Below are 91,684 nucleotides of genomic sequence, written 5' to 3' on the forward strand. Positions count from 1 at the left end.
GGGATACGGCAGGCGCCACTGGAAGCCGGCCTGCGACGTGCTCTTGTACTTGCCGAACTGGGTCACGACCGCGACCTGGCCTTCCTGCACGATATAGAAGCCGCTGGCCAGCCAGATGCCCACGCCCACCAGCGCGATGACGCCCAGGCCGATGCGCGCGTTGCGCGGCGAGGGCGGCGTGGCCCCGCCCCGGTTGTTGGGACGGTTGTTGCCGCCCCCGCCCTTGCGGCCGAAGAGGGAACCGATGCGATTGTTGAAATCGCGCCAGACCTCGTCGAGATCGGGCGGACCGTCGCCATTGCCCTGCGGGCGCCGCGGCGGCTCGGAACCGTTGTTGTTATTGTTTCCACGACCCCAGCCGGGATCATTCAGATTGAAGAGTTTGTTGATTCGAGGCATTGTTTCCCGCAATCTGTCCGGTCTCCGCAATTGCCCCGCGCAACGCGTCCAGACCGGCGCGCTCGGTGGCGCTTACAAATACTCGCGCAATCGTACCATGCGCATCGCGCTCCACCCGCGGCTCCAGGCCGACCCGGTCGATCTTGTTGTATACCAGAATCGTGGGCACCGACGCCGCCCCGATCTCCGCCTGCACCTTGTTGACCTCGAAAATCTGCTCTTCGCGCTGCGGACTGGCGGCATCGACCACGTGCAGCAGCAGGTCGGCGTGCACGGTTTCCTCGAGCGTGGCGCGGAACGCCGCGATCAGGCCGTGCGGCAGGTCGCGGATGAACCCGACGGTGTCGGACACCACGACAGAGCCCGCGCCTTCGATCCAGATGCGCCGCGTGGTGGTGTCCAGGGTGGCAAACAACTGGTCGGCCGCATAGGTGTCGGCACGGGTCAGGGCATTGAACAGCGTGGATTTGCCGGCATTGGTATAGCCCACCAGCGATACCGACAGCGCGCCGCCGCGCGCGCGGGCCCGGCGCTGGGTGACGCGCTGCCGCTCGACCTTGTCGAGCCGCTCGCGCAGCACCTTGACCTTGGCGCCGATCATGCGGCGGTCCATTTCGAGCTGGGATTCGCCCGGCCCCCGCATGCCGATGCCGCCGCGCTGCCGCTCCAGGTGGGTCCAGAGGCGGGTAAGGCGCGTGGCCAGGTGCTGGAGCTGGGCCAGCTCGACCTGCAGCTTGCCCTCGTGGCTCTTGGCCCGCAGGGCGAAGATGTCGAGGATGAGCGCCACGCGGTCCACTACCCGCAGGTTGAAGGCGCGTTCCAGGTTACGCTGCTGCGCGGGCGAGAGCGGCTGCTCGAAGAGAATGATGTCGGCCAGCAGCGCCTGGGCCATGGCCACGCCCTCCTCCACCTTGCCGGAACCGATGAAGAACTTGGCGTCGGGGCGGTCGCGCCGCGCCGTGAGCGTGCCGACGATTTCCGCGCCCGCGCCTTCGGCCAGCATGGCGAACTCCTCCGCGTGGGCGGCGTGGTCGGGATTGCCGAGATCGACACTGATGATCAGCGCGCGCATACGTGCACCATTTTGGAGCCAAAGCGAAAATGCCCGCCGACGGCAAGCGTCAGGCGGGCAATGAAAGGTACTACTGGAGCGGGATTATTCAGCAGGGACTTCCACCTGGAAATTGACGGCGCGGGCCGGGACAACGGTGGAGATGGCATGCTTGTAGACCATCTGCGTCACCGTATTGCGCAGCAGCACCACGTATTGGTCGAACGATTCGATTTGCCCTTGAAGCTTGATGCCGTTTACCAGGTAGATGGACACGGGCACGTGATCTTTGCGCAGCGTGTTCAGAAACGGATCTTGCAGAGTTTGCCCTTTATTGCTCATTGGCCAGGCTCCATTTGTTATTTAAGTGATGGCGCACGTCTGAAATGGTGGGGTGCGCCGAAACATCTACTCTACAGGGTTTTCCCGGGCCGTGCCACTTGTGCGCCATGCAAAAAATGACACCAGAGTTTTCCGGGCCCGCCCAGCGCGCCGGGCGGCCGCATGAGCGGCCGGCGGCGGCTCAGCTTCCGGTGATTTCGCCCAGGGCGGCCAGCAGCAGATCGCTCTGCGCGTCGGTGCCCACCGTGATGCGCAGGAACTGCTCGATGCGCGGCTGGCGGAAGTGGCGCACGATGATGCCGCGCTCGCGCAGCGAGGCCGCCAGCGCGGCCGCGTCGCGCGCGGGATGCCGGGCGAACACGAAGTTGGCGGCCGAAGGCAGCACCTCGAATCCCAGCGCCCGCAGGCCCGCCGTCATGGCCTCGCGGGTGCGGATGACCCGGGCGCGCGTTTCCTCGAAATACTCGCGGTCTTCGAGCGCCGCCACGGCGCCCGCGCTGGCCAGCCGGTCGATGGGATAGGAGTTGAAGCTGTTCTTCACGCGCTCCAGGCCGTCGATGAGTTCGCGGCTGCCCACGGCGAAGCCGACGCGCAGGCCGGCCAGCGAACGCGACTTGGAGAGGGTCTGCACCACCAGGAGGTTGTCGTAGCGGGCCACGAGCGGAATCGCCGATTCGGCGCCGAAGTCCACATAGGCTTCGTCCACCACGACCACCGCGTCGGGGTTGCCCGCCACGATGCGTTCGATGTCGGCCAGGCCCAGCGCGCGGCCGGTGGGTGCGTTGGGGTTCGGGAAGATGATGGCGCCCGCCGGCCCGCCGCGGGCCGGGAGGTAGTCTTCGACGTCGATGCGGAAGTCGGCCGTGAGCGGCGCCGTCTCGTAGTCGATGCCATACAGGCCGCAGTAGACCGGATAGAAACTGTAGGTGATGTCCGGAAAGCGCAGCGGCCGCTCATGCTTGAGCAGCGCCAGGAAGGCGTGGGCCAGCACCTCGTCGGAACCGTTGCCCACGAATACCTGGCCGGCGTCCACGCCCACCGTGCCGGCGATGGCCTGGCGCAGCCGTTCGGACGAGGGGTCGGGATACAGCTTGAGCGTATCGTCGCAGGCCGCGCGCAGGGCCTCGAGCACCCGCGGCGAAGGGCCGTATGGATGCTCGTTGGTGTTGAGCTTGACCAGGTTCTGAAGCCTGGGCTGCTCGCCCGGCACATACGGACTGAGCGTCCCCACGACGGGACTCCAGAAGCGGCTCATGATTCAGTTTTCCTGCTTGTAGGGATTGTGCGAAGACTTGAATTCGATGCGCAGCGGCGTGCCGGCCAGATCGAACTCGTTGCGGAAACGCGTCTCCAGGTAGCGCCGGTACGACTCGGGTATGGCGTCCAGCGCATTGCCGTGTATGACCACCAGCGGCGGATTCTGCCCGCCCTGGTGCGCATAGCGCATCTTGGGCCGGAAAATGCCCTTGCGCGGCGGCGGCTGCTGTTCCACCGCGGCCTGCAGGGCGCGCGTGAGCTTGGGCGTGGAAAGCTTGGCGAACGCCGCGGCGTGCGCCGCGTTGATGGATTTCAGAAGCGGCTTGATACCCTGCCCCCGCAGCGCGGAAATGGTGTGCATGCGGGCAAACGACAGGAAGCGCAGCTTGCGCTGGAATTCGCGCTCGATGCGCTCTTTCTGTTCGGCGTCCAGGCCGTCCCATTTGTTGATGGCGACCACCACCGCGCGGCCGGTTTCGAGCACGAAGCCGGCGATGTGCGCATCCTGCTCGGAAATCTCGGACTGCGCATCCAGCATGAGCAGCACCACGTTGCTGGCCTCGATGGCCTGCAGGGTCTTGATGACCGAGAACTTCTCGACCGCCTCGAAAACCTTGCCGCGCTTGCGCAGGCCGGCCGTGTCGATGAGCGTGTACTTGCGGCCGTCGCGCTCGAAATCGATCTCGATGGCGTCGCGCGTGGTGCCCGGCATGTCGAACGCGATGACGCGCTCCTCGCCCAGGAGCGTGTTGATGAGGGTTGACTTGCCCACGTTGGGGCGCCCCACAATGGCCAGCTTGATGCGGTGGTCGTGCGGGCCTTCCTCGGCCGCGTCTTCGGGCTCTGGCGGCGGCGCCAGGTCCTTGAGCGCGAGCTCGATCAGGTCGACGATGCCGTCGCCGTGCGCGGCCGAGATGGGATAGGGCTGGCCCAGGCCCAGCTCGTGGAATTCGGCCACGGCGCTGCCCGAGCCCATGCCCTCGGCCTTGTTCACCGCCAGCAGCACGCGCTGCTGGCCCGACTTGCGCAGGAGCTGGGCGATTTCGTGGTCGTGCGCGTTGAGGCCGGCGCGCGCGTCCACCAGGAACACCACCACGTCGGCCTCGGCGATGGCCTGCCGGGTCTGGCGGGCCATTTCCAGCAGGATGCCGTCCTTGGCCACGGGCTCGAACCCGCCTGTGTCGATGACGATGAAGGGAATCTCGCCCACCCTGCCCTCGCCGTAATGGCGGTCGCGGGTCAGGCCGGAATAGTCGGCCACCAGCGCGGCGCGCGATCGCGTCAGGCGGTTGAAGAGGGTCGATTTCCCCACATTGGGGCGGCCGACCAGGGCAACGACAGGCTTGAAGGACACGGTTGGAAGTTGGTTTCGATTGGGTTTCAGTTGGTGCCGATCAGGACGAGATTGCCGTTGCCCGTCTGGACCAGCACGCCTTGGGACGTGGTTTGCGGGGGCGAGACCACGGCGCCGCCGCCGACCGACAGGCGGGCCATCAGGCTGCCGTCGCTGCGCGACAGGAAGTGGACGTAGCCGTCGAGGTCGCCCACGGCCAGCGCGCCGCCCAGCAGCGCCGGCACGGTCAGCTGGCGGTTTTTCAGCGCGCCCTGCTTCCAGACGTTGCCGCCGTTGTCCAGCGCGAAGGCATGCACCACGCTGTTCTGGTCGGCCGAGTAGGCGAAACGGTCGTCCAGCGTGAGGCCGCTGACGCTGGAGAAGTCCTTGGCCCACAGCGGGCGGCCGCCGGCAGTGACGTCGAAGCAGACGATGCGGCCCTGGTAGGCCACGGCGCAGAGCAGGTTGCCCGCGATGCGGGGCACGCCGACCACGTCGGTCAGGCGCTCCAGGTCGCTGGCGCCGCGCGGCGTGGCCACGGTGCCTTCCCACTGCACGTTGCCGCTGTTGGCCGCGATGGCGAGCATCTTGCCGCCGGGCAGGCCGGTGATGACCAGGCCCTCGGCCATCAGCATCTGCGACACGCTGCGCAGCGCCAGCGCCGGGCCCGGACGCTGCACGTTCCAGACGCGCTCGCCGGTGCGGGCGTCGAACGCCTGGATGCGGTAGTCGCCGCTGCGCACCACGACCAGGCCGTAGCCCACCAGCGGCGGCACCGACACGTCGCTGGTGGCGCGCGCCTTCCACTTCTGCTTGCCGGTGTCGTCGAAGGCGATCACGTCGCCGTTGGGCGAGGCCACGGCGGTGGTGGAGCCATCGCTGCCGGCGCCGGCCGACAGCTTGGTGTCGGCGTCGATCTTCCAGATGGGGCGCCCGCTCTGCAGGTCGAACTTGCCCACGGAACCGTCGGGGGTGGCCGCGTAGACGGCGTTGTTGACGACGGTGGGCGCAAAGCCCAGGCCCGAGCCGCTGCCCACCGACGTGGACCAGATCTGGCGCACCGACATGCCGGCCTTGTATTCGGTGAGGGGCGCGGGCTCGTAGCGCGCGTCGTCGCTGGAAAACAGGCCGCAGCCGCTCAGGGCCAACAGGCCCGCCACGCACAGGGCGCCGCGCCACATGCGGCGGGGGGCGAATTTACGCATACAGTCAGGCTCCGCTCAGGGCATCCAATTTGAGTTGCACAACCTGGGTAAGCGGATTGTTCTTACCCAGTCCATCGATGGCGCTCCGCCAGGCGGCGCGCGCTTCTTCCCGCTTGCCCTGGGCCGCGAGAACATCGCCGCGGCGGTCGGCGAACAAGGCGGCGAAAGCGGGCGGCGCGTTCTCGAGTTGCGCGAGCGCGGCGTCGTACTGCTTCTGGTCGAGCAGCAGCCCCGCCAGGCGCAGCCGTGCCACAGCCTGCATGGAGGGGTTTTTCTTTTGCGCGGCCAGCCATTCGAGCTGTTCGCGCGCGCCGGCCGCGTCGTCCTGGGCCTGCAGGGCCTGGGCGGCGACCAGGGCGCCGCGCGCGGCATAGCCGGTGGCGGCATAGTCTTCGCGCAAGGTGGCGGCGGCGGCCTTGATGCGCACGGCGGAATCCGAGCCGCCCAGCCGGGCGGCGTCTTCCAGCGCCTCGAAATAGCCCATGGCCTGGTTGGCGCGGTGCGACTCATAGGCCTTCCAGCCCCACCATCCGCCCCAGGCCAGGGCCACGACGGCAACCAGCGTCGCTATCAGCGTGCCGTAGCGCGCCCACCAGGCCTTGATTGCGTCGAGTTTTTCCTGTTCTTCGAGATCGTATGCCATGCTAACCCTTGAGTTTCAATGCTTCGGCCAGCTCCGCCAGCGGCACCTGCCGCTGCGGCGCCTCGCCCTGCGCGCCGGCGCGCAGGAACTTGATGCTGGCGGCCCGGGCCGCCACTTCATCGGCGCCAAGAATAACCGCAACCTGCGCTCCGCTGGCATCGGCGCGCTTGAATTGGGACTTGAAGCTGGCCGGACCGGCGTGGACCACCACGGCAAATCCTGCGTCGCGCAGGTCTTCGCCCACACGCGCGGCCAGCCGCTGGGCGTCCTCGCCCTGGTGCACGACATACACGTCGCACTCGGCGGGCGCCTCCAGCGCCACGCTCTGCTCCCAGAGGTCGAGCAGGCGCTCCATGCCGATGGCGAAACCCACCGCGGGAGCCGGCTTGCCGCCCAGCAGCTCGATGAGCCCGTCGTAGCGGCCGCCGCCGCAGACGGTGCCCTGCGCGCCCAGGCGGTCGGTCACCCACTCGAAAACCGTGAGGTTGTAGTAGTCGAGCCCGCGCACCAGGCGCGGGTTGAGGCGGTATTCGATGCCGGCATCGGCCAGCCGCTGGCATACGCCGTCGAAGTGCGCCCGCGACTCCTCGCCCAGGAAGTCGAACAGGCGCGGCGCGCTGTCGGCCATTTCCTGCATGGCGGGGTTCTTGGTGTCCAGCACGCGCAGCGGGTTGGTGTACATGCGGCGCTGGCCGTCTTCGTCGAGGATGCCGCGGTGCTTTTCCAGGTGCTCGATCAGCGCGGCGCGGTGCGCGGCGCGCTCGGCCGGCTGGCCCAGCGAATTCAGCTCGAGGCGCACGTCGGTCAGGTCCAGCAGCTTCCACAGGCGGGCCAGCATGACGATCAGCTCGGCATCCACGTCCGGGCCGGCGAAGCCCAGCGCCTCGACGTCGATCTGATGGAACTGGCGGTAGCGGCCGCGCTGCGGGCGCTCGTGGCGGAACACGGGGCCGATGGAATAGACGCGCTGCGGGCGGTCGTAGAGCAGGTTGTGCTCGATGGCGGCGCGCACGATGCCCGCGGTCATTTCGGGGCGCATGGTGAGCGAATCGCCGTTGAGCGCGTCGGTGAAGGTGTACATCTCTTTTTCGACGATGTCGGTCACTTCGCCGATGCCGCGCGCGAACAGGCGCGTATGCTCGAGCACGGGCGTGCGCACGTTGCGGTAGCCATAGCTGCGCAGCCACCCGCGGACGATATCCTCGAATTGCTCCCAGCGGGCGCTCGCCCCCGGCAGCAGGTCGTTCATGCCGCGTATGGCGGCGACTTTCTGGAAAGCTTGACTCATCTTTTTCGTGCTTTATCGTGCCGCCCGCCGCGCCGGGGCGCGCAGGCGGCCACACCCTTGCTTTTCAATGAGAGGCGGACGCGCCGTAGCGGCGCGCGACGTAATCTTCGACGATGGCCTGGAATTCCTCGGCGATGCGGTCGCCCTTCAGGGTGACAGTGCGCTCGCCGTCCACGAACACCGGCGCGGCGGGCACTTCGCCCGTGCCCGGCAGGCTGATGCCGATGTCCGCGTGGCGGCTTTCGCCCGGCCCGTTGACCACACAGCCCATGACCGCCACGTTCATGGTTTCGACGCCGGGATACCGGGCGCGCCACACCGGCATCTGCCGGCGCAGGTAGGACTGGATGCTGTCGGCCAGCTCCTGGAAGAACGTGCTGCTGGTGCGGCCGCAGCCCGGGCAGGCCACCACCATGGGCGTGAAGGCGCGCAGGCCCATGGTCTGGAGGATTTCCTGCGCCACCACGGCCTCGCGGCTGCGGTCGCCGCCGGGCTCGGGGGTGAGCGAGATGCGGATCGTGTCGCCGATGCCCTGCTGCAGCAGCACGGCCAGCGCGGCGGTGGAGGCCACGATGCCCTTGCTGCCCATGCCGGCCTCGGTCAGGCCCAGGTGCAGCGGATAGTCGCAGCGGGCGGAGAGGTCGCGGTAGACGGCGATGAGGTCCTGCACGTGGCTCACCTTGCACGACAGCACGATGGCGTCGCGGCGCAGGCCGAGCGCTTCGGCGCGCCGGGCGTTGCTGATGGCCGAAACCACCAGCGCGTCGCGCATGACGGCCTGGGCTTCCCAGGGCTGGGCGCGGCGGCTGTTCTCATCCATTTTGCGCGCCATGAGCTCGTGATCGAGGCTGCCCCAGTTGACGCCGATGCGCACCGGCTTGTCGTAGCGGCAGGCGACCTCGATCATCTGCGCGAAGTTGTCGTCGCGGCGCTTGCCCCCGCCCATGTTGCCGGGGTTGATGCGGTATTTGGACAGGGCCTGCGCGCACTCGGGGAACTGCGTGAGCAGCTTGTGGCCGTTGTAGTGGAAGTCGCCCACCAGCGGCACGTCGATCCCCATGCGATCGAGCTGCTCGCGGATCGCGGCCACTTCGCGGGCGGCCTCCGGCGTGTTCACGGTGATGCGCACCAGTTCGGAACCGGCCTGCGCCAGCTCTTTCACCTGGATGGCGGTGGCGATGGCGTCGGCGGTGTCGGTGTTGGTCATGGACTGGACCACCACCGGCGCGTCGCCGCCCAGGGTGACGACACGATTGCCCCACTTCACGGCCACCTGGCGGGTGGGACGCCGCGGCGCCGGCCCCACGGGGGGCGGCGGCGCATCCTGGCAAGGCAGAGAAGAATCTTGCATCGGGGTAACCCGGTTTACTTGGACAGCTTGGGAAGCCAATCGAAGGCCAGCCAGTGCTGCGGCAGCCAGCCCTGCCAGAACGCGTAGGCCAGGCCGGCGGCCAGCACCAGCACGATGGCCAGCAGCCAGCCCCAGGACGTGGAGGAAGCACGTTCGTCTTCCATGGGCGCGGCGCCGATGCTGTGCGCGGAATCGAGCGAGCCGGGGCTGCGGCGCAGCGGGCCGGTGACGCGGACTTTGGGGTCCAGCGACTCGACGATGGCCTCGGCGTCGGCGCCCAGCAGGCGCGCGTAATTGCGGATCAGGCCGCGCAGGGACACGCCGGTGGGCAGGTCGGACCAGCGCTCTTCCTCGAGCGCGTCGATCTGCTTGGTGGAGAATTTGATGCGGCTGGAAACCTCGTCCAGCGACCACCCCCTGGCCTTGCGCAATTCGCGCAACGCGCCGCCCACATTGCCCGGGCCGCCGACGGGCGATTCGGAAACCGCGGAAGCGTACTCCTGCGTCATGCATGCACCTGTTTGATCGGAATGGCCCGGGCTCGCGCGGCATTGCGCTCGGTAATGCGGGTGCGGTCGCGCACCTCGCCGGCGAGCTGGCCACAGGCCGCGTCGATGTCGTCGCCACGGGTCTTGCGCACCGTGGTGACGATGCCCGCGTCCATCAGGCGCTGCGCGAACACTTTCACGCGCGCGGACGGCGAACGCTTCAGGCCCGAAGCGGGGAAGGGATTGAAGGGAATCAGGTTCAGCTTGCAGCGCACCTGGCGCGCCACCTGAATCAGTTCCCGGGCGTGCTGGTCGGTATCGTTGATGCCGTCCAGCATGCAGTATTCGAAAGTGATGAAGTCGCGCGGCGCATGCTCCAGGTAGCGGTTGCAGGCATCCAGCAGCGAATTCAGCGGGTGTTTACGGTTCAGCGGCACGAGCTCGTCGCGCAGCGCGTCGTTGGGCGCGTGCAGCGACACCGCCAGCGCCACGGGACAGTCCTGGGACAGGCGGTCCATCATGGGAACCACGCCGGAAGTCGACACGGTGACCCGGCGGCGCGACAGCCCGTAGGCGTTGTCGTCCAGCATGAGGCGCAGCGCCGGTACGACCTGGTCGTAGTTGAGCAGGGGCTCGCCCATGCCCATCATCACGACGTTGCTGATGACGCGCGTGTCTTCGCCCGCCTTGGCCGAAGGCAGGCGCGCGGCGCCGATGTCTGCCTCCAGCACGCGCTTGGCCCACCAGAGCTGGCCGATGATCTCGCTCGTCTTGAGGTTGCGGTTGAAACCCTGGTGGCCGGTGGAGCAGAACCGGCAGTTCACCACGCAGCCCGCCTGGCTGGAAACGCACAGGGTGCCGCGATCGTCTTCGGGAATGAAGACGGTTTCGATGGCATTGCCCTGCCCCACGTCGAACAGCCACTTGCGGGTGCCGTCGGAGGAGCGCTGCTCGATGTTGACCGGCAGCGCCTCGATGCGGCAACGCTCCGCGAGCTGGCCGCGGAAGTCGCGGGCCAGGTCGGTCATGGCGTCGAACGAATCGGCGCCGCGCTGGTGCACCCAGCGCTGCAGCTGCCGGGCGCGGAACGGCTTGCCGCCCCACTGCCCGACCAGCTCGGCCAGCGCGGGGCCGTCCAGGCCCAGCAGGTTGATTCGATCGGCGGATTCCATGACCAGACTATAGAAGAAACGTTGACGCCTGCCCGGAAATCAACGGGTGTGGATGTTGATTTCGGGGAAGAAGAAGGCAACCTCGACGGCGGCCGTTTCCGGGGCGTCGGAACCGTGCACGGCGTTGGCGTCGATGCTGTCGGCGAAGTCGGCGCGGATGGTGCCCGGGGCGGCCTTCTTGGGGTCGGTGGCGCCCATCAGGTCGCGGTTCTTCTGGATGGCGTCTTCGCCTTCGAGCACTTGCACGAAGACGGGGCCCGAGACCATGAAGTCGACCAGGTCCTTGAAGAAGGGACGCTCCTTGTGCACGGCATAGAAGCGCTCGGCGTCGGTGCGCGAGAGCTGCAGCATGCGGGCGGCGATGACCTTCAGGCCGGCCTGCTCGAAGCGGCTGACGATCTGGCCGATGACGTTCTTGGCGACGGCGTCGGGCTTGATGATCGAGAGAGTGCGTTGGATGGACATGAAAAGAACTCCGGATAGCGGTTTCTACTGATTAATTGCCTGGCGCGGCCTTGCGCTGGTCGGAGCCACCCTTCGAGCGCCGCTGCGCCATCGGCGCAGAACGGATGCGGGGCGCCTCGCGCCCGCATCCGCCGGGCCTCGGGCCAGGCAGGATTCGGCACTGCCCACCTGAAGGGTCCCGGCGCCTGCGGAAAAGGAACATGCTGCCGGAGGGCGTGTGCATCGCCGCTCCCCGGGGCTGCCGGCATGTGATCCCGGCCTGCCTTCCCGCGGTGAATCCTCAATGAATTCAGGGACTTCTAAAAGGTTTACAGTAACCCGGCATTCTAGCACGGCAGGAAGACCTCATTACATCTTAAAATGAGCGGTTTGCTTGCCCGGCGCTGTCCGCCGGGCGCCCTGTCTGCACCCGGAAATCCAGTAATGACCCAAGCCGCTACGCCGAGCGCCGCCCAAGGCGCGAACGAAACCCCGGAACTGCCCAAGAGCTTTGAACCCGCCGACCTCGAATCCCGCTGGTACGCCGAGTGGGAAAAGCGCGGCTATTTCGCGGCGGGCCAGCACGTAAAAACAGGGACCGACCCTCAACCCTACGTAATCCAGTTCCCGCCGCCCAACGTGACCGGCACGCTGCACATGGGGCATGCGTTCAACCAGACCATCATGGACGGACTGGTGCGCTACCACCGCATGCTGGGCGACGACACGGTATTCATCCCCGGCACCGACCACGCCGGCATCGCCACGCAGATCGTGGTGGAAAGACAGCTCGACGCGCAAAAGGTTTCGCGCCACGACCTGGGCCGCGAGAAGTTCGTGGAAAAGGTCTGGGAATGGAAGGAAAAGTCGGGCAGCACCATTACCGGGCAGGTGCGCAGGCTGGGCGCCTCGGCCGACTGGCCGCGCGAATACTTCACCATGGACGAGCGCATGTCGCGCGGCGTGGTCGAAACCTTCGTGCGCCTCTACAAACAGGGACTGATCTATCGCGGCAAGCGTCTGGTGAACTGGGACCCCAAGCTGCTCACCGCCGTGTCCGACCTGGAAGTCGTGTCCGAGGAAACGGACGGCCACATGTGGCACATCGTGTATCCCTTCGCCGACGGCCCGCAAACCATCGTCGACAAGAACGGCCAGACCGTCACGCTGCGCGGCATGACCATCGCCACCACCCGCCCCGAGACCATGCTGGCCGACGGCGCGGTGTGCGTGCACCCCGACGACCCGCGCTACCGGCACCTGATCGGCAAGGAGGTCGAGCTGCCGCTGTGCGACCGCAACATCCCCATCATCGCCGACGATTTCGTCGATCCGGAATTCGGCACGGGCTGCGTGAAGATCACCGGTGCGCACGACTTCAACGACTACGCCTGCGCGCTGCGCCACGACCTGCCTCTCATCGTGATCTTCACGCTGGACGCGCACATCAACGAAAATGCGCCCAAGCAGTTCCAGGGCATGGAGCGCTACGAGGCCCGCAAGGCCGTGGTGGCGCAGCTGGAGGCCGAGGGCTACCTGGTGAAGGTCGAGCCGCACAAGATGATGCAGCCCAAGGGCGACCGCACCGGCGTGGTGCTGGAGCCCATGCTGACCGACCAGTGGTTCGTGGCCATGAGCAAGCCCGCCCCCGAGGGCACGCTCCACCCGGGCAAGAGCATCACCCAGGTCGCGCTCGACGTGGTGGCCGACGGCCGCGTCAAGTTCTTCCCCGAGAACTGGACCACCATCTACAACCAGTGGCTGAACAACATCCAGGACTGGTGCATCTCGCGCCAGCTCTGGTGGGGCCACCAGATCCCGGCCTGGTATTCGGAAGACGGCCAGGTGTTCGTCGCGCACGACGAGGCCGAGGCCGCCGCGCAGGCCCGCGCCGCCGGCGTGACGGGCGAGCTCAAGCGCGACCCCGACGTGCTCGACACCTGGTTCTCCTCGGGCCTGGTGCCCTTCACCACGCTGGGCTGGCCCGAGAACACGCCCGACCTGCAGCGCTACCTGCCGTCCAGCGTGCTGGTCACGGGCTTTGACATCATCTTCTTCTGGGTGGCCCGCATGGTCATGCTCACCACCCACCTCACCGGCCAGATCCCGTTCAAGCACGTGTACGTGCACGGCCTCATCCGCGACGCGGACGGCCAGAAGATGAGCAAGTCCAAAGGCAACACGCTGGACCCCGTGGACCTCATCGACGGCATCGACCTCGAAGGCCTGGTGGCCAAGCGCACCTACGGCCTCATGAACCCCAAGCAGGCCGGCGCCATCGAAAAGACCACGCGCCGCCAGTACCCCGACGGCATCCCCGCCTTCGGCACCGACGCGCTGCGCTTCACGATGGCGGCCTACGCCACGCTGGGCCGCAACATCAACTTCGACCTCAAGCGCTGCGAGGGCTACCGCAACTTCTGCAACAAGCTCTGGAACGCCACGCGGTTCGTGCTGATGAACACCGAGGGCCACGACCTCACCGGCCCCGACGCGGGCGAGCTGTCGTTCGTGGACCGCTGGATCGTCAGCCAGCTGCAGGCGCTGGAAGCCGAGGTGGCGCGCGGCTTTGCCGACTACCGCTTCGACAACATCGCCAACGCGCTGTACCGCTACGTGTGGGACGAGTACTGCGACTGGTACCTGGAACTGGCCAAGGTGCAGATCCAGACCGGCACGCCGGCCCAGCAGCTGGGAACCCGCCGCACGCTGATCCGCGTGCTGGAGGCGGTGCTGCGCCTGGCCCACCCCATCATCCCGTTCATCACCGAAGAGCTGTGGCAGAAGGTGTCGGTGGCGGCCGGCAAGCGCCAGCCCGGCGTGGCCGACAGCGTGAGCGTGCAGCCCTATCCGCAGCCCAATCCGCAGGCCGTGGACGCCGCCGCGGAAGCCGAGGTGGACGAACTCAAGGCCCAGGTGGAAGCGGTGCGCGCGCTGCGCGGCGAGATGAACCTCTCGCCGGCCCAGAAGGTGCCGCTCTGCGCCCAGGGCGACGCGCCGGTGCTCAAGCGCAATGCGCCCTACCTGGCCGCGCTGGCCAAGCTCTCCGAAGTGGAAGTGCTGGGCAGCCTGCCCGATGCCGGCGCGCCGGTGCAGGTCGTGGGCGGCAGCCGCCTCATGCTGCGCGTGGAAATCGACGTGGCGGCCGAGCGCGCCCGCCTGGACAAGGAAATCGCCCGCCTGGAAGGCGAAATGGCCAAGGCCAACGGCAAGCTGTCGAATGCCAGCTTCGTCGAGCGCGCGCCGGCGGCCGTGGTCGCGCAGGAAAAGGCGCGCGTGGCGCAGTTCGGCGAAACCCTGCAGAAGGTGCGCGAACAGCGCATCAAGCTGGGCGACTGACCTCGGCTCGCTCCCCCCGGCCGCAAACCCCTCGATTTTCATCGAGGGGTTTTTTATTTAAGGATGATTCCAACATCAGCGTGTTGAGACCGCCCTTCACCGCCTGCTCGGGCGGGGTGATGGAGGCGCCCTTGAGATCGGTGTTGCCCTTGACCTCTATCTGGACGCCGCCGTCGCCCGCTTCGGTGCGGGATTGCCCGGTGACGCTGGCGCAGTCGCTGTCGATTTTCTGCTTGCCGGCATTGGCGCTGGCCGAGAAGCCGGCTCCCGCCGTGACGCTGCCGCCGACATTTCTGTCCTTGCTCTTGAAGGTGCTGGCGTCCTGCAGGCTCTCGATGCTGAGGTTGCCGCCTACGTCGGCCACGACCCGCTTGCCGCTGGCGATGGCGCCGCGCAGGTTGGTGCCGCCACCGGATTCCAGGGTCGGGCGGTTGCCGGCGCTGACGTGCGTGTTGGTCCAGGTGACGTCACCGCCTTCGCCCTTGCCCTTGCCACGGCTGGCGTTGGCGGTGATGCCCATGGACGCGCCGCCCCGGCCGACGGAAGTATGTCCACTCCTGCGCCACCGGCGCCCAGGCCATCGCCATAGCGGCCGATTTCCTTCATGCCACCATTGCCGACGCTGCAGCCGCCACCGAGGCTGACGCTACTGGCCTTGTACTCGGCGTGGTTCTTGATGTCGCTGGCGGGGGTCATTCCTCGGGTTGGCGGCTTTCAGCGACCAGAGGAACCGATGGGCGTCCTCGCCGTCAAGCCGGATGCGTTCAATCGGAAAGCATGGCGTTTCGTCCTGCGGCGGAAGATCCGGCGGCGGAGCCTGAGCCGGCCGCAGCCGCACATCCGGCGCCGTTTCCTGCTGCTCGCGCAGGACGCGCTCGCGCTCCTGCCGAAGCCACTCTCCCATCCGATCTCCCGTTGCAGCGTGGGGCTCGTTACACCCCGCCGTCCGTCATCCGGTACCAGGTCACGACCGCGTTCACGTACAGGCGCCGCAGGCCGTACAGCGGGAACGGCACCACCGGCGAGAGCGGCACCGGCAAGGCATTCGCGTCGCCCGTGGCCACGTACTCCGCCATGGCCCGGCCCATGCTGGTCTGCAGGCCCACGCCGCGCCCCTGGCAGCCGATGTCCACCAACAGGCCAGGTTCGGGCTCGTGCAGGTGCGGAAGATAGTCGCGGGTGACGGCGACCCGGCCGCACCAGCGGTATTCGAACGGCGTGCCCGCGACCTGCGGAAACAGTTTCAGCATCACGCGCTCCAGATGCGCCCAGTCCCCCTGCCCCTTGGGCTCGCGGAAAGGGCCGCGCCCGCCCATCAGCAGCCGGCCCTGGTGGTCCAGCCGGAAATACAGCAGCAGGTTGCGCGTGTCGGAAGTGACGTGCCCTTCGGGGAAGATACCGGCGCGCACCGCCTCCGGCAGCGGCGCGGTGGCCACCTGGAAGGTGTTGGCGTCGATGATCGATTCCTTCAATCCTGGCAGCAGGTCGCCGCCGTAGGCGTTGGTGCACATCACCACGCGATCGGCCGTGACGCTGGGCCCCAGGGCGGTGGCCGCGGTCCACTTGCCGCCCGCGCGCCTGAGGCTTTCCACGGGCGTGCCGGTATGAACGATGGCGCCCGCGCTCAGCGCGGCGCGCGCCAGTCCGCGCGCATAGCTCAGCGGCTGGATGGCGCCGGCGCGGCGATCCACCCAGCCGCCCAGGTAGCGGTCGGTGCCGATCAGCCGCGCCGTCTGCGCGCGGTCCAGCGGCTGGACGTCGGCGCCGAGCCTGGCCCACTGCGCGGCCCGGCCATGCGCGATCCGCAAGGCCCGGGCAGTATGGGCGCCCTGGATCCAGCCCGCGCGCACGCGAGGCACGTCCATGGCGTGCCGCTCGATCAGGTCGAACACCGTATCCGCCGTCGCGCCGGCAAAGCGGACCAGGCGTTCGCCGCGCTCCGCGCCGTACATGGAACGCAGCGCATCGGGATCGTATTTCAGGCCCGGAATGACCTGGCCGCCATTGCGGCCCGAGCCGCCGAAGCCGATCTCCCGCGCCTCCAGCAGCGCCACCCGGACGCCGCGCTCGGCCAGGTGCAGCGCCGTGCTCAGCCCGGCGTAGCCGCCGCCTACCACCAGCACGTCGGCCTGCGTGGATTCGGCCAGGCGCTCGGTCGGCGGCGGCGCCGCCGCCGTGGCGGCCCACAACGATGGGGATAGCGGAAATGGCGCTTGCGGCATGGTCCTTCCTTACATGGGATGCAACACCCGGCGCAGGAAATCCTGGGTCCGGGGATGCTGCGGATGATTCAGCACTTCGCGGGCGGCGCCCTGCTCCACCATGACACCGCCGTCGAAGAACATGACGCGGTCCGCCACCTCGCGGGCGAAGCTCATTTCATGGGTAACGACGACCATGGTCATGCCGGCCTCGGCCAGCTTGCGCATCACGTCCAGCACGTCGCCGACCAGTTCCGGATCCAGCGCCGAGGTCGGCTCGTCGAAGAGAATGGCCTTGGGCTGCATCGCCAGCGCCCGGGCGATGGCCACGCGCTGCTGCTGTCCGCCGGACAGTTGCGGCGGATGGGCATTTTCCTTGTCCGCCAGGCCCACGCTGGCCAGCAGTTCGCGGCCGCGCTCCACCGCCTGGGCGCGAGGCTCCTTCTTCACGAAGATCGGGCCCTCGATCACGTTCTCCAGCGCGGTGCGATGGGGAAACAGGTTGAAGCGCTGAAACACCATGGCGACCTGCGTGCGGATCGACACGATGGAAGCCGCGTCGCAATCGACGAGCTGGCCGTCCACCGTGATGCGGCCGCCGTCGTAGCGTTCCAGCCCGTTGATGCAGCGCAGGATGGTGGACTTGCCCGAGCCCGAGGGCCCGATCACGCACACCACCTCGCCCTTGCTGACTTCGGCGTCGATGCCCTTGAGCACTTCGAGCGAGCCGAAACTCTTGCGGACTCCCTGTAGTTCGATCATTTGGCGGCGCTCCTTTTCTCCAGATGGCGCACCAGCAGGATCAGCGGAATGCACATCACGAGATACATCAGGGCCACCAGCGTGAACACGGTGGCGTTCTTGAAGGTGGACACGGCGATCAGCTTGCCCTGCAGCGCGAGTTCGGCCACGGTGATGGTAGAAGCCTGCGACGAGTCCTTGAGCATCATGATCATGATATTGCCGTAGGGCGGCAGCACGATCTTCACGGCCTGCGGCAGCACCACGCGGCGCATGGTGAGGCTCCAGCTCATGCCCATGGCCATGGCGGCCTCGATCTGGCCCCGGTCTATGGCCTGGATGCCCGCGCGAAAATTCTCGGCCTGGTAGGCCGAATACGCCACGCCCAGGCCGATGATGGCCGCCTGCACCGCCGTCATGGCGATGCCCACGTCGGGCATGACGAAGTAGATGTAGAACAGCAGGACGATGATGGGAATGCCGCGCAGCACATTGATCAGGCCCGCGCTGAACTTCGCCAGCCAGGGCACGTTGGACACGCGCATGAGCGCCCACACCAGGCCCAGCACGGTCGAGAGCGCCAGCGAGCCCAGCGTCACCAGGATGGTGAGCTTGGCGCCCTGCAGCAGGATGGGCAGGAACTCCGCCGAGTCCTTGAAGAATTCCGTCATGGTTCAACCTGTGTTTGCAGAATGGGCGGCCGGCTCCCCGCCCGGCCGCGGGCCGCGCGACCGGGCGCCGGGCCCGGGCGCGCCTTCGGCGCTCATTGCGGGCCCAGCCCCCATTTCTTGAGGATGGCGTCGATGGTGCCGTCCGCCTTGAGCTTGGCCAGGGCCTTGTTCACGCGCTCCAGCAGCGCCGTGTCGTCCTTGCGGGCGGCGATGCCGAGGCTGCCCATCACCGTGGGCTGGTACGCCTGGGCCATCTTCAGGTTCGGATAGTTGCCCTGCGAGATGATGTAGGCCGCGATCGGGTAGTCCATGAAGCCGCCCTGGATGCGGCCCGCGTTGGCGTCGCGCATCATGTCGGGCGGGTTGTCGTAGAGCTTGACCTCCTTGAACACGCCGCTTTTCTGGATGGGCTCGACGAACGCCGTACCCACCTGTACGCCCACCGTCATGCCTTTCATGTCGGCGAAGGATTTGTATTCCTTGTTGTCGCCCTTGGGCACCATGAAGCCTTCGCCGTAGCGATAGACCGGGTCGGAGAAACTCACGACCTGCTGGCGGGCCGGCGTGATGAACATGGCGGCCGAAATGAGGTCGATGCGCTTGGAGGTCAGCGAACCGATGAGCGCAGAAAACGCCATGGGCTCTATCTGCACGCCGAAGCCGGCTTCCTTGCCCACCGCCTTGATGATGTCGACCATCACGCCTTCTATGCTGTTGGTCTTGGTGTCGAGAAAGGTAAAGGGACTGCCGGTGGGCGTGGATCCCACTTTCAATACCGTCTGGGCCTGCGCGCCCGCGCCCAGGGTCAGTGCTGCCAATGCCGAGACAACCAGAGTCTTGAATTTCATGACGTTTCCTCATCGTGGCTAGGGCGTGTCGACACACCCCGGTGTTCCGTCCGGCCCGGACGGCCCTCCGCAGACGGGGCGCTCGCCTCTGCCGCCCCGCCGGTCCAGGCGTTCAGCGCGCCTGCTTTTCGTCGTCCCCCGCGCAAGAGTTGATGTTGGAAATGGCCCAGATGACCTCGGTGGTTTCCGAGCCAGGATTGCGCCAGCGCCGCGGCGAGCTGCTCGCATAGCAGAAGCTGTCGCCTTCGCCCAGCAGCAGTACGCGGTCGCCGATCCAGAGTTCGAGCGCGCCCTTGAGCACCACGCCGATCTGCTCGCCCTGCCCCGTCACGAAAAGCTCGCTGCCGGTCGAACCGCCGGGCTGGATGACGGCCCGGCACAGATCCATGCTGCGGCAGGCCGGCGGCGTGTACATCTCTTTGAAGATGCCCTTCTCGCCCAGGTCGATGGAGCGATGCGCGCCCGCCCGCACGACCCTGCCGTCCGCCTCGTCCTCGGCATGCTCGGCGTTGCGCAGCAGCGCATTCACCGATACACCGAACTCACGCGCCAGCGCATGCAGCACCTTGACCGAGGCCGAACTCAGGCCGCGCTCGATCTGGCTCAGCAGCCCGACGGACAGCCCGCAGGCCGTGGCCACCTCGACCAGCGGCCGTCCCTGCTGCTTGCGCAGCTGCCGCAACTGCTGCCCCAACCAGAGATCCACCGCCGAGCCCGGCTGGGCATGCAACGCCGCCGCGCGGGAAGAAGCCGGAAGGGATCGGGCAGGTTTCATCGTGAAATTTTCACGTTCATAGAATTTTCAATGCTAAGAACCGGGTTCGGCTGCCACAAGCTAGGACCATCCCTAGGAAGGCCGGGCCGCGAATGCGAGCACGCGCACGCGTTCGCGCCGGGCGGGCGCGTGCCGGCCAGCGCGAATGCGCAGCGAAAAAAAGGGGATCAGTCCGGCTTGGGCGTGCGGCGGCGGCCGCGGCGGCGCGCGGCATCGTCGTCGGGCAGCGGCGCGCCTGCGAGTTCGGCCAGGAAGCGTTCGTCCTGCTTGCCCAGCTGGCCTTGCGCGCGCGCGGCCTCGATGAGATCGGGCCGGCGGGCGGCCGTGAGGGCCAGCGAGCGCTCGCGCCGCCAGCGCGCGATGTTGGCGTGGTGGCCGCTCAGCAGGGGCGCGGGCACCGGCTCGCCTTCGTAGACTTCGGGGCGGGTGTAATGCGGGCTGTCCAGCAGCCCGGACAATGCGGGGTTGAAGGAATCCTGCAGGGCGGATTCGTCGTCGTTGAGCACGCCGGGCAGCAGGCGCACGGCCGCGTCGATGACGGCCAGCGCCGCGATCTCGCCGCCCGAGAGAACGAAATCGCCAAGCGAGATTTCGAGCGTGACGCAGCGGTCGATGAAGCGCTGGTCCACGCCTTCGTAGCGGCCGCAGATGAGGATGAGGCCCGTGCTCGCGGCCAGCGATTGCGCGGCCGCCTGGTCGTAGCGGCGCCCGACCGGCGCCAGCAGCGCCACCGGCGCCGGATCGAGGCCCTGCGCGCCGCGAGCCGCCTGGGCCGCCCGGACGGCGGCCTCGAGCGGAGCGGCCATCATCACCATGCCGGGTCCGCCGCCGTAAGGACGATCGTCCACGGTGCGGTGCACGTCATGCGTGAAATCGCGGGGGTTCCAGACATGCAGCGACCAGCGGCCCTGCGCATGCGCCCTACCCGTGACGCCCAGGTCGCGCACGACCCCGAACATTTCCGGGAACAGCGTGACGACGTCGATGCGCATCAGAGATCCATGGGCCAATCGCTGTCGATGCGGCGCGCGGCCAGATCCACGGCGTGGATATGGGCGCGCACGAACGGCACCAGCGTTTCGATGGATTTTCCCCTGGCATTGAGCATGGGCTCGGGGCCGTCGGGCCCCTGGCGCTGGCGCAGCACCTTGAGCACGGCATGGGCGCCGTTGTCGAACACTTCGTCGACCACGCCGACGAGCACGGGATCGCCCTCGGCATCGCTCCAGAGCGAGCAGCCGATCAGGTCGACCCAGTAGTATTCGTCTTCCTCGGGAGCCGGGAAGGCGCCGCGCGAAGCCTGCACGAGCAGGCCGCGCAAGGCTTCTGCCTGGTTGCGATCGGACACGCCCTCGAGCTGGGCGGCCACGGTGGCGCCCTGCGAGCGGGCCTGCAAGACCTTGTAGGACACCGGCGCAGAAACGACCGCGCCCCGCGCCAATTCAGGCACAGGGCGAGTCAGCCACCAGTGGGAGGCGGTGCGCAACACTTCGGCCTGGGCCGAATGCGGCTGCACCTTCACCCAGCCCCTGATACCGTAGGCCGCGGTGACGCGGCCCAGTTCAACCAAGTCCGCGGGCGCCGCGCCGGAAGTAGCGGCATCAGACATGTATTGCGCGTATCGGCAAGAATGAAGCGGAAATCGGGCAATGCCAGGCACGGGGCCGGGCAAGGCGCCCTCAGACCGCGCTTAGGTCGCGACCGGGCCGCAATCAGGCCGCGGCCGAAACCTTGGCCGAGTATTCCTTGACCAGACGCTCGACGGCGGGCGAGAGCTGAGCGCCGTTGCTGGTCCAGTGCTGCACGCGGTCCAGCGAGATGCGCAGGTTTTCAGCGCCTTCGTTGCCGACGGGGTTGTAGAAACCCACGCGCTCGATGAAACGGCCATCGCGACGGTTGCGCGAATCGGTGGCCACCAGGTTGTAGAACGGACGCTTCTTGGACCCACCGCGGGCCAGGCGAATCACCACCATAGGTAATCCCTTGAATTAGTTGTGAAAAACGGGAAATTCTAGCATCTAAACCAGACTGCTGGCAAATGGCGACGCCGAATGTCTGTCCGTGACGCGATTTGCACGCCGCAAACCCGCGCCGCGCCGGGGCGGCTGGCGCCCGGAGGGCGGGTTTTCCGTGCGCGGACCGGCTTCGGAACCTGCTTTGCCGCCAACGAAGCGGCTGCAAAAACCGCCACAGCCGGATATTCTACAAATTCAGGCCGTTGCGTGGGAGCGCGATGCCGCGACGCCCCCTGAAATGCGTGTTTCCTCCGTGCGCGGGCTCCGGGGGTTGTCCGTGGCGCCCCGCTTTCCCTTCCCTGACCGATGGGAGCAACACCATGAAGAAAAAGCAATCCGGTTTCACGCGACTGGCCCGGTTGTCGCTGCCCGCCCTGCTGGCGGGCGCGCTGGCCGCGCCGCTGCCCGCGGCGGCCCGCGTCGTGGGGGCGGCCCTGACCTCCGCCACGGGCAAGGTCACCGCGGTGGACCCCGCCACCCGCACGATCACACTGCAGGGCGAGCGAGGCAATACGATAGACGTCCAGGCCGGCCCCGACATCCGCAACTTCCGGCAGATTCAGGTCGGCGACACGCTCAGCCTCGATTACTACGAATCCGTGGCCGTGGACGTGCGGCCGGCGGGCTCGGGCGCGACGGGCATAAGCGCGCAGACCGGCGCGTCCCGCAGCGCCCCCGGCGACAAGCCCGGCGCAGCGGTAGGCCGGCAGACCACCATCACGGCGGAAATCTGGCATCTCAACAAGAGCGCCAACCTCGTCACCCTCAAGGGTCCGCAAGGCGGGATGCGCACCATCCAGGTCAAGGACCCCGCGCTGCAGGATAGGCTGCAGCAGCTCAAGGAAGGCGACCTGGTGGACTTCACCATCACGCAGGCCGTGGCGGCGGCCATCCACAAATGATCCAGGACGCGCGCGTCGCATGCAAAAGGCCGGATCGCTCCGGCCTTTTCCTGACCCGCGCGGCGCCGGCACGCGCGCTAGCGCCGCCGCAGATAATGCACGGCGCTCGAACCGCTTTCGAGCTGGGCCACCAGCTCGTTGCCCGTCTGGCGCGAGAACGCCTGGAAATCGCGGATGGCGTTGCGGTCGGTGGTGACGACGCGCAGCACCTGTCCGCTCCGCATCTGCGCAAGCGCCTTCTTGGCGCGCAGGATGGGCAGCGGGCAGGTCAGCCCGCTGGCGTCGACCTCCTGCTCGAAGGCAGGCGCCTCGGCGCCGCCCGGCGTGGCGCTGTGCTGCGTATCCATCAGAGGCGCTCGTCCACCCATTTCCGGACGCTGGCGATGGCCGCCGGCAAGGCGGCCACGTCGGTGCCGCCGCCCATGGCCATGTCCGCCCGGCCGCCGCCCTTGCCGCCCACCTGGCCGGCCACGAAGCCCACCAGTTCGCCGGCCTTGATGCGGTCGGTGAGGTCGGCCGTGACGCCGCCCACCACGCTGATCTTGCCGTCGGCGGAGCCGGTGGCCAGCAGAACGACCGCGGGCTTGAGCTTGTCCTTGAGGTTGTCGACCATGCCGCGCAGCGCCTTGGGGTCCACGTCGCCGATGCCGGCGGCCAGCACCTTCACGCCCTTGATCTCGACCGCCTTGGATGCGGCCAGATCATTGCCGGCGCTGGCGGCAAGCTTGCTGCGCAGCTGTTCCAGGTCTTTCTCGAGCGTCTTGACCTGATCCTGGATCTGACCGATGCGGGCCGGCAGGTCGGCCGGGGTGCTGCGCACCAGGCCAGCCACCTGCGTGAGCAGCGCGTTCTGGTTCTGCACCCAGGCCAGTGCGTTGTCGCCCGTGATGGCTTCGACTCGCCGCACGCCGGCGGCCACGCCGCCCTCGGAAACGATCTTGAAGAAGCCGATGTCGCCGGTGCGGTTCACGTGGGTGCCGCCGCAGAGCTCACGCGAAAAACCGATGTCGAGCACGCGTACCGTGTCGCCGTACTTTTCGCCGAAGAGCGCCATGGCGCCGCCCTTGACCGCGTCGTCGTAGGGCATGATCTGCGCGACCGTGGGCTGGTTGGCCAGGATCTCGGCGTTGACGATGGCTTCCACCCGCGCGATCTGCTCGGCCGTGAGCGGCGCGTCGTGAGCGAAGTCGAAGCGGGTCTTGTCGGGGTCCACCAGCGAACCGCGCTGCTGGACGTGCGCACCCAGCACCTGGCGCAACGCTTTGTGCATCAGGTGCGTGGCCGAGTGGTTGCGCACCGTGCGGGCGCGGCGCACGGCGTCCACCCGGGCGAGCAGCGAATCGCCCACCGCCAGCCTGCCCGCTTCGAGCACGCCATGATGGCCGAACACGCCGGCCTGGATTTTCAGGGTATCGGCCACGGCGAAACGCACGCCGCCGGCCTCGAGCAGGCCGGTGTCGCCCACCTGGCCGCCGGATTCCGCATAGAACGGCGTGGCGTCGAGCACGACCACGGCCTTCTGGCCGGCCTGCACTTCCTGCACCTGCGTGCCGTCGACGTACAGCGCCGTCACCTTGACGCCGTCGAGCTCGAGATGCTCGTAGCCCTCGAACCGCGTATCGGCGCCTTCGTAGCTCAGGCCCTCGGCCATCTTGAACTTGCCCGCGGCGCGAGCCTGTTCGCGCTGGCGTTCCATGGCGGCCTCGAAGCCCGGCATGTCCACGTCGACCTCGCGTTCGCGGCAGATGTCGGCGGTGAGGTCCACCGGGAATCCGTAGGTGTCGTACAGCGTGAAGAGCGTGGCGCCGTCGAGCTGGCCGCCCTTGGGCACGCCGGCCAGGGCGGCGTCGAGGATGCGCATGCCGTGCTCGAGCGTTTCGCCGAAGCGCTCTTCTTCCTGCCTCAGCACCTGCGCCACGCGCTCGGCGTTGGCGGCGAGCTCGGGATAGGCCTGGCCCATTTCGGCGACCAGGTCGGGCACCAGGCGGTGGAAGAACGGCTTGGTCTGGCCCAGCTTGTAGCCATGGCGCAGCGCGCGGCGCACGATGCGGCGCAGCACGTAGCCGCGGCCCTCGTTGCTGGGGATGACGCCATCCACGATGAGGAACGAGCAGGCGCGGATGTGGTCGGCGATGACCTTGAGCGAATTGTCTTCCAGGTTCTTCACGCCGGTTTCGCGGGCGGCGGCGGCGATCAGGTTGCGGAAGAGATCGATCTCGTAGTTGGAGTGCACACCCTGCAGCACGGCGGCGATGCGCTCCAGGCCCATGCCGGTATCGACACAGGGGCGCGGCAGGCGCGTCATGTTGCCCGCCGCGTCGCGCTCGAACTGCATGAACACGAGGTTCCAGATTTCGATGTAGCGGTCGCCGTCTTCTTCCGGCGACCCCGGAGGGCCGCCCCACACGTCCGGGCCGTGGTCGTAGAAGATTTCCGAGCAGGGACCGCAAGGGCCGGTGTCCGCCATCTGCCAGAAATTGTCCGAGGCATAGCGCGCGCCCTTGTTGTCGCCGATGCGGATGATGCGCTCGGTCGGCACGCCCACGTCCTTCGCCCAGATGTCGTAGGCCTCGTCGTCTTCCTGGTAGACGGTGACCCAGAGCTTTTCGGCCGGCAGCTTGTAGACCTGCGTCAGGAGCTCCCAGGCATAGGTGATCGCTTCGCGCTTGAAGTAATCGCCGAAGCTGAAATTGCCCAGCATCTCGAAGAACGTATGGTGACGGGCCGTGTAGCCCACGTTCTCGAGGTCGTTGTGCTTGCCGCCCGCGCGCACGCTGCGCTGCGCGGAGGTGGCGCGCGTGTACGACCGCGTTTCCTTGCCCGTGAACACGTCCTTGAACTGGACCATGCCCGAATTCGTGAAGAGCAGGGTCGGGTCGTTGCCCGGCACGAGCGACGACGAGGGCACGATGGTGTGTCCCTTGGACTTGAAGAATTGCAGGAACTGCTGGCGAATCTCGGAGGATTTCATCGTGGATGAAGCAGAATTTAGGCGAATTGCCGATTATAGAGGGTAGCCGGACCGCGGGGGGATCAGCGCACGCAGACGTAGCCGGTGGTCCAGCTTTCCGTTTCGGCCCAGTGGATCAAGCCGGCCGACACGACGACCGGGGTGTAGCCGGCCGGGCAGGAACACTGGCCGGTTCTGGGATTGGCGGTGGAGCGCCCTCCGGGCTGCCGGCAGCCCCACGGATAGCTGACGGCGTAGGCGCCGCCAAAGCCGCCGTCGGGCGGATTCCAGACGCCGCCGGCGCAGGAAAGCAGCGCTCCCGTTTCCGTTCGCGCCACGGCCCCGGGTTCGCCGCAACGCGAACCGGCCGCCGCCCGCCCCTGCACCACCAGGAAGCCGCCAGCGTACACGGAGCCCGCCACCGAGAGCCCCCCTTGCAGGTCGGGATCGCGGGCGTCCCGCATGCGGACGTAGCGCCCGGCCTGCGCGCGCGCCAGGCCCGCCCAGGCCGCCACGGTGCCGGGAGGATGGGCCGCCGCGCCCGGCGACGGCGGATTGGGAAACCGGAACAGCGCTCCCCGCAGCTCGGCGGGGCTCTCCGGCCACACGGCGCCGCCGTATCCGCCGGCGGCCTGCATCACGCCCGCCATCGCCACTACGTCCACTTCTTGCGTCCCCGGTTTGAGCTGAGGCCGGTCGCCATGCACCAGGGCATCGAGCCGGCAATGCTCGCCCGGGCAAGCGGCCGCGCGCACGACGCGCACGCGCGCGCCCCACCCCAAGGCGGAACGGTCCGGAAACCCTTGCGGCAACAGCCCCGCCGCCCGCAACTCCGCCAGCGTGGGGGCCTCGGCATCGGCGAATCCCGGGGCGCCCTGCCCCGGCTCCAGGGTTTCGAAATGCTGCTCCAGCATCTGCGCGGCCGCTTGCCGCACCTGCGCCAACCAGCGGCCGGCAGCCTGCGCAGCCGCGTCTTCGGCCTGGCGCGCCAGCCGCGCGGACGCCCAGATCGCCGCCAGCATGGCCAGCGCCAGCACCAGTGCCATCTCGGCCAGCGCGAACCCGCGCGCCCGCGCGGCAGACCCGGCGCGCGCCCTGCGATAGCCCGCCCGCTTCATCGCGCCGTGAACACGAACGTGTTGGTTTCGCCCGAGGCGCACTGCGCCTGGGCCAGGGCGGCGCGGTACGGCACGGGCGGAGCGGCCTGGGCATCCTTGACGATCTGCCGGCCGTTGCGGCCGTCGACGGCGATGGCGACGGACACGCGCTGCAGCACCGAGGCCAGCGCCGGGCAGGCCGCATGGCTTACGTTGGTGAACGTGAGGGTGAACGCGGAACCCTGGCCGCCGCCGCCGAGGTCGGCCGCGGCGACTTCGATCACCCCGCTGCGCCCCGTGCCGCTGCCGCCCAGCCCGTGCGCGATGCGTGCGGCCGGGCCGCTGCCTTGCACCGACAGCACGCTGGAATCGCGCAAGGCGTTGGCCAGCGCGCCGTTGTCCAGCCCCAGGTAGGGCGTGACGCCCGCTCCCTGCGCGTTGACCTTCATGGCGGCGATGAAGCGCTGGATCTCCTCGCCCACCTTGGGCACCTTGTTCTCGATAACGTAGCCGCCGATCGCGGGCACGCCGACGATGGCGATGAGAAGCACGATGGCGGTGACGATCGAGACTTCCATCAGGGAAAAGCCGCGCTGCCGCGCCATTGCGGCGCGCGGAGATACTGGACGAGGCATGGTGGACTCCTTTGAATGGTTGGCGGGAAAGAAGAACGGCGGACGCGCGGCCGGCGCTACTGGCTGGCGTAGAAGTTGGAGAGGGAGCGGCGCAACTCGTCGATGACGGCGTAGTGCCACAACGCCAGCGCAAGCACGGCGGCCAGGGCCGCCAGCAGCAGGGCCCAGCGCAGCGCCCGCGCCTGGCGGCCGACGCGGGCCAGCACGAATACCTCGACGCGCCTGCGGGCCTGCGCGAGCCCGGCCTCCAGGCCCAGCGCGTCCATCATGTCGGCCATGTACCACCAGGTTTCGCGGTCCAGCAGGCCGGTGTCGAAGATGCCGGCGCCCTGCTCGCCGGCGTCGATCCGGGCGCGCATGGCCCGCAGATGCCCTTCCAGCCACGCGCTGGCGCCTCGCTCCTGTGCGGCCAGCGCGCGCCCCAGCCGAGTGTCCGCCGCGCCATGCCGCCGCACCAGCACCGACAGCAGGGCCAGAAAGCGGATAGCCTGGAAGTCGCGATAGAGCCGCCACCAGAGCCAATCGTCCAGCCGCGGCCGCCAGGCGGGCGTGAAATGGGGCAGCGACCAGAGCGCCAGCGCCGCGCTGCCCGCCAGGCACACCAGCCAGAGCGCGAGCCACTGCCGCAGCCAGGCGGCCAGCCCGAACAGCGCCCGGGTCAACGCGCCGTACTCGCCGGGCGGCACGGCCCGGAACACCTGCTCCAGCCGGGGAACGGTGAAAAACGGCACGGCGCACAGCAGGCACACGGCCACGACGGCCGCCGCCGCGCCCGCCGCCACCGACGCGGCCAGCTCTGCCCGGGCGTTTGCCGCCAGCCGCGCGGCGCGTGCCAGGTCCCGCAGCGCCTGCGGCAGCTCGCCGCCCTCTTCCTGGACGCAGGCAATGAGCTGGCATTCGTTCTGCGGCAAGGTGCCGGCCCAGGCGGCGGACAGATCGCCGCCCTCTTCCACGTATGCCCGCGCCCAGTGCCCGGACAGGCGCCCGCGCACTGTAGCCGGTCCGTAGCGCCGGGCATCGTCGTCGAGAATGTCGCGCAGGGTCTTGCGGCCCTGGGTGCCTTCGATCAGGTCCGCCAGGTATTCGTAATAGTCGGCCCGCCGCGGGCGAAAGCGCCAGGCGTCCGCCCGCAGCCGGGCCCGGGCGGCCGGCGTCGCAAAAGCCGCCCGAAAAGTCGCCCGCTCAGCCATAGTCCGATTCCAGCACGGCGGCGGGCACGCGCAAGCGGTCGGGCAGATCGAAGCGGCGCGCCAGCGCGCGCGGATCCACCAGGCCCGCCCCTACCTTGAGCAAGGCGCAGTCCAGCGCGGCGACGGCGCCCGCGCCGAGGTCCTGCTTCGCTTCGCGCACCAGCCGCGCGAGGGCCGCGTTGTCGCGCCGCGCCACCAGTTCGAAAAAGCCGTCGAGACGCTCCGGCTCGATCATTTCGGCGGCGACGCTGCGCCCGCGCACGCCGTTGGCGCCCGGCATCTGCGGGCGCCGGCACGCGGGGCAGCCTTCCGGATTCCGGATTCGCAATGCCGGCACGTCCTGGCCGCAGGCATCCGCGACACGGGCAAGCCACAGCCGCCAGGCCTGCGTCGCCTCGGGCGCGCGACGCCGCTCCGCAGCGCCCCACAGACTGGAGGCGGGCCGGGAGCAGGAGGCGCACAGCGTGGGCAGCAGGGTCTGGTAGACCAGCAGCTTGAGCACGCCGGGCGTGGCCAGGAATTCGCGCGGCACGCCGATGGCGTCGGAAGCCAGCCTTTCGGGTATCAGGAAAGCCGCGCCGGCGTGCGTCGTGGTGTAGAGCCCGACGCCGGAGCCTGCCAGGTCGGCAAAGGCGCGGCCGGTTTCGCGGTCGCGGATTTCGCCCAGCAGCAGATCGTTCATGGCCGACCGCTTGATGGTCTTCAGCTTGGCCTCGAAGGCCGGCCACGCCGGCTCGGCCAGGCCGCCCGAGACCGTGTTCTGCAAGGCGTTGCCGATGAGGTACTCGACGGGATCTTCGAGCGTGATCACCTTGCGGCTGGCGGCGATGCCCCGCATCAGCGTCGCGATGGTGGTGGACTTGCCCGACCCCACCACGCCCGCGAGCACGATGGCGCCGCTTTCGCGCTCGCGGGCGCGCAACAGCGCGGCAACCTGTTCCGGCAGATAGCCCAGATCCGCCAGGCCCGGATGCGCGTTCGCGTCCAGGCGCAGGATGCGCAGGCACACCGAGGGGCCGGCATCGGTGGCCAGCGAGGCCCACCTCAGCACCAGCGGGGCACCGTCGAGCTCGAGCGCGATGCGGCCCTGCTGTTCGATCGCCGGGTCGAAGACCGCGCCGTTGCCGCCGCGCACGTCCATCCAGGCCACGGCCAGCACTTCCAGCAGCGTGGCGTGCGACAGCCCTTCGAAGCGGTCGGACTTCAGGTACTCGCCGTTGATGGTGTAACGGATTTCGCATTGTTCGCGGCGCGGGCTGACGTTGATGTGCACGTCGCTCGCGCCCTGCTGCACACCTGCCCGCACGATATCGAGAAACAGCGCCGACAGGGCGGAAGCCCGCTCGGCCTGGCGCAGCCGGCTCTGCCGTCCCAGGCCCGGCGCGCCGAGCTGGCCGCGCGCCACCATGAGGAGCAGCGTGGCGGGCAGTATGTACCGGGGAGGATCGGCAAGGCGGTATCCCTGGGCGCGCGCCATGCGTTCGATTTCGTCGGCCTGGTCGCCCACAGCGTATTCGCTCACGGCGAAAACCGCCACTTCGCCGCTCTCCAGGAGCACGGGGCAGAGCCGCCCGGCCAGCGCGGCCAAGTCGAACTCGCGCGCCAGCGCCCGCAGGAAAGGCGGATTCATGCGCGCGATGTCTTCGGTGGACTCGAGGCGCGGCACGGATGCCGCCCGCGCCATGCCGGAGACGGGAGAGATGACGGTCATGGGCGGCCCTCCGCCAGATCCAGGCACACCTGGCGCGATCGCCCTGCGTGCAGCAGGCTCACGCATCCCGCCGTCATGCCCAGCAGCCGATACCCGGCCGCCGCGCCCGCGACGGGATCCGCGCGGCCGGCCTGGAAGCGCAGCGGGGCTCCGTTGATGAGCACTTCCGCCCGCAGGCGGGGCGCAATGCCGTAAATGGCGGCGAGCCGGATCCGGTCTTCGGCCGCCGCCGGCGCCGCTTCCGGCAAGCCCTGGCGGGGGCACGCCCCGGACGCCTGGCAACCGGCCAGCGCGGCGGCGGCATCGGCGCGCAGCAGCATGCGGACCGTCTCGGCTTCGGGCCAGGCGGCGGGCTCGCCGTTGGCGGCGCCGGCCTGCGCGGCCAGGACGGCCGCGAGAATGGCCTGCCGCCCATAGCGGGCCGGCCGCTGCCGCAGGGACGGCCAGGCGCCGCCCGCGTATTCAGTCGTGTTCATAAAGGACTCCCTGGAGTTCCGCCGCGAGCATGCTGCTCGCCAGCCCCGCGCGGGCTTGCGGCTGGATATTCAGGACGAGGCGCGACCAGCGCGCCGATGAAAATGCGCCCGACAGGAGCACGAGCGAGCGCAACGGCCCGTGCAGGCTCACGGTGCGGGCACGCAGCTCCGGCGCGCCCGCCGGCCGCGCGATGCCTTCCGCGAACGCCGCGCGGGCGGGCTGCCCCAGGGACACGGACGAAAACGCGGGCGCCAGCGTCTGCAGCACGCTGGCCACCCGGATGTCGACCTCATGCCCGGAAGGCAAGGCGATAGCGGACAAGGGGCGTTCCCCCGCCGCCAGGCGCCAACTGAGAACGGCTTCTTCGAGCGGGTTGAATGACAGGTTCCAGCCGGAAGGCCGGCGGGCGGCCAGCCCCTGGTTGGTGGCAAACGGATATGCGCGGGCATAGAACGCCGAGCAGCGCCACTGCGCATCCATGGCGTCGCAATGCGCGCGCCGCAGCGCCCAGCCTTCGAGCGACAGCGGAACGCCCGCCAGCCCGGCGATCAGCCGGCCGGGCTCGCTGCCGTCGTGCGCACGAAGCCGCCGCATTGCCTGGGACAGCGCGTCGTCCCAGGCCTGGCGCGCATCGCCCGCCGACGCATCGGCGGCCGGCGTGCCGGCATCCTCGGGCGCCGGGCGGTTCCATGAATGCCACAGCCAGGGCCCCAGCGCCGAGGCCGCCAGGCAGAGCAGGAAGACGCGCACCGTCCACGGCAGCTCGCTCCACCGCGACGGCACGGGAATGAGGCGGCAGGCCGCGTCGCCGCCGGCACACAGGCGGGTCCAGACTTCCGCCGGATCGAGGGCGGCGAGATCGGGACGCTGCGACAGCAATTGCGCGCGGGCGGATTCGGCCGCCGCCTGGCTCGCATAGAGCCGGTCGCCTGCCGACAGCACGGTGCCGTCGCGCGCGGCCGCCAGCCAATAGCGGCCATCGGGCAGGCGCAGGATGCAATGGCCGCCCCGCGGATGGCATTGCGCGAACACGAGGGCGGCCGCCTGCGCGGCCTGCCGCTGGCGCGCGCGCGCCCGCGCCCGTCCGAAGCCGGCCACCGCGGCGGGCGCGCCGCCCAGGGCGTAATGCGTGGCCCGCAGCTGGCGCGCGCGCGCCTTTGCCAGCGCCGGCGCGTTGGAGCCGATGAGCGCCATCCAGTGCAGGCCGAAGGCCAGCGGACGGCCGGGGCCGGCGCCGATGGCGCAATCGAGTATGGAAAGGTCGGGCAATCGCTGCATGGCTGGCCTCAGAAGCCTTCCTCGACCTGCGCGGTGACGAGGATGAGCGTGGTGAGCCGGTCGGCCGAGACGCGGTCGCGCCCACCCGCGACGAGCGGCAGGCCGGGTGCGAGCCGCTGCCTTTCGTGTTCGTCCTGGCGTTGGTCGAAGCCCGAGATGATGACCGGCTGCCCGGAACGCAGTTCGATCTGCTGGACCGCGCCGCTGCCGTCGATGGCGATCTGCTGCACCTGCACCTGGCTGCCGCGCTCGCCGAAGGTAATGGTCTTGAGCGGCTGGGCAACGGCGTTGTCGTAGGCCAGGGACAGCAGGATCTGCCCATCTTCCTGGATGTCGGGGAGCAGCGTGATGAAAGAGCCCACGGTTTCTTCTTTCTGGCTGATGGAGACCGCCGGCAGCGCCGCCTGCGCACCCCCCGCGGCACTGGCCGCCACCGCCGTGCTCTGGACCTGGTCGATGTACGAAAACGTATTGCGCATGGCATGCGTGACGGGCCTGCGGTTAAGGGTGAGCATGGGCACTTTGCGATGGCGGACGATGGCGCCCATGGTGCTGAGCGCGGACACCACGGCTCGCGAATCGGCGAACGGACCGCGGGCTGCCGCGCCCGACAGCGCCGCGGCGCCTTGCGCGGGTGGCGCATGCACGGCCGCCTGCGCGGCCACGCCGGCGGCCGCGTACAGGGCGCTCCAGTCGATGCCGCCCGACGCCGAATCCCGCGTCAGCACGGTGATTTCCTCGAACACCAGGCGCACGCGCCGCGTGAGCGCCTTGTTCTCGCGCGCGAGGAAATGCGCGATGCGTTCGAGCGCCTGCGGCGTATCGGTGACGACGAGCGAAGTCGCGCCCTCAACGTGTTCGCCCACGATGCCCGCGCGGGTGAGAAAGGGCAGGATCTGCGCCCGCACGATGGCGACGGCATCGCGCTCCCCGCCTGCGAGCGTTGTACTGGATGCATGATCGAAGCCCTCGCCTTCGACGCTGCCCGAGCGCCCGAGGCGCGCGTCCAGCTTGCTGGAGAGGGACAAGGCGCGCAGGTCGAACACCCGCGTTTCGGTGCGGAAGAATTCCAGCGCATTGCGCTCATAGCGCCAGTGCACGCCGAAATGCGCCGCCACGGCGTCCAGCAGGTCGGCCAGCGGCAACGAGCCTGCCCGCAGCGCCATGCGCACCGAAGCCGGCACGGCGAGCCCGGCGTTCTCGGCCAGCCTGGGAAGGAAGAGCTCGAGCGGAAGCAGCGCCTCGGGGCTGACCCGCACCGGCATGCCGGTCGCCGCGCCCAGGCGCTGCGCGATGACCGGCAGATCGGCGGCGTCGGCAAGCATGAGCGTGGTGGGCACGTTCTCGCGCAGCGCCGCGGGCAGGCTGACCGCACGCGGCAGGGGCCGGGGCTTGCCCGCCACCCAGGGCAAGGGCACGTCTTGCGCGGCGCGGCGCGCGTCGCGGTCGGCCAGGGATGCGTCGAAAATCCGCTGGCGCTGCAGCAGATCGCCGGCGCTGCGATGCGCCGCGTCGCGCATGCGCCCGGCCTGTTGCGAAACGGCGCAGCCGCCCAGCAAGCCGCACAGCATGAGCATGGCCGCACGTCTCATGCCCGGCCTCCGGCGGCATGCGGATGCCGGCTGCAGGGCTGCGCCAGCGGCACGACGCGCAGCACGCGGTTGGAATAGAAGCAGGGCTGCACGGGCGTGTCGGCATTGAGCGTGGCGTCGAGCAGCTCGCGCACCGCGGATTTGAAATCGCCGCCGAACTCCGCTTCGCCGGCCAGAGGGATGTCGGCATCCACGGCCCAATGCTGGGGCTGGAAATGCCAGCCCGCGATCAGCGCCCAGCGCCCCAGGGCTTGGCGCAGGGTGCCGTCGGCGGCCTCGACCCGGAAGACGGGCGCGGCGGGCGGAATGGCGGCCGCGGGCGTGGGCACGGCCGCTTCGGCTGCCACGGCCTCGGGAGGCCCGGCGGACTCAGGAATCCCGGATATCTCGGGGAGGGAAGCCGGGGCCGCGCCGGCGCGGCGCGCCTCGGCCGCCAGGCGGCCGCCGCGGAACCTCAGGCGGCGCCACGGCCCGTCGACAACCACATAGGGCGTGCGCACCACATACGGCAGCGCGCGCTCGCCCGACTCGTCGGCGCCAAAGATGGCGGGCAGCGGCTGGCCCGGCGCGAACTGCAGCCATGCCTGTCTGCCGTCGTCGAAAACCTGCAGGGGCGCAACGGCCGGGTCGCCCGACAGGCGCCAGTCGAAATGAAAGACCGCCGACGCGGAACTGGCGCGCCAGGACGCCGCCGGCCCCGCAGGGGGCAGCGCGCAGGAAACCAGCCCTCCCGCGCCGGCCAGGAAGAATACAAGTCGGACCATGCCTCGTCGCCAAACAGGAGCGCGCCAGGAGCGGAGCGCATGGACGGCATGGTGGCCGAGGCGCGGAGCCCTAGCCAGACGAACATGTACGAACGGACGAATTCATCCCGCACGGAACAGCCGGGGCCGATGAGAATGCCCCAAGCTGCGGGGCTTGCCGCCCTGCCGGGTTTTGCCTGGGACGGCCCCGGAAGAAAAAACCCGGCAAGAAGCCGGGTCGGGAAAGCAGGCATGGACGGCGGATCAACGCTGGGCGGCGATGCTGCGCGCCTGGGCGGCGGCGTTGTTCAGCGCGGCCATCGGGGGCGTCTTGCCCTCGAAGGCATCGTTGAGCTCGCGGTTCAGCACCGGCTCGATGCGGTCGTAGTTGGCCAGGCGGAAGCCGCGGCCGCTGGGCGCGGGATTGCTGCGCATGGAGGCCACGACGGACTGCGCGCCGGGCACGCGGTCATAGAAGGACACGTCCGACGCGCGGAAGGCCGCCTCGGTCAGCGGCAGGTAGCCGGTGCGCTGGTGCCATTCGGCCGCGATGACGGGCTTGGACAGCCAGGCCAGGAATTGCGCGGTGGCCTTTTCCTCGGCCTGGGGATGGCCTTCGAGCGCCCACAGCGCCGCCCCGCTCACGAAGGGCCGGCCCGGCGTCTTGGTGACCTGGTCGTAGTACGGCAGCGGCGCCACGCCGAACTGCAGCGACTTGGTGTTCAGGAACTGGCCGAAGGCGCCGGACGAGCTGGTGAGCACGGCGCATTCGCCCTTGGCGAAGAGCTTGTCGCTGGCGTTGTCGCCGGAATGCGCCATGAACAACAGCGACCGCTTCCAGCTCGCCATCAGCGAGACATGGCGCATATAAAGCGTGTCGAACTGCAGCGAAGCGGCCCCCGCCGCCGCGGCCTTCTTGCCGGCCGGCGCGGCCAGGCCGTTGTTGTTGGTCATGAAGAGCTGGTTGTTCACTGGCGCCAGGTTCTCCAGGTGCACGCTGACCTGGTCGCTGGACGCGTAGGGGCAGTCCATGTCGGCCACGTCGCGCAGCTTGAGCAGCTCGCCCTGCAGCTCGGTCCAGGTGCGCGCCGGCTTCTTGGGATCCAGGCCGGCCTTCTTGTAGGCGGCGGTGTTGTAGAACATCACCGGCACTTCGGCCATCCAGGGGAAGGCCAGGATGCGGCCCTTGCTGTCGCGGGTGAAGCTGCTGGTTTCCGGCACGAACCAGTTCAGGTCCTTGATGGGGTACTTGGCGAGCAGCGAGTAGAGCGGCAGGATGGCTTTGTGCTGCGCCACCACTTCCGGCGAATGGTTGTCGGAAAGCTGCACCAGGTTGGGAGCCTTCTTGGACTTGACGGCGGCCACCGTCGCGTCTTCGAGATCCTTGGGAGAGGAGAAGGCGCGCAGATTGACGCGCACCTGGTCCTGCTCCTTGTTGTACTGCTTGGCCAGCTTCTCGAACTCGGCCTTGTTGGCGTCCGGCAGCGTGTACCAGACCTGGATCTCGACCGGCGCCGCGTGCGCCGCTCCCGCCATTGCCATGGCGGCCCCAAAAACCCATGCCCGCCGGGTGGCGAACATTGCGCGGGCCAAGCCCGCCAATTGCAATTTCTTCATAGGTTCACAGACCAAGAAAAGGAAATTCCGGTTCGGGCGTCCGTCCGCTCAGCAGATCGGCCAATGCCCGGCCCGAGCCAACGCCCATCGTCCAGCCCAGCGTGCCGTGTCCCGTGTTGATATAGAGATTCGGAATCCGGCTGCGCCCGATGATGGGCACGTTAGAAGGTGTGGACGGACGCAGGCCCGACCAGTAGCTGACGCGCTCGAAATCGAGCGCGTCGGGAAAGAGTTCGCGCGCCAGGCGCGTGAGCGCCTCGCAGCGCCCTGTGTTGAGGCTGCGGGAATAGCCCGACAGTTCGGCCGTGCCCGCCATGCGCAGGCGGTCGCCCAGCCGCGAGAACACCACCTTGTGGCTGCTGTCGGTAAGGCTGACCGTGGGCGCGGCCTGCGGCCGCAGCACCGGGAAGGTGGCCGAATAGCCCTTGGCCGGGTACACGTTGCAGGCGACGCCCAGCGGGCGCAGCAGATACGGGCTGAAGCTGCCCATCGCGACCACGTAGGCATCGGCCTGGATCTGTCCGTAGCGTCCGTCGGGCCCGATGATTTCCGCGCCCTGGACGCTGCCGCCCGCCGTGACGAGCCGGGTGACGCGGGTGTTGTAGCGGAATTCGACTCCCGCGCGTTCGCAATGGCCCGCCAGCGCCACCGTGAAGAGATGGACATCGCCGCTTTCGTCTTCGGGCGTGTAGTCGCCGCCCACGATGGTCTGGCGATGCGGCGCCAGCGCGGGCTCGATGGCGATGACTTCGTCGGCGGACACCACGCGCCGCTCGACGCCGAAGTCGCGCATCAGGCCGGCCGCGCGCTGGGAATTCTCGAATTCGCGGGAATCGCGGTAGAAATTGAGGATGCCGCGCTCGAGGTGGTCGTACTGGATGCCCAGCTCGGCGCGCATGCCGCGCAGCGTGGCGCGGCTGTACTCGGCCATGCGCACCATGGCGCGGATGTTGGGCGCCAGGCGCCCGGGCAGGCATTCGCGCAGGAAGGCCAGCCCCCATTGCCATTGCCGCCAGTCGAGCTGCGGACGGAAGAGCAGCGGCGCGTCGTCCTGGAACATCCATTTCAGCAGCTTGAGAGGCGCCTGCGGATTGGCCCAGGGCTCGGCATAGGACACCGAGATCTGCGCGCCGTTGGCCAGGCTGGTTTCCTGGGCGGGACCGGTGCAGCGATCGACCACGACGACATCATGGCCCGCCTGGCTCAGCCACCAGGCGCTGGAAACTCCGATGATGCCGCTGCCCAATACCGCTACTTTCATGCCCGCATTGCTCCCTGCGCGCCGCCCGCGTCCGACCCGATGTCGTCGCCTGCCGGCAAGCCGCCGCTCAGATGACTCCAGAGTTTACCTTGCCGCCGGGCGCGCATCGTAAAAAAACGCTGCGCCGCCAAGGCGAGGCGCGTTCGGGAAAAAGAGGGGCAGAGCCTGCGCCCGACGCCGGCTCGCGCCCGGGCGGCCTACGCCCCGGCCCGCGCCAGGTCGGCTTCCGAGGTGAAGGCATCGGCGTAGAACTCTTCGGCCGGCAGGCCGCAGTCCGTGCTGAACTCGCGCCGCGCCGCCTCCACCATGAGCGGCGTGCCGCAGGCGTACACCTGGTAGCCCGACAGGTCGGGAATATCGTGCATGACCGCTTCGTGCACGAAGCCCGTGCGGCCGCTCCAGCCGTCTTCCTGCAGGGCGTCGGACACTACAGGCACGTACTTGAAATCGGGCAGCGTGTCGGCCCAGGACCGGGCCAGCGCGTGCATGTAGAGATCGCGCGGACGGCGGCCTCCCCAGTACAGCGCAACGGGGCGGCGGATGCCGGCGTGGATCATGTGCTCCACGATGGCCTTGACAGGCGCGAAACCCGTGCCGCTGGCCAGCAGCACCACCGGCTTGTCGCTGTCTTCGCGCAGGAAGAACGAGCCGAACGGCCCTTCGAGCCGGAGGATCTCGCGTTCTTTCATCTGTGTCTCGCCCGCGCCGAAGACGTGGTCGGTGAAGACACCGCCCGGCATGTGGCGGATGTGCAGTTCGAGCGGGCTGCCGGTATGCGGCGCGCCCGCCATGGAATAGCTGCGGCGGCGGCCGTCTTTCAGGATGATCTCGATGTACTGCCCGGCGTAGTAGCGGAACTGCTCGGAGGCCGGCAATTGCAGCTTGAGCACCGTGACGTCGGGCGCCACGCGCTCCATGGCCTGCACGCGCGAGGGCAGCTTGCGGATCTGGATGTCGGAAGCCAGGCGCACTTCGGTGGATTCCAGCACCATGTCGGACGAGGGCCGGACCTGACAGAACAGCGTGTAGCCGGCGGCCAGCTCTTCGGGCGACAGCGCCTGCGCGGGATACGGGCCTGCGTCGAACTCCCCGGACACCACCTTGCCCTTGCAGGAAGAGCAGGCGCCGTTGCGACAGCTATAGGGCAGCACGATGCCGGCCGCCAGGGCGGCGTCCAGCACGGTCTGGCCGGGTTCGACCTGGAACTGGTGCTTGCTGGGTTGGATGATGACCTGAAAGCTCATGATGAAACGGTTCGAGTGCGACGGCGCGCCGCCGGAACGTGTCCGCCCGCGCGCCGCCCGGCCCGGCGCTACGCCGGGAATTTGCGGATTTCCTTCACGCGGTTGGCCGCATCGACCAGCACCACGCGGGGCTTGTGCGTGGCCGATTCTTCTTCCGACATCGGCCCGTAGGTGCAGATGATCATGTGATCGCCCACCTGCGCGCGGCGCGCCGCCGCGCCGTTGAGCGAAATGGCGCCGCTGCCGCGAGCCGCCTTGATGATGTAGGTGTCGAAGCGTTCGCCGTTGGTGACGTTGTAGAGTTCGATGCGTTCGAACTCGCGCATGCCGGCAGCGTCCAGCAGGTCTTCGTCGATGCCGCACGAGCCCTCGTAGTGAAGGTCGGCTTCGGTGACCGTGACGCGGTGCAGCTTTGCCCGCAGCATGATGCGTTGCATGGTGAAAAAAATCCTGGTTCGCGCTCCGGAACGCGACGTGTGCAAGAGGGATTGCAAAACGCCCGCGCATGGCGCGGCGCGCGCGGCGGCAGCCGGACCTGCCGCCGGAACCTCGTATTCTATAATTTTTGCCGCTGTGCCGAGGACGCGCGGCCGGCCGGAAACGGATGGCGCCCGCCCCTGCAAACGTCCTGGCAGGCGCCTCCCGGCTCCCTTCAGAAGTCGAGCTCTATTTCGACCGGCGCGCCCACCTTCAGGCGCGCGCCCGCCGGCGCGTCCACGATCGCGTTCTGACCGAACACCACGCCGATATCCAGGCTGCGGTATGCCGCCAGGGTCTGCCCCGGCTCGACGTGGCGGATGCCCGTGTCCTGGTCGATGTCGGGCATGGGACAGCGCGTGCAGGGCTTGACCAACGCCATGCGCACCCCCTGCGCTTCGATCATGGCCGTGTGGTCTTCCTCGTAGGCTTCCCAGCCGCCCTCGATGACGATATTGGGGCGGAAGCGGTTCATGGGCACGGGCGCAACCCCTTTCTTCTCCAGGCGCGCGTTGAGATCGTCCAGCGAGGCCTGGTTGGCGATCAGCAGCGGGAAGCCGTCGGCGAAGCCGAAGAAGTGATCGCCGTCGAAAGCGGCCGCCAGCTCCGGGTGCGCATCGATCCAACGCGCCACCCAGTCCGGCTTGGCGGGACGGCGGGCCGCCTCGTCCACCTTGTAGAGCGCGCACGGCGCTTCGAGAAAGCGCGAGAACCACGCCGCCGCCTCCCCGCTTTCGCGGCGCGCCTGGAGGGTGTCGTTCCAGACGCCCACGGTCTCGGCGCCGGACCGCAGGCCCGAGCCGTCCAGCGACACTTCCAGGTCCGGCATGCCGGGCGCGGACACGCGCAGCACGCCGTCGGCCAGGGCCGGGCGGATGAGCGCCATGCGCGGCCATTGCCGCTGCGTCATGAAGCGCCCCTCCCCGGAAACCAGCATCCAGCGGCGGTCGCCGGCCAGCCCGGCGCGGTCGATGGCGGACTCCGCCAGCCCGATGCCGGCGCAGGATTTGATGGGATAGATGTGCAGGCTGAGGATGCGTGCGGACATGGCGGCGCGGCGGCAGGAAGGAGAATGTCGCGCAGAGCATAGCAGAGCGCCGCCCCGGCGGGCGAGAACCCGCGACCGGAGCCGCCCCGCGATCGGAAGCGCGCCACGCGCCGCCCACGCTGCCGCGGGCTTGCTGCCGGCCTTGTTGCCTGGGGACTGTCCGGCGGCAAAAAAAGCCCGCGCCGGCCCAGGGGCCGTCGGCGCGGGCCGCGGGCAATGGCTTCAGCCGCCCACCAGCTTCAGCTTGTCCAGCGGCATGACCGGCTTGAAGGTCTTGCGCGTCGCGATGTACTCGGGACGCGGCGACAGGCCGTACTTCGGATCGTCCAGCCTGTTTTCCACGCTGTTGTAGACCATGAAGACGTTGGCGCGCGGCCATGGCGAGATGTTGCTGTTGGAGCCGTGCATGGTGTTGCAGTCGAAAAACACCACGGACCCGGCCTTGGCCGTCATGGAACGGATGCCGCCCTGCTCGACCAGCAGTTGCAGGCTCACGGGATCGGGCACGCCGTATTCCTGCTTCTTGAGCGACTGCTTGTAATGCTCATTGGGCGTTTCGCCCACGCAGGAAATGAACTGGCGGTGCGATCCCGGCACCAGCATCAGCGGGCCGTTGCACTCGTTGTTGTCGGTGAGCAGCACCGAGCAGCTCAACGCGCGCATGGACGGCATGCCGTCTTCCACGTGCCAGGTCTCGAAATCCGAGTGCCAGTAGAACTCCTTGCCCTTGAAGCCGGGCTTCATGTTGGCGCGCGACTGGTGGATGTAGACCTCGGAACCGAGAATCTGGCGCGCCGCGTTCGCCAGGCGCGGGTCGCGCGTCAGCCGCGCGAGCACCGGGTTGAGCACGTGCACCATGAAAATGGACCGCACGGCGTTGCTGCCGGGCTCGGTGATGGCTTCCTCGCGGCGCACGATGGACGGGTCGCGCGTCATGCGCTCGACTTCGGACGAGAGCGCGCGCACTTCTTCCTCGGAGAACAGGTTCTCGATCAGCAGGAAGCCGTCGCGCTCGTAGGCCTGCACCTGCCCGGCGGTCAGGGCGTCGGCGTACTTGCCTTCGCCGTAGACCACGGGATCCTGGCGGGAGATGATGGCGGAGCTTCGATCCGTACGGGACGCGTACGGATCCTGTGCCGTTGAGATCATGAGTACCTCCTTGATGTTCAGGCCGCGGCGGCTTCTTCGGGCAGCGCGTAGACGCCGTGCTCGTCGTGCACTTCCTGTCCGGTAAGCGGCGGGTTGAATACGCAGATGACGCGCAGCGGCTCCTTGCCGCCGCATAGCCAGTGCTCGTCGTGTTCGTTCAGGGCATACACCACGCCCGGGCCCAGTTCGTACTTCTTGCCGTCGGCCACGGTTTCGATGGAGCCGTCGCCTTCGATGCACCACACCGCCTCGAGATGGTTCTTGTAGTGGATGTGGGTACGCCCACCGGGAAAGATCGTGGTTTCGTGGAACGAAAAGCCCATGCCGTCCTTCTTCAGCAGCACGCGGCGGCTGACCCAGGTGTCGGTGCGGACTTCGTCCGGCGTTCCAATCACGTCCTTGACGTTGCGTACGATCATCGGCGGTTTCCTCCAAATTTGAGAATGCGGGCGGATTGCCCATCTTCGGCCAGCGCTTCGGCCACGCTGGCCTCGATCACGTCCAGGCCCTTGCCCAGCAGCGCTTCCTCGATGGTGAGCGCGGGCAGCAGCTTCAGCACCTCGTCGTGCGCGCCCGAGGTCTCGATCACCACGCCTTTCTTGAAGGCGCAGGCGGCGATGCGGTTGGCGAGCGCGTGGTCGCCGTTGCAGACCAGGCCCTGGATCAGGCCGCGGCCGCGCACCGACAGACCGGCGTTGGGGTAGCTGTGGGCCAGGTTTTCCAGCCAGTCGCGCACCATGCGCTCCTTGCGCTGGATTTCCGCGGTGAACGCGGTGTTGGTCCAGTAGGTTTCCAGCGCCTGGGTCGCGGTCACGAAGGCCAGGTTGTTGCCGCGGAAGGTGCCGCTGTGCGCGCCGGGCTTCCAGACGTCCAGCTCGGGCTTCATCAGCACCAGGGACATGGGCAGGCCGAAGCCCGACAGCGACTTGGACAGCGTGATGATGTCCGGCCGGATGCCGGCGGCCTCGAAGCTGAAGAACGTGCCGGTGCGGCCGCAACCGACCTGGATGTCGTCCACGATGAGCAGCATGTCGTGGCGCTGGCACAGCTTTTCCAGCTCCTTGAGCCAGCGCAGCGTCGCCACGTTCACTCCGCCCTCGCCCTGCACCGTCTCCACGATGACCGCCGCCGGCTTGTCCAGGCCGCTGCTGGGATCGTCCAGCATGCGCTCGAAATAGGACATGGTGTCCACGTCGGGGCCGAAATAGCCGTCATAGGGCATGAAGGTGGTGTTGGCCAGCGGGTAGCCCGAGGCGTCGCGGAACTTCATGTTGGCGGTGGCGGCCAGGGAGCCGCCGCTCACGCCGTGAAAGCCGTGGGTGAACGATACGATGTTGGGGCGCCCCTTGACCTGGCGCGCGATCTTCAGCGCGGCTTCCACGGCATTGGTGCCGGTGGGGCCGGTGAACTGCAGCGTGTACTTCCAGTTGCGCGGCTTGAGCAGCACGCGGTCCACGGTTTCGAGGAAGCGCTTCTTCGCGCTGGTGGCCATGTCCAGCCCGTGCACGACGCCGTCGGCCTGCATGTACTCCAGCAGCTTTTCCTTGAAAACCGGGTTGTTGTGGCCGTAGTTCAGCGTGCCGGCCCCGCTGAAGAAGTCGATGTATTCGGCGCCGTCTTCGTCGATGAGCGTGGAACCGCGGGCCTGGTTGAAAATCACGGGGAAGGACCGGATATACCCCCGCACCTCCGACTCCATCCTGTCAAAAATTTTCAGATCCATGAATAGTCCTCCCTTCATCTCATGAGTTGACGGACGGCCAGCCGCCTCCGGCCGCGGGCATGCGCCGCCAGACAGGCTGTGGAACCGTCGCGGTTATTTACCCGGCCGCAGGGCCCGGCCCGCTTCAGGAAGCGGGCAAGGCAAAGGGGCCGATCTTCAGCAACATCTCGTCGTCATGGTCCGCGCCCCCGAACATCTGCCGGTCGAAGAACGGCTGCTCGGAAACGTGGGCGCCCAGTTCGGCGGCCAGGCCGGTAAAACTGCGGCGCGAGGCCATGTTGTCGGGCCCCACCGTGGTTTCAAGATGGCGGACATGCCGCAGCGATTCGCGTTGCAAGAGCGCTCGCAGCATGGCGCGGGCCAATCGCTGGCCCCGTGCGCGGGCGTGCACCGCGACCTGCCAGACGAAAAGCACGTCGGACCGGCCGGGAGGCACATAAGCGGAGATAAAACCGTCGATGCGTCCGCCCATGCTTTCGGCGACGACGCAGGTGTCGCGGAAATGCTCGGCCAGGAGCAGATACGCGTAGAGGGAATTGAGGTCGAGTGGCGGGCACTCGGAAATGAGCTGGTGGATCGCGGCGCCGTCTTTGCGGCCGGGAGGACGCATGGTGTGCGTCTTGCTGCCCGCCGCCGGCGCCACGGCACTTGAGATCGTGTGCGCGTTCAGTTCGTGTGTTCTCATACGACCAATCCAGATTCGGGAGGCGCGCCGCCAGTGGGCACCTCGAGTATGGGCGACGCGGGGTCGCCGTGCGCATCGGCCGCCTGGCCTTCCTGCTCCATGAGGGCGACGATGCGTTCCAGGGACAAGGTAATCGTGGCCTGCTCCAGTTCGGGCAGGGCGTTCAGGGCGTCGGCCAGGTGCTTCTGCAGCGGCGACGGCGCACCCCGGGCCAGCTCGCGGCCCGCGTCGGTGGCGGTCACGAATACGATGCGGCGGTCTTCCCGGCCGCGCTCGCGCCGGATCAGCCCCTTGTCTTCGAGCCGGTCCAGGATGCCCACCACGGTGCTCGGACTGACGTGGATCTCGCGGCTGATGGCCGTGGCGGTGAGCGGTCCGTTGGCGATCACCGTGCGCAGGCACATGAGCTGCGGCGCGGTGATGTGGCTCACGGCGGACAACTGCCGCGAATGCAGCGCAATCGAGCGCGTGATGCGGCGCAGCGCGCGCAATATGCGCAGGTCGTACTGCTGTGAAGCCGGGTCCGGATTCGCTACGTCAGTCATGGTGAATAAAAGCATCAGGATCAAATGATTTCAACTCAAATCATATGCGCCATATAGATTTGAGTCAAACAAAATTGCCGGAACAATGCGTGAAAATGCACGCAAGTTAACGAAAGATCGCGCCAGCATGCAGTTTTTTACATTTTGGCCAGACAAATAAAAAGCCCGCCCCCGGCACAGGGCGGGCTCGGGTCGCGAGGCCCTGGCCATAGGGGCCCGCGCCGCTGGGCGCTATTCTTATCCGGCGGGGCCCAGTACGGGCGACAGCACCGGCTGCCTGGGCCTCACGTCGAGCTGGCGCCCCTTGCGCGCGCGCTTGCCCACGTAGGGAGCCAGCGCCTGGCCGGCCAGGATGTCTTCCGTGGGCTTGTTGCGGTAGATGCCGGCGGCGCGCAGGCCGGCCGGACCGATGGGCACGGTCTGGTCGAGCCTGTCGTTGGCGTCCAGGCCCATGAGGATGGTGCCTCGGCCGCCGCCCGAGAGCGACTTGACCTCGTCCAGCCCGAACACCAGGAACTTGCCCTTGTGCGACAGCAGCGCGAGCTGCGTCGCTCCCGCGAACAGCGGCACCGGGCGCAGCAGCTCGTCGCCCGCTTCCAACGTCACGAACTGCTTGCCCGCGCGCTGGCGGCTGGCCATGTCGCCCAGCCGGGCGGCGAAGCCATACCCCTTGCGCGTGGCGAGCAGCCAGCGGGTGTCGGGCGAGGCGGCGATGGTGTGGACGATGCGCGTGCCGCTTTCCAGGTCGATCATGGTGGTGACGGGCTGGCCGTCGCCGCGCGCCGAAGGCAGGCCGGCCACGGGCACGGAATAGACCCGGCCGTTGTCGCCCAGCGCGATCAGCGTGTCGGTGGTGCGGCATTCGAAGGCGCCGTAGAGATCGTCGCCCTGCTTGAAGCCGAACTGCGAGGCATCGTGCCCATGGCCCTGGCGCGCGCGCAGCCAGCCCTTCTGCGACACGATGACCGTCACCGGCTCGTCCAGCACCTTGGTTTCGAGCACCGCGCGCTCGGCGGTTTCGATCAGGGTGCGGCGATCGTCGCCGTACTGCTTGGCGTCGGCCTCGATTTCCCTGACCAGCAGGCGCTTGAGCGCGGCCGGGCTGTCCAGCAGTTCCTGCAGGCGCACCTGCTCTTCGCGCTTGTCGGCCAGTTCCTGCTCGATCTTGAAGCCTTCCAGGCGCGCGAGCTGGCGCAGCCGCATTTCGAGAATGTCTTCGGCCTGCCGCTCGGTGAGCTTGAAGCGCTCCATGAGCGCCGCGCGCGGCTCGTCGGACTCGCGGATGGTCTGGATGACCTCATCCACGTTCAGGTAGACCACCATGCGGCCTTCCAGCACGTGGATGCGGTCCACCACCTTGTCGAGGCGGAAGCGGGTGCGGCGCAGCACGGTGGCGGTGCGGAACGCCAGCCACTCGGCGAGGATGTCGCGCAGGCTCTTCTGGCGCGGCCGGCCGTCGGTGCCGATGCACACCAGGTTGACCGTGGCGCTGCTTTCCATGCTGGTCTGGGCGAGCAGCGTGTTGACGAACTCGTCGCGGTCCACCCGCGAGGTCTTGGGCTCGAACACCAGCCGCACCGCCGCATCCTTGCCGGACTCGTCGCGCACGGCGTCCAGCAGGTTGAGCATGACGGCCTTGGCCTGCGTCTGCTCGGGCGTGAGGCTCTTCTTGCCGCTCTTGACCTTGGGGTTGGTGATTTCCTCGATTTCCTCGAGCACCTTCTGGCAGGAGGTGCCGGGCGGCAGTTCGTTGACCACGAGCTGCCACTGGCCGCGCGCCAGTTCCTCGAACTGCCAGCGCGCGCGCACCTTGAGCGAGCCGCGCCCGGCGGCGTAGATCTGCGCAATGTCCTCGGCGGGGGTGATGATCTGGCCGCCGCCGGCGAAATCCGGGCCGGGAATGAGGCCGTTGAGCTCGGCGTCCGGCAGGTCAGGCCGCTTGATGAGCGCCACGCATGCCTGGGCCACTTCGCGCAGATTGTGCGGCGGGATTTCGGTCGCCATGCCCACCGCGATGCCCGAGGCGCCGTTGAGCAGCATCACGGGCAGGCGCGCCGGCAGCATCTGCGGCTCTTGCTGGCTGCCGTCGTAATTGGGCACGAAGTCCACCGTGCCTTCGTCGAGCTCGTCCAGCAGCAGCCGGGCGATGGGCGTGAGGCGGGCCTCGGTGTAGCGCATGGCGGCGGCGTTGTCGCCGTCGCGCGAGCCGAAGTTGCCCTGCCCGTCGATCAGCGGATAGCGCAGGGTGAAGTCCTGCGCCATGCGCACCATGGCATCGTAGGCGGCCTGGTCGCCGTGGGGGTGGTACTTGCCGAGCACGTCGCCGACGACGCGCGCGGACTTGACCGGCTTGGCGCCCGAGTGCAGGCCCATGGCCTGCATGGCGTACAGGATGCGGCGCTGCACGGGTTTCTGGCCGTCGCCCACGTCGGGCAGCGCGCGCCCGCGCACCACGGACACCGCGTAGTCGAGATAGGCCTGCTCGGCGTAGCGCGCCAGCGTGATGGCGGCATCGCCGCCGTCGCCGGCGGAAGCGTCGAACAAACCGGGTTGATTGCTGTCGGTCATGATGGATTCAGATAGACGATATCGTTCGGAAAGGCCGTCAGGCCCCGGCCCCCGCCAGGCGCGTGTCGGCAACGTGCGCGCGCATCTGCTCGCGCACCGCCCGCAGCGTGGCCTCGTTCTGCCCGCGCTTGGGGATGATGACGCCCTGCTGCGTGCCGAGCAGCACGTAGAGATGTTCCGGCGTCTCCTCCACGCGCTTGATGGCGTCCCACTCCATGCGGCCGGAGGCCGAGCCGGTAGCGTCGTCGATGCCCTCGGGCCCGAAATCGAGCTGGTGGCGCCCCAGGAACATGCCGTCGGACTGGCGGGAAACCATGCGCCGCGTATTCATGCGCACCAGCGGCGGCAGCAGGAACTCGTAGGCCGCGGCCAGCAGGGCCAGGATGCCCAGGCCCACCGCCAGCCCCTCGGCGTAGGTGGGCAGCATGCGGCCCCAGTCGGGGCCGCCCGGGCCCCAGGTCTGCCATGCCAGGTACGCGAACAGCACCACGATCATCACGATGGCGAAACGCAGGTGCGAGCGGAACCGGCGGTTGCGCAGGTCCGGGCGCTTGTACACGTAGACGGCGAATTCGGCGTAGTCGTCGGCGGTGAGATCGACGACCATGCGCGCGGGTGCGGGATGGGCCATCAGATGTCGAGCTCCGCGAGGTTGCCCTTCTCTTCGATCCAGGCGCGACGCTGCGACGACTCTCCCTTGCCCATGAGCATGTCGAACATGCGCGTGGTTTCTTCGGGGCTCAGGTCGCCATAGCCCACCGGCAGCAGGCGCCGCGTGTCGGGATTCATGGTGGTTTCCCAGAGCTGCTCGGGATTCATTTCGCCCAGGCCCTTGAAGCGGCTCACCGCCCAGGCGCCCTCGCGCACGCCTTCCTTGCGCAGCTTGTCCTGGGCGGCTTCGAGCTCGCCCTCGTCCAGGCAGTAGATCTTGCGCGCCGGGCGCTTGCCCGCGGCCGGCACGTCCAGGCGGAAGAGCGGCGGCTTGGCCACATACACGTGGCCCGCCTCGACCAGCCGGGGGAAGTGGCGGTAGAACAGCGTCAGCAGCAGCACCTGGATGTGCGAGCCGTCCACGTCCGCGTCGGAAAGAATGCAGATGCGGCCGTAGCGCAGCCCGGACAGGTCCGGATTGTCGCCCGGGCCGTGGGGATCCACCCCGATGGCCACGGCGATGTCGTGGATCTCGTTGTTGGCGAACAGGCGGTCGCGGTCGACTTCCCAGGAATTCAGAACCTTGCCGCGCAGCGGCAGAATGGCCTGGAACTCCTTGTCGCGCCCCATCTTGGCCGAGCCGCCGGCCGAGTCGCCCTCCACCAGGAACACTTCGGTGCGGGTGGGGTCGCTGGCTTCGCAGTCGGTCAGCTTGCCGGGCAGCACCGCCACGCCCGAACTCTTGCGCTTTTCGACCTTCTGGGCCGAACGCTGGCGCGCCTGCGCCTGGCGGATGGCCAGCTCGGCGAGCTTCTTGCCGTACTCCACGTTGCTGTGCAGCCAGAGGTCCAGCGCGCTCTTGGAGAAACCGCCCACCAGGCGTACCGCGTCGCGGCTGTTCAGGCGCTCCTTGATCTGGCCCTGGAACTGCGGGTCGAGCACCTTGGCCGACAACACGAAGCTGGCGCGGGCGAACACGTCTTCGGGCAGCAGCTTCACGCCCTTGGGCAGCAGGCTGTGCAGCTCGGCAAAGCCCTTGACCGCGCCGAACAGCCCCTCGCGCAGGCCGGACTCGTGCGTGCCGCCGGCCGGCGTGGGAATCAGGTTGACATAGGACTCCCGCACCACGTTGCCGTCTTCGGTCCAGGCCACGACCCATTGGGCGCCCTCGCCTTCGGCAAAGCTTTCGTGGTCGGGGCCGGCGTACTGCTCGCCCTCGAAGAAGGGCACCATGAGCTCGGCGCCGGCCAGGGCCTCCGACAGGTAGCCGCGCAGGCCGTCCTGGTACTGCCATGTCCTGGTGTCCCCGGTTTTCTCGTTGACCAGCAGCACTTTCACGCCCGGCAGGAGCACGGCCTTGCTGCGCAACAGATGCGTGAGCTCGCCCAGCGGGATGTTCGGGCTGTCGAAATAGCGGGCATCGGGCCAGACACGGACGCGGGTGCCGGATTTCTTGCGCCCCGCCTCGGGATACGGCGCGAGCGGCTCGGCCACCTCGCCGTCCTTGAAGATCAGACGGTTTACCGCCCCGTCGCGCCACACGACCACTTCGAGGCGGGTCGCCAGCGCATTGGTGACGGAAACGCCCACGCCGTGCAGGCCGCCGGAGAACGCGTAGGCGCCGCCGCCCTGCTTGTCGAATTTGCCGCCGGCGTGCAGGCGGGTGAACACCAGCTCCACGACCGGCGCGTTCTCTTCGGGATGCAGGCCCACGGGAATGCCGCGGCCGTCATCCTCGACGGAGACGCTGCCGTCGGCGTGCAGCGTGACCTGGATCTGCTTGCCGTAGCCGGCCAGGGCCTCGTCTGCGGCGTTGTCGATGACCTCCTGCACGACGTGCAGGGGGTTTTCGGTGCGGGTGTACATGCCCGGGCGCTGGCGCACGGGCTCCAGCCCCTTCAGAACGCGTATGGACGCCTCGGTGTAACGTGGTGTGGCCAAGTTATCCCCAACATCTGTGGAAAAAAACCGACATTTTACGGACAAGCCCAGGTTCTGCGCGGCTCCCGCTGGGTTGCGCACGACCTGAGCAGCCGTGAATTCGGTACGATGACATCTTGCTTTCCGCGCTGCGCGCCCGGTCCGCGGACCGCGCTGCGGCATTTGCGCCGCAACATGCTACACAAAAGCCGCAAAGCCTGTTGTTATGGACAGTGGTATGCTTTAATCCATCCCACAAACTAGAACAACGGGCGCGTCCCTTTTTTTCTTCGTCTTTCGCGCCTCGTGCAGCCGAATAGAGAACCCCCCATGAGCGACCAAATCAAGAACGTCAGCGATGCGAGCTTCGAGGCCGATGTGCTGAAATCCGGCCAGCCGGTGCTGGTGGACTACTGGGCTGCCTGGTGTGGCCCCTGCAAGATGATTGCTCCGATCCTCGAGGAAGTGGCCACCGAGTACGCCGGCCGCCTCACGGTCGCCAAGCTGAACGTGGACGAAAACCAGGGCACCGCGGCCAAGTACGGTATCCGCGGCATTCCCACCCTCATGCTCTTCAAGGACGGCCAGGCCGCCGCCACCAAGGTGGGCGCCTTGTCCAAATCGCAACTCACCGCGTTCCTGGACGGCGCGCTCTAAAGCCCCCGCCCGGAACGCAGGCGCCGCCCTTGCGGCGGCGCCCGTTCAGAACCGCGCGGGCCCGTCCGTGGCGCGCCGCCAGAAATCTCCTTACTTCCCCCCAAATTCACCGCGATGCACCTCAACGAACTGAAGGCGCTGCACGTCTCGCAGTTGCTGGAAATGGCCGCTGGCCTGGAAATCGAGAACGCCAACCGCCTGCGCAAGCAGGAGCTCATGTTCGCCATCATGAAACGGCGCGCCAAGCAGGGCGAGCAGATCTTCGGCGACGGCGTGCTGGAAGTCCTGCCCGACGGGTTCGGTTTCCTGCGCTCGCCTGAAACCTCGTACCTGGCCAGCACGGACGACATCTACATCTCGCCGTCGCAGATCCGCCGCTTCAACCTGCACACCGGCGACTCCATCGAAGGCGAGGTCCGCACGCCCAAGGACGGCGAGCGCTACTTCGCCCTGGTGAAGGTGGACAAGGTCAACGGCGCGCCGCCCGAAGCGATCAAGCATCGCATCATGTTCGAGAACCTGACGCCGCTGCACCCGAACCAGCCGCTGCGCCTGGAACGCGACATCAAGAGCGAGGAAAACCTCACCGGCCGCATCCTGGACATCTTCGCGCCCATCGGCAAGGGCCAGCGCGGCCTCATCGTCGCCAGCCCGAAGTCCGGCAAGACGGTGATGATGCAGCACATCGCCCACGCCATCACCACGAACTACCCCGACGCCGTCATGATCGTGCTGCTGGTCGACGAGCGCCCCGAGGAAGTGACCGAAATGCAGCGTACGGTGCGCGGCGAAGTGGTGGCCTCCACCTTCGACGAACCCGCCACCCGTCACGTGCAGGTCGCCGAAATGGTCATCGAGAAGGCCAAGCGCCTGGTCGAAATGAAAAAGGACGTGGTGATCCTGCTGGATTCCATCACCCGCCTGGCCCGCGCCTACAACACGGTGGTGCCCGCCTCGGGCAAGGTGCTGACCGGCGGCGTGGACGCCAATGCCCTGCAGCGCCCCAAGCGCTTCTTCGGCGCCGCGCGCAACCTCGAGGAAGGCGGCTCGCTCACCATCCTGGGCACGGCGCTCATCGAGACCGGCAGCCGCATGGATGAAGTCATCTACGAAGAGTTCAAGGGCACCGGCAACTCCGAAGTCCACCTCGAACGCCGCCTGGCCGAAAAGCGCGTCTACCCCGCCATCAACCTGAACAAGTCGGGCACGCGCCGCGAAGAGCTGCTGATCGCGCCCGACCTGCTGCAGAAGGTGTGGGTGCTGCGCAAGTTCATCCACGACATGGACGAGGTCCAGTCCATGGAGTTCATTCTCGACAAGATGCGCGCCACCAAGACCAACGCCGAATTCTTCGACATGATGAAGAAGAAGTAAACCGGCTCCGCGCCTCGGACCGAACCGCCACCTCGCGTGGCGGTTTTGTTTTTCTGGCGCCTCGCGGCGCGTCAGCGCCCGCCGGACTCGGGCCAGCTTTCGCCGGGGCCGGACTGCGGGCGCGCGGGCGATCCGGGGCCGGCCTGCGTCTCCTCCTCCGGCTCGATCTTCGGGTCGTCCCAGCTGCCCGTCACCCGGTATTGCACGGTCATGGCGCGCGCCAGGGGCTGCTTGAGAAGCCACTGCGTAACGAAGGCGCCCAGCCCGATCAGCGGATTCACCGCCAGCGCCGTCACCACCGCCGCGCCGCTGGCGTCCAGGTTGGGAATCACCACGGCCTTCATGTCCCAGCGTTCCAGGATGAGGTTGACGCTGCCCGCCAGCACGATGGCCGCCACGGGGCCGTTGATCTTGTAGCCCTCGGTGGACAGCAATCCATCCGCGAGCTTCAGCTGGCCGCGCACTGTATCGAACGGGAACCCCTCGCGCAGCAGATTGGTCGGGTTCACGTCCAGCCGGGCCAGGCGCTGCAGGGATTGCAGCGACAGCAGCTCCAGCAGGCGCGCGGTGCGCGAATTCACGTGCATGAAGCGCCCCTTGTCCAGGCTGACTTCGGCCTCGCCCGACAGGTCGGCGATACGCTGCGTCCAGGGCAGGTTGCGCCAGGTCACGTTGCCCTTGACCGTGCCCGTGCCGCCCGAGGCCACCTGCTGGAACCCGATGCGGTCCAGGAAGCCGCCGAGGTCGGCGAACTTCACCTCCGCATCCACCGTCAGGCCGCGGTCGGCGCCGTCCAGCCGCCATTGCCCGGTTGCGTTGAGGCCGGCCTGGGGATTGGAGATGGCGAGCTGGTCCAGGCGCCAGCGGCGCCCCCGCTCCAGGTTGGTGCCGCGCACGGTGAGCGTGCCCAGCTTCTTGCCGTAGAGCAGAAACTCCTCGGCGCGCAGGTCCACCGCGGGAATATCGGACAGGTCGCTGCTGGATGACAGCGCCTGGTCCGCCTGGTTGGTATCGTCGGGGCCGCCCAGCGACAGGTGCTTCAGGCGCGCCGTGATCTGGCCGGCGATGGCGCCCGAGGCCTCGCGCCACTCCAGCGCGCCGGCGGCCTGCCTGGAGTCGATGTCCACGCGCCATTGATTGGGAGCCGGGCGGGTGGCGAACAGGGTCAGCGAATGCAGCGTGTAGCCGCTCAGCCGCATCAGGCCGGTGGACAGGCTGACCCGGTCGACCGGCGGCAGCATCGGCCGCGAGGCGCGCCGGCCTTTGCCGGGCGGCGCCTCGAACCCGTCGCCCACGGTTTCCCAGCCGTCGATGTCGGTTTCCGGCATCTGCACATTGAAGCTCAACCCCCGGTCCGGCAGGCTCGCCGGCCGTCCGATCCCGATCGCCGCCTTGTTGAAATAGGACGCGGAAGCGTCGGCCGGGTCGTGCTCGAACAGCCCGTTGACCTCGTCGCCCAGCGTGAAGGTGAGCCAGCGCCGGTTGCGCGCTCCGTGGTCTTGCGCCGCGCCCCACTGCACCTTGAGCAGGCGCGATGCCTGCGCGGTCTTGCCCATGGGAGCGGGCATGTCGATGGCCATGCCCGCGAGGTCGGACTGCACGGCGATTTCCACCGCGCCGCCCTTCTGGTAGCCCAGCTGTCCGCGATAGCTCGCCTTGCCGCTGAACCGCGACATGGAAGGCGTGTTGCTCACCTGCGTGAGCTGCGACGCGGCCAGCGTGCCGTCGAACGCCAGCCTGTCGGAGGGCTGGCCCAGCTGCCCCGAAATGCGGGCCGGTCCCCCCAGGAACTGGCCGCGCAGCTCGGGCACCCGCAAGCCGGTTTCCGAGAACTCCAGCGTGCCCCGCAGCTGGGAAAGCGCGGGCATTTCCGGCATCAGGGAAAAGGTGTTGTCGGCAAAGGAAATACGGCCCTCCACCTGCGTGTCGTCGGCATTGAAAAGCGGCACGCGCAGCTTGAGCGCGAGGCGCCAGTCGCCCGTGCCGCGCGCTTCGTCCAGCGCGCCGTCCAGCAGGCCGCCCAGCGGCGAATTGGCGGCCATGGCCAGGTACGCCGGCACGGGCCCGGATGTCTGGCCGTCCACCAGCAGCTCGGCCTCGTGCTCCATGTTGGGAATGGTGGCGTTGACCTGTCCCAGCGCCACCTTGTGCTCCGGGCCGGTGCGGGCCCAGGCGCCGCCGCGGCTGTCCAGGCTCAGGCTGACCTTGTCGATGCGGAAACTGCCCGACAGGTTCTCGAGCACCGGCCAGCCCTTGCGATGGCCGTGGGCGGGCGCGTAATCCACCGTGGCGCCGGCGTAATTGCCGGCCAGCACGAATTCCCCCTCGTCCCCCGGGGCAGCGAAGGGAAAATCAGACAGGTCCCCGCGCAAAGTGAGCGCCGCGGCGCTCAGTTCTCCGGCCCGCAGCCCCGTGGACAGCCATTCGCGCGCATCCCGGTTCACTTCCAGCGGCAGGTAGCGATGGATGGCCGGCATGGCGGCGCGCACCAGCGTGCCGCTGATGTCGGCCCGGCCGGCCGCCGTCTTGCCCTGGGCATACCACTGCCCGCGCAGACGCAGTTCCAGGTCGGCGTTCTGCAGGCGCAATTGCCCCACGTCCAGATACCAGTTGCGCGCGTCGGCGCCCTTGATGCCCGCCGACAGCTCGAGCCGGTCCGCCTCCAGCCTGGGCTGCTCGAATATGCCCGGCAGGTCCGCCTGGACCTGCTCCGACACTGCCCGGACCGAGAGATCGGGCGCGCCCGGGCTGCGCGCAAAGGGCAGATCGCGGCCCGCGAGGAAGTCGCCCGGCTTGCCCTGGACGTGCACCTGGATTTGTCCGGCACGCAGGGCCGGCCCGTCTTCCGCCGACCGCCACGCCAGCCCCCGGAGCGCGGCGTCCGCGGTCAGATCGGTGAACTTGCCATGCTCCAGCGCCAGCCAGGCCCGTGCGCCGATGCGTCCCGCCCACGGCGGCACGTCCAGCCAGGGCCGCCAGGCCGCGGGCTCGGCATCGTCCAGTTCGGCGTACAGCTGGCCGCTCCAGCTCGCGGGGTCGGCCGGATGCGCCGAGAACAGGCTGCGGTTGAACTCGCCGCGCAGGCCCAGCCGGCGGCCGAGCGCCGGTTCGGCCGCCGCGCTCAACGCAAAGCGGTGCGAAAGCTGGCCGTTCCTGACCAGCAGGTTCACATTGCGCAGCAGCAGCTCGGGGGCCTGCCGCCGTTCGTCCTGCCAGCGCAGCGTCGCGTCGCGTAAGACGATTTCGCGCTGGCGGGCCAGCCAGCGCAGCGCGGGATGGTTCAGGTCGGCCTGGTGGTCGCTCGTATTCAGGTCGATGGACTGCCCCGCCACCCACAGGTGATTGCCGGCATCGCGCCGCAGGGTGAGTTCGGGCCGGTCCACGCGCAACTGGATGAGCGTGGGCGACAGGGCCAGCACGCTGCGCCAGCCCAGCACCGCCGACACGGCGGGCAGCGTCAGGACCGGATCGGAGCCAGAGACGGAGCCGGAATCGGGGCTGGCTCCGTCGCCGCTTTCGTAGACCCGCACCCGGTCGAGGTCCAGCCGCGGATTGAGTCCCTGCCAGTCGGCCCGGATCTCGCCGATGCGCACCTGGGCGCCCAGGGTGCGGCTGGCGTACGCTTCGATCTGGGGCCGCCATTCGTCGACACGGGGCAGCACCCAGTACCGCACGCCCAGCAAGCCGGCGGCCGCCACGCCATAAATGGCCAGCGCGCCCCAGAACAGGCAGCGGAGCACTTTTTTCGAAACAGACACGGGTCGATGGGCAGGAAGGAAGGTCTTGCGGTATCGTCCCCACTTATACCTGAAACCCGTGCCTTCTGCCGGCCTTTTGCCATGTCAACTTCCGATCTGCTCGCCCCCGCCCTGGCCTGGTCCGGCCATTTGCGCCGGCGCCTCGATGCCCGCCCCGAACTGGCCGGCTGGCTGCGAACCGAGGCGCTCCAGCCCCTGACGCCCGCCCGCCTCGCCGCCTGGCGCGACGCGCTGGCCGGCACGGACGCCGCCGCGATTCTGCCGGTGGACGCCTGCCGCGTCGTGCTGCGCCAATTGCGCGAACGCGTGTTCTGCACCCTCATCGTGCGCGACGTGGCGGGCCTGGCCGACCTCGAAGAAGTGGTGGGCGCCATGACCGCGCTGGCGGACCTGGCGGTCGGCGAAGCCTACCGCAGCGTGGCGGCCGAGATGGCCGGCGTGCATGGCGTGCCCATCGACCCGTCCACCGGCAAGCCCCAGGAAATGCTGATCCTGGGCATGGGCAAGCTGGGCGGATGCGAGCTCAATGTCTCCTCGGACATCGACCTCATCATGCTGTACGGCGAAGAAGGCGAAACCGGCGGGCCGCGGCGGATCAGCCATCATGAGTTCTACGGCCGGCTGACGCGCCGCATGATGCCGGTGCTGTCGGAGGTGGACGCACACGGGCAGGTCTTCCGCACCGACCTGCGCCTGCGGCCGGACGGCGACGCCGGCCCGCTGGCGTGGAGCCTCGACGCGCTGGAGCATTACCTGATCGGCCAGGGCCGCGAATGGGAGCGCTATGCCTGGCTGAAAGCGCGGCTGATGCCCGCGCATGCCTTCGCGGGCAGCGACAGCGCGCCGCAGGCGCGCCAGCTCGAAAGCCTGCGCGTGCCCTTCGTCTACCGCAAGTATTTCGATTTCGACGCGCTGGCCTCGCTGCGCGCGCTGCGCGAGCGCATCCGCCAGGACTGGCAGCGCCGCGCCATGGCCCGCAACGGCATCGACAGCGCCAATAACATCAAGCTGGGCGACGGCGGCATCCGCGAAATCGAATTCGTGGTCCAGCTAGCGCAACTGATCCGCGGCGGGCGCATGCCGGCCCTGCAGAAGCGCGGCCTGCTCGAAGCCCTGCAGGCCGAGGCCGCGGCCGGGCTGCTGCCCGAAGACGATGCCCGCCGGCTCGTGGAGGCTTACCGCTACCTGCGCCGCACCGAGCACATGCTGCAGTACCGCGAAGACGAGCAGACCCACTTGCTGCCCGGCGACGCGTCGCTGCGCGCGGCCCTGGCGCGGGCAATGGGCCTGGCGCCGGAGGAATTCGAGGCCACGCTGGCCGAGCACCGCGCATTCGTCTCGCGCACCTTCCGCAACGTTTTCCGGCTGGTCGGCATGGGCGATACGGAAGAGCCGGCCGCGCCCGGCGCCCGCGACGACGACGCCGCGGAAAACGACCTCGACGCCCAGATCCGCGAGGCGTTCGGCGACCAGGCCGAAGACCTGCAGCGGCGCGCCGAGACCCTGCTTGCCAGCCACCGCGTGCGCAGCCTGCCCGACGGCAGCCGGCGCCGGCTCGAGACGCTGCTGCCGGCGGCGCTGCGCGCCGCGCTGCAGACGCCCGCCCCGGCCCAGGCCGCCGTGCGGCTGTTCGACCTCATCGAAACCATCGCCCAGCGCAGCGCCTATCTCGCCCTGCTGGCCGAATACCCCGACACGCTGGCGCGCGTGGCGCGCATGATGGCGGCCAGCCCCTGGGCGGCCCAGTACCTCACCCAGCATCCGCTGCTGCTGGACAGCCTGATCGACTGGCGCACGCTTTTCGAGCCGCTGGATTTCGCCCAGATCGGACGCCAGCTCGCCGCCGACCTCGACGCCTGCCGCCTGCCCGACGGCGAACCCGACATCGAGCGCCAGATGAACCTGATGCGCGACGTGCAGCGCCAGGCGAGCTTCCAGCTGCTGGCGCAGGACCTCGAAGGCGAGCTCTCGGTGGAAAAGCTGGCCGACCAGCTCTCGGCCCTGGCCGACCTGCTGCTCACCGAAACCATCCGGCGCGTCTGGCCGCTGGTTAACCGCAAGGCGGGCGCGGAGCCGCGTTTCGCCGTCATTGCCTACGGCAAGCTGGGAGGCAAGGAACTGGGCTACGCCTCCGACCTGGACCTGGTGTTCCTCTACGACGATCCGCGCGAGGACGCCTACGAGGTCTACGCCAAGCTGGGCCGGCGCATGACCTCCTGGCTGTCCACCATGACGTCTTCCGGACGGCTTTACGAAGTGGACCTGCGGCTGCGGCCCGACGGCGATGCCGGCCTGCTGGCCGTTTCCGTGGAAGCCTTCGAGCAATACCAGCGCCAGCATGCCTGGGCCTGGGAACACCAGGCGCTGACCCGCGCCCGGTACGCGGCGGGCAACGCCGAGGTAGGCGCGCGCTTCGAGCAGATCCGCGAAGAGATCCTGCTCCTGCCGCGCGACCCCCTGGCCCTGCGCAAGGACGTGCTGGAAATGCGGGACAAGATCGGCGCCGGCCACCCGAACCCCAGCGGGCTTTTCGATCTGAAGCACGATCGGGGCGGCATGGTCGATGTGGAGTTCGTCACCCAGTACCTGGTGCTCTGCCATGCGCGCACCCACCCGGTGCTGGTGCGCAACCTCGGCAATATCGCCCTGCTGCGGCTGGCCGGCGAAGCCGGACTGATACCGGCCGACCTCGCCCTGCGGGCGGGCGATGCCTATCGCACGCTGCGCCGCGCGCAGCACCAGCTCAGGCTGCAGGGCGTGGAAAAGGCCCGCGTGGCGCCCGACCAGCTCCAGGACGAACGCGCCTCGGTGCGCCGGCTATGGGACACCGTGCTCGGCGGCAACTCGTCGTAAAATAAGGATTTTTACGCTTTGCCCCAGAGTCAGCCATGTCCGAACTCGTGCGCCCCAAACTCGAATTGCCCGCCGGCCGCCGCAAGGTGCTGCTGCACTCGTGCTGCGCGCCCTGTTCCGGCGAGGTCATGGAGGCCATGACCGCTTCCGGCATCGACTACGCCATCTACTTCTACAACCCGAACATCCATCCGGTCAAAGAGTACGAAATCCGCAAGCAGGAGAACATCCGCTTCGCGCAGCAGCACGGCATCGAGTTCATCGATGCCGACTACGACATGGACAACTGGTTCGAGCGGGTCAAGGGACTGGAAAACGAACCCGAACGCGGCGAGCGCTGCACGGTCTGCTTCGACATGCGCTTCGAGCGCACCGCCCTGTATGCGCACGAACACGGCTTCGACACCATCACCAGCTCGCTGGGCATTTCGCGCTGGAAGGACATGAACCAGATCAACGGCTGCGGCGAACGCGCCGCCGCCCGCTATGACGACCTGGTCTACTGGACCTACAACTGGCGCAAGGGCGGCGGTTCGCAGCGCATGATCGAGATCTCCAAGCGCGAGAACTTCTACCAGCAGGAATACTGCGGCTGCGTGTACTCGCTGCGCGACACCAACCGCCACCGCCGCGCCCAGGGCCGCGACCGCATCCACATCGGCGTGAAGTTCTACGGCAAGGAAGGTCTGGTCAGCGAGGAAAATCTGTAAAGACCTGACCAGGCGCGGCCGGCCAGGCGCGGCCGGCCAGGCCAGCTATCGCCCCTGCCCCTGCCGCCGGCACTCCGAAGGCGTGAGCCCGTAGCGCGCGCGAAACGCGTGGCTGAACCGCGCCGCGTCGGAAAATCCATGGCGGTAGGCGATGTCGCCGATCTGGCGGCCCGCCTGGGCTGCGTCGCACAACACTTCGCGGCAGCGCTCGAGGCGCGCGCTCAGGATGAAATCGGCCGGCGTGGTCGAGGCCAGCGCGAACAGGTTGTAGAGGTAGCGGCGGGACACGCGGAACGCCGCCGCGACCTTCGCGGGCGACAGCAAGGGGTCATGCAGGTTGTCCAGGATGTACTGCTGCGCGCGCCGTAACTGCGCCTGCCGCAGCTCCGCCTGGCCCAGGCCGGACGCTCTGCCGGTCTGCTCGCTGATATCCAGCCCCATCATCTGCAGCACCGCGTTGGCGGCGTCGCGCGCCGCGCTGTCCGACAGGTTGGCATGCTCGCTCAGCGCCACGCGCAGCAGGTCCATCGCCATGCGCCCGCAGCCGTGGCGGGCGCTGAAACGCCGCGCGACCGCATGCTGCACGCTGGGCTGCCAGGCCTCCAGCTGCTTGCCCGGCACCTGCATGACGAGAAAGTGCGCGTCGTCGTCCACGTCTACCTCGTAGGGCCGCGCGGTGTCGTAGATGCCCCATTCGCCCGGATTCAGCAGCGCGCTGCGCGCGGCCTGGCGGATCTCGCTGCGGCCGGCGAGCTGCAGCGTGACTTTGTAGCCCGGCGCTTCCGCGCGGTCGGCCAGCGCGCGCGTGCGGCGCACGCACTGGGCGCTCGTGTGCAGCTCGCTGACCTGCATCCAGCCCAGTGCGCCCACCGCCACACTGCTGCGAAAGCGCGACGGATACACCGCGGACACGTCCAGCGGGACGAAGGTGCTGCTGATGCTTTCCTTCCAGCTCGCGCAATCGCGGAATTCCGTGCGCGCGCCGTGCAAAAGGAAGTGGGACATGGCGACTCCGGCGGCCCCAGACGGCGCGCCTGCGTATGCGTGTTGCCGATGGCTGGGCAAGAACATTGTGCTGCCTCTTTCTAGCACCCGCCGTCCGGGCCGAGTATCCGTGACAACCCTACGAAACGGGTTCGCCGGGGACATCCATTCTCCCCGCCCGCGTTGCCGGGACGACATGGCTCTACGGCTTGCGATCGCTGCCGTAGGAATATGCCGAGGGCGTCAGCCCCTGCTGCGCCAGTGCGCGCGCCAGGGCGTGCCGAACCGGCACCACGTCGTCGTAGCGCCTGGGCCGCAGCGCCGCCACTTCGGCCTGCGTGTAGGGGCGGAAGTCCGCCGGCAGCTGGCGAGGACTGAACTCGCGCAGCAGCCAGTTCAGCACCGCGGCCAATTCCGCGTCGCTCAACTGCGATTGCGCGGCGCCCGGCACGCGGACCAGGTACTCGCGGCCCGCCGGCAGCGCCAGGAACATGCCCACCGAATCGCGGAAATCGGGAATGGCGTGGCGCGCGCTGCCGCGGCCGTCGACCCGGTGGCAGCCGGCGCACTGCAGTACGTAGTCCGCCCTCGCCGCTTCCCACAGGCGCTGCGCCTGCGCCGCGTCTGCCGCGCAGGCGAGCCCGGCCCAGGCCAGGCCGCACGCGGCGGCCCAGCCCCGCCATACCGGCAGGCGCGCGCGCCGTCCGTTCATGGCTTCGGCTTGGGTTTGGCCAGTCCCACGACGACGGAAGTCGTGCAGTGGAAAATGGACGATTCGTTGGACATGCACCAGTTCACGTCGTTGTGCAGGAACATCTGGTAGCCGGGCCGCTCGCGCTCGGCCGACGAGCACATGCACCGGCCGCAGGCGGTCTTGCCGCAGCAGTCGTTGTAGCTGATGAGATAGTCCTTGCCGTCCAGCGGATTGTGGCAGGTGCCCACCCACGACACGGCCGACGGCGACGTGCCCGGCGGGCATGACGTCATGGTGCCGCCGCAGCACGAGCACAGGAAGCCGTCCACCGCGCAGTAGCGCCAGTAATCGCAGGCAGTCTCGTCGGTCTGCGGCTTCTTGCCGCCGGCCGGCGCCGAACGCGCCACCGGCAGCACGGGCATGAGAAAGGCCGTGCCCACCAGCGCCTTGCCGATGCGGTTCAGGACGCTGCGACGCGAAGTCGATTGCGCTATCGAGCGCGCCGCGCGCTCTCCCAGATTATCCAGCCAGCGCATTGCCGTTCTCCTCGCGCGAAACGCGCATTTCGTCCATGGCGCCGCCCGCCAGGAAATCCTGCACCGAGGCCACGCCCAGCTCCTTCGCGGTGAACAGACTCTCGAGCTGTTCGCGCGAGTTGACCAGGCCCTTGGCGCGCAAGGCGCCCGTCTCGTCGATCAGCACCGCGTAGGGCAGTTTGCTGATCTGGAACTTCATGCCCAGCTCGGCCGACAGCACATAGGGAAAGCGCTCCAGCCCCGCCTGGCGGTAGAACGCCAGGTGCTCGGGCATCTCGCCGTCGCTGGCCAGCACGATGCGCAGCCAGCGGCTTTCGGTGCCGGCCACGGACTTCAGGATGGGCAGCAGCTTCTTGCACACCGGGCAGGTGGGCGAGAGAAAGAACAGCAGTTGGCTCTGCGCCCCGCCCGCGCCGATGGCCACGCGCCGGCCCTGCAGGTCCGGCAGTTCGAAACGCGGCGCGGGCTCGCCCACGGCCGGGCCCTTGTCCATGGTCAGCGCGCCCATCGGCGCGACACGCTCGTACAGCACGCCGATCTGCCTCGACAACGCGAGGATCGCCAGCACGAGGCAGAGGATCACGCCCCACAACAGGAAATTCGAGATAACCAAGGCTTCCATGGAAGACTCCTTCATAAATGCTGCAACTTGAAATGCGAGGCAATCAGGTGATTGGCGGTGTAGTACAGCCCCACCGCGCTCAGGGTCAGACCCGCCACGGCCGCGGCGTCGGCGCCCTGCAGCGCGCGGGCCGCGCCGTGCGTCAGGGCCGGCAGCGCCCAGCACGCCAGCACCGCGTTGCGCGCGACCAGCCACCATGACAAGCCCATGCCGTGCGAAGCCGGGCCGCCGCAGCCGCAATCGATGTCGCGGCGCCCCCGCAGCAGATTGACGGCCAGCGCCGCGGTGGCCACAGCCAGCACCGCCAGGGCCAGCCAGGCGGCGCCCGCCCGCGTGGAAGGCGCCAGCAGCAGCGCGCCGGCCAGCGTCTCGGCCAGCACGAAGGCGTATGCGAAAGGCCGGCCCGCCAAGGCGGGCAGGATGCCGTAGGCCGCGACCGCGGCCGCGTAGCGCTGCGGATCGCGCAGCTTCTCCACTGCGCCCAGCAGCAGCACGCAGGCCAGCGCCGCGCTCGCGGCATGGATCAGGACGGGGTCGATCATGGCTGGCCTTCCGCGGGTTGCGGCTCGACCTGCAGCGCGGTCTCGCCCGCGGCCTGGATGGTGCCCTTGAGCACCGGCGCGGCCGGTTCCGCGTCGTAGACGTTCACGTTGCCGCCGTCGATGGTATAGAGGCGCGGCTGAGTGTCCTGCGAGACCGACATGGACAGCGCGTTCCTGCCCGGCACCCGCGCCAGGCGCTTATGCGTGGCCAGGTCGTACACCCAGATCTCGGCCGCCGGCGTCTTGTGCGAGCCTTCCGCGCCGTTCGGGTGCATGCCGACGTACAGGCGCTTGTGCTGCCGGTTCACGGCCAGTACGTTGTAGCCGCCCGGCCGCCATCCCTGGTCCTTGCCGGACTTGTCAAGCAGCGACCACGGCTCGCCGAAGCGGACTTCCCGGCCGCTGAAATCCGCGCTGTAGACGTTTCCGTTGAACGACACGAAGTAGAACGTGTCGCCCAGGTTCTCCGTGTGGATGAAGATGGGGTCCTTCTCCACGTCGAACATGGGCTGGCTGCGCGCCTGGCCCGCCGGCTTGCCGTCGGGGCCCACATCCACGGTCAGCAGAGTGCCGTCGCCGCAGATGCTGGCGAAGCTGCGCGGCCGCGACGGCAGCACGATAACGCTCCAGCAGCCGGCCACCGCCGTGATCTCGTCGGCGAACTTGCGCGCCTTCAGGTCCACCACCGACACCGAGGTGGCGGGCGTGGCGTTCTGCACGAAAAGCAGTTCGCCGTCGGCGCTCTGGCGGAAGTAGTTGCGGTAATTCAGCGCCTGCGCGCGTTTGCCGGGTATGGCGATCTCGTACTTCGGCGTGAGGGTCTGCGCGTCCCATACCTCCACCACGTCGGTGCGCTTGCCGCGGTTGAGCCGCTCGTAGTAGGTGGTCATCACGAAGATGTCCTTGCCGTCGGCCGAGACGGTCATGTGCCCATTGAACGAGGTGGGCACCAGGCCGAGGAACTTCAGCGTGTCGCCGTCGTAGAGATTGACGCGGCTGTCCACCAGATGGTTGAAGGCCGCATCCATCACATACAGCCGGTGCGGCGTCGCTTCGGGCAGGCGGGCGCCTCCCTGCAGCCGCTCCACAGGCAGCTCGGCGCGCGCGGCGCCGGCCGCGGCGAGCGCCGCGCACAGCGCCCAGGCGGCCCGCCGCGCGCGTATCGTGGCACATTGCGCTTTCATCGGTATTCTCCTGGTCTCATTTCCCTTCCTCGCTCGAACTAGAACGCGTATACGTAGCGCATCTGCACGCCGCGCATGCGGGGCCCGTTCTCGACCTTCAGGTCGTGGATGTACTGCATCTGTATCTGGTTGGCGTCGTTGATCTGGTGCGTAAGCTCCAGCGCCAGCTGGTGATTGCGTCCGCGCGTCGTCACCGTTTCTCCGGAAACGGTTTCGCGCCCGCCCGTCTCGTAGCGGTAGCGGATGCCGCCGTATGTGCTGTCGGTGAAATTGGTCGACACCAGCGCGAACAGGCGCAGCGACGGGTCTTTTTTCAGGCGCTGCCCGTACCAGTCGGAATTGCGGCCGTAGATCTCAACCTCGGCGATCGCCTCCAGAAACGTGGATTTGCCCACGCCCTGCACGAACGCGAAGTCCTGGATGGTGGACCAGCGGTGCTTGCCCGGCGACACGTCGGGGCGCGAACCGTCGTAGCGCCCGACCGGCGCGACGACAAAGGGCTCCCACGCGAACCAGGTCCTGGTCTGCTCGTTGTTGTAGAGCCAGACCGCCGTGCCCAGCGTGACGTCGCCCACGCCGGACATGTGGTCCTCCGGCGTACCGGGCAGATCGAGCGAGGTGCGGTACATGGGCACGATGAATTCCAGCTGCACCGTTTTGCCGAGAAACTCGCGGTAGTGCATCTGCCGGTAGACCAGCGCGTTCACATCCACGGACGCGCCGTGCACGCGCTCGCCCTCCGCGTACAGTCCCGACGACCTCAACCCCGCCAGATAGCCGGCGACGATATTGGTGCCCACGGGCGCCGGTATCCAGTCTCGCGCGCTCGGATCGCCCGCCCAGGCGGGCCCGGCGGCGCCCATCCCGGCCGCCAGCAGCATTGCGCCTGCACCGGCCCGGCGATAGTTCCTGCCTGCCATGCTCTTCCCCTTGGTTGCCGCGCGCAGCGGACGCCGATATGGTCCCGGCTCTGTCCTTCCCGCCGCGCGCGAGGTCCGGCTGCGCCTCGCGGCGCGCCGCCGGGCCCTAGTAAGCGATGCAAACCGATTTCTTCTCCAGGTACATCTCGATCACGGCGCGGCCGTGCTCGCGGCCGATGCCGGACTGCTTGAATCCGCCGAACGGCATGTTGGGATCCAGCATGTTGTGCGTGTTGACCCAGACCGTGCCTGCGTCGATCCGCGGAATCAGGCGCTGCACGCGCGCCAGGTCGTTGCTCCATATGCTGGCGCCCAGGCCGAAATCGCTGTCGTTGGCCAGCCGCGCCGCTTCCTCCAGATCGTCGAAGGGCTGCGCCACCACCACCGGGCCGAAGATCTCCTCGCGCAGGATGCGCGCCGCGGGCGGCGCCTCGCTGAACACCGTGGGCCGCAGAAAATATCCCTCGCCGTCCACGGCCGTGCCGCCGGCCAGGACACGCGCGCCCTCGGCCTTGCCGATGCCGATGTAGTCCAGCACCCGGCGCTGGTGGCGGGCCGACACCAGCGGCCCGATTTGCGTCGCGGGGTCGAAGCCCGATCCGAGCGCGAGCCCCGCGGCCAGGTCAGCCAGGCCCTCGGTCACCTTGTCATACAGCGCCCGCTGCACGTAGAGCCGCGAGCCCGCCGTGCAGACCTGCCCCTGGTTGAAGAAGATGGCCGCCGCCGCCCCCTGCACCGCGCGGTCCGCGTCGCAGTCGTCCAGCACGATCACGGGCGACTTGCCGCCCAGCTCCAGCGAGACGCGCTTCATGCCGTCCATGGCGGCATGGCCGATGCGTTTGCCGACCTCGGTGGAGCCCGTGAACGCGATCTTGTCGATGCCGGGATGCGCGGCCAGCGCGGCGCCCGCGGTCTCGCCGCGCCCCGTCACCACGTTCACCACGCCGGGCGGAAAGCCCGCCTCCAGCGCCAGCTCGGCCAGGCGCAGCGCGGTCAGAGGCGTCTCCTCGGCGGGCTTGAGCACGACGGTGCAGCCCGCCGCCAGGGCCGGCGCGATCTTCCAGATCGCCATGAGCAGCGGGAAATTCCAGGGAATGATGGCCGCCACCACGCCCACGGGCTGGGGCAGCGTGTAGCCGCTGTATTTCACGCCCGGCGGGAAAGCGATGGACAGGCCCAGCGTCTCGCCCGTCAGCTTGGTCGCCCAGCCGGCCATGTAGCGCAGCCACTGCGCGCCCGCGCCCACTTCCAGCGCCCGGGCCACTGACAGCAGCTTGCCGTTGTTCAGCGTCTCCAGCCGCGCCAGCGCTTCGCCGTGGCGTTCGACCAGGTCCGCGAGCCTGAGCAACAGCCGCTCCCGGTCCGCGGGCAGCAGGTCCCGCCACGCCGGCGCATCGCAGGCGCGGCGGGCCGCCCGCACCGCCAGGTCCACCTGCGCGGGGCCGGCGTCGGGCTGGTGCGCGATGACCCGGCCCGTGGCCGGGTCATACACGGGAATGGGCGCGCCCTCTCCCTGGCGCACCGGCTCGCCGTCGATGAGCATGTGCTCGCGGATAGCATCCAGTTCAGGGCGGCCGGAAGAAGATACGGAAGGCGTGGACATGCCGTTGCGCTCCATCTGCTAGGGTGCAGGCAGGATAGCAACGGCGGGCACGGCCGCGCTTGTCGGCGCGTGCATGGGAATTTGTCATTCTGAGCACGGCGGGCGCCGTGCGGGGAGAATGCGGCCGGACGCCCCACGACGGGGCCCGGCCGCAGACGGGCGCGCCGTCAGTCCAGCATCAGCACGGTCGCGCCGGTGGTCTTACGGCCCGCCAACGCGGTCTGGGCCTGGCCGGCCTCGCCCAGCGGGTAGCGCTGGTCGATGCGCACCTTGATTTTCTTCTTGAGCACGAGGTCGAACAGCTCCTTGGAGGCGGCCTGGAGCTTCTCGGGGGTGTTCACGTGGATGCCCAGCGACGGACGCGTGACGTACAGGCTGCCCTTCTGGTTGAGTATGCCCAGGTTGACGCCGGTGACGGGCCCGGAGGCGTTGCCGAAGCTCACCATCAGTCCGCGCGGCTCGATGCAGTCGAGCGAGATTTCCCAGGTGTCCTTGCCCACGCCGTCGTACACCACGGGCACCTTCTTGCCGCCGGTCAGTTCGAGCACGCGCTCGACTACGTTCTCGCGCGAATAGTCGATGGTTTCCCACGCGCCGTTGGCGCGCGCGAGCGCGGCCTTTTCGGGGCTGGACACCGTGCCGATGAGCTTCACGCCCAGCGCCTTGGCCCATTGGCAGGCGATCAGGCCCACGCCGCCAGCGGCCGCGTGGAACAGGATGGTCTCGCCGCCCTGCAGGCGGTAGGTCTGGCGGAACAGGTACTGCACCGTCAGGCCCTTGAGCATGATGGCGGCGGCTTCGTCGAAGCCGATGCCCTTGGGCAGCTTGACGACCTGCGCGGCCGGCACGTTGCGCGCCTCGGCGTAGGCGCCGAGCGGGCTCTGGCCGTAGGCCACGCGGTCGCCCGCCTTGAGGTGGCGGACGTCGGCGCCCACCGCGGTGACCACGCCCGCCCCCTCGAAGCCCAGGCCGTGCGGCAGCGGATGGGGATACAAGCCCGTGCGGTAATAGATATCGATGAAGTTCAGCCCGGCCGCGTGCTGCCGGATCGTGACCTCGTTGGGTGCGGGCGGCGGCACTTCCACGTCCACGAGTTTCAGGACTTCGGGGCCGCCGTGCTGCTCGATACGGATTGCCTTGACGAGATTGCTGGCCATGCTGGCCTCCTTTCTTGGGTAATGAGTGCGAAACAACCGAAAACGGATTCAGCGCGCGGATGGCGCGCCGGACGGCTGGCGCGGGCCGCCCATCAACACGAAAACGCCGCCCAGCACGAGCACCGTGCCTGTTAATTGCCACATGGTGATGGGTTCGTCCAGGAACCAGGACGCCAGGAACAGCACCGATACCGGCCCCATCATGCCCAGCAGCGACGCCGTCGGCGCGCCGATGAGCGCCACCGCCCACATCAGCATGAACACCGGCGCCACCGTGTTCAGCGTGGCGTGTATGACCGAGTAGCCGTACACGCCCGCGGGTTGGATCAGCACCGAGGCCGGGTGCACCACGAAGAACTGCACGATACATGCCACGCAGGACACCAGCATGGCGTAGGCCACCAGGCGCGTGGCCCCGATGCGCTTGATGAGCTCGCCCGAGCAGATGAGATACACAGAATAGCTGAGCGCCGAACCGAAAACGAACAAAGACCCCACCAGCACCTCGGCGCCGCCGCCGAACGACAGGTCGTGCGCGAACACCAGCACCACCCCCGCATACGACAGCAGCATGGCCATCCATTGCCGGCGCTCCACGGGGCGCTTGAACCAGGCGGCGGAGATCAGCACCACCAGGGACGGCGAGAGGAACAGGATCAGGCGCTCCAGGCTGGCGGTGACATAGCGCAGCCCGAGGAAATCGAGGAAGCTCGACAGGTAATAACCCATGAGGCCCAGCACGCACACCTGCAGGCGTTCCTTGGGGGTCATGGTGACGATCTCGCCCCGCGCGGCCCGGCGCGATTGATGCCAGGCCACGGCGGCGAAGAAAGGCATGGCGAACAGCATGCGAAAAGCGATCAGCGTCACGGCGTCGATGCCGTAGCGGTAGGTGAACTTGACGATGATGGCCTTGGCCGAGAACAGGATGGCGCCCAGAGCCGCCAGCAGGAATCCGGCCGCGCGGTTGGAAAGACGTGAGACCGGAAGAAAACTGGCTTGGCGATTCATGCGATGATTTTAGATTCAGTGCAAAGTGAATTGCACACTTCCCCCGGTTTTTTCTCCTTCATGACTCGACAACGCGCCCTCACGCAAATCCACATCGCTGCCGTGCTCTTCGGGCTCACCGGCGTCTTCGGCGAACTGATCCAGGCGGGAGCCGCCGTCATCACGCTGGGCCGGGCCTGCTTTGCCGTCGTCGCGCTGGGCCTTTTCGCGCGGCTGCGCAGAAAGCCGCTGCTGGGCACGCTCACGCCCGCCCAGCTCTTCGTGCTGGTGCTGGCCGGCGCGCTGCTGGCGGCACACTGGGTCACCTTCTTCATCTCGGTCAAGGTGGGCGGCATCGCCATCGCCACGCTGGGCTTTGCCAGCTTCCCGGCCTTCATCACCCTTTTCGAGGGGCTGGTTTTCCGCGAGCGCGTGCGCCTGGCGGAATGGCTGCTGCTGGCCCTGGTGACAGCGGGGCTGGTGCTGGTGACGCCGTCTTTCGACCTGGCCGACAAAGGCACCATCGGACTGGCCTGGGGCCTGCTGTCCGGCCTGACCTTCGCGCTGCTGGCCATCTCCAACCGGCGCTCGGCCTCCGGCATGGACCCGATGCAGGTGGCCTGCTGGCAGAACCTGGTGGTCGCCCTGGTCATGCTGCCTTTCGCCACGTCCCAGTTGCCGCAGGCCCAGGCGCTCGACTGGCTCTGGCTCGCCCTGCTGGGCATTTTCTGCACCGGTCTTTCCCACTATCTCTTCGTCTCCAGCCTCACCCGGCTGAATGCGCGCAGCGCCGGGCTGGTCATCGCGCTGGAGCCGGTCTACGCCATTGCGTTCGCCTGGGCGCTTTTCAGCCAGCAGCCCACGGTGCGCATGATGGCGGGCGCCGCCCTCATCATCGCGGCCATCGTCTGGTCGGGCCTGCGCAAAAGCCCGCCGCCAGCGCCCCAGGCCGGCGCATCGCCTTGACAATATCTGCCTAGGCAGCTAAATTGCCGGGCATGAATCCCCCGCCTTCCCCGTCCTCGCCCGCCCCTTACCGCGTCGATGCACGCTGCGTCATGGAGGACAACCCGGGCTACATGATCAAACAGGTCTACCATTCCATGAACCGGATGCTGGACCAGCAGATGGCCCCGCTGGACCTCACCGCCTCGCAATGGCGGCCCATCGCCATGGTATCCATCGGGCGCGCCGACACGCCGGCCGAGCTCGCGCGCCTGAACGGCCTGGATACGGGCGCCATGACACGCACGCTCGACCGCCTCGAAGCCAAGGGGCTGCTGCGGCGCGTGCGGTGCCACGAAGACCGGCGCGTGGTGAAGATCGTACTGACCGACGAGGGCGAGGCCAAGGCGCGGCAGATCCCCGCCAACATCGCGCGCACGCTCAGCCTGCACTTGCGCGGCTTCACCGCCGACGAAGTCGCGCAGCTCATGCACTACCTGCGGCGCATGATCGCCAACGGGTCGGACGCCGGCCTGGCGCCCTAGGAGCCGTCGACACCGCCGCAAGTCCCCACGGCCCTGGCCGCAAGGGCTGCGCGTAGCGGCCCCATTTGGCATAATGCCTGCCTAGGCAAATACAGATCAATCAACCATATTCAGCATACCGTCAGGATGAAACGCCTTTTTTCTACCGCATTGGTGCTCGCTCTGAGCGGTTGCGCATTGATGGAGCCCGGCCCCGCCCCCGTGGAAAAGCTGGACGCCGCCCGCCTGGGCCTGGCCCGGCAGGACACGCAATGGCCGCAGGACCGCTGGTGGCAGCGCTATGGCGACGCCCAGCTCGACGCCTTGATGGACGAGGCGCTGGCCAGCAATCCGTCGATGAGCGCGGCACGGGCGCGGCTGGCGCAGGCGAACGCCGCCGTCAGTTCCGCGCGCGCCCCGCTCTTTCCGCGGGTGGACGCCGATTACCAGCTCACCCGCGAGCATCTGTCCAAGAACTACATCTACCCCGCGCCGCTGGGCGGCTCGGTGGTGAGCGACAACCGGCTGGCGCTGGATTTCAGCTACGAGCTGGATTTCTGGGGCAAGAACCGCTCGCTGCTGCAGGCGGCGGTGTCGCAGCAGCAGGCGGCGCAGGCCGACGCCCAGGCGGCGCGCAACGTGCTGGCCGGCGCCGTGGTGCGCGCCTACCTCAATCTGCAGAACGCCTTTGCGCAGCGCGACGTGCTGGAGCGCATCCTGCGCCAGCGCGCCGACGTGCTGCAGCTCACGAAAGATCGCTACGCCGCGGGGCTGGACACGCAGGTCGAAGTCAAGCAGGCCGAGTCTTCCCTGGCCGCCGGCAAGGTGGAACTGACCCAGAACCAGACCACGATCGCCCAGCTGCGCAACCAGGTCGCGGCGCTGGCCGGCGCCGGCCCGCAGCGCGGACAGTCGCTGGCGCCCGTCAAGCTGACGGCGCCCGGCGGCATGCTGCCCGCCAGCGTGCCGCTGGACCTCCTGGGCCACCGCCCCGACGTGGTGGCGGCACGCTGGCGCGCCGAGGCCGCCGGCCACGCCATCGACAGCGCCAAGGCCGAGTTCTACCCCAACGTCAACCTGGCCGCGTTCGTGGGCTTCCAGGCCATGGGCACGGGCAACCTGCTCAAGGCGGGCAGCCGCATGGCCGGCGTCGGGCCGGCCGTGACGCTGCCGATCTTCCACGGCGGCGAACTCAACGCCAATCTGGCGGGCCGGCGCGCCGACGCGGACCTGGCCGTTTCCGACTACAACCAGACCGTGCTGGACGCCGTGCAACAGGTGGCGGACGCGCTGGACGGCCTGCGCCTGCTGGACCAGGAAAGAGCCCAGCAGCGCCAGGCCCGCGAGGCCATCGACGCCGCCTATGACCTGGCTGTGAGCCGCTACAAGGCGGGCATGGGCAACTATCTCTCCGTGCTGATCGCCCAGACCGGCGTGCTGACCCAGGCGCGCCTGGACACCGACCTGCGCATCCGCGCCTACCAGCTCGACGCCAGCCTGGCCACCGCCCTGGGCGGCGGCTATGCGACGGCGGACGCCACGCCTTCCACCCATTGACAGACCGGATTTCAGACGTCATGAACGCAGCCAAACCCGCTCCCAAGCCCGCCCGCAAACGCCTGCTGCTGATGGCGACGGGGGCCTTCGTCCTCGTCGCCGTCGCCTATGGCCTCTGGTGGGCGCTGGTGGGCTCGCATTTCGAGAGCACCGACGACGCCTACGTGCACGGCAACCTGGTGCAGATCACGCCGCAGGTGCCCGGCACCGTCGTGGCCATCGAAGCCGACGATACCGAGACGGTCCAGGCCGGCCAGCCCCTGCTGCGCCTGGACCCGGCCGACACGGAAATCGCGCTCCAGCAGGCCCAGGCCAAGCTGGCTCAGACCGTGCGCCAGGTGCGCACCTATTATGTGCAGAATGACGCGCTGGCCGCCGACGTGGCCCTGCGCGAGGCCGACATCCTGCGCGCGCAGGCCGAGCTGACGCGCGCGCAGAGCGACGCCGCGCGCCGCCAGCAGCTCGCCCGGTCGGGCGGCGTGAGCGGCGAGGAAATCCTGCACGCCCAGGCCGCGCTGAAGAGCGCACAATCCGGGCTGGCGCAGGCCAAGGCCGCCCTGGCCGCCGCGCGCGCCAAGCTCGCCACCAACGAGGCGCTGACGCGCGGCACCTCCGTCGAGAACCATCCCGACGTGCGCGAGGCCGCGGCTGGCCTGCGCAACGCCTGGCTGGCGAACTCGCGCACCGTACTGCCCGCTCCCGTCGCAGGCGTGGTGGCGCGCCGCAGCGCTCAGGTCGGGCAGCGCGTGGCGCCCGGCACGCCCCTCATGACGGTGGTGCCCCTGGACCAGGTCTGGGTCGAGGCGAACTTCAAGGAAGGCCAGTTGCGCAAGATGCGCGTCGGCCAGCCCGTCACCATGACGGCCGACCTGTACGGCAGCTCGGTCACCTACCACGGCACTGTGGCCGGCCTGGACGCCGGCACCGGCAGCGCCTTCGCCCTGTTGCCGGCCCAAAATGCCACGGGCAACTGGATCAAGGTGGTGCAGCGCGTGCCGGTGCGCATCGCGCTGGACCCCGAAGACCTGAAGAAGCACCCCTTGCGGGTGGGCCTGTCGATGGACGTCGAGGTGAATGTCGGCAAGGACGAAGGCGAGCCCCTGACCGCGGCTGGCCGCAAGGAGCCGGTATGGTCCACGCGCGCCTTCGAGCCGCCGCACGACGAAATCGACGCCCTGGTCAACAAGATCATCCAGGACAACCTGGCCACGGACGACACGGCGGTCGCCCGCGCCAACGGCTGAGGACATTTCCATGAGCACCAGCGCGCAGCCCGCGGCGGCTCCCAAGCCGCCCGCCCAGCCGCCCGGCACCTACCCGCCGCTGGAGGGCGCGACCCGCATCATCGGGTCGGTGGCGCTGTCCACGGCGGTCTTCATGAATGTGCTGGACACGTCGATCGCCAACGTGTCCATTCCCACTATCTCGGGCGACCTGGGCGTAAGCACCAGCCAGGGCACCTGGGTCATTACCTCCTTCGCCGTGGCCAACGCCATCACGGTGCCGCTGACGGGCTGGCTCACGCAACGCTTCGGGCAGGTGCGGCTGTTCCTGATGTCCACCTTGCTGTTCGTGCTGGCATCGTGGCTGTGCGGCTTCTCGCCCTCGCTGGAAGCCCTGATCGCATTCCGCGTGCTGCAGGGCGCGGTGGCCGGCCCCATGATCCCGCTCTCGCAGGCGCTGATGCTGGCGAGCTTTCCCAAGGCCAAGGCCGGCATGGCGCTCGCGGTGTGGTCGATGACCACGCTGGTCGCGCCGGTGGCCGGCCCCTTGCTGGGGGGCTGGATTTCCGACAATTACACCTGGCCGTGGATCTTCTACATCAACGTGCCGGTGGGCCTGCTGGCCGCCTGGATCAGCTGGCGCATCTACGGCGAGCGCGAATCCGTCACGCGCAAGCTGCCCATCGACAAAGTGGGCCTGGCGCTGTTGGTGGTCTGGGTGGGCGCGCTGCAGATCATGCTCGACAAGGGCAAGGAACTGGACTGGTTCGCCAGCCCCACCATCATCCTGCTGGCCTGCCTGGCTTTCGTGGCCTTCGTCTTCTTCCTGATATGGGAACTCACGGACGCGCATCCGGTGGTCGACCTGAGGCTTTTCAAGGAACGCAATTTCTCGGTGGGCGCCATCACGCTGGCCGTGGCCTATGGCGTGTTCTTCGGCAACGTAGTGCTGTTGCCGCTCTGGCTGCAGAGCAACATGGGCTATACCGCGACCTACGCCGGCCTGGTAACGGCTCCCGTGGGCTTCCTGGCCATCCTGCTCACGCCCATCGTCGGCAAGATGCTGGCCACGCGCGATCCGCGCCAGCTGGTTACGGTGGCCTTCATGATCTTCGCGCTGGTCTGCTTCATGCGCTCGGGCTTCAATACCCAGACCGACGTGCGCACGCTGATGGTCCCGACCATCATCCAGGGCGCGGCCATGGCGGCGTTTTTCGTGCCGCTCACTTCCATTACGCTTTCCGGCATCGAGCCCTGGCGCATCCCGGCCGCCTCGGGGCTGTCGAACTTCCTGCGCCTAACCGCGGGCGCGTTCGGCACCTCGATCTCCACCACGCTCTGGGAAAACCGCGCCACCCTGCACCATGCGCAGCTCACCGAGGCCGCGCGGCCGGGCCAGCAGGCGTTCGACCAGACGCTGCAGACACTGAACGGGCTGGGCATGTCGCATCACCAGGCGCTCAGCACCATCGACGGCCTCATCAATGCCCAGGCGTTCACGATGTCGGCGGTGGACGTGTTCTACGCCTCCGCGATCATTTTCCTGCTGCTCACCGGCCTGGTCTGGCTGGCCCGGCCCAAGTCGGCGCGCAGCGGCGGAGGCGGCGCGGCGGAAGCGGCCGCCGGGGCGCACTGAACGGGCTCCGCCGTTCCTCCCCCGCAAAAAGGGCATCCCCTCGGGGATGCCCTTTTTGCTTCGGGGCGCCAGCCCGCCTCAGTCCTTGAGGAAGGTCTGCCAGTCCAGCCTTTCCATGATGTCGCGCGGCAGCGCGCTGACGGGCGAGAGATTGAACACCGACACGCCGCGCGCACGCCACAGCTCCGACGCGAACCGGAACGAGGGCTCGATCAGGTTGGCGAACTTGCGGCCCAGCCGGCTGGTCTGCGGGTTTTTCTCTTCGTAGAAGCGCAGCCCGTTCTGGGTCGTCAGGTCGAGCCCGTGCACGTACGCCTTGCGCACGCCGTTGGACACCAGCACCTGCAGCGCCGCGTAGGCCACGGTGTCCGCATCGAAGATGCCCAGCGACACGTCGAAGCTGTAGCCCAGGCCGCGCTTGGCGTCCAGCAACTGCACGTCGGGCGTGGCCGCGGCCATGCGCTTGAGCACCGCCGGCGCGGCGGTGCGTTCGTAGGCGCGCGCGGAAATCAGCTCGATAATGCAGATGCGGCAGCGGATGTCTTCCTGCGGGATGCCCTGCATGATGTAGCGCAGCACTTCGGGCATCACGTACAGCGTCAGGTCGCGCGACACGATCTCCCGCACCAGGTCGATGCGGTTGCGCACGAAGTTCTGGTCGATGATGCAGTAGTACTTGAACGGCAGATCGAACTTGCGGGCCAGCGCGATCGCGCCGTTCACCCCCATGGCCACCTTGATGTCCATGCGGTCGTAGGGAATCTCGGCCACCGAGGGGCCGCTCAGGATGAGATGCACCTCCTGGTCGGCCGGATCGAACCCGGCCGACAGGGGAGTAATCGGAAACGAGCGGCCAAAGGCCTTGTAGGCGCTGATCGCGCCGGTGTGGTCGCGCCAGATGCGCACGAACGGCCACAGGTGCTGGTTGTGCCGCTGGGTGCGCGAACGCAACAAGCGGAACAGCTTGCGCACAAAACGGTCGGCCCGTCCCCCGCCCACGCGGACGGGAGGAGAGGAAATTACAGAATCGTCCATCTAAACCTAGCTTTCGCCAGCAAAACGCGCACTCGCTCGTCAGGCGGCGGCAACCCGCGCGGCAATGGCGTCGCCCACTTCGGCGGTCGACGCGCTGCCCTTCATGTCGCGCGTGCGGGGCCCTTCGGCCAGCACCGCTTCGATGGCCCGGACCACCGCCGCGCTGGCGTCGGGATAACCCAGGAAATCGAGCATGAGCGCCCCGCTCCAGATCTGGCCGATGGGATTGGCGATCCCCTTGCCGTAGATGTCGGGCGCCGAGCCATGCACGGGTTCGAACAAAGAAGGAAACTTGCGGTCCGGATTGAGGTTGGCCGACGGCGCGATGCCGATGGTGCCGGTGCATGCCGGCCCCAGATCCGACAGGATATCCCCGAACAGATTGGAAGCCACCACGACGTCGAACCAGTCGGGATGCTGCACGAAATGGGCGCAGAGAATATCGATGTGGTATTTGTCCCAGCGGACATCCGGATAGTTCCCCGCCATCTCGGCCACGCGCTCGTCCCACCACGGCATCGAAATCGAAATGCCGTTCGACTTGGTGGCGGCGGTGACGTGCTTGCCGCGCTTGCGGGCCAGTTCAAAGGCGAATTTCAGCACCCGGTCGGCGCCCACGCGCGTGAACACGCTTTCCTGGATGACCACTTCGCGCTCGGTGCCGGCGAACAGGCGCCCGCCGCTGTTGGAATACTCGCCCTCGGTATTCTCGCGGACGATGAAGAAGTCGATCTCGCCCGGCTGCCGGCCGGCCAGCGGCGACGGCACGCCCGGCATCAGGCGCACCGGCCGCAGGTTGATGTACTGGTCGAATTCGCGGCGGAACTTGAACAGCGACCCCCACAGGGCCTCGTGGTCGGGCACCGTCTCGGGCCAGCCGATGGCGCCGAAGAAAATGGCCTCGTGGCCGCCGATCTGCCGCTGCCAGTCGTCCGGCATCATCTTGCCGTGGCGCGCGTAGTAGTCGCAGCTCCAGTCGAAATGGTCCCACTGGAAATCGATGCCGAAACGGGCGGCCGCCGCATCGAGCACTTTCAGTCCCTCCGGCACGACTTCCTTGCCGATCCCGTCGCCGGGAATCACCGCGATCTTGTGCTTTGTTGCCACTGTGCTTCCTTTTTGTGTCATCGAAATCCCGCGCCCGGATGCGCCGTTCGCCGTCCGCGGCGCACGCGCCCCTGGCGGCTCGCCCTGGGCGGAGCCGACGGCAGCCGCAATGCGACCCGGTGCACGGGAATTTCCGTGGGAACCGTTCCCGCCGGCGGCCGGAAGCCGCCGCGATGCGGCGGACAGAACCTGGACGCGCCACATGCGGGGAACGTTTTGCTGTTATTTCGTCTTAGCCCTGGATGATAGGCATAAAGGTCCGCGACGGACACCCCTGTTTACAAATATGGCTGCTGCAGCGTGTTTCAGCGGCGCCGCGACCCCAGCAGCGAGCCCAGCACGCCGCGCACCAGCTCGCGCGCGATCGAGCGCGCCGTGCTCTTGGCCACGCTCTGGACCACGCCATCGCGCTTGCCGCCGCGCGGCCCCGTGGAACCGAACAGCACTTCGTTCAGGCCGTCCATGAAGCCCCCGCCTTGGGATTCGTCCCCCTGCGCAGGCTTGCCCGCCCCGGACTGGCCGGCCGGCGCCGAGGCCCGGCCGGCCAGCACCTCGTAGGCCGACTCGCGATCCACGGCCTGCTCGTACTTGGCCGCCAGCGGGCTGCCCTTGCGCAGCGCCTGCCGCTCGGCATCGGTCGCGGGGCCGATGCGGCTGGCGGGAGGCAGGATCCAGGCGCGCTGGGTGGGCACGGGGCGGCCCTTGGCGTCCAGGAAAGACACCAGCGCCTCGCCTACGCCCAGCTCGGTAATGGCGGCCTCGATGTCCAGCCCCGGATTAGGGCGCATGGTCTGGGCCGCGGTCTTGACGGCTTTCTGGTCGCGCGGCGTGAACGCGCGCAGCGCGTGCTGCACGCGGTTGCCCAGTTGCCCCAGGACCGTATCGGGAATGTCCAGCGGATTCTGCGTGACGAAATACACGCCCACTCCCTTGGAGCGCACCAGCCGCACCACCTGCTCGATCTTGGTCAGCAGCGCGGGCGGGGCGTCGTTGAACAGCAGGTGCGCCTCGTCGAAGAAGAAAACCAGCTTGGGCTGTTCCAGGTCGCCGACCTCGGGCAGCTTTTCATAGAGATCGGCCAGCAGCCACAGCAGGAAAATCGCATAGAGGCGCGGCGCCTGCATGAGCTTGTCGGCGGCCAGCACGTTGACCATGCCCCTGCCCTGCGCATCGGTGCGCATGAGATCCGCCACGTCGAGCATGGGCTCGCCCAGGAAACTGTCGGCGCCCTGGGATTCCAGGGCGAGCAGGGCGCGCTGGATCGCCCCCACGCTGGCGGCCGATACGTTGCCGTAGCGGGTCTTGAGCTCGGCGGCCCGGTCGGAGACGTTCTGCAGCATGGCGCGCAGGTCTTTGAGGTCCAGCAGAAGCTGGCCCTCGTCGTCGGCCACCCGGAACACCAGGGTGAGCACGCCTTCCTGGGTGTCGTTCAGTTCCAGGATGCGCGAGAGCAGCAGCGGGCCCATGTCACTGATGGTGGCGCGCACCGGCAGCCCCTGCTCGCCGAAGACGTCCCAGGGCGTCATGGGGCTGGCCGCCCAGGCCGGTTCGGACAGGCCCAGCGTGCGCAGGCGTTCAACCAGCTTGGGGCTGGCCGCGCCGGCCTGGGAAATGCCGGTCAGGTCGCCTTTCACGTCCGCCATGAACACGGGGGTGCCGATGCGGGAGAAGGCCTCGGCCATGACCTGCAGCGTGACCGTCTTGCCGGTGCCGGTCGCGCCGGTGATGCAGCCGTGGCGGTTGGCCAGCGCGGGAAGCAGCGCCAGATCGCCCTGGGCGTTCCTGGCAATGACGAGGGGATCGGGCATGTAGGACTCCAGCCGGAAAATCGGGACGTCCAAGTTTAGAGCCTGGAAACGGGCTTGTGTGCGTGGCGCGAAGGACACAGCGGCCCGGCGGCCGGACGCCGCGGCCATGGGCAGGCTAAAATGCCGCCTTTGAAGACCAATTTAGTGGGAAGCCATGGCCGGACACAGCAAATGGGCCAATATCCAGCACCGCAAAGGACGCCAAGATGCCAAGCGGGGCAAGCTCTGGACCAAGATCATTCGTGAAATCACCGTGGCGGCGCGCGCCGGCGGCCCCGACCCCGACAGCAACCCGCGCCTGCGCATGGCCTGGGACAAGGCCACCGACGCCAACATGCCCAAGGACAACATCCAGCGCGCGATCCAGCGCGGGGCGGGCGGCGCCGACGGCGACAACTACGAGGAAGTGCGCTATGAGGGCTACGGCATCGGCGGCGCGGCCGTCATCGTCGATTGCATGACCGACAACCGCACCCGCACCGTGGCCGAAGTCCGCCACGCGTTCTCCAAGAACGGCGGCAACCTCGGCCAGGAAGGCTCCGTGGCCTTCATGTTCAAGCACTGCGGCCAGTTCCTCTTCGCCCCCGGCACCTCCGAGGACAAGGTCATGGAAGCGGCCCTCGAAGCCGGCGCCGAAGACGTCGCCACCGACGAGGAAGGCGTCGTCGAGGTCATTTGCGCGCCGGCCGATTTCGCCGCCGTGCGCCAGGCCTTCGACGCCGCCGGCCTGAAGGCCGAGGTCGAGGGCATCATCATGAAGGCGCTGAACGAAACCGAGCTTTCCGGCGAAGATGCCGTCAAGATGCAAAAACTGCTCGACGCCCTGGAAAGCCTGGACGACGTGCAGGAAGTCTATACCAACGTTGTTTTCGACGAAGCGCAGCAGTAATCCCGCTGGCGGCCGCCGGGCGCCGCACGGCCCGGCGGCCGCAGCAGGCGGCGCCCGGCGCCGCCGCCTTTTCCACGGCTAGCGTGGCAACCTTCAGAATCTCGCAACAATGAAACTCCTCGTAATTGGCTCGGGCGGCCGCGAACATGCCCTCGCCTGGCGTCTGGCCCGCTCTCCGCGCGTACACAAGGTGTACGTCGCGCCGGGCAACGGCGGCACGCAACGGGCCGAGCAGATGGAAAACATTGCGCTCACCAGTGCCGAGGAGCTGGCCGACTTCGCCCAGCGTGAAGGCATCGCCCTGACCGTCGTCGGCCCCGAGGCGCCGCTGGCCGCCGGCGTGGTCGATGTATTCCGCGCCCGGGGGCTCAAGATCTTCGGCCCAACCAAGGCGGCCGCCCAGCTCGAAAGCTCCAAGGACTATGCCAAGGCCTTCATGGTGCGCCACGGCATCCCCACGGCCCGCTACGAAACCTTCACCGATCCCGCCAAGGCGCATGCCTACGTCGACCAGGAAGGCGCGCCCATCGTCATCAAGGCCGACGGCCTGGCGGCGGGCAAGGGCGTGGTCGTGGCGGCCACCCTCGAAGAAGCCCACGCGGCCATCGACGCCATGCTGGGAGACGGCTCCCTGGGCCAGGCCGGCGCGCGCGTGGTCATCGAAGAATGCCTGGTGGGCGAAGAAGCCAGCTTCATCGTCATGTGCGACGGCCGCAACGTGCTGGCCCTGGCCACCAGCCAGGACCACAAGCGCCTGCAGGACGGCGACCAGGGCCCCAATACCGGCGGCATGGGCGCCTATTCGCCGGCGCCCATCGTCACGCCCGAGCTGCACCACCGCATCATGCGCGAAATCATCCTGCCCACCGTGCAGGGCATGGCGCGCGACGGCATTCCCTACACCGGCTTCCTGTACGCCGGCCTCATGATCGCGCCCGGCGACGACCCCGACCGCGCCATCAAGACGCTGGAATTCAACTGCCGCATGGGCGACCCCGAAACCCAGCCCATCATGATGCGCGTGAAAAGCGATCTGCTCGACGTGCTGGAACACGCCGTCGAAGGCACGCTCGACCAGGCCGACATCGTCTGGGACCGCCGCACGGCCCTGGGCGTGGTGCTGGCCGCCCACAACTACCCGGGCACGCCCCGCACGGGCGACCTCATCCGGGGCCTGCCGGCCGACGCCGAAGACTGCATGGTGTTCCACGCCGCCACGCGGGTGGACGAAGAAGGCATCAAAACCAGCGGCGGCCGCGTCCTGTGCGTCACGGCGCTGGGCGACTCCGTGAAAATGGCCCGCGACCGCGTCTACGAAGCCATCGACGGCATCCATTTCGACGGCCGCCAGTACCGCAGCGACATCGGCTGGCGCGCGCTCAAGCCCTCGCAGCAGAAATCCAAGACCCACGCCTGACCCGGACACGCCGATGACCCTGCCCGTTGCTTCCGTGCGCGCCTACCTCACCGGCCTGCAGGCCCGCATCGTGCAGGCGCTGGAGGCCGCCGAAGGCGCGGCTTTCCGCGCCGACGAATGGACCCGCCCCGAGGGCGGGGGCGGCCTGTCCCGGCTGCTGGAAGGCGGGCGGCTCTTCGAGCGGGCCGGGGTCCTGTTCAGCCACGTACAGGGCGCCAAACTGCCGCCCTCGGCCAGCGCGCACCGGCCCGAGCTGGCGGGCCGCTCCTGGGAGGCCATGGGGGTGTCCATGGTGCTGCACCCGCGCAATCCCTACGTTCCCACCACGCACATGAACGTGCGCATGTTCGTGGCGGCCGCGCGCCCCGGACACGACGAGGCCGACGTGTTCTGGTTCGGCGGCGGCCTGGACCTCACCCCCTATTACCCGTTCGAGGAAGACGCCCGGCATTTCCATGCCGTCTGCCGCGACGCGCTGGCGCCGCACGGGGCCGATTACTACCCCCGCTACAAGCGCTGGTGCGACGAGTACTTCTTCCTCAAGCACCGCAACGAAACCCGGGGCGTGGGCGGCGTCTTCTACGACGACCTGAACGCACCGGGCTTCGACGCCTCGTTCGCCCTCACCCGCTCGGTGGGCGACGCTTTCCTGCCGGCCTATATGCCCATCGTGGAACGCCGCCGCTCGCTGCCTTACGGCGAACGCGAACGCGACTTCCAGGCCTACCGCCGCGGCCGCTACGTCGAATTCAACCTGGTGTTCGACCGCGGCACGCTGTTCGGCCTGCAGTCGGGCGGGCGTACCGAATCCATCCTGCTGTCCATGCCGCCGATGGCGCAGTGGCGCTACGACTGGCAGCCCGAGGCCGGCACGCCGGAAGCGGAGCTTGCGGCCTACCTCAAGCCGCGGGACTGGGTGTGAAGCGCGTCGGCCTGCTGGGGGGCAGCTTCGACCCCGTGCACGTGGCGCACGTCGCGCTGGCGCGCACGGCGCTGCAGGCGCTGCGCCTGTCCGAAGTGCAGCTCATCCCGGCGGCCAACCCCTGGCAGCGCGCGGCCCTGCACGCCGCGCCGGCGCACCGCCTGCGCATGCTGGAGCTGGCCATCGAGGGCGAATGCGGCCTGGTCGTGAACCCCATCGAGATCGAGCGCGGCGGCGCCACCTACACCATCGACACGCTGCGGGCCCTGCCCGAAGGGCCGCGCTACGTGTGGCTGCTGGGCGCCGACCAGCTCTTGAATTTCTGCACCTGGCGCGACTGGCGGGAAATCGCGCGGCGGGTGGACCTGGCCGTGGCGACCCGGCCGGGCTCCTCCCTGGCGCCGCCGCCCGAACTGGCCGCCTGGCTGGCGCAGACCGGGCACGGGCTGGAGGCCCTGCCATTTGCGCCCATGGCGGTGTCCGCCTCGCAGATACGCCGGAAGCTGGCGGCGGGCGAATCGACCCGCGGCCTGCTGGCCGAACCCGTCGCCGCCTATATTGCGGCGCACCACCTGTACCGTTAACCGCGCGCAAGCCCCGCTTGCGCCGCCTTCCCGCGGGTTTTCCGCGGGTTATCATTCGCAGCTATGGATATACAAAAACTCCAACGCGCCGTCATCGACGCGCTCGAAGACGTCAAGGCGCAAGACATCAAGGTGTTCAACACCACGCACCTGACCAGCCTTTTCGACCGCGTGATCATCGCGAGCGCCACCTCCAACCGCCAGACGCGCGCCCTGGCCTCCAGCGTGGCCGACCGCGGCCGCGACCTGAAGATCCCCGGCATCACCATCGAAGGCGAAGACACCGGCGAATGGGTCGTGGTCGACCTGGGCGACGTGGTCGTGCACATCATGCAGCCGGCCATCCGCCAGTATTACAACCTCGAGGAAATCTGGGGCGGCAAGCCGGTGCGCGTGAAGCTGCTGCCGGAATCCACCCGCGTGCCGCCTCCCGGGCTCGGCCCGCAACCCGGCGCCGAAGACTGAGCCCGCCGTGAAACTGCTCGTCGTGGCCGTGGGCACGCGCATGCCGGACTGGGTCGAGACGGCCTGGAACGATTACGCCAAGCGCCTGCCGCCGGACTGCGCGCTCGAACTGCGCGAAATCAAGCCGGAGTCCCGCACCAGCGGCAAGACGCCGGCGCAGATGATGGCCGCCGAGGCCAGGCGGATCGAAGCCGCCCTGCCGGCCGGCGCCCTGCGCATCGCGCTGGACGAGCGGGGCCGCGATCTCACCACCATGGCTCTGTCGCAAAAACTCGAGCAGTGGCGCGCCGGCGGCCAGGACGTGGCTTTCCTGGTCGGCGGCCCCGACGGCCTGGACGCCGGCCTCAAGGCGTCGTGCTCGGGCATGCTGCGTCTTTCCTCGCTCACCCTGCCCCATCCCATGGTGCGGGTCGTGCTGGCCGAGCAGCTTTATCGCGCCTGGGCCATTCTCACCAACCACCCCTATCACCGGGCCTGACGCCCGGCACGCCATGACCCGCCCCGCCGCTCCCCGCCTGTACCTGGCCTCCGGCAGCCCCCGCCGCCGAGAACTGCTCACCCAGCTCGGACTGGCTCACGAGGTGCTGCGCGTGCCGGCCCCGCCGGGCGAAGACGAGCCGCAACTGCCGGGCGAGGCGGCGGCCGATTACGTGCGCCGCACGGCGCGCGAGAAGGCCGAGCGCGGCGTGGCCTGGATGCGCGACCAGGAACTGCCGGAACTGCCGCTGCTGGCGGCCGACACCACCGTCATCCTGCGCGGCGCGGTGCTGGGCAAGCCGGCCGATCGCGACGACGCGCTGCGCATCCTGGCCGCGCTTTCCGGAACCGAGCACGAGGTCCATACGGCCGTGGCGCTGGCGCACGCCGGACGCCTCCACGAGGCCGTCTCCATCACCACCGTACGCATGCGCGAACTCTCGCAGGCGGAGCGCGAACGCTATTGCGACAGCGGCGAACCCTACGGCAAGGCCGGCGCCTACGGCATCCAGGGCCTGGGCGGCGTCTTCGTCAGCCATATCGCCGGCAGCTATACCGGCGTCATGGGCCTGCCGGTCTACGAAACCGCGCAGCTGCTGGGTTCGGCGGGCATCGAACTCCCCTGAGCGCCTGCCTCGCGCTCGACGGTTTCCACGAAGCGCCGCAGCAGCGGCGCGACGTCCCCGCGCCGGTAGGCCAGGATCAGGCGGCTGACCGCGTCCGGCGTATCCAGGCGGCGATACACCACGCCGGGGATGCCCGTGCGCGCATAGGTTTCCGGCAGCACCGAAACGCCCATCCCCGCCGCCACCAGCCCCACGATGGTGGCGCCTTCGCGCGCTTCCTGCATCAGGCGCGGCGCAAAGCCCGCCCGGCTGGTGAGCGCGGTGACGTGCTCGAACAAGCCGCAGCCCAGCCCGCGCGGAAACAGGATGAAGGACTCGTCGGCCAACGCGGTCACGGGCAAAGGCTCCTGCGCGCGCGCCAGGCGGTGCCAGGCCGGCAGCACGGCCACCAGGCGATCCGCCCATAGATCCAACGTGACAATGCCGGGCGGCGGGCAGAATTGCGGCGAGGGCCGCAGAAACCCCACACTGATGTCCTTGTCCGCCAGCGCGTGCAGCTGCTGCCCGGTGGACATGTGGATGAGATCCGCCCGCGCCGCGGGATGGCGCTCCCGAAACGCCTGCACCAGCCGCGGAAAGGCGTCCACCATGGGCACCGAGGCCGTGAACGCGATGCGGATCTCGCCCGCGTCGCCCTGCGCCGCCAGGCGCACCACCTCGCCCGCGCGATCCAGATGGCCCAGCGCATGGCGCGCCTGTTCCAGAAACAGCGCGCCCGCCTCGGTCAGCGCCACGTTGCGCTTGTTGCGCGCCAGCAGCACCGCGCCCAGCTCTTCTTCCAGCGCCTTGATCTGCAGGCTGAGCGGCGGCTGGCTCACGTGCAGGCGCCTGGCCGCCGCGCTGAAACTCAGTTCTTCGGCAACAGCGACGAAATAACGCAATTGGCGGAAATCCATGCGGGCTCCTGCGGGGGCTGGGATGGCGGACTCAAGCTTCTTATTTTGAAGCCAAATAAATCGGCCTCAGAAAAAGTATTGGACAGTATTAGTACTGAATCCGCAACATGCCGGTACACGCACATCAGAACCGCACAGGAGACAACCATGTTCAATCTGCCCCGCATGCTCGGCCGCGCCACGGCTTCGCTCTGCCTGGCCGCGGCCCTGCCGACCGCCCATGCCGCGGACGGCTTCCCCGACAAACCCATCCGCATCGTCGTGCCCTACGCCGCGGGCGGCGGGGTGGACATCGTGACCCGCCTGGTCACGCAGAAGATGTCGGAAGCGCTCAAGCAGACCATCATCGTGGACAACCGTCCCGGCGCCGCCACCAATATCGGCATGGAAAACGTGGCGCGCTCCCAGCCCGACGGCTACACCCTGCTCACCGCTTCCAACACGCTGGCCAGCAACGGCGCCCTTTTCTCCAAGCTGGCTTTCGACCCCGCCAAAGACTTCGCGCCCGTGGGCGCCATCGGCTATGCGCCCCTGGTGGTCGTGGTGCGCGCCGATTCGCCCTACCGTTCGCTGCAAGACCTGGCGAAAGACGCCCAGGCCCACCCCGACAGGCTGACCTACGCCTCCGCCGGCAACGGCAGCTCGGGCCACCTGGCCAGCGAAATCCTCAAGTCCGAAGGCCACTTCAAGGCGCTGCACATTCCCTACAAGGGAGGTTCGCCCGCCATCACCGACCTGCTGGGCGGACGCATCACCTTCATGTCGATCAATCCGCTCGAGGTCGTCCCGCACGTGCAGTCCGGCAAGCTGCGCGCACTGGCGGTGCTCAACCCGCATCCCACGGCGCTGATGCCCGATCTCCCCACGGCGGCTTCCCAGAATCTGCCCGGCGCCAACGCCACGGTGTGGTGGGGCCTCGTCGGCCCGGCCGGCATGCCCGCGCCCGTGGTCGCCAAGCTCAACCAGGCCCTGCAGGCCGCGCTGGCCGACCCCGGCGTCGAGAAGCGCATGGCCGAAATGGGCGCCACTGTCACGCCGGGCTCGGCGCAGGACTTCGGCGCCTTTGTGGCCAGCGAAACCATGAAATGGACCAAAGTCATCAAGGAGGCCGGCATCCGCGCCGATTGACGGCGCGCCCCGGCTTCGCCAGGCGTCTCGCGGCGCCTCTCTCTTTCAGGACCAGCGCATGAGCACTCCCACTTCCAACGGCCTGATCGTCAGCGCCCACTCCGCCGATTTCGTCTGGCGCGCCGGCGGCGCCATCGCCCTGTACGCCAGGCGGGGCTGGAACATGACCGTAGTCTGCCTCTCTTTCGGCGAACGCGGCGAATCGGCCAAGCTGTGGCGCGAGCCCGGCATGACGCTGGAGCGCGTCAAGGCCGCGCGCCGCGAAGAGGCCGCGCGCGCCGCCGGCATCCTCGGCGCTTCGGTGCGCTTCCTGGATTGCGGCGACTATCCGCTGCGCGTGAACGACGACGCCCTGTTCCAGCTCGTGGACATCTACCGCGAGCTGCGCCCGGCTTTCGTGCTGACGCACTCGCTCAAGGATCCCTATAACTTCGACCACCCGCTGGCCACGCACGTCGCCCAGGAAGCGCGCGTGATCGCGCAGGCGCACGGGCATAACCCGTCGCAGCCCGTGCTCGGCGCGCCGCCGGTATTCCTGTTCGAACCGCACCAGCCGGAGCAATGCGACTGGAAACCGGAAGTGCTGCTCGACATCTCCGAGGTGTGGGACGTCAAGCGCCGAGCTTTCGAATCCATGTCGGCGCAGGAACATCTTTGGGAGTACTACACCCGTGTGGCCCTGCAGCGCGGCGTGCAGGCCTCGCGCAATTCGGACCTGAAGATCTCCCACGCCGAAGGCTACCAGCGCGTCTTCCCGCAAGTGACGGGAGCGTTCGCATGAGCGCCGGCCGTCCTGCGGGCCCGCGCCACGTTGCCGTGCGCAACATTCCGCGCCCGGACGCCGAGGCGGTGCGGCGCCTGGAAGCCGCGGGCGTGGCGACGGTGCACGAAGCCCAGGGCCGCACCGGCCTGCTGCACCCCTCGCTGCGCCCCGTGTGGCCGGGCGCGACCGCAGCCGGCCCGGCCGTCACCGTGCTTGCCCAGCCCGGCGACAACTGGATGCTGCACGTGGCCGTCGAGCTCTGCCAGCCCGGCGACGTGCTGGTCGTGGCCTGCGCTACCGATAATCACGACGGCATGTTCGGGGAGCTGCTCGCCACCTCGCTGAAGGCGCGCGGGGTCCGCGGCCTGGTGATCGACGCCGGCTGCCGCGACGTGCGGGCCCTGCAGGCCATGGGGTTTCCGGTGTGGGCCAAGGCCGTCTGCGCCCGGGGCACCGTCAAGGCGACGCCGGGCAGCGTCAATGTGCCGGTCGTCTGCGGCGGCGCGTTGGTCGAACCCGGCGACGTCGTGGTGGCGGACGAGGACGGCGTCGTGGTGGTGCCGCGCCGCCACGCTGGCGCCGCCGCCGATGCCAGCGACGCCCGCCTGTCGCGCGAAGCCATTACGCGCCAGCGGCTGGCGGCGGGAGAACTGGGCCTGGACATCTACGGCATGCGCGAAAAACTGCGGGCCGCGGGCCTCGTGTACGTGGACAGCGCGGCGGACCTGCACTGAAGCCATGCCCTCCGCATGAAAAAAGCCGGGCTCGACCCGGCTTTTTTGCTTCAGGCGCGGCGCGGCTCGGCCGGCAAGCCGGGCTGCGGCGCCTCGGGCGCGGGATGGGCCGCGGCCCCGTCGTTCAGGGCGGCGTTCAGTTGGTCGCGATCCAGCTCGCCCTCCCAGCGCGCCACCACAATGGACGCGGTGGCATTGCCCACCAGGTTGGTCAGCGCGCGGCACTCGGACATGAAGCGGTCCACGCCCAGGATCAGCGCCATGCCCGCCACGGGCACCGACGGCACCACGGACAGCGTGGCGGCCAGGGTGATGAAGCCCGCGCCCGTCACGCCGGCGGCGCCCTTGGAGCTCAGCATCGCAACCAGCAGCAGCAGGATCTGGTCGCCCAGCGTCAGCGGAATATCGCAGGCCTGCGCAATGAAAAGCGCCGCCATCGTCATGTAGATGTTAGTGCCGTCCAGGTTGAACGAGTATCCCGTGGGCACGACCAGGCCGACCACGGACTTGGAACACCCGGCGCGCTCCATCTTCTGCATCAGCGTGGGCAGGGCCGCTTCCGACGAACTGGTGCCCAGCACCAGCAGCAGCTCTTCGCGGATGTAGCGCACCAGCTTCAGGATGGAGAAACCGTTGTAGCGCGCCACCATCCCCAGCACCACCACCACGAACAGCACGGACGTGGCGTAGAACGTGCCCACCAGCATGGCCAGGTTGATGACCGACTTGATGCCGTACTTGCCGATGGTAAAGGCCATGGCGCCGAACGCGCCGATGGGCGCCGCCTTCATCAGGATGGCCACGAGCTTGAACACGGGCTGCGCCAGGGCGGTCAGGAAATCCAGCACCGGCTTGGCCCGCTCGCCCACCATGGCCAGCGCGATGCCGAACAGCACGGCCACGAACAGCACCTGCAGGATGTCGCCGCTGACGAACGGGCTGAAAATCGTGGAGGGAATGACGTTGAGCAGAAAGCCCGTCACGGTGGAGTCGTGCGCCTTGCTGACATAGCCGGCGACGGCCTTCTGGTCCAGCGTGTTCGGATCGATGTGCATGCCCGCGCCGGGCTGCACAATGTGGCTCACCACCATGCCCACGACCAGCGCCAGCGTCGAAAACACCAGGAAATACAGCATGGCCTTGCCGGCCACGCGGCCCACCTTTTTCAGGTCGCTCATGGCGGCGATGCCGGTGGACACTGTCAGGAAAATGACCGGAGCGATGATCATCTTCACCAGCTTGATGAAACCGTCGCCCAGGGGTTTCATGGCCTCGCCGAGATCGGGCTTGAAATACCCCAGCAGCATGCCGACCACAATGGCGAACAGCACCTGCACGTACAGGATTTGATAGAGCTTGAGCTTGCGCGCAGGCGCGCCGTGATCCACGTCGATCATTGGGATTTGTCCCCACCAGGGCCCCGGCGCCGGCCGGCTTGCCTGGCCGGGGCTGGAGCGTTATCTCTTTTATGGCTCACCGGGAAATGCCCGGAGCCGGCTTCGCCGCCTGGCGGCGGCTTGGCAAGAAGGTATGCAAAGACCATGCCAGGCCGCCTGAACGCCGGGGCCTTTTCCAAGCCCTTGTTTTCCCGGGATTTTTCCGACACTCGCTCCCTCCGCCTCAGGCATTTCGGCGAAATTTCGCACACATCCAGAGTAGAATGTGCGGAAACTCGCACACATCTCTATGACGCCACCCCGCTTTTCCCAGCCAGCAGGCCGGCCCCGTCCCGGCGCGGGCGCGTGGCTCGCCCGGCTGGCGCTGGCCGCGCTGCTCCTGTCCGCCGCCGGCGTCGCCCTGCGGCTCGCTACCGAGTGGGCTCGCGCGGGCGCCGTGAAGGAAATCGCCGCCCAAGCGCGCAGCGCCGGCCAGCTCAACGCCGCCCTGCTGCGCAACAACCTGGACAAATTCCGCACGCTGCCCTTCGTGCTGGCTCGCGACGAGGCCTTGCGCGCTACGCTGCGCAACCCGCAGCCCGCGCAAATCCTGACGCTGGACGAGAAGCTGGACGCCCTGAGCCGCGGCGTCAGCGCCTCGGCCATCTACGTTCTCGACCACACCGGCTACGCCATCGCAGCCAGCAACTGGAGGGAGCCGGCCACCTTCGCGGGCGTGGATTACCAGTTCCGCCCCTATTTCAAGAACGCCGCGACGCACGGCTATGCCGAACACTTCGCCCTGGGCACCGTCAGTCATGAAGCCGGCCTGTACCTCGCGCGGCGGGTCGACGACGCGCGGGGCGCCATGCTGGGCGTAGTCGTGCTGAAGGTCGATTTCCGCGCGCTCGAGGCGGACTGGCGGCAATCCAGCGCGCCCATTTTCGTCACGGACGAGCACGGCATTGTGCTCCTGGGCAGCAACCCGGCATGGCGCTTCTCCGTGCTGGAGCCGCTGCCTCCGGACCTGGCCCGGGGCCTGCGGGCAAGCCTGCAGTTCGGCGACGCGCCTTTTCTCGCGCTGCCGTTCAGCCCGCTTCTACGCCCGGAAAGCGCGGCGCAGCTCGTCAATACCCATGCCCCCTTGCCGCCGCACATTTCCGTCGGCGCGCCCCTGCTGCACACCACGGTCCCCATTACGGAATCGCCTGACTGGACGCTGCATCTGCTGACCCCGGTGGAATCGGCCGTGAACCGCGCCACCGCCAACGCGCAGCTCGGCGTCCTCCTGGCGCTGGCCGTGCTCGGCACGGCCAGCGGCATTGCCGTGTACCGGCGGCACCTGCATCGCACCCGCGCCTCGGAGCAAGCCGCCATCCAGCGGCAGCTCACGGCCCAGGTCGAAGAACGCACCGCCCAGCTCAGGGAAACCAATGAGCGCCTGGTCGCCGAAATGGATGAACGCCAGCGCGCCACCGCGCAGTTGCACACCATGCAGGACGAACTCGTGCAGGCCAGCAAGCTGGCGCTCCTGGGGCAGATATCCGCCGGCGTCGCGCATGAAATCAACCAGCCCGTGGCCGCGATACGGGCCTACGCCGACAACGCGCGCGAGTTCCTCGCGCGCCGCGACATGGCAACGGCCAGCGAAAACCTCGAAGCCATCGCCTCGCTCACCGAACGCATCGGCAACATTACCGGCGAGCTGCGCGCCTTCTCGCGTAAAGCCGGCGACAGCCTCGAGCCCACCAGCCTCAACCAGACGCTCGAAGGCGCCCTGCTGCTGGTCGGGCCGCGCGCGCGCCGCCAGAACGTGGCGCTGCCGCGCCCGCTCGAGCGCGACTTCCTGGTGCAGGCACACCCCTTGAGGCTCGAACAGGTGCTGGTCAACCTGCTGCAGAACGCCCTGGAGGCCATGGAGAACCGACCGTCCGGCCGCATCGGCCTGGCCGTGCGCGAAGACCAGAACGCCGTCCGCCTCTACGTAGGCGACGACGGCCCCGGGCTGACGGCCGAAGCCCGCGGCCGGCTCTTCATTCCCTTTCTCACCACCAAGCCCGAAGGACTGGGCCTCGGGCTCGTCATCTCGCGCGACATTGCCGCCGAGTTCAGCGGCGAACTGCGCGCGGCCGAGCCCGGCGAGCCCTTGCCCGCCGGCCTGCCGGGCGGCGCCGTATTCGTCCTGACGCTGCGCAAGGCGCAATCCGGCGCTGCGGGCTCGAACGGCGCATAGCGCCCCGCCGCCCGCTCCTCTTTCTGTCTGGATATCCGCATGACCCGTCCCGCACCGCCATCCAATCCGCCCGCCAACCGCGGCGACACCCCTTCCCTGCCGGCAAGCCCGCCCCGCGTCGTCTTCATCGACGACGACGAGGATCTGCGCCGCGCCAATGTCCAGACGCTCAAGCTGCACGGCATCGCCGTCGACGCCTATGCCGGCGCGCGCCCGGCCCTGCCTGCATTGACGCCGGAGTTCGACGGCGTGGTGGTCACAGACCTCCGCATGCCCGACATCGACGGCTTGCAGCTGTTTCAGCGGCTCCGGGACATCGATCCCGAGATCCCCGTCATTCTCATCACCGGCCATGGCGACATTCCCACCGCCGTACAGTGCATGCGCGACGGTGCCTATGATTTCCTCGCCAAGCCCTATGCGGCCGACCGCCTGGTCACCGCCATCACGCATGCCGCCGAAAAGCGCAGGCTGGTGCTCGAGAACCGCCGCTTGCGTGCGGCGGCCTTCAGCGCGGACGGCGAAGACCCGCTATTCATCGGCGCTACGCCCGCCATGCAGCGCATCAAGCAGACCCTGCGCCACATCGCCGATGCTGACGTGGACGTGCTGGTCGAAGGAGAAACCGGCACCGGCAAGGAAGTCGTGGCCACCACCCTGCACCGCCTCAGCCAGCGCCGCAACGGCGCGCTGGTGGCCATCAATTGCGGCGCCATGCCGGAATCGGTCATAGAAAGCGAGCTGTTCGGCCACGAGCCCGGCGCTTTCACCGGCGCCCAGAAAAAGCGCATCGGCCGCATCGAGCATTCGAGCGGCGGCATCCTGTTCCTCGACGAAATCGAGAGCATGCCGCTGGCCGTACAGGTCAAGCTCCTGCGCGTCCTGGAATCCCGGCAGATCACGCCGCTGGGCAGCAACGAAGTGCGCAATCTCGACCTGCGCGTCGTGGCGGCCACCAAGGAAGACCTGGGCAGCCCCGCCATCCGCGCGCGCTTTCGCGAAGACCTGTTCTACCGCCTTAACGTCGTCACCATACGCATCCCCCCCTTGCGCGAACGGCGCGACGACATCCCGCTGCTGTTCGCGCACTATCTCGGCCAGGCATCCCGCCGCTTCCATCGCGACATTCCCAAAATCTCCGCGGAACTTCAGCGCCACGTGCTCACGCACGACTGGCCGGGCAACGTCCGCGAGCTCGCCCACTTCGCCGAGCGCGTCGTGCTGGGCGTCCTCAACGAGCCCCCCGCTCCCTCGCCGCATCAGCCCGATCCTGACACCGGCCTGAGCCTGCCGGAACGCATGGAGCGCTACGAAGCCCGCATCCTGCGCGAAACCCTGGCGGCCCACCAGGGCGAGGTCAAGGCCACGCTGCAATCGCTGGGCATCCCGCGCAAGACGTTCTACGACAAGCTCCAGCGCCATGGCATCGAACGCCAGGCCTACGCCGCTCCTCAACCCGGCTCGTCTACCGACTGATTTCCGGCGCATCGACGCTCGCGTTCGCGGTTTGCGGTTCAAGGTTTGCGGTTTGCGGAACGCGGCGTAGGCGCCGGTGCCGGCCGGATTTCGTACTGGCGCGGGCCCTGGGGAGGGCGTGCCGATGGGTCGGTGGCCGGGTGTGGGGTGGCGGCGCGCGCAAAAACAAAACCCCGCAGCGGTTGGGCTGCGGGGTTTTGAGGGATAAAAGCCTGACGATGACCTACTTTCACAGACGTGCGTCCACTATCAT

The 91,684-nt window shown here is 68.4% G+C and carries 83 protein-coding genes (1 of these 83 running past the window's edge); 23 read left to right on the forward strand and 60 right to left on the reverse strand.

Annotated elements, in window-relative coordinates:
• From hflK to ndk, 12 genes are all read right to left on the reverse strand, one after another.
• A protein-coding gene (gene hflK, locus NGJ44_RS15415; RefSeq protein ID WP_251864474.1) for an FtsH protease activity modulator HflK crosses the window boundary here: on the reverse strand, positions 1-399 show its beginning. The gene continues 900 nt to the left of window position 1, outside the view; 399 of the gene's 1,299 nt are visible here — the first part of the coding sequence; it begins with the start codon at positions 397-399; its stop codon lies off the left edge, out of view.
• Positions 365-1,471, reverse strand: a complete 1,107-nt coding sequence (hflX, locus tag NGJ44_RS15420) for a GTPase HflX (RefSeq protein ID WP_251864475.1) — start codon at positions 1,469-1,471, stop codon at positions 365-367. Before hflX ends, hflK begins: the two co-directional genes overlap by 35 nt.
• Before the next feature lie 84 nt (positions 1,472-1,555).
• Entirely contained in the window at positions 1,556-1,792 is a 237-nt protein-coding gene (hfq, locus tag NGJ44_RS15425; protein ID WP_006218585.1) for an RNA chaperone Hfq, read from the reverse strand.
• Between the two features lie 181 nt (positions 1,793-1,973).
• Positions 1,974-3,047 carry a histidinol-phosphate transaminase gene (hisC, locus tag NGJ44_RS15430; RefSeq protein WP_053244934.1) on the reverse strand — a complete coding sequence of 358 codons (1,074 nt, stop codon included), beginning with the start codon at positions 3,045-3,047 and terminating at the stop codon, positions 1,974-1,976.
• A gap of 3 nt (positions 3,048-3,050) precedes the next feature.
• The gene (gene der / locus NGJ44_RS15435) at positions 3,051-4,403 is read right to left on the reverse strand and encodes a ribosome biogenesis GTPase Der (protein ID WP_053244935.1); all 1,353 of its coding nucleotides are present in this window, start codon (positions 4,401-4,403) and stop codon (positions 3,051-3,053) included.
• A gap of 26 nt (positions 4,404-4,429) precedes the next feature.
• Positions 4,430-5,587, reverse strand: coding sequence for an outer membrane protein assembly factor BamB (gene bamB / locus NGJ44_RS15440; protein ID WP_053244936.1), 1,158 nt, complete (start codon positions 5,585-5,587; stop codon positions 4,430-4,432).
• Between the two features lie 4 nt (positions 5,588-5,591).
• Positions 5,592-6,230 (reverse strand): YfgM family protein, encoded by a 639-nt coding sequence (locus NGJ44_RS15445; protein ID WP_053244937.1) that lies wholly within the window; start codon positions 6,228-6,230, stop codon positions 5,592-5,594.
• A gap of 1 nt (position 6,231) precedes the next feature.
• Positions 6,232-7,518, reverse strand: a complete 1,287-nt coding sequence (gene hisS / locus NGJ44_RS15450; protein WP_082308336.1) for a histidine--tRNA ligase — start codon at positions 7,516-7,518, stop codon at positions 6,232-6,234.
• A gap of 64 nt (positions 7,519-7,582) precedes the next feature.
• Positions 7,583-8,869, reverse strand: coding sequence for a flavodoxin-dependent (E)-4-hydroxy-3-methylbut-2-enyl-diphosphate synthase (gene ispG / locus NGJ44_RS15455; protein ID WP_053244939.1), 1,287 nt, complete (start codon positions 8,867-8,869; stop codon positions 7,583-7,585).
• 14 nt (positions 8,870-8,883) lie between these two features.
• Entirely contained in the window at positions 8,884-9,378 is a 495-nt protein-coding gene (locus NGJ44_RS15460) for a helix-turn-helix domain-containing protein (protein ID WP_053244493.1), read from the reverse strand.
• Complete coding sequence (gene rlmN, locus NGJ44_RS15465) at positions 9,375-10,529, reverse strand: dual-specificity RNA methyltransferase RlmN (protein WP_053244940.1); 1,155 nt, start codon at positions 10,527-10,529, stop codon at positions 9,375-9,377. Before rlmN ends, NGJ44_RS15460 begins: the two co-directional genes overlap by 4 nt.
• Positions 10,530-10,568: 39 nt before the next feature.
• Positions 10,569-10,994 (reverse strand): nucleoside-diphosphate kinase, encoded by a 426-nt coding sequence (gene ndk, locus NGJ44_RS15470; protein ID WP_053244492.1) that lies wholly within the window; start codon positions 10,992-10,994, stop codon positions 10,569-10,571.
• Positions 10,995-11,417: 423 nt separating this feature from the next.
• Between ndk and NGJ44_RS15475 the strand changes: the two genes are divergently transcribed.
• Entirely contained in the window at positions 11,418-14,312 is a 2,895-nt protein-coding gene (locus tag NGJ44_RS15475) for a valine--tRNA ligase (protein ID WP_251864476.1), read from the forward strand.
• Here NGJ44_RS15475 and NGJ44_RS15480 read toward each other — a convergent pair.
• The 9 genes from NGJ44_RS15480 to rpsP form a co-directional block, all read right to left on the reverse strand.
• Positions 14,296-14,832, reverse strand: coding sequence for a hemagglutinin repeat-containing protein (locus NGJ44_RS15480; RefSeq protein WP_251864477.1), 537 nt, complete (start codon positions 14,830-14,832; stop codon positions 14,296-14,298). The genes NGJ44_RS15475 and NGJ44_RS15480 overlap by 17 nt on opposite strands.
• 412 nt (positions 14,833-15,244) lie before the next feature.
• Positions 15,245-16,534 carry an NAD(P)/FAD-dependent oxidoreductase gene (locus NGJ44_RS15485; RefSeq protein ID WP_251864478.1) on the reverse strand — a complete coding sequence of 430 codons (1,290 nt, stop codon included), beginning with the start codon at positions 16,532-16,534 and terminating at the stop codon, positions 15,245-15,247.
• A gap of 9 nt (positions 16,535-16,543) precedes the next feature.
• Positions 16,544-17,275: an amino acid ABC transporter ATP-binding protein gene (locus NGJ44_RS15490; RefSeq protein ID WP_251864479.1), complete on the reverse strand. Its 732-nt coding sequence runs from the start codon at positions 17,273-17,275 to the stop codon at positions 16,544-16,546.
• Positions 17,272-17,925 carry an amino acid ABC transporter permease gene (locus NGJ44_RS15495; protein ID WP_251864480.1) on the reverse strand — a complete coding sequence of 218 codons (654 nt, stop codon included), beginning with the start codon at positions 17,923-17,925 and terminating at the stop codon, positions 17,272-17,274. The genes NGJ44_RS15490 and NGJ44_RS15495 overlap by 4 nt, the downstream gene beginning before the upstream one ends.
• A gap of 92 nt (positions 17,926-18,017) precedes the next feature.
• A complete protein-coding gene (locus NGJ44_RS15500) occupies positions 18,018-18,773 on the reverse strand; it encodes an ABC transporter substrate-binding protein (protein WP_251864481.1) in 756 nt (251 codons plus the stop codon).
• A gap of 112 nt (positions 18,774-18,885) precedes the next feature.
• Entirely contained in the window at positions 18,886-19,548 is a 663-nt protein-coding gene (locus tag NGJ44_RS15505; RefSeq protein ID WP_251864482.1) for a helix-turn-helix domain-containing protein, read from the reverse strand.
• A gap of 167 nt (positions 19,549-19,715) precedes the next feature.
• Entirely contained in the window at positions 19,716-20,540 is an 825-nt protein-coding gene (gene trmD, locus NGJ44_RS15510; RefSeq protein ID WP_251864483.1) for a tRNA (guanosine(37)-N1)-methyltransferase TrmD, read from the reverse strand.
• Positions 20,540-21,157, reverse strand: coding sequence for a ribosome maturation factor RimM (gene rimM / locus NGJ44_RS15515; RefSeq protein WP_251864484.1), 618 nt, complete (start codon positions 21,155-21,157; stop codon positions 20,540-20,542). The genes trmD and rimM overlap by 1 nt, the downstream gene beginning before the upstream one ends.
• 103 nt (positions 21,158-21,260) lie before the next feature.
• Complete coding sequence (rpsP, locus tag NGJ44_RS15520; RefSeq protein ID WP_053245559.1) at positions 21,261-21,521, reverse strand: 30S ribosomal protein S16; 261 nt, start codon at positions 21,519-21,521, stop codon at positions 21,261-21,263.
• 362 nt (positions 21,522-21,883) lie between these two features.
• On the opposite strand from rpsP, the gene NGJ44_RS15525 reads away from it, so the two are divergent.
• The gene (locus tag NGJ44_RS15525; protein WP_251864485.1) at positions 21,884-22,465 is read left to right on the forward strand and encodes a hypothetical protein; all 582 of its coding nucleotides are present in this window, start codon (positions 21,884-21,886) and stop codon (positions 22,463-22,465) included.
• A gap of 77 nt (positions 22,466-22,542) precedes the next feature.
• On the opposite strand, the gene NGJ44_RS15530 is transcribed toward NGJ44_RS15525, so the two are convergent.
• From NGJ44_RS15530 to NGJ44_RS15640, 23 genes are all read right to left on the reverse strand, one after another.
• A complete protein-coding gene (locus NGJ44_RS15530) occupies positions 22,543-22,812 on the reverse strand; it encodes a sulfurtransferase TusA family protein (protein ID WP_251864486.1) in 270 nt (89 codons plus the stop codon).
• A complete protein-coding gene (alaS, locus tag NGJ44_RS15535; RefSeq protein ID WP_251864487.1) occupies positions 22,812-25,436 on the reverse strand; it encodes an alanine--tRNA ligase in 2,625 nt (874 codons plus the stop codon). Before alaS ends, NGJ44_RS15530 begins: the two co-directional genes overlap by 1 nt.
• Before the next feature lie 62 nt (positions 25,437-25,498).
• Positions 25,499-26,461, reverse strand: coding sequence for a shufflon system plasmid conjugative transfer pilus tip adhesin PilV (locus NGJ44_RS15540; RefSeq protein ID WP_251864488.1), 963 nt, complete (start codon positions 26,459-26,461; stop codon positions 25,499-25,501).
• 68 nt (positions 26,462-26,529) lie between these two features.
• Positions 26,530-27,147 carry a type 4 pilus major pilin gene (locus NGJ44_RS15545; protein WP_251864489.1) on the reverse strand — a complete coding sequence of 206 codons (618 nt, stop codon included), beginning with the start codon at positions 27,145-27,147 and terminating at the stop codon, positions 26,530-26,532.
• 56 nt (positions 27,148-27,203) lie between these two features.
• Positions 27,204-28,337, reverse strand: coding sequence for a type II secretion system F family protein (locus tag NGJ44_RS15550; RefSeq protein WP_251864490.1), 1,134 nt, complete (start codon positions 28,335-28,337; stop codon positions 27,204-27,206).
• Positions 28,330-30,048, reverse strand: coding sequence for an ATPase, T2SS/T4P/T4SS family (locus NGJ44_RS15555; protein WP_502802137.1), 1,719 nt, complete (start codon positions 30,046-30,048; stop codon positions 28,330-28,332). Before NGJ44_RS15555 ends, NGJ44_RS15550 begins: the two co-directional genes overlap by 8 nt.
• Complete coding sequence (locus tag NGJ44_RS15560) at positions 30,045-30,524, reverse strand: hypothetical protein (RefSeq protein ID WP_251864491.1); 480 nt, start codon at positions 30,522-30,524, stop codon at positions 30,045-30,047. The genes NGJ44_RS15555 and NGJ44_RS15560 overlap by 4 nt, the downstream gene beginning before the upstream one ends.
• Positions 30,511-31,803: a type IV pilus inner membrane component PilO gene (locus NGJ44_RS15565; RefSeq protein ID WP_251864492.1), complete on the reverse strand. Its 1,293-nt coding sequence runs from the start codon at positions 31,801-31,803 to the stop codon at positions 30,511-30,513. The genes NGJ44_RS15560 and NGJ44_RS15565 overlap by 14 nt, the downstream gene beginning before the upstream one ends.
• 8 nt (positions 31,804-31,811) lie before the next feature.
• A complete protein-coding gene (locus NGJ44_RS15570) occupies positions 31,812-33,395 on the reverse strand; it encodes a hypothetical protein (RefSeq protein WP_251864493.1) in 1,584 nt (527 codons plus the stop codon).
• A complete protein-coding gene (locus NGJ44_RS15575; protein WP_251864494.1) occupies positions 33,392-34,159 on the reverse strand; it encodes a TrbG/VirB9 family P-type conjugative transfer protein in 768 nt (255 codons plus the stop codon). The genes NGJ44_RS15570 and NGJ44_RS15575 overlap by 4 nt, the downstream gene beginning before the upstream one ends.
• 243 nt (positions 34,160-34,402) lie before the next feature.
• The gene (locus tag NGJ44_RS15580) at positions 34,403-35,755 is read right to left on the reverse strand and encodes an extracellular solute-binding protein (protein ID WP_053244572.1); all 1,353 of its coding nucleotides are present in this window, start codon (positions 35,753-35,755) and stop codon (positions 34,403-34,405) included.
• Between the two features lie 4 nt (positions 35,756-35,759).
• Positions 35,760-37,016 (reverse strand): D-amino acid dehydrogenase, encoded by a 1,257-nt coding sequence (locus NGJ44_RS15585; RefSeq protein ID WP_053244571.1) that lies wholly within the window; start codon positions 37,014-37,016, stop codon positions 35,760-35,762.
• A gap of 197 nt (positions 37,017-37,213) precedes the next feature.
• Positions 37,214-38,260, reverse strand: coding sequence for a CDP-6-deoxy-delta-3,4-glucoseen reductase (locus NGJ44_RS15590; RefSeq protein ID WP_053244570.1), 1,047 nt, complete (start codon positions 38,258-38,260; stop codon positions 37,214-37,216).
• Between the two features lie 68 nt (positions 38,261-38,328).
• Positions 38,329-38,697 (reverse strand): aspartate 1-decarboxylase, encoded by a 369-nt coding sequence (panD, locus tag NGJ44_RS15595; RefSeq protein WP_053244569.1) that lies wholly within the window; start codon positions 38,695-38,697, stop codon positions 38,329-38,331.
• Positions 38,698-38,912: 215 nt separating this feature from the next.
• Positions 38,913-39,785, reverse strand: a complete 873-nt coding sequence (locus NGJ44_RS15600; protein ID WP_251864495.1) for an MOSC domain-containing protein — start codon at positions 39,783-39,785, stop codon at positions 38,913-38,915.
• Positions 39,786-40,007: 222 nt separating this feature from the next.
• A complete protein-coding gene (gene thpD, locus NGJ44_RS15605) occupies positions 40,008-40,934 on the reverse strand; it encodes an ectoine hydroxylase (protein ID WP_053244567.1) in 927 nt (308 codons plus the stop codon).
• A gap of 17 nt (positions 40,935-40,951) precedes the next feature.
• On the reverse strand, positions 40,952-41,353 hold the full coding sequence (locus NGJ44_RS15610) for an ectoine synthase (RefSeq protein WP_053244566.1): 402 nt from the start codon (positions 41,351-41,353) through the stop codon (positions 40,952-40,954).
• Positions 41,350-42,657 carry a diaminobutyrate--2-oxoglutarate transaminase gene (ectB, locus tag NGJ44_RS15615; RefSeq protein WP_053244565.1) on the reverse strand — a complete coding sequence of 436 codons (1,308 nt, stop codon included), beginning with the start codon at positions 42,655-42,657 and terminating at the stop codon, positions 41,350-41,352. The genes NGJ44_RS15610 and ectB overlap by 4 nt, the downstream gene beginning before the upstream one ends.
• 124 nt (positions 42,658-42,781) lie before the next feature.
• Positions 42,782-43,342: a diaminobutyrate acetyltransferase gene (gene ectA, locus NGJ44_RS15620; protein WP_251864496.1), complete on the reverse strand. Its 561-nt coding sequence runs from the start codon at positions 43,340-43,342 to the stop codon at positions 42,782-42,784.
• Positions 43,339-43,887 (reverse strand): MarR family winged helix-turn-helix transcriptional regulator, encoded by a 549-nt coding sequence (locus NGJ44_RS15625; protein ID WP_053244574.1) that lies wholly within the window; start codon positions 43,885-43,887, stop codon positions 43,339-43,341. The genes ectA and NGJ44_RS15625 overlap by 4 nt, the downstream gene beginning before the upstream one ends.
• 237 nt (positions 43,888-44,124) lie before the next feature.
• The gene (gene parC, locus NGJ44_RS15630; RefSeq protein WP_053244563.1) at positions 44,125-46,455 is read right to left on the reverse strand and encodes a DNA topoisomerase IV subunit A; all 2,331 of its coding nucleotides are present in this window, start codon (positions 46,453-46,455) and stop codon (positions 44,125-44,127) included.
• 37 nt (positions 46,456-46,492) lie between these two features.
• Positions 46,493-47,086 (reverse strand): YcxB family protein, encoded by a 594-nt coding sequence (locus NGJ44_RS15635; RefSeq protein WP_251864497.1) that lies wholly within the window; start codon positions 47,084-47,086, stop codon positions 46,493-46,495.
• Entirely contained in the window at positions 47,086-49,047 is a 1,962-nt protein-coding gene (locus tag NGJ44_RS15640) for a DNA topoisomerase IV subunit B (RefSeq protein ID WP_251864498.1), read from the reverse strand. Before NGJ44_RS15640 ends, NGJ44_RS15635 begins: the two co-directional genes overlap by 1 nt.
• Before the next feature lie 309 nt (positions 49,048-49,356).
• On the opposite strand from NGJ44_RS15640, the gene trxA reads away from it, so the two are divergent.
• Both trxA and rho read left to right on the forward strand, forming a co-directional pair.
• Positions 49,357-49,683 (forward strand): thioredoxin TrxA, encoded by a 327-nt coding sequence (gene trxA / locus NGJ44_RS15645; protein WP_053244560.1) that lies wholly within the window; start codon positions 49,357-49,359, stop codon positions 49,681-49,683.
• Between the two features lie 114 nt (positions 49,684-49,797).
• Positions 49,798-51,057: a transcription termination factor Rho gene (rho, locus tag NGJ44_RS15650; RefSeq protein WP_251864499.1), complete on the forward strand. Its 1,260-nt coding sequence runs from the start codon at positions 49,798-49,800 to the stop codon at positions 51,055-51,057.
• 71 nt (positions 51,058-51,128) lie between these two features.
• Here the strand turns inward: rho and NGJ44_RS15655 are convergent, their stop codons facing one another.
• Positions 51,129-54,797, reverse strand: a complete 3,669-nt coding sequence (locus NGJ44_RS15655) for a YhdP family protein (RefSeq protein ID WP_251864500.1) — start codon at positions 54,795-54,797, stop codon at positions 51,129-51,131.
• Between the two features lie 99 nt (positions 54,798-54,896).
• Here NGJ44_RS15655 and glnE point away from each other — a divergent pair, with 99 nt between their 5' ends.
• Together glnE and NGJ44_RS15665 are read left to right on the forward strand one after the other, a co-directional pair.
• The gene (glnE, locus tag NGJ44_RS15660) at positions 54,897-57,668 is read left to right on the forward strand and encodes a bifunctional [glutamate--ammonia ligase]-adenylyl-L-tyrosine phosphorylase/[glutamate--ammonia-ligase] adenylyltransferase (RefSeq protein ID WP_251864501.1); all 2,772 of its coding nucleotides are present in this window, start codon (positions 54,897-54,899) and stop codon (positions 57,666-57,668) included.
• Positions 57,669-57,703: 35 nt separating this feature from the next.
• On the forward strand, positions 57,704-58,378 hold the full coding sequence (locus NGJ44_RS15665; protein ID WP_053246781.1) for an epoxyqueuosine reductase QueH: 675 nt from the start codon (positions 57,704-57,706) through the stop codon (positions 58,376-58,378).
• 45 nt (positions 58,379-58,423) lie between these two features.
• Here the strand turns inward: NGJ44_RS15665 and NGJ44_RS15670 are convergent, their stop codons facing one another.
• From NGJ44_RS15670 to NGJ44_RS15715, 10 genes are all read right to left on the reverse strand, one after another.
• Entirely contained in the window at positions 58,424-59,383 is a 960-nt protein-coding gene (locus tag NGJ44_RS15670; protein ID WP_251864502.1) for an AraC-like ligand-binding domain-containing protein, read from the reverse strand.
• A gap of 181 nt (positions 59,384-59,564) precedes the next feature.
• Entirely contained in the window at positions 59,565-60,074 is a 510-nt protein-coding gene (locus NGJ44_RS15675; RefSeq protein WP_251864503.1) for a c-type cytochrome, read from the reverse strand.
• Positions 60,071-60,592: a methylamine dehydrogenase light chain gene (locus NGJ44_RS15680; protein ID WP_251864504.1), complete on the reverse strand. Its 522-nt coding sequence runs from the start codon at positions 60,590-60,592 to the stop codon at positions 60,071-60,073. The genes NGJ44_RS15675 and NGJ44_RS15680 overlap by 4 nt, the downstream gene beginning before the upstream one ends.
• Complete coding sequence (gene mauD, locus NGJ44_RS15685) at positions 60,576-61,214, reverse strand: methylamine dehydrogenase accessory protein MauD (protein ID WP_251864505.1); 639 nt, start codon at positions 61,212-61,214, stop codon at positions 60,576-60,578. The genes NGJ44_RS15680 and mauD overlap by 17 nt, the downstream gene beginning before the upstream one ends.
• 11 nt (positions 61,215-61,225) lie before the next feature.
• Entirely contained in the window at positions 61,226-61,756 is a 531-nt protein-coding gene (locus NGJ44_RS15690; protein WP_251864506.1) for a MauE/DoxX family redox-associated membrane protein, read from the reverse strand.
• Positions 61,753-62,940, reverse strand: a complete 1,188-nt coding sequence (locus tag NGJ44_RS15695) for an amine dehydrogenase large subunit (RefSeq protein WP_251864507.1) — start codon at positions 62,938-62,940, stop codon at positions 61,753-61,755. The genes NGJ44_RS15690 and NGJ44_RS15695 overlap by 4 nt, the downstream gene beginning before the upstream one ends.
• 38 nt (positions 62,941-62,978) lie before the next feature.
• The gene (locus NGJ44_RS15700) at positions 62,979-63,860 is read right to left on the reverse strand and encodes a transporter (protein WP_251864508.1); all 882 of its coding nucleotides are present in this window, start codon (positions 63,858-63,860) and stop codon (positions 62,979-62,981) included.
• Positions 63,861-63,966: 106 nt separating this feature from the next.
• Entirely contained in the window at positions 63,967-65,463 is a 1,497-nt protein-coding gene (locus NGJ44_RS15705; protein WP_251864509.1) for an aldehyde dehydrogenase family protein, read from the reverse strand.
• Positions 65,464-65,630: 167 nt separating this feature from the next.
• Positions 65,631-66,620, reverse strand: a complete 990-nt coding sequence (locus NGJ44_RS15710; RefSeq protein ID WP_251864510.1) for a quinone oxidoreductase family protein — start codon at positions 66,618-66,620, stop codon at positions 65,631-65,633.
• 48 nt (positions 66,621-66,668) lie between these two features.
• The gene (locus tag NGJ44_RS15715) at positions 66,669-67,631 is read right to left on the reverse strand and encodes a DMT family transporter (protein WP_053246702.1); all 963 of its coding nucleotides are present in this window, start codon (positions 67,629-67,631) and stop codon (positions 66,669-66,671) included.
• Positions 67,632-67,691: 60 nt separating this feature from the next.
• Between NGJ44_RS15715 and NGJ44_RS15720 the strand changes: the two genes are divergently transcribed.
• The 5 genes from NGJ44_RS15720 (at position 67,692) to NGJ44_RS15740 (ending at position 73,495) form a co-directional block, all read left to right on the forward strand.
• A complete protein-coding gene (locus NGJ44_RS15720) occupies positions 67,692-68,576 on the forward strand; it encodes a DMT family transporter (protein ID WP_053246704.1) in 885 nt (294 codons plus the stop codon).
• Between the two features lie 32 nt (positions 68,577-68,608).
• The gene (locus tag NGJ44_RS15725; protein ID WP_251864511.1) at positions 68,609-69,100 is read left to right on the forward strand and encodes a MarR family winged helix-turn-helix transcriptional regulator; all 492 of its coding nucleotides are present in this window, start codon (positions 68,609-68,611) and stop codon (positions 69,098-69,100) included.
• Between the two features lie 126 nt (positions 69,101-69,226).
• Positions 69,227-70,636: an efflux transporter outer membrane subunit gene (locus tag NGJ44_RS15730; RefSeq protein WP_251864512.1), complete on the forward strand. Its 1,410-nt coding sequence runs from the start codon at positions 69,227-69,229 to the stop codon at positions 70,634-70,636.
• 20 nt (positions 70,637-70,656) lie between these two features.
• Entirely contained in the window at positions 70,657-71,880 is a 1,224-nt protein-coding gene (locus NGJ44_RS15735) for an HlyD family secretion protein (RefSeq protein WP_251864513.1), read from the forward strand.
• 10 nt (positions 71,881-71,890) lie between these two features.
• Entirely contained in the window at positions 71,891-73,495 is a 1,605-nt protein-coding gene (locus NGJ44_RS15740; RefSeq protein ID WP_251864514.1) for a DHA2 family efflux MFS transporter permease subunit, read from the forward strand.
• A gap of 78 nt (positions 73,496-73,573) precedes the next feature.
• On the opposite strand, the gene NGJ44_RS15745 is transcribed toward NGJ44_RS15740, so the two are convergent.
• From NGJ44_RS15745 to NGJ44_RS15755, 3 genes are all read right to left on the reverse strand, one after another.
• Positions 73,574-74,530, reverse strand: a complete 957-nt coding sequence (locus NGJ44_RS15745; RefSeq protein WP_251864515.1) for a WaaZ-like lipopolysaccharide core biosynthesis protein — start codon at positions 74,528-74,530, stop codon at positions 73,574-73,576.
• Between the two features lie 39 nt (positions 74,531-74,569).
• On the reverse strand, positions 74,570-75,637 hold the full coding sequence (locus tag NGJ44_RS15750; protein WP_251864516.1) for a tartrate dehydrogenase: 1,068 nt from the start codon (positions 75,635-75,637) through the stop codon (positions 74,570-74,572).
• Positions 75,638-75,942: 305 nt separating this feature from the next.
• Positions 75,943-77,445 carry a helicase HerA-like C-terminal domain-containing protein gene (locus tag NGJ44_RS15755; RefSeq protein ID WP_251864517.1) on the reverse strand — a complete coding sequence of 501 codons (1,503 nt, stop codon included), beginning with the start codon at positions 77,443-77,445 and terminating at the stop codon, positions 75,943-75,945.
• Between the two features lie 154 nt (positions 77,446-77,599).
• Between NGJ44_RS15755 and NGJ44_RS15760 the strand changes: the two genes are divergently transcribed.
• The 7 genes from NGJ44_RS15760 (at position 77,600) to NGJ44_RS15790 (ending at position 82,825) form a co-directional block, all read left to right on the forward strand.
• Positions 77,600-78,334 (forward strand): YebC/PmpR family DNA-binding transcriptional regulator, encoded by a 735-nt coding sequence (locus tag NGJ44_RS15760; RefSeq protein ID WP_053244003.1) that lies wholly within the window; start codon positions 77,600-77,602, stop codon positions 78,332-78,334.
• 109 nt (positions 78,335-78,443) lie between these two features.
• Positions 78,444-79,751: a phosphoribosylamine--glycine ligase gene (gene purD, locus NGJ44_RS15765; protein WP_053244004.1), complete on the forward strand. Its 1,308-nt coding sequence runs from the start codon at positions 78,444-78,446 to the stop codon at positions 79,749-79,751.
• A 13-nt stretch (positions 79,752-79,764) separates the two neighbouring features.
• Entirely contained in the window at positions 79,765-80,673 is a 909-nt protein-coding gene (gene hemF, locus NGJ44_RS15770; protein WP_251864518.1) for an oxygen-dependent coproporphyrinogen oxidase, read from the forward strand.
• Positions 80,670-81,257 carry a nicotinate (nicotinamide) nucleotide adenylyltransferase gene (nadD, locus tag NGJ44_RS15775; RefSeq protein WP_251864519.1) on the forward strand — a complete coding sequence of 196 codons (588 nt, stop codon included), beginning with the start codon at positions 80,670-80,672 and terminating at the stop codon, positions 81,255-81,257. Before hemF ends, nadD begins: the two co-directional genes overlap by 4 nt.
• A gap of 63 nt (positions 81,258-81,320) precedes the next feature.
• Complete coding sequence (gene rsfS / locus NGJ44_RS15780) at positions 81,321-81,722, forward strand: ribosome silencing factor (RefSeq protein WP_053244005.1); 402 nt, start codon at positions 81,321-81,323, stop codon at positions 81,720-81,722.
• A 7-nt stretch (positions 81,723-81,729) separates the two neighbouring features.
• Positions 81,730-82,200, forward strand: coding sequence for a 23S rRNA (pseudouridine(1915)-N(3))-methyltransferase RlmH (gene rlmH, locus NGJ44_RS15785; RefSeq protein WP_251864520.1), 471 nt, complete (start codon positions 81,730-81,732; stop codon positions 82,198-82,200).
• A 13-nt stretch (positions 82,201-82,213) separates the two neighbouring features.
• Complete coding sequence (locus NGJ44_RS15790) at positions 82,214-82,825, forward strand: Maf family protein (protein ID WP_053244006.1); 612 nt, start codon at positions 82,214-82,216, stop codon at positions 82,823-82,825.
• On the opposite strand, the gene NGJ44_RS15795 is transcribed toward NGJ44_RS15790, so the two are convergent.
• Positions 82,777-83,721 carry a LysR substrate-binding domain-containing protein gene (locus NGJ44_RS15795; protein WP_251864521.1) on the reverse strand — a complete coding sequence of 315 codons (945 nt, stop codon included), beginning with the start codon at positions 83,719-83,721 and terminating at the stop codon, positions 82,777-82,779. The genes NGJ44_RS15790 and NGJ44_RS15795 overlap by 49 nt on opposite strands.
• Positions 83,722-83,868: 147 nt before the next feature.
• On the opposite strand from NGJ44_RS15795, the gene NGJ44_RS15800 reads away from it, so the two are divergent.
• From NGJ44_RS15800 to NGJ44_RS15810, 3 genes are read left to right on the forward strand one after another with little or no spacing between them, the layout of a single operon-like run.
• Entirely contained in the window at positions 83,869-84,849 is a 981-nt protein-coding gene (locus tag NGJ44_RS15800) for a tripartite tricarboxylate transporter substrate binding protein (RefSeq protein ID WP_251864522.1), read from the forward strand.
• Positions 84,850-84,907: 58 nt separating this feature from the next.
• Complete coding sequence (locus NGJ44_RS15805; RefSeq protein WP_251864523.1) at positions 84,908-85,630, forward strand: PIG-L deacetylase family protein; 723 nt, start codon at positions 84,908-84,910, stop codon at positions 85,628-85,630.
• Positions 85,627-86,346: a 4-carboxy-4-hydroxy-2-oxoadipate aldolase/oxaloacetate decarboxylase gene (locus NGJ44_RS15810; protein WP_251864524.1), complete on the forward strand. Its 720-nt coding sequence runs from the start codon at positions 85,627-85,629 to the stop codon at positions 86,344-86,346. Before NGJ44_RS15805 ends, NGJ44_RS15810 begins: the two co-directional genes overlap by 4 nt.
• Positions 86,347-86,396: 50 nt before the next feature.
• Here NGJ44_RS15810 and NGJ44_RS15815 read toward each other — a convergent pair whose 3' ends face one another.
• Complete coding sequence (locus NGJ44_RS15815; RefSeq protein WP_053246519.1) at positions 86,397-87,743, reverse strand: dicarboxylate/amino acid:cation symporter; 1,347 nt, start codon at positions 87,741-87,743, stop codon at positions 86,397-86,399.
• A gap of 289 nt (positions 87,744-88,032) precedes the next feature.
• Between NGJ44_RS15815 and NGJ44_RS15820 the strand changes: the two genes are divergently transcribed.
• Both NGJ44_RS15820 and NGJ44_RS15825 read left to right on the forward strand, forming a co-directional pair.
• The gene (locus NGJ44_RS15820) at positions 88,033-89,955 is read left to right on the forward strand and encodes a sensor histidine kinase (protein WP_251864525.1); all 1,923 of its coding nucleotides are present in this window, start codon (positions 88,033-88,035) and stop codon (positions 89,953-89,955) included.
• A gap of 39 nt (positions 89,956-89,994) precedes the next feature.
• Complete coding sequence (locus NGJ44_RS15825) at positions 89,995-91,431, forward strand: sigma-54-dependent transcriptional regulator (RefSeq protein ID WP_251864526.1); 1,437 nt, start codon at positions 89,995-89,997, stop codon at positions 91,429-91,431.
• Positions 91,432-91,684 lie beyond the last annotated feature (253 nt).

The sequence above is a fragment of the Achromobacter sp. Marseille-Q4962 genome (genome assembly GCF_943737005.1).
Classification (GTDB): Bacteria; Pseudomonadota; Gammaproteobacteria; order Burkholderiales; family Burkholderiaceae_B; genus Achromobacter.

Coding starts and splice junctions, on each gene's coding strand:
- hflX (WP_251864475.1), bottom strand. CDS start 1,471: ATGCGCGCGCTGATCATCAGTGTCGATCTCGGCAATCCCGACCACGCC.
- hfq (WP_006218585.1), bottom strand. CDS start 1,792: ATGAGCAATAAAGGGCAAACTCTGCAAGATCCGTTTCTGAACACGCTG.
- hisC (WP_053244934.1), bottom strand. CDS start 3,047: ATGAGCCGCTTCTGGAGTCCCGTCGTGGGGACGCTCAGTCCGTATGTG.
- bamB (WP_053244936.1), bottom strand. CDS start 5,587: ATGCGTAAATTCGCCCCCCGCCGCATGTGGCGCGGCGCCCTGTGCGTG.
- NGJ44_RS15445 (WP_053244937.1), bottom strand. CDS start 6,230: ATGGCATACGATCTCGAAGAACAGGAAAAACTCGACGCAATCAAGGCC.
- hisS (WP_082308336.1), bottom strand. CDS start 7,518: ATGAGTCAAGCTTTCCAGAAAGTCGCCGCCATACGCGGCATGAACGAC.
- ispG (WP_053244939.1), bottom strand. CDS start 8,869: ATGCAAGATTCTTCTCTGCCTTGCCAGGATGCGCCGCCGCCCCCCGTG.
- NGJ44_RS15460 (WP_053244493.1), bottom strand. CDS start 9,378: ATGACGCAGGAGTACGCTTCCGCGGTTTCCGAATCGCCCGTCGGCGGC.
- rlmN (WP_053244940.1), bottom strand. CDS start 10,529: ATGGAATCCGCCGATCGAATCAACCTGCTGGGCCTGGACGGCCCCGCG.
- ndk (WP_053244492.1), bottom strand. CDS start 10,994: ATGTCCATCCAACGCACTCTCTCGATCATCAAGCCCGACGCCGTCGCC.
- NGJ44_RS15475 (WP_251864476.1), top strand. CDS start 11,418: ATGACCCAAGCCGCTACGCCGAGCGCCGCCCAAGGCGCGAACGAAACC.
- NGJ44_RS15480 (WP_251864477.1), bottom strand. CDS start 14,832: ATGGGCATCACCGCCAACGCCAGCCGTGGCAAGGGCAAGGGCGAAGGC.
- NGJ44_RS15485 (WP_251864478.1), bottom strand. CDS start 16,534: ATGCCGCAAGCGCCATTTCCGCTATCCCCATCGTTGTGGGCCGCCACG.
- NGJ44_RS15490 (WP_251864479.1), bottom strand. CDS start 17,275: ATGATCGAACTACAGGGAGTCCGCAAGAGTTTCGGCTCGCTCGAAGTG.
- NGJ44_RS15495 (WP_251864480.1), bottom strand. CDS start 17,925: ATGACGGAATTCTTCAAGGACTCGGCGGAGTTCCTGCCCATCCTGCTG.
- NGJ44_RS15500 (WP_251864481.1), bottom strand. CDS start 18,773: ATGAAATTCAAGACTCTGGTTGTCTCGGCATTGGCAGCACTGACCCTG.
- NGJ44_RS15505 (WP_251864482.1), bottom strand. CDS start 19,548: ATGAAACCTGCCCGATCCCTTCCGGCTTCTTCCCGCGCGGCGGCGTTG.
- trmD (WP_251864483.1), bottom strand. CDS start 20,540: ATGCGCATCGACGTCGTCACGCTGTTCCCGGAAATGTTCGGGGTCGTG.
- rimM (WP_251864484.1), bottom strand. CDS start 21,157: ATGTCTGATGCCGCTACTTCCGGCGCGGCGCCCGCGGACTTGGTTGAA.
- rpsP (WP_053245559.1), bottom strand. CDS start 21,521: ATGGTGGTGATTCGCCTGGCCCGCGGTGGGTCCAAGAAGCGTCCGTTC.
- NGJ44_RS15525 (WP_251864485.1), top strand. CDS start 21,884: ATGAAGAAAAAGCAATCCGGTTTCACGCGACTGGCCCGGTTGTCGCTG.
- NGJ44_RS15530 (WP_251864486.1), bottom strand. CDS start 22,812: ATGGATACGCAGCACAGCGCCACGCCGGGCGGCGCCGAGGCGCCTGCC.
- alaS (WP_251864487.1), bottom strand. CDS start 25,436: ATGAAATCCTCCGAGATTCGCCAGCAGTTCCTGCAATTCTTCAAGTCC.
- NGJ44_RS15540 (WP_251864488.1), bottom strand. CDS start 26,461: ATGGCACTGGTGCTGGCGCTGGCCATGCTGGCGGCGATCTGGGCGTCC.
- NGJ44_RS15545 (WP_251864489.1), bottom strand. CDS start 27,147: ATGCCTCGTCCAGTATCTCCGCGCGCCGCAATGGCGCGGCAGCGCGGC.
- NGJ44_RS15550 (WP_251864490.1), bottom strand. CDS start 28,337: ATGGCTGAGCGGGCGACTTTTCGGGCGGCTTTTGCGACGCCGGCCGCC.
- NGJ44_RS15555 (WP_502802137.1), bottom strand. CDS start 30,048: ATGACCGTCATCTCTCCCGTCTCCGGCATGGCGCGGGCGGCATCCGTG.
- NGJ44_RS15560 (WP_251864491.1), bottom strand. CDS start 30,524: ATGAACACGACTGAATACGCGGGCGGCGCCTGGCCGTCCCTGCGGCAG.
- NGJ44_RS15565 (WP_251864492.1), bottom strand. CDS start 31,803: ATGCAGCGATTGCCCGACCTTTCCATACTCGATTGCGCCATCGGCGCC.
- NGJ44_RS15570 (WP_251864493.1), bottom strand. CDS start 33,395: ATGAGACGTGCGGCCATGCTCATGCTGTGCGGCTTGCTGGGCGGCTGC.
- NGJ44_RS15575 (WP_251864494.1), bottom strand. CDS start 34,159: ATGGTCCGACTTGTATTCTTCCTGGCCGGCGCGGGAGGGCTGGTTTCC.
- NGJ44_RS15580 (WP_053244572.1), bottom strand. CDS start 35,755: ATGAAGAAATTGCAATTGGCGGGCTTGGCCCGCGCAATGTTCGCCACC.
- NGJ44_RS15585 (WP_053244571.1), bottom strand. CDS start 37,016: ATGAAAGTAGCGGTATTGGGCAGCGGCATCATCGGAGTTTCCAGCGCC.
- NGJ44_RS15590 (WP_053244570.1), bottom strand. CDS start 38,260: ATGAGCTTTCAGGTCATCATCCAACCCAGCAAGCACCAGTTCCAGGTC.
- panD (WP_053244569.1), bottom strand. CDS start 38,697: ATGCAACGCATCATGCTGCGGGCAAAGCTGCACCGCGTCACGGTCACC.
- NGJ44_RS15600 (WP_251864495.1), bottom strand. CDS start 39,785: ATGTCCGCACGCATCCTCAGCCTGCACATCTATCCCATCAAATCCTGC.
- thpD (WP_053244567.1), bottom strand. CDS start 40,934: ATGATCTCAACGGCACAGGATCCGTACGCGTCCCGTACGGATCGAAGC.
- NGJ44_RS15610 (WP_053244566.1), bottom strand. CDS start 41,353: ATGATCGTACGCAACGTCAAGGACGTGATTGGAACGCCGGACGAAGTC.
- ectB (WP_053244565.1), bottom strand. CDS start 42,657: ATGGATCTGAAAATTTTTGACAGGATGGAGTCGGAGGTGCGGGGGTAT.
- ectA (WP_251864496.1), bottom strand. CDS start 43,342: ATGAGAACACACGAACTGAACGCGCACACGATCTCAAGTGCCGTGGCG.
- NGJ44_RS15625 (WP_053244574.1), bottom strand. CDS start 43,887: ATGACTGACGTAGCGAATCCGGACCCGGCTTCACAGCAGTACGACCTG.
- parC (WP_053244563.1), bottom strand. CDS start 46,455: ATGACCGACAGCAATCAACCCGGTTTGTTCGACGCTTCCGCCGGCGAC.
- NGJ44_RS15635 (WP_251864497.1), bottom strand. CDS start 47,086: ATGGCCCATCCCGCACCCGCGCGCATGGTCGTCGATCTCACCGCCGAC.
- trxA (WP_053244560.1), top strand. CDS start 49,357: ATGAGCGACCAAATCAAGAACGTCAGCGATGCGAGCTTCGAGGCCGAT.
- rho (WP_251864499.1), top strand. CDS start 49,798: ATGCACCTCAACGAACTGAAGGCGCTGCACGTCTCGCAGTTGCTGGAA.
- glnE (WP_251864501.1), top strand. CDS start 54,897: ATGTCAACTTCCGATCTGCTCGCCCCCGCCCTGGCCTGGTCCGGCCAT.
- NGJ44_RS15665 (WP_053246781.1), top strand. CDS start 57,704: ATGTCCGAACTCGTGCGCCCCAAACTCGAATTGCCCGCCGGCCGCCGC.
- NGJ44_RS15670 (WP_251864502.1), bottom strand. CDS start 59,383: ATGTCCCACTTCCTTTTGCACGGCGCGCGCACGGAATTCCGCGATTGC.
- NGJ44_RS15675 (WP_251864503.1), bottom strand. CDS start 60,074: ATGAACGGACGGCGCGCGCGCCTGCCGGTATGGCGGGGCTGGGCCGCC.
- NGJ44_RS15680 (WP_251864504.1), bottom strand. CDS start 60,592: ATGCGCTGGCTGGATAATCTGGGAGAGCGCGCGGCGCGCTCGATAGCG.
- mauD (WP_251864505.1), bottom strand. CDS start 61,214: ATGGAAGCCTTGGTTATCTCGAATTTCCTGTTGTGGGGCGTGATCCTC.
- NGJ44_RS15690 (WP_251864506.1), bottom strand. CDS start 61,756: ATGATCGACCCCGTCCTGATCCATGCCGCGAGCGCGGCGCTGGCCTGC.
- NGJ44_RS15695 (WP_251864507.1), bottom strand. CDS start 62,940: ATGAAAGCGCAATGTGCCACGATACGCGCGCGGCGGGCCGCCTGGGCG.
- NGJ44_RS15700 (WP_251864508.1), bottom strand. CDS start 63,860: ATGGCAGGCAGGAACTATCGCCGGGCCGGTGCAGGCGCAATGCTGCTG.
- NGJ44_RS15705 (WP_251864509.1), bottom strand. CDS start 65,463: ATGTCCACGCCTTCCGTATCTTCTTCCGGCCGCCCTGAACTGGATGCT.
- NGJ44_RS15710 (WP_251864510.1), bottom strand. CDS start 66,620: ATGGCCAGCAATCTCGTCAAGGCAATCCGTATCGAGCAGCACGGCGGC.
- NGJ44_RS15715 (WP_053246702.1), bottom strand. CDS start 67,631: ATGAATCGCCAAGCCAGTTTTCTTCCGGTCTCACGTCTTTCCAACCGC.
- NGJ44_RS15720 (WP_053246704.1), top strand. CDS start 67,692: ATGACTCGACAACGCGCCCTCACGCAAATCCACATCGCTGCCGTGCTC.
- NGJ44_RS15725 (WP_251864511.1), top strand. CDS start 68,609: ATGAATCCCCCGCCTTCCCCGTCCTCGCCCGCCCCTTACCGCGTCGAT.
- NGJ44_RS15730 (WP_251864512.1), top strand. CDS start 69,227: ATGAAACGCCTTTTTTCTACCGCATTGGTGCTCGCTCTGAGCGGTTGC.
- NGJ44_RS15735 (WP_251864513.1), top strand. CDS start 70,657: ATGAACGCAGCCAAACCCGCTCCCAAGCCCGCCCGCAAACGCCTGCTG.
- NGJ44_RS15740 (WP_251864514.1), top strand. CDS start 71,891: ATGAGCACCAGCGCGCAGCCCGCGGCGGCTCCCAAGCCGCCCGCCCAG.
- NGJ44_RS15745 (WP_251864515.1), bottom strand. CDS start 74,530: ATGGACGATTCTGTAATTTCCTCTCCTCCCGTCCGCGTGGGCGGGGGA.
- NGJ44_RS15755 (WP_251864517.1), bottom strand. CDS start 77,445: ATGCCCGATCCCCTCGTCATTGCCAGGAACGCCCAGGGCGATCTGGCG.
- NGJ44_RS15760 (WP_053244003.1), top strand. CDS start 77,600: ATGGCCGGACACAGCAAATGGGCCAATATCCAGCACCGCAAAGGACGC.
- purD (WP_053244004.1), top strand. CDS start 78,444: ATGAAACTCCTCGTAATTGGCTCGGGCGGCCGCGAACATGCCCTCGCC.
- hemF (WP_251864518.1), top strand. CDS start 79,765: ATGACCCTGCCCGTTGCTTCCGTGCGCGCCTACCTCACCGGCCTGCAG.
- rsfS (WP_053244005.1), top strand. CDS start 81,321: ATGGATATACAAAAACTCCAACGCGCCGTCATCGACGCGCTCGAAGAC.
- NGJ44_RS15790 (WP_053244006.1), top strand. CDS start 82,214: ATGACCCGCCCCGCCGCTCCCCGCCTGTACCTGGCCTCCGGCAGCCCC.
- NGJ44_RS15795 (WP_251864521.1), bottom strand. CDS start 83,721: ATGGATTTCCGCCAATTGCGTTATTTCGTCGCTGTTGCCGAAGAACTG.
- NGJ44_RS15800 (WP_251864522.1), top strand. CDS start 83,869: ATGTTCAATCTGCCCCGCATGCTCGGCCGCGCCACGGCTTCGCTCTGC.
- NGJ44_RS15805 (WP_251864523.1), top strand. CDS start 84,908: ATGAGCACTCCCACTTCCAACGGCCTGATCGTCAGCGCCCACTCCGCC.
- NGJ44_RS15810 (WP_251864524.1), top strand. CDS start 85,627: ATGAGCGCCGGCCGTCCTGCGGGCCCGCGCCACGTTGCCGTGCGCAAC.
- NGJ44_RS15815 (WP_053246519.1), bottom strand. CDS start 87,743: ATGATCGACGTGGATCACGGCGCGCCTGCGCGCAAGCTCAAGCTCTAT.
- NGJ44_RS15820 (WP_251864525.1), top strand. CDS start 88,033: ATGACGCCACCCCGCTTTTCCCAGCCAGCAGGCCGGCCCCGTCCCGGC.
- NGJ44_RS15825 (WP_251864526.1), top strand. CDS start 89,995: ATGACCCGTCCCGCACCGCCATCCAATCCGCCCGCCAACCGCGGCGAC.